The sequence below is a fragment of the Synechococcus sp. LA31 genome (genome assembly GCF_018502385.1).
Classification (GTDB): Bacteria; Cyanobacteriota; Cyanobacteriia; order PCC-6307; family Cyanobiaceae; genus Vulcanococcus.
Map to the genome: position 1 here is coordinate 1,749,195 of NZ_CP075523.1, position 107,661 is coordinate 1,856,855.

Here is a 107,661-nt window from a genome sequence, read left to right on the forward strand (position 1 = left end):
CGAGGGCCCGCAACCGCGTGAACAACTCGCGGAATGTGGCCGGCTCGGTCTGGCTGGCCAGCGGCGGCACGAAGGGATCGTTGAGATCATCCGCGTGGTGGGCCCGGAGGCTGGCGAGATAGCTGTCTTCCTCAATGTGCTGCTCGAGGATGTTGACCAGCTGGAAATACAGGGAGAAGGCTCGAGCCGCGGCGATCGCCTCGGCCAGATCCATGCCGCGGATCAGTTGCACGATCTCGGCGGTGGCTTGCTCTGCAGCACCGGCCTCCACAGCTGCGCTGAGCTCCTTCATCCGCAGCAACCGCTCCGCTTGCTGGGGCGGGCATTCACTACGCAGCACCGTCTGCCAGAGGTCTTCCACCAGCTCGAGGCGCTCATCCAGCAAACGGGTGACTCGGGGCTCAACCGCGACAGCAGAGGCTTCGTTGGCGGCGAGGGTGAGCCCCATGGAGCTGAACGAGGCAGAAGTGCGAGCCATGATCATCCCAAAGCGGGCGCCCCGTCTGTTGCAAGCAAGGCCATGAGCTCGGTTTCGCTCTGCTGCATCGCGCTGGCCCCAGCCGCGATCAGAGGCGCCACAGCCGTGCCAGCGGCATGGGCGATCAACCACTGCTGCGCCTGATTGCCATTGGCTAGCACTGCCTGCAACGGCGCAAGCCAATCAGCGAGTTGCAGCTCTTGAGCCAGGGGCGCGAGGGTCTCCAGCTCTGCCTCCAGCCAATCGCGAGCCAACACCGGTTGACCGCTGCGCCAGTGCCGCAGTTCCGCATCGAGGCTGCTGCGGGCCGCGGCGCGGTCGTTGGCGTCAGCCAGCTCAGCCAGCTGCACCAGGCTGAGGGCACTGGCCCGCAGAGGGTCATGCGCATCTGGATCACGCAGCAATTGCTGAAGACGCAACTCGGCGAAAGCCGTCACCGCGAGCAGAAGCAACGGATCGGTGATCAGATCACAGATGCGGATCTCGAGGCGGTTGAGATCGTGAGGGCGATGGTCGCCATTGGGCCGCACGGAAGTCCACAGGTGGCGCACGTTTTGCATCGTGCCCAACTGGAGCTGCTCTTCGACCCAGCTGATGTAGTGGCCGTGGCTCTCAAACAGGGGCACGGCAGCCGGCGTGAGCGGGAACTGCAGCCAGCGCTGGGAATGGGCCCCGGTGGCCTCGCCATCGAGGAACGGCGAGCTGGCGCTGAGGGCCAGCAGCAAAGCCGCTTCACAACGCACCAGCCTGCAGGCCGCGAACAGGGCATCCATATCGGTGATGCCCAGGTTGATGTGCACGCTGGCGGTTACCACCTGGGTGCCGTAGGTGGCTTCGATGTAGCCGTGATACGGGTTGTCGGGGTTGGAACGCTCAAAGCGATGGCTGTCACCCGTGCTGAGGGTGCTGCCGGGCAACAGGGTGAGACCGCGACCCGCCAACCAGGCGCGCAGCCGGCGGCGGGGCTCCAGCAGCAGCTCAAGCTGTTCGCGGTACGAAGCGGCCGGTGCAGTGATGTATTCGAGATTGCGGCAGTCAGGCTCGGTGACAAAGCCCCGCAACGCCGCAGCGGCTTCGGCGGAGCATCCCACCACCGTGCCATCGGGGCGGCCCGTGTAGAGCTCCACCTCGAATCCCTTGAGCATCAGGGGGTGCCTCATGCCAGGCAGGCCAGGGCCTTCAGCATGCCGCGAGCCTTGTTGAGGGTTTCTTGGAATTCCGAAGCAGGCACCGAATCGGCGACCAAACCAGCTCCAGCCTGCACCTGCACCCGCCAGCCCCCCTCGGCGGCCGGCAGCACCACCATCGTGCGGATCGTGATGGCGGTATTCAAGGCGCCGCTGAGATCCATCGCGCCATAGACACCTGAATAGGGCCCGCGAGCACCGGGCTCCAGGGCATGAATCAGCTGCATGGCGCGGATCTTGGGCGCACCGCTCACCGTGCCGGCGGGGAAAGAGGCCATCAGCAGATCCCACACATCACGTGCGGGATCGAGCAGCCCTTCCACCTCGCTCACGATGTGCATCACGTGGGAGTAGCGCTCGATCACCATCAGCTCGCTCACACGCACGCTGCCGGGCAGGCACACCCGACCCAGGTCGTTGCGGCCCAGATCCACCAGCATCACGTGCTCAGCACGCTCCTTCGGATCCGCCAGCAGATCTGCCTCCAGCGCCTTGTCTTCAGCTTCATTGGCGCCGCGATGGCGGGTACCGGCAATGGGGCGCAGCGATGCCTTCACCCGGCCACTGCCATCGGCCATTGGTTCCGCCTTCACCATGACCTCCGGACTGGAGCCGATCAAGTGCCAGCCACCGAAGTTAAAGAAGGCCATGTAGGGCGATGGATTCACCATGCGCAGGCTTCGGTAGAGCTCGAAGGGCTCACGCTGCACCTTGGTTTCCAACCGCTGGCTGATCACCAGCTGGAACACATCACCCGCCGCGATGTGTTCTTTGGCCGTGAGCACAGCGGCCTCAAAGTCGTCACGACTGCGGTTGCTGGTGGTGGGGAGATCGGCCGTTGGCGATTCACACCAATCGAGCGGGGTGAGCCCCGGTGACAGAGGCGCGTGCATGCGCTGCTCCAGTCGATCGAGCCGCTGCACAGCAGCGGTGTAAGCCGCAGCCGGATCCCCACCGCTGCTGCAATCGGCGTAGGCCACCGCTGTGATCTGCCGCTTCACCTGGTCAAACACCAGCAGGCTGTCGGCCAGCATCCAGCAGCCATCCGGGGGGCCCGCTGCATCGGTGGAATGCACGGGCACGCTGGGCTCGATCCAACGGATCAGCTCGTAGCCCCAGAAACCAAACAGCTGCCCCACCGGCGGCAGGCCGGGAATCGATGAAGGGGTGTAGGGCTGGAGAGCGTCCCGCAGCAGGTCAAAAGGGTTGCCCTGAAGGCTGTGACGGCGGCCATCACGCCAGCATTGTTCCGCCTGATCGCCACGCACGGTGAGGGTCCAGAGCGGATCACTCACCACAAAGCTCCAGCGGCCAATGCGCTCGCCGCCCTCCACCGACTCCAGCAGCACCCCGTGTTCGCTGTCGGCGCCCACCTTCAGCCAGGTGGTGAGCGGCGTTTCCAGATCAGCAGGCCAGGTGCGCCAGATCGGGATGTAGCTGTTGCCCGCCTCAGCCTGGGCCAGAACAGTGGCACGGTCGGGAGATGGCATCACGAGGGGCGTGCAGGCAAAAAAAATGGGGCGCCTGGCCCCGCCTTTATAGAGGTTGGCCGCCCCGCATCAGGCTGCGGGGCAGAGCATGCAGCAATCAGGCGTCGAAGGTGTTCTTACCGGTGAACTTGATGCTGGCTGGGTTGCCGTTCTGGCCAATGCGGCGGGCGTTGTGACCCACCATCTGACGGCCCTCATTCACTTTCTCGGGGAACACACCATCTTTGGGGTGCAGGAACTCCGTATCGCCACCGGGGAAGATCCGGTAGATCTTGTAATCCTCGATGCGGGGCTTGAACTTGGTGCGCAGCTGGGTACCGAGAGCCAGGCACTGCTCCTTACGGGCGAAATACATAAGGTTCTCGCCCTCATTCATGTGGGCAGCACCACCGGTGGGCAGCTCAAACGCCTGCTCCTTGCTGCTGGTCCAGGTGATGGCGTACTTCTCTTCAGTTTCAGCGGCGTTGAGCAGACCGCCCGTGCTGCCGATGTACTTCGGGAGTTGACCACTCAATGCCATGGCTGTTCCGGAGAGGGGAGTCGGCGGACCGCAGACCGTTTCACTCGGAAGCTAGCACCGTGTTTTGGGGCTAACTGCCAGTGGCGGCAGGGTCTTCACACCCGTCAACAAACGGCCGGATTTAGTTCGGCGCCACGGGGAAAAACACTGTGAGATCGTTGCCCGCCCGCTCCGCCAAGCGCCCCCCAAGGCTGTGAAAGAGGCGCTGGGTGGCTTGACGGCTCAGCTGGAGGCTGCCTGTACCTGGATTCCAGCTGAGCACCGGACCAACCCGCTCCACACCACCCGCTGCCGCCGACTCGGCCAGCACCGTTTCAGTGGCGCTGAAGCGCAGCTTTAAGCGGGCACCGGCGGGCCTCAGGCTGAGCTGCACCGCAGCGCCGGCCGGCAGGCCACGGCTGAAGCGATCCACCAATCCCCCCAGCACCGTTTCCAGCCGAGCCGGATCACTGAGCACAAGCGGCAGATCGGGGCTGCAATTGAGCTCAAGAACCAGGCTGCGGCGCAGCAGCTGCTGCCGCCATACCGGCTCGAGCTGCTGCAGGAGCTGAGCCAGATCAGTGCGGGCCAGGGCCTGGGCATCGCTGAGGGGCTGGCGCTGCAACTCCGCCGCCAGAAAGATCAGACCGAAGCGATCGATCTGCTCGCTGCATTCACCATCGATCTGCCTCAGCCTCTGACGCACCAGCTCCGGTAAATCGCTGCGGCGAAGCAGCGATCGGATGAGCGTGCGGATCGTGGCAAGGGGTGTCCGCACCTCGTGTGTGAGGGCCTCCAGCAGGGCCAGCTCGCTGCTGGGGCTGGGGGATGGGGATGCACTGCGATGCACGAGAGGCTGCAGAGTGAGGCTGGGCGCCATCGCCGCGAGGCGCTCCGCAAGTCGCGGCCAGAAACGCTGGGCCAGCTGCTCATCGCTCTGCAAGGGACCGAGAGCCTGGATGGCCTGGCGCAAGCGCTGCCCCTGCTCATGATCACTGCGCTGGAGGCGCTCATCCAGCGAGCTCAAGGCGGCCGAGAGGGTGGGCGGATCGAAGCGCACCACGAGCCGCCGCTGGGCTGGCCCTCCCAGCAAGGCCATCGCCACCTGCAATCTCGGGGTGATCACCAGCAGCAGCGGATCAGTGCCATCACCTTCCAGCAGTGGCAGGCGCTGAAAACCACCGGTTGCCGCCGCCCCGGCAGTCACCCCCGGCGGCAGCAGCGGCGAACTCACTTGCAGCAGATCCCCCAGCTGCGCCGGTGCCCACACCCAGCCCTGGAGCTGCTGGAGCAACGGCGGCTCGTAAAGCGCCGGCAACGGGGCCGCCAGCCACACCCCCGGCTGAGCGCCGCAAGGCAGGAGGAAATCCTCCTGGAGCGTCGCCAGTGCGGCCCACCATTGACGACGCACGCTGTCGTCGTCGCTGCGGCCCGCCGGCACACCCTGCGCCAGCTGCTCCCGCAGCTGCTCGAGGCTCGCGCACGGCAGATCGCTCACCAGCGGGCCGTCCCTTGGCCACCACGGCGCGCCACCGAGGCGCAAAGGCCTAGGGCAATGAAGTTCACCAACATCGCCGAGCGGCCATAACTGAGCCAGGGCAGAGGGATGCCGGTGATCGGACCAAGGCCGATGGTCATGTTGATGTTCACCACCACCTGAAACATCACCATCGCTCCCACGCCCACCACCACCAGCGACTCCACATCACTGCGAGCCTTGCCGGCGATCTGCAGCAGGCGCCAGATCCAAAACACAAAGCCAATCACGGCTAGGGCTGAACCCAGAAAACCCATCTCCTCCCCCAGGGCACTGAAGATGAAATCGGTGTGCTGCTCGGGGATAAAGCGAAGCAGGGTGAGATGACCCTGCAGGAGCCCGGTGCCGAACCAGCCACCAGAGCCGATGCCCACCGTGCTTTGCAGCAGGTGATAGCCGCCGCCAAGGGGATCTTTGTTGGGGTCAAGAAAGAGAGTGAGACGGTCGCGCTGATGAGGCTGCAGGAAGTTGTTCCACAGCCAGGGGGTCGCCACCGCAAAAGCTCCCTGCACCATGAGCACCAGGGCCAGGCCGATGCGTTTCCAGGGCAGGCTCTTCCAAGCCAGCAGGCCCATCGCCGGGATCCAGCCCAGCAGCAACCAGGGGAACACTCCCGCCACGATCGCTGTGATCACCGGCGATAGAAACAGCACCACCCAGCTGCCGGGCATACCCGACCAAAACATCATCACCAGCAGAACCGCACCGAACACCAGGGAGGTGCCTAGATCGGGCTGCAGCAGCACCAAGAGCCAGGGAAAGCTGATGAGCGCCACCGGCCGCAGCAGATCCACCGGCCGCTCCACCGGATGGCGCGCCAGCATTCGCGCCAACAGCAGGATCGCGCCCACCTTGGCGAATTCCGAGGGCTGCACGTTGAAGCCGGCGATGTTGATCCAGCTCTGGGCCCCAAGGGCGCTCACACCAATCACCCGCACGGCGATCAAGCTGGCCACGGTCACCCCATAAATCAGCCAAGGCCAGCGGGTAATGCTCTCCACCGGAATGCGGGCGATCACCAGGGCCACCACCAGACCCACCGCAGCGGTCACCCAGTGCTGGTACCAATCGGCGTAGTCGGCCTGGCGCTGGGTGCTGGCAATCAGGATCCCCGACACGAAGATCATTGCCAGCGGAATCCACCAGAGCAGCTTGTCGACGCGATCCACCCAGCGGCGCCGACGCGAAGCGCCAGCAGCGAAAAGGGCGCTGCGGCGCCGACCCCAGAGCCCCAGAAGGGTCATGCGGCAGCCGCCAGCGGCAGCTGGGCCGCGAGGGTGCGGAAGGCCTGGGCAGTGGCCGACTCAGGTGCACTCAACACCGCAGGGCGGCCAGCATCGCCGCCCTGCACCACTGCCAGCTCCATCGGCAGCTGGGCCAGCAGGGGCACCTCACTTTCTTGTGCCAATTGGGCTCCACCGCCTGAGCCGAACAGCTCGTAGCGCTTGTCGGGCGCATCGGGTGGGATAAAGGCCGTCATGTTCTCGACCACGCCCAGCACCGGCACCCCCAGCTGCTGGAACATCGCCAAACCGCGTCGCGCATCCTGCAACGACACCATCTGAGGGGTGGTAACGATGATCACGCCCGCCATCGGCACCGCTTGGGCCAGGCTGAGCTGGGCATCGCCGGTGCCGGGGGGCAGATCCACCACGAGCACGTCGCGCTCACCCCACGCCACCTGATAGAGGAACTGGCGAATGATGCCGTTGAGCATCGGCCCACGCCAGATCACGGGCTGATCGGCATCGATCAGCAGCCCCATCGACACCATGGCGATGCCGCAGCTCTCCAGGGGTGTGAGCACCTGGGTGTTGCCGCTGCCCTGCACCTTGGGCGTTTGATCCGCCACACCGAGCATGGTGGGGGCATTGGGGCCGTAGATATCGGCATCCAGCAATCCCACCTTCAAACCAGAGGCCGCCAAAGCGCAGGCCAGGTTCACGGCCACGGTGCTCTTGCCCACACCACCCTTGCCGCTGCTCACGGCAATCACATGCTTCACCCCCGGGATTGGCTGACGCTCAGGGCCGCCGCCGCCATGGCCCGCGGCGCCAATCGGGGCCTGCTGGTGGCCAGCCGCTGGAGCAGGGGGCGGGGCCAGCTCGATCTGCACATCTTCAATGCCGCCAAGCTGCAGCAGGGCACCGCGAGCATCGGCCGCAATGCGTTCGCGCTGGGCATTGGCATAGCCCGGCAAAGCCAGACGGAAGACCACTCGATTGCTCTGCACCCGCACCTGCTGAATCCACTCCAGCTCCAGCAAGCTGCGGCCGCTGCCGGCATCGGTGAGGGGCTCGAGGGCGGCGAGGGCCTGCGTAAGGGCCTGATCTGCGCTGGCCATCGGGCTGCTGGAAGGGAACTGGATCCTAGAAGCGGTGGCCGTGCAGCTTTCCAGCCCGGCACCGTTATGGCGCCATCGTGATCACGAAGGCTCTCGAAAGCTTGTGCGGCGGTGGGTTGAGCTGAAAAGGTGATGCGGTTTGCCAAAGCCCCACCGGGCGGTTGCACTGATGCTGAAGGGCCTGCTGTCGCGAGCCAAGACCAAGCTGGGCAGCGCCCCCGCAGCCGTGCCCGCCTTGGAGACACCGCCGAGCGACTCTCGGCAGCGGGCCAAAGCCCTGCTGATGGGCCTTCAGGATTCAATCTGTGCCGGCCTCGAGCAGCTGGATGGCACCGGCCGCTTCGCGGAAGAGAGCTGGGTGCGGCCAGAGGGCGGCGGTGGCCGCTCACGTGTGATGAAAGGCGGCCGCGTGTTCGAGCAGGGCGGTGTGAATTTCTCGGAGGTGGAAGGTCATGAGCTGCCTCCCTCGATCCTCAGCCAGCGCCCGGAAGCCAAGGGCCACCGCTGGTTCGCCACCGGCACCTCAATGGTGTTGCACCCCCGCAACCCTTATATCCCCACCGTTCACCTCAACTACCGCTACTTCGAGGCAGGCCCGGTGTGGTGGTTCGGCGGCGGCGCCGACCTCACGCCCTACTACCCGTTCTTAGACGACGCCAAGCACTTCCACAGCACCCTCAAGGGCGCTTGCGACAGTGTGAACCCCGCCTTCTATGAGGTGTTCAAGCCCTGGTGTGACGAATACTTTTATTTGAAGCACCGCGATGAAACCCGCGGCGTTGGTGGCATCTTTTACGACTACCAAGACCCACGCGGCGTGCTTTACAAAGGCCAGACCCCCACGGGCCCTGCTGCTGCGGCCGGCCAGCGGGTGGGCGCGCAGCCCCAGAGCTGGGAGCAGCTGTTTGCTCTGGCCAGCGCCTGCGGCAACGCCTTCCTGCCGAGCTATGTGCCGATCGCCGAGAAACGCCAGCACACTCCCTACGGCGAACGGGAGCGCCAGTTCCAGCTGTATCGCCGCGGCCGCTACGTGGAGTTCAACCTGGTGTTCGACAGGGGCACGATCTTCGGCCTGCAGACCAACGGCCGCACCGAATCGATTTTGATGTCGCTACCGCCGTTGGTGCGCTGGGAATATGGCTACCAGCCCGAGGCCGGCAGCCGTGAAGCGCTGCTCACCGAGCTGTTCACCAGGCCGCAGGACTGGCTGGGCGACGACTCACTGATCCCCCGCTGCCAGCCCCACGGGGCTGTGAACTGAGGCGGGCTGCTCGCCAACCCCCAGCTCCAAGGCATTCACTACGCGCTGGGTGATCGCCGCCAGAGCCTGCTCACGGCTGGCTGGATTGCGCAGGGCCCGCTCCAGTGGGTCCTCCAGCTTGCCGATCTCCAGCAGGGTGATGCCACGGCGAGGTCCACCGAGGCCACCGCGGAAGTGCCTCGGGAAGCCGCCAAAGGCCTGCGCCAGGCTTTCATCGATCCGGCTGAGCGGTCGGTGCAGAGCCGGGATGACCCCAGAGCCCACCCCATCGGGCCCATAGGCATCGAAGTGAATCTCCACGGCGTAGCCCCCAGCTGCCGCGTGTTGTTTGCCCACACTCCAGTTGGTGCGGGGATCGTCGCCGTTGCGAATGGTGCGCTGGAGCGGGTCGTAGAAGCGGATGTTGAGGCCGCGCTGCTGGCCCAGGGCCACCACCCGGCGCGCCACCTCCAGGTTCCAGTAGAGCTCGTCGCGGATGCCGCGCTGCATCGGCGCCGCCCCTTGCAGATCCACCGCCGCACCCGAGGTGCCGGCACCAGCAATGCCCTGCGAATCGGCATGGCCAGCCAGCACCAGAATCGCCACATCGCGCGGCACGGACCGCAGACCTACCCAATCGCGCTGCAGGCCGCTGCGCACCCCTGTGAGCGGATCAGTGCTGCCGCTGCGCAGCGCCGGCGCCTGGGCTGCAGCGGCCATGCCCACCGTGGCCAGCAGGAGTGCGACCAGCAACACACTGCGACGAACGCCAGGCACAGAGGCCATGGTTGAAAGCGGAGCCTTAAGCAACCACTTTGGCTCAGATCGGAGACTTAAGTAGATCACCATCGCTGAACAACCCCAGCCGCGGCCCCAGTTCTTGCTCCAGCGCAATCAGCTCATCGCGATGGGCCCGCAGCCGCAGGGCACTGCCGGTGGCCTGATCGTGGCTGATCAGGCGCAGCTCCACGGCTTCAGCACGGGCGGCCCGGCGGCGGTAGATCACGCCGGCCAGCGGGCCCAGGCCGATCAACAACAACGGCCACCAGTGCAGCTGCGGCAACAGCTGGCGCAGCACCAGGCCCAAACAGCCAGAACCCACAGCCCCCAGCAGCGACAGCAGCACCGCCAGCCCTCGACTGGCCTGCACCTGCCCGCGGAAACGGAGCAGGCGGCGCTCGGGGTTGCTCTCCTCCGCCAACCAACCTCGTTGCTGCAGCCAGTCAGCCATCACGGGCAGCACCTCAAGGGGTGGCCGGGAGGAGCGCACCTCCACCACAGTGGTGCGGTCTTTACTGGCAGCCCGCAGGAAGAACACCAGGCCGACAGCCAGGAGCAGGGTGAGCAGCAGGGTTGAACCCAGGGCCGGAGGCATGAGCGCTGCTGTGCGATGGCCCTTCATTCTCCTCGAGCCAGTGCTGCCACGGCGGCATCAGGGCCTGAGCGTCTCCGCGGTGGTCGTCCAGCAGATGAAGCATGCGCCGTGGTCGCCCGCGACTAGGGCACCTCTGGGAGTAGCTACTGATGGCTCCCTCGTGGTCGAGGAAATGGATGGCCTGCTGCAGCACCGTTTCGGAGAGCCGCAGCTTGGGATGGGCATCGCTGAGGTCATGCATCAGCGCCGTGGGGTAGCTGTCATGCACGAGTAGGCGCTCGAGAATCCAGCAGACGGCCAGCTCTAGCCCCAGATGCTGAATTGGGGGCTGCTCAAAGAACGCGCAGATAGCCGCCAATCCAGACGGGCCCGAGGGGCGAGGGGATCGCATCACGGAAAACACCAGGCGCTACCCACCTGCTAGCGCAGTCTCATTTCGATTTTCAAGAGCGAAAGATGATCTTGGGTTTTGGGGTTCTCCGGCAGCCGGTCCGCGACGATGGCGCCAGCTCCGCCCTTCCCCTTGACCACCACCCCCTCCAACACCCCCCAGGTGCCTGCAGCCGGCTCCAGCCCGGCTCGCTTTGCCGTGCTCGACGGCGATCTCTCCGCGGAGTGGCACGAGCTACTAGGCCGCTCCAGCGCCCTGGCGGTGGACACCGAGGCCATGGGGCTGGTGCACGGCCGCGACCGCCTCTGCCTGGTTCAGATCAGCGATGACCACGACAACGTGTGCTGCATCCGGATCCAGCGCGGCCAGAGCGAGGCCCCACTGCTCAAGCAGCTGATGGAGCACCGCGAGATCGTGAAGGTGTTCCACTTCGCTCGTTTTGATGTAGCCGCTCTGGGGGAGGGCCTCGGCATCGCGGTGAACCCGCTGTTCTGCACCAAGGTGGCCAGCCGCCTAGCCCGCACCTACACCAACCGCCACGGCCTCAAAGATCTGGTCACCGAACTCTGCGGCGTTGAGCTCGACAAAGGAGCCCAGAGCAGCGATTGGGGCCGCGTGGAGGAACTCAGCGAGGTCCAGCTGGCGTATGCAGCCAACGATGTGCGTTATCTCCTGCCAGCCCGCGAGCGACTGATTCAGATGCTGGTGCGCGAGGAGAGGCTGGAGCTAGCCGAGCGCAGCTTCGCCTGCATTCCGGTGATTTCGGAGCTCGATCGCGGTCGTTTCGGATCCATCTTCGAGCACCGCAGCTGACGCAGCTGAAGATCAGTCAGTCGTCGCCGAGGTAGTTGGCTTCTTCAGCAACCGCTTCCAAGAGCACATCCAGCAGCTGGCGCGATTCCTCACCCACGCCCTGGCTCTCCAGCAGCAGCCGCTGGGCAATCAACAAACGGCCGGCGCTATCGCGCACACCCTCGCGGGAGGCCACCAGGTCCACCTTGCGCCGCGCTGCCGCGATGCTGATGCTCAAGGCCGTTGCAAGGCGGCCACACGCAGTCACGTAGTCCTTGTCCTGGGGAGCTGCCATGCGGGCTGCAGAAGGCGTTAAGCCATCATCCCGCCTGGCCCGCGGCCGTCAGCAGCAGCCGCTGTTCAATCAAGCGCGCCAAAGCTTCGCCGCCTCCCGGTGGCCCCATGCGCCGCCGGCCGATGTGCCCCAGCGCGGAGCGCAAGACCGGCTCCTGCAGCAGCGCGGCCAAGCGGTGCGCCAGCTGGTCCGGCGTGCGGCACACCGCCACCGATCCCCCCAGCAAGCGGCTCTGACGTTCGGCAAAGCCGAGCTTGAACTGCGGACCAGGCCCGGGCAACGAGAGGGCCGGCACCCCCAGCCCAACCAGCTGCTCAGTAGCCGTGCCAGCGGCCGCCAGCCCTACTTCGGCGAGACCGGCCCAGGCCGCAAAGCGCCCCGGGCCCACCACCAACAACACCGCCCCACGCTGCCAGGCCGCCGCTGCCTCCAGCGATGCGGGCACCTGAACCAAGCTGTAGCCAAGGCCTACAAGCAGGGGCTCCCACTCGAGCGGAGCAGGCCTGGACCCGCAGGGGGCCAGCACCAGCAGGGGCTCAGTCTCCGACAGCCGCTCCAACGCCTCCAGAAGCCTGCGCAAGTTACCCAGTGCTTCCGGCATGCGGCTTCCTCCCAGCAGAAGCAAGCGCCGGCGTTTCAGAAGCTCACGCGGCAGCGCCTGGGCCACCATCCCATCCATCATCGGGTTGCCTGGGGCCAGGGCGGCCACCCCATGGCGGCGCAGGCCACGGGCGGTGAGTGCATCGCGCATCGCCACCAACCGGCAGCGGCGTCGGGCCATCAGAGTCCACTCCCACGGATCCCACTCACTGCCCTTACAGCGGTGATACAGGCCGGCGAACCCGGCATCACCTGGGCCGCTGGCCCAGGTGTAGTCACTTTTCGGGGTGCCGATGAAGCCATAGGAGGAACCACTGGACCAGGCCAGCAGCAGCGGCAACAGATCCCCCACCGCCAGCACGGGATCACCGCTGCGCCCCCAGCGGCGCACCAGACGCCACTGCCGCCAGCTCAAGACCAGCACCCCGGCCCAGAGATCGGCCAGCAGCCCGCGCAAACTCTGATTGCTAAATCCACCGCTGGGCAAGGGCCGACGCGGCCCGATACGCCGCAACATCCCTGCCGCCTCGGCCGCCGCGTACGCCGTGCCCTCCCCCACAAGAGGCAGCACAGCGATCTGCAACTCCGGCCGGCGGCGATGCAGTGCCTGCAACACCCGCAGGGCAATCAGGTCCTCCCCATGGCCATTGCTCAGCACCAGCAAACGGCCAGGCATCCCGTGACTGATACGATCCGCACTGGGAGTTTGCTCCCACACGGCGGCATGGCCAAGTGGTAAGGCAGAGGATTGCAAATCCTTTACCCCCAGTTCGAATCTGGGTGCCGCCTCTCGCTTCATCAACCAACTCACAAGAGCTGCGTTTCAGCGCAGCTCAGCTTCGATCGTCCAGCCGGGAGCACCGGCTTCGGCGAGCTCAGCGTTCTGAGCCTCACAGCGGAGCTCTGAGCGATCGATGCGGCAGCCGCCGCGCACCGTCCAGGTGCTGGGGAGGCTCTGAGCAAGGCCGCGCCCGTCAAAACGCACCAGGCTGAGGCTGATCAGACTCAGCGCGAGCGGTTGCTTGAGGGTGCAGGCGCCATCACGGCAACCCATGGGTGCGCTGCCTTCAGCCAAGGAGCCGACCAGCGTGAGCTGAATCACCTCACCGCGCTCAGGGCCATCCGCCTGCACGCTGAGGCGCAACACCTGCGGGCTGCGCTGATCGAGCTGCAGCTCGTAGCAGCGCAGCCGTGGGGCCACACCCTGCTCCACCACACAGCGGCGCGGGCGCTGCTGCCAGCGGCCGAAGGCTTCTGCGGCACCCAGCGGTGAAGCCGCCATCGCCAGCACCGCAAAAGCCGCCTGAAACCTGGCGCTGCACAGGAACTGAGGCATCACTAATAGCCGGAGTCGGCCACACACATACCGATACACACCAACCCATTGCTGGCGGTGCGACCGCAATGGCCGCAAAGCACTGGATCAGGCGCCGGCGGCGGGGTGAGGGCAGGCTGATCCGGCGCATCCGCGCCGGCCGCGTCTTGGCTGGGCAGAGAATTCACCGATGTGATGGCCTTATCGGGCTCGATCATGGCAAGCGGCGGCGAACAACCCAGGATCGGAGTGGGCACCTGGGCCTGGGGCAACCAGTTTCTCTGGGGCTACAACCCTGACCGCGACGACGACACCCTGGCGGCCACATTCCGGCACTGCCTGGATCAAGGGCTGCGCTTCTTCGATACCGCCGATTCCTATGGCACTGGCCGACTCAATGGCCGCAGCGAGACCCTGCTGGGCCGCTTCGCCATGGCCGCCAGCGCCGAGGAGCGCGATCAGCTCTGCATCGCCACCAAGCTGGCCCCCTTCCCCTGGCGGCTTGGCCGCCAGGGCTACGCCCATGCCTTCGCAGCCTCCCAGGAGCGCCTGCAGGGCCAAATGAAACGGGTGCAGCTGCACTGGAGCACCGCCCGCTATGCGCCCTGGCAAGAAGGACCGTTGCTGGATGGACTGGCGGATCTTGTCCGCAGTGGCGCCACCGAGAGCATTGGGGTCTCGAATGTGGGGCCCAAGCGCCTGCGAGAGCTGCACCGCCGCTTGAGCGATCAGGGGGTGTCTCTCAGCAGCCTGCAGGTGCAGCTGTCGCTGCTAGCCCCACAGCCGCTGCAACCGGGCGGCGTGGCAGACGTGTGCCGTGAGCTCAAGATCGACCTGATCGCCTACAGCCCCCTGGCCCTGGGCCTGCTCAGCCGCAGCGGCAACGCAAACGCAGCACACACTCGGCCGCTCACCGGAGCACGCCGCAGTTTGTTCCGGCGCCTGGAGCCGCAGATCCTGGCGCTGCGCAACCGCATGCAAGAGATCGGCGGCAACCGCCCGGGCGGGCATGCGGCGGTGGCGCTCAATTGGTGCCGAGCCCATGGCGCCATGCCAATCCCGGGGCTGCGCAGCTGCGCTCAGGTTGATGCCGCGGCGGAAGCCCTTAGCTGGCAATTGAGCCCGCATGAACGCGCCGCACTCGATCAACTGGCATGGACGAGCGAAGCGGCCCGGATGCCCGCCAATCCCTTTCAGAGCAACTGATCAAGCCTGGCCCATCTGGGGCGAGGGATCCGGAGTGAGCACCACAGGCAGACGCTCTCGCTCAGCTGCCACAGGGGCATCTACAGGACGACTCAACGACACCAACCGAGGACGGGGCGCCTCAATCGGCACTGGAGGCTGCGGCTCAGCCGTCGCCTCAGGGCGTTCATCGCAGGCTGCAAGAGCTTCCTGGAGGAGGGAATCAAAGGTGGCGCCAGGCAGACGATGGCGGGCAATTTCCAGAAAGGCACGAGCCAGCGACTCTCCAGCCGCAGCCTTGAGAGCCGGGTTGGAGCGGCGCTGCTCCTGCTCATCTTCCACAGAGCGGATGAAGCGCTCGGTGACATCGCGCTTGGTCGCAGCACGAATGCGGGTTTCCTGTTCCTGAGGAGAAAGCTGAAGCTGCTGCTCAAGCTCCTCTAAGCGGCGAGTGATGCTCTCAAGCACCTCGCGGGCTTCTTTACCCACATGGGCCAACTGACCATCGGAGAGGCGGGGCAGGTCAGCCACAAACACCTTGCCGTGGTCGCGCAGGGTGAGGAACGTGGGCCGAACGCTGCTGCGGCTGGGATAGCTGTCGCGGGGACGCAGCGGGCGATTAGGGGGGATCGGACCAGCAGAACTACGGCGACGAGTCACACGCGTAGCAGTGTTTAAAAGCGAGCCGTTTAACGACATCTCAAACCTATAAAGAACGGAACCTATGCGCTGTGTTCTGCAGCCCAGGCACATCGTGCAAGCGCCCGGGCGAGCCGGTGCACTGCGTGAGCCAGACCCTAACGGCCTGAAGCGGTTTCGCCGAGCTCAACGCCCGGCCTGATGCAATTTGGCAGCAAGCCAGGGACGATCAGTACGGCAATCCCGCCAGGGTGCCCGCCGCAGCCGCCGCGGGTTCCACACCGCCGAGCAACCAGGCTTGGTGGCCCTGCTCCCGGCACACCTGCAGCGCCGACGCAACTGCCACCTCCGGCAGCACAAGACAAAACCCCACCCCAAGGTTGAACGTGTTCCAGAGATCGGCCTCGGGCACCTCGCCGTTCTCCTGGAGCCAGCGAAACAGCACCGGTCGCTCCCAACTGCCTGGATCGATGCGGGCCTGCAACCCAGCCGGCAAAGCCCGAGGCAGGTTTTCGGGCAGCCCACCGCCGGTGATGTGGGCCATACCGTGCAGTTCCACACCAGCCAGAAGCAAGGCCTGCACCAGCGAGGCGTAGAGAACAGTGGGCTCCAGCAAGGCATCCAGTACCGCCGGAGCACCGGAGGCGATGGTGGTACTCGGGGTGACGCCACGCATCTCCAGGATGCGGCGCACCAGGCTGAAGCCGTTGCTGTGAACTCCACTACTGGCAACGGCCACAATCCGATCCCCTGGCTGCACCCGAGCCGGATCGATCAACGCGTCTTCCTCCACCACCGCCACGCAAAAACCCGCCAGGTCGTAGCGGCCGGCGCCGTAAAAACCGGGCATCTCTGCGGTTTCACCACCAAGCAGGGCGCAGCCGCTGCGACGACAGCCATCGGCGATGCCCTCCACCACCTCAGCCATGGCTTCGGGGCTGAGCTTGCCAGTGGCGATGTAATCAAGGAAAAACAGCGGCTGCGCGCCGCTCGTGATCACATCGTTGACGCACATCGCAACAAGATCAATGCCCACGCTGTGGTGGCGGTGATGGGCTTGGGCTAATTCCAGCTTGGTGCCTACCCCATCGGTGCCCGACACCAGCAGAGGCTTACGCATGCCCTGGGGAAGGCGACACAGCCCGCCAAAGCCTCCGAGCCCCCCGAGCACTTCTGGACGGCGAGTGGATTCCACACTCGAGCGAATGCGCTCAACGAAGGCGCGACCAGCCTCCACATCAACGCCTGCTGTGCGGTAGTCCATACCAGCAACACTCTCGGACCCCTTGATCCTGCCCCGGCATGGACCCAAGACCAGGCAGTCCGACATGGACGCCCGCAGGGTTGGCACAAAGCGCGATCAGCCCCGCTTATCAAGGCGATCAGTCCATGTGATTGGACGACCCTCTTGCGCCCCTCCAGATCCCTGCGATAGCGCTTGATCCGGGATTTGATCGCAAATCCTGATCAATCAACGGCCTGCAGTTCCTAACCGAATGCCTGTTGCACTGCCGGTAACTTTGCAGCGTCGTTAATTCCCGATAGGAACTCCGCCAGTACTTCGTTTCAGTAACTGCCTGCGCTTGTTTGCTTGCAGTCCCCCTGAAACGCTCTTGATGCTGACGGGCCACATCTTCCGTGGCTGCTGTGTTGATCACGGCGGGTTTCGTTTGTTATGCGTCGCCTCTGTCTCCTTGGTGGTTCGGCTCTGTTGCTCTCCGGCAGCACTGGTCTGCCTCCGGCCCTAGCCACCACTGGCCGTGACGCCGCTGCAGCCAGCAGCAGCATTGTTGAAGTCGCTGTTCGTAGCGCGGAGCCCCTCAGCGATACGGCCGAGAGCTCTGACGAGCCTCAGATCAAGCCGATTGCTCCAACCCTGCCCATCGCAACGCCACCTCAGGCTCCGAGGGTGCGCTCGGTGAGCCAAGGCCAGGCCAGCTGGTATGGGCCTGGCTTCTTTGGCAACCGCACCGCGAACGGCGAAGTCTTTCGTCCTGGCACCCTCACAGCAGCCCACCGCACGCTGCCATTCGGTACCAAGGTGCGCGTGACCAACCTGCGCAACGGCCTCAGCACTGTCGTGCGCATCAACGACCGCGGCCCCTTCCACGGCAATCGCGTGATCGACCTGGCCCATGGGGCTGCTCATCACCTCGGACTCGTCTCCAGTGGCGTGGCCAACGTGAAGCTGGAAGTGCTCCAGTAAGTCGAGGGCCTGCTGACCCTGCAAGCCCACCGCCCTTGTGACGGTGGGCTTTTTGATGAGAGAACATTGGGGTCCAGTAGGGTCCAAATCGATCCTGGAGCGCCCTTGCGCCTGCTGCGCCACTGCACCGAACTGGAGGCTTGGCGCCGCGAAACCAGGCAGGCGCCTCTGCATTTCGTGCCCACGATGGGCGCCTTGCATCCGGGGCACCAGAGCCTGATCAGCCGGGCGGCGCGTCCCTGCGCTGGTGGACAACCGCGCGTGCTGGTGAGCGTGTTCGTGAACCCTCTGCAATTCGGCCCGAAGGAGGATTTCGCCCGCTACCCACGCCAGCTTGAGGAGGATGCAGCCCTGGCAGAGGCAGCCGGGGCTGATGCCTTGTTTGCCCCCAGCCTGGAGGAGCTCTACCCAGCTGGAGAGCAAGAGCTCACCCGCATTCAGCCGCCCCTATCGCTGCAGCAAGGGCTGTGCGGCCGGCACCGGAGCGGCCATTTCAATGGTGTAGCCACCGTGGTGGCACGGCTGCTAGGCCTGATCCGCCCCGATCAACTGCTGCTCGGCGAGAAGGATTGGCAGCAGCTGGTCATCCTGCGGCGCGTGGTGGCCGATCTCGGACTGCCTGTTGAGGTGGTCGGGGTTGCCACGCTGCGGGAGGGCGATGGTCTTGCCCTCAGTTCGCGCAACAGCTATCTCAACGCAGATCAGCGCTTGCAGGCCACTGCGCTACCCCAGGCGCTGGAGAAAGCCAACGCCGCAGCGCAGCAGCCTGGCACCGCCTTGGCGCCCTTGCTGGCGACAGTGCACGAGAAGCTGGAGCAGGGCGGCCTGGTGGTCGACTATGTAGAAGCGGTGTGCCCCATCAGCCTGCAACCGCGCAGCGCGCTGAAGGGGCTCACCCTGCTGGCCGCCGCTGTCCACTGCGGCCCTAGCCGCCTGATCGATCACGTATTCCTGATGAGCCGAGCCCCGATCGTTGCCATCGATGGCCCTGCCGGTGCCGGCAAGAGCACCGTGACCCGTGCCTTTGCCGAGCAGCTCGGACTGATCTACCTCGATACGGGCGCGATGTATCGCGCTGTGACCTGGTTGGTGCAGCAGAGCGGCGTGGATGCAAGCGAAGCAGCTGCCGTGGCGCCGCTGCTGGAGGGCCTCGATCTGCAGCTGAGCACCGCAGCGGCCGGAAAGCAGCGGGCGAGCGTCAACGGCCACGATGTGACCGAGGCGATCCGCTCGCCGGAGGTGACCGCCCAGGTCTCACAAGTTGCAGCCCACGGCTGCGTGCGCGAAGCCCTCACCCGCCAGCAGCAGGCGATGGGCGAGCGCGGTGGCCTGGTGGCCGAAGGGCGCGACATCGGCACCGCCGTGTTCCCGGATGCCGAACTGAAAGTGTTCCTCACCGCCACCGTTGCCGAACGGGCCCGCCGCCGCGCCCTTGATCTCGAGCAACGCGGCTTTGCCGTGCCGGCTCTAGCGGAGCTCGAAGCCCAGATCGCTGAACGCGACCACCTCGATTCCACGCGGGAGGTATCCCCGCTCACCCAGGCCGCCGATGCAGTGGAGCTGATCACCGATGGCCTGAGCATCGACGCGGTGATCGAGCAGCTGGTACAGCTGTTCCGCCAGCGCGTGCCCCACGACGCCTGGCCGGAGCCGGCGGCCTAGCGCACCTCGCGCAGCAGGCTCTCGAGCAGCCCGCCGCAGGCGTCTTCCAGCAGATCGAGCACATGCTCGAAGCCCTGCTCGCCGCCGTAATAGGGGTCGGGCACCTCACTGGCCTGATGCTGACGGCAGTGGCTGGTCATCGACTCAATCCGAGCTAACCCCGGCCGATTGCCCAGTTCGCGGGCTAGGGAGCGCACGTTGCGCAGGTTGTCGTCATCCATGGTGAGGATGCGATCAAAGGCGCTGAAATCCGCCAATTCGATCTGGCGAGCGCGGCTGGGCAGGTGAATGCCGCGGCGCTCAGCGGCGGCGCGCATGCGCCGATCAGCCGGATTGCCCACGTGCCAGCCGCCGGTACCGGCGCTATCCACCACGAAGCGATCCTCCAGGCCCTCACGAGCGATCAGATGCAGAAACACCCCCTCGGCGGCCGGTGAGCGGCAGATGTTGCCGAGGCAAACAAACAACAGGCGCCGCTCAGCCATGAGGCACCCCCAGGCGCTGCAAGGCCAGGGCGGCCCGGAGCTGCACCACCGGGGCCTCCTCCGCTGGATGACGGCACAAACCGATCAGAGCTTCGTGCAGGCGCTGCTGCGCAGAAGGCCCCTCGGCCAGCTCAGGATGCACGGCAGGCGCGAGCGATTCAAGCCCCACCACCACGGCGTAGCGCACCACCCACTCGCCATCACGGCAGCCCTCCACCAGAGCCTGCAGGCAGCGCTCCGCCGTGGCACGGCGCTGCGGCGGCGGCAGCTGATCGAGCCGCAATTGCCCAAGACCCCGAGCTGCCGCGCGGCGCACACTGGGGCCGATGTCTTTGCCGAGGGCATCCTCGAGCACCTCAAGGCCGCGCACATCACCAATGCCGGCCAAGGCGCGCACGGCCCAGGCACGGGCGCCGTAGTTGTAGCCGTCGATGTTGGTGAGGATCGTGTCGACGGCAGGCACGCCGATGGCGATCAGGCCGTCAACGGCGGCTACGGCGGCGCCTGGGTTGTTGAAGCCCAGCACCTCCACTAGGCAGGTCGCACCAGAAGGATGGGCTGAGGCGGCCAGGGCTTGGGTGGCCTGCAGTAGGCCTAGAGCGCTGTCGGCGCGCTGTACGGCCTCCACCAGGGCGGCTACATCCGATGGGGTCACAACAGAAGTGCTCACAGCAGGGCATCCATGGCATCGAGCACCGCCACGGTGGCGGCATCAGGTGCCTCGCCAAACGAAGCGGCATGGCCGCCCGCTGAACCAGCGCCCTGCTCCACCAGGCCGCGCAGGGCAATCAGCTTGAGGCTGTTCTCCGCCAAGGTGGCTGCGATGGGTTCCAAGGCCTCGCGCCAACCGGCGGCCCCCAGATCCATCAGGGCTGCGCGGCGCACCTGCAACTGCTGGTGTTGCAGCAACTGCACCAGCTGATCACCCCAGCGGCGCTCTTGGGTGAGCTGCAGCAGTGCCCGAGAGGCGGCACTGCGGATCAAGGGCCGCTCATGGGCCACAAACGGCTCAATCACCGCCAACACCGGCGGCTCGGCCACACCGATCTCACCGAGGGCTTCGAGCAGGGCTTCGCAGGGTTCCTGCAGCCTCGGGGTGCCAGGTTGCTGGGCTCCGGCCACCGCCGGGCCACTGGCTAAACGGCGTCGCAGGGGCTCGACCGCCGCTTGGGCGCGCAGATCACCGAGGGCACGGGCCGCTGCTTCGCGCAGGCCATGGTCGTCATCCTCGAGCGTGGCGAGCAGATCGGGAATAGCGGCCTGGGCAGGCGCGCCGAGCTTGCCCAGGGCACGGGCGGCGTTGCGCGCCACGGCGTTTTCTTCCACGCCAGCACCGGGGTCGCGGGGGCGGCGCTGGCGCAGAGCCTCCTGCAGCAAGGGAACCGCATCGGGATGGCGGCTGCGGTTGCGGCCCAGCCACCAGGCCGCGTAGTACTGCGCGGAGGGGTCGTCGGTGAGGCGCAGGCGCCGCAGCGCCTCCTCTTCACTGATCGGATCTCCGTTGCCCGGGATTGATCGGTCGGCGTCGCCGGCGGCCATAGCCCAAAACGATGGCGCTGTTGATGCTGCCATCGCCGCAGGCCCCAGCGCAGGCGGATGCAACAAAAAAAGCCCCCCTTGCGGGGGGCTCGTGGCAACTCGCAGTTGCGCTGTGAATCTGAAAATCAGACCAGAGCGGCGATCGCGTAGTCGATGTAGTTGTTGGCGATCACGCCGGCGTCGCCGCTGATGCCGTGGTTGGCCTTGATGTAGTTCAGAGCTTCCACATACCAGGAGGGGGAGAGCTCGAATGCACGGTTGATCTCGTCGAGACCAGCAATCAGGTACTCGTCGATGGGGCCGGTGCCACCAGCAACCAGGCAGTAGGTCACCTGACGCAGGTAGTAGCCGATGTCACGGGCGCACTTGGCCTTACCGCGAGCATCAGAGGCGTAGTTAGCGCCCTGCATCTGGGTGGTGTAGGGGAACTTGTTGTAAACGGCCTGGGCAGCGCCGTTCACCAGTTCGTCAGCCTTGGCGGTCAGAGCCTTGGCAGCAGCCAGAGCATTGGCAGCGCGCTCGAAACGGCCGAAAGCGGCGTTCAGCTCGGTGTTGCTCAGAAAGCGGCCCTGGGAATCAGCGGCGGCTACGGCTTCGGTGAGAGGGGTCTTCATTGTTCGAAGTGAAGAAGAAGGGTGGACCTAGAAATGACGCGGAGCAGCGTTGCCTCAGGCAACAGCAGCAGCAGCGCGATCGAAGTAGGTGCCGATCTCGCTCATCAGAGCGGAGCAGTCGCCGGGGGTGATGCCGTTGCGATCGTTGGCGATCGCGATGGCGGCGTCCTTCATCTTGCGCACGCCTTCTGCCACGGAAGCGCCAGGAACGCCCAGGGCTAGGTAGGTCTCACGCAGGCCGTTCAGGCAGCGATCTTCCAGCACAGACGCATCGCCGGTGAACACGGCGTAGGTCACGTAGCGCAGGATGATCTCCATGTCGCGCAGGCATGCAGCCATGCGACGGTGGGTGTAAGCGTTACCGCCGGGGGCGATCAGCGCAGGCTGCTGGTCGAACAGCTCGCGGGCAGCGTTGGTGACAATCTTGGAGGCGTTGGAGGTGATGCGGTTCACCGAATCCATACGCTTGTTGCTCTCGGCCACCATGGCGGAGAGAGCATCGATTTGACCAGCGTTCAGGAATTCGCCGCGGGCATCAGCCTGAGCAACAACCTTGGTGAAGGCGTCGAACATTGATTAGCTCCTGTTCTCGACGTGAGTCGGGGAGAGGGGGATGAGGGGGAGAGCGATCAACTCCACCAGGCCGAAAGTTCGTCCTGATTGCAGGCAGATCGCCAGAGTCGGAACCACAGTGTGATGCAGGCTCGAAATAACTTCGGCCGCAACAACTGATCGCTGACCCAAGCATTGTGGCCACAGCCGCCAGAAGCAGCATCAAGAGACCGAGCGAAGTTCACAAAGGGTCACCGTCAAGACGGAAGTGGCACCGGAACAGGCAGATCGCGCCCCAATCCTGAAGCAAAGCTGAAGTCATTAGGACGCGATTGTTGCTTGCACAAAAAGCCCCGCCACCGGGGCAACACCTCAATTCACGGGTGTCACGCTGGCCACCCGGCCGCCCTGGCGGTGAATCTGCTGCTGCGCTTCCAGCATCTTGTCGAAGGGGATAAAGCGCACCATGTTGCTGCGCTTGTGCAGACGGTAGTTGTTGAGGCCGGTGACCTCAACGCGATACACGCGTGCCTTCTGGCCGATTCCCTGGGCCATTGAGGTAATGGCGGTGCTCGCCACGCCCGCCGGCTGCACCGCGGAGCCACCGGCATTAGGGCTCACCACGGGCACAGCACGGTTCTGGTGCAGGGCGGGGCCCAGGCGGGAAGCGATGCCGGTGATCTCGCCTTTCACCGAGGCAGCCGCACCACGGGTGAGCTGCATCAGCCAGGAAAACTGACGGCCCGCATGCCCCTTGGAGTAATCCCAACCATGCAGGAAGGGCACCTGCTCCTCACCGAAGCGATCCTGATACTCGGTGCTATCGAGATACGCATCAATCTCGGCGTCGTAGCCCTGCTCCTGCAGGATCGTGAAGTGATGGAGCATCTCCTCACGGCCCTGGGGCGCGCGGCCGAGTAGATGCTTGAAATTCAGCTCAATGAAGTGATACGGATTGGTGTTGTCGAAGAATTTCGAGCGATACAAACCGCTCTTCGCCACCGAACGCACGAATTCACGCACACTCAGATAGCCATTCCGAAACAATGATTCAGCCCCAGTGAGACGCTCGCTCTCCATGACGTACTGATAGCCGAGCACCTGGCGATACACAGCACGGATCAGAATGGCCTTGTCTGCCTGGCTGGAGCCAGCCGACCAGTTCTCGTTGTTGCGGTCGTTCTCGAAACGTTCGATGCCCAGATAGGCGGCATTAACCAGGGTCATGGCAGGCGGATCAAAGGGAAAAGAGGGGGTGGAGCGACGGCCTAAAGCGGCAACAAACGCAGCTGATGCCGACAGAAACTCCGCCTCAAAAATCCTATGGGCAATCAAGAATCGCCCCTGAGAGCCGCGCATGATTTCGTTACAGCTTCAGCAGATCTACTGAGCCCGATAAGCGTGGCCAACAAAAAAAGCCCCCCTTGCGGGGGGCTCGTGGCAACTCGCAGTTGCGCTGTGAATCTGAAGATCAGACCAGAGCGGCGATCGCGTAGTCGATGTAGTTGTTAGCGATCACGCCGGCGTCGCCGCTGATGCCGTGGTTGGCCTTGATGTAGTTCAGAGCTTCCACATACCAGGAGGGGGAGAGCTCGAATGCACGGTTGATCTCGTCGAGACCAGCAATCAGGTACTCGTCGATGGGGCCGGTGCCACCAGCAACCAGGCAGTAGGTCACCTGACGCAGGTAGTAGCCGATGTCACGGGCGCACTTGGCCTTACCGCGAGCATCAGAGGCGTAGTTAGCGCCCTGCATCTGGGTGGTGTAGGGGAACTTGTTGTAAACGGCCTGGGCAGCGCCGTTCACCAGTTCGTCAGCCTTGGCGGTCAGAGCCTTGGCAGCAGCCAGAGCATTGGCAGCGCGCTCGAAACGGCCGAAAGCGGCGTTCAGCTCGGTGTTGCTCAGAAAGCGGCCCTGGGAATCAGCGGCGGCTACGGCTTCGGTGAGAGGGGTCTTCATTGTTCGAAGTGAAGAAGAAGGGTGGACCTAGAAATGACGCGGAGCAGCGTTGCCTCAGGCAACAGCAGCAGCAGCGCGATCGAAGTAGGTGCCGATCTCGCTCATCAGAGCGGAGCAGTCGCCGGGGGTGATGCCGTTGCGATCGTTGGCGATCGCGATGGCGGCGTCCTTCATCTTGCGCACGCCTTCTGCCACGGAAGCGCCAGGAACGCCCAGGGCCAGGTAGGTCTCACGCAGGCCGTTCAGGCAGCGATCTTCCAGCACAGACGCATCGCCGGTGAACACGGCGTAGGTCACGTAGCGCAGGATGATCTCCATGTCGCGCAGGCAGGCAGCCATGCGACGGTGGGTGTAAGCGTTACCGCCGGGGGCGATCAGCGCAGGCTGCTGGTCGAACAGCTCGCGGGCAGCGTTGGTGACAATCTTGGAGGCGTTGGAGGTGATGCGGTTCACCGAATCCATACGCTTGTTGCTCTCGGCCACCATGGCGGAGAGAGCGTCGATTTGACCAGCGTTCAGGAATTCGCCGCGGGCATCAGCCTGAGCAACAACCTTGGTGAAGGCGTCGAACATTGATTAGCTCCTGTTCTCGACGTGAGTCGGGGAGAGGGGGATGAGGGGGGCCAAACCGAGGAGCTGGCCGAAACCGCCTCATCGCTTGGCCTGGCCATTGTTGGACAAGCTGATCGTCCCCATCAGCAGCACTTAACAAACGGTCATCTGCAGGGGTAAACCGGCTGCGCTGCAACGCTTCTCGAAGATGAGAAAGGCAACAACAGGTCGGTGCAGCCCGCTTGTGGGTAGCCGCCAGCACAGCGCTGGCATGAAAAAGCCCCCTCAAGGAGGGGGCGGCCGATCGAAGCCCGCTGAAGCGGGCTGTCCATCAGGTCATTCGGCGTCAATGCCGCCGCTCACGCTCACAGCAGTGATTTTGCCGCCCATGCGCTGCACCAGACGCATGGTCTCATTCATGCGGGTGTAGGGCACGTTCATCACCACATCTGCGGTGCGGGAGTAGTCGTTGTTGGCCAAACCGGTAACGGTGAACGACACCTGGCGGTCATTGCTGAAGCTGGTGCCGCGGTTGCCTGCAGAAACCTTCATCGGAGCAACGGGGATAACAGAAAGCGAAGGAATGGTCAGTTGACCGGTGTGATGCTGGCGATCCGGCCGCCTTCGCGCTGGATCTGCTGTTGATACTCGAGCAGCTTGTTGAAAGGGATGAAGCGCACGCGATTGCTGCGCTTGTGCAGGCGGTAGTTGTTGAAGCCGGTGATCTCAACCCGGAAGGTGCGGCCCTCTTCGCCAGCGCCCACACCCTGACGGGTGACACCATCGGTGCCCACCTTGCGGAACACATTGCCTTTGGCATTGGGGCTCACCACCGGCAACGGCATCTCAGCGTGCACGGAGGGATTGAGACGCGACTGGTTCTTGGTGATGTCGCCCTTCACCGAAGCGGCGGCACCGCGTGCCAGTTGCAGCATGTAGGAGAACTGCAGCCCCTGCTGACCGGCGGAGTAGTTCCAGCCGTGCAGATAGGGCACACCCTCCTCACCGAAGCGCTCCTGATACTCGGCGCTATCGAGATAGGAATCGATCTCGGCGTCGAAGCCTTTCTCCTGCAGGATCGTGAAGTGGTGCAGCATCTCCGCCTTGTTCTGGGGAGCTCGGCCGAGCAGGTGCTTGAAGTTGAGCTCGATAAAGCGGTAGGGGTTGGTGCTCTCGAAGAACTTCTTGCGATACAGGCCACTCTTGGCGACCTGACGCACGAACTCACGCACGCTCAGATAACCACGCTTAAACAGCGACTCAGGGCCTTCAAGACGCTCGCTGGCCATCACGTACTGATTGCCGAGCACCTGCTGATACACAGCACGGATGAGCGCCACTTTGTCGTCAGAAGAACCGGTCATCCAGTTCTCATTGACGCGGTTGTTGGCGTAACGCTCGATGCCCAGATAGGCAGCGTTGGCGAGGGTCATGGGGCTACGGGAAGCGGGCTTGGACGGCTTGCTTGGGAGGGCGTGCCTGAAGAAAAGACGCACCGAACGGCTACCAGCGCAGTTGGTGCCAGAGCCGGATCCTATGGGGCCTGATTGGCATCCTCCAGCCCCTTTCAGAAACGTTACAAAAATAGGCCCTGGCGATCGCCCTCAGGGCCGATACCATCCGGCCAAACCCATCTCGGCCACAGGCATGTCTGCCAGAGAAACCGCCCCCGCGGCAGCATTACAGCTTCGGCTCAGCGAGCAACTGCAGTCACTCAGCCTGGTGAGCGAAACCCTCACACTGCGCCTGCTGGAGCTGGAGGAGCGGCTCACGGGGTTGGAGAACCAATTGCAGACCCTGTCGCATAGTCAGAGCGAGAGCAACAGCATCGAATCGACCGAGATTCTGGCTGCCACGGAAGAGCGCATCGCCAGGCTGGAAGAACTGCTCGACGAGCAGATCCCTGTCTCCCATTCCGCCACTGTGCATCCGCTACGCCCGGGTATGGCTGAAGCCAGCGTTGAAACAAACCAGTTCATCGACAGCGAGCCTGAGCTGAACCCCTTCCCGGAGGACGAGGAACAGCCCTTCATGGATGAACTGAGCGCCTGAGGCTCAACCGGCGGAACCGGTACCGAGCATGGCGCCGGCGGACGTGAGCAGCACCCGCAGCACCTCCAGGCTTCCGATCGCCGCCAAGGCCAGCCAGATGGTCTGCGCCAGCTTGGGAGGCTGCCCGCCCACCCAGGCGGGCGACATCTGAGCGCCGCTGAACTGGGCGCCACCGCCGGCGAAGGGATTGGCCGGAGCGCGGTGAGCGCTGACATCGCGCCAGTAGGCGCTGTAGCGCGGTGCCTTCTGATTGAAGGGGAGCTGGGGCTTCGCATGGCCGGCCAGCACGCGGGATCGCTGGTAAGGCACGGTTTCCAAACCGAAGGCCTCCATGTATTCCTGGGAGCTGAGCAGGGCATCAACGAACCCCTCCAATCCCTCGTTGGCGATCACGATCGACCAAGCGATGCGCTCCTGGTCGCCATTCACATCGCGACCCAACACCCGGCCCACGATCTGCTCCACCACTCGGTAGTTGCTATTGCAGCGATAAAAGCCCTCGCGGAACTTGCGCGAGAGCAACAGGCCGCGCACAAAATCACGGGTGGTGAGATCGCCGTTGCGGAATTGCATCTCCAGCATCGGTTCGCGATCCACCTTGAAGGCGTGGAAGAAGATCTGGCGATAAGCACGCTCAATCTGCTCATCCACATCCACCTGGATGCGGGGCGCTTCATCGGTGCCGATGGAGAAGTTATTCACCCGGGCGTTCTGGGTGATCGGCTTGGTGGCCAACAAGGGCAGGGCCATGGCAATGGGAAAAACCGGGGGTGAAGCTATCGATGGCGCACCGCCAAACCCTCACACCCCCCGAAGCCTCAACACAGCTTTACCTCGCAGAACGAGTCACAGAGCCAACCATTGCTCCGGCAACTCGTGGCTGTAATCGTCGGTGCGCTCGAATTCAAACGGACCCGCCAGCGATCCCCAGAGCTGCTCGTGGGTGGCCGGATCGTGGCCGCGGTCGATGGTGCGCATGCCGCGGCCGCTGAGCTCAAAGCTGCTCACCAGATAGGAGAGCGCGCCCTTGCGCTCCACCATGCAGCGGCAGCCAGGCTCCACCTCACCGATGAAGCCATCGGCCGTTTCCCGCACCACATAGGCGCAACCCTCCAGTGGTTTGAGGTCGGCAGCGGTGATCAAGGCTCGTTTGGTGGCATCATCCACCGCGCCCCAGAAGCGCTGCTCATCGGCGATGACCTGATTGGTGATCCGCAGCTCAGACCCTTGCTGCTCAGCCCGAAGCACCCGCAGCCGGTAAGGCGCTGCGGGGTTGATCGCATATGACTGATCCAGCAACAGAGATCCCGGCGCCAGCTGAGGCAGCGGCCTCACTTTCACCAGGATGTGGGCGTAAAGGGGCGGATTCTCGAAAGCCTGCTGCTGATTGCTGAACCCAGCGCTGAGCTGGCGCAGCAGACGAGCGAGGGAGCTGGACATCGCTGAATGCAGGGAGTGGGCCGGATCCTATGGGGAAGTGCTCAGAGGTTCAGCAAGCGAATCCGAAAGTCAGCCACCTGGTCAGCCATCGCGGGATCGCTGAGCATGAACGGATGATCGGCGCAGGCGGCCATGGCCTGCTGCTTCTTCTCGGCGATGCTGAGGGATTCGGCGCTTGGCCGGCGAATCAACTGCTTCCAGGCAGCGTCAAACACCATGGCGAAACTGTCGGGATTATTGAACAGTTGGCCCGGTTTATCCGGAATCGGAATGGGCATGAAAACAAGCGCGAACAAGCGCTCTTGAAATGCCAGGACCCAGATTTGAACTGGGGACACGGCGATTTTCAATCGCCTGCTCTACCAACTGAGCTATCCCGGCCCGTCGCCTCAGCGACTTGCGGATCTTAGATCACAGCGGGGAGGCAGCCGGGGTGCGGGCCAGGGCCAGCATCCCCTGCACCGCGTGGCCGGCCCTCTGCAGCGCCTCTGCAGCAGCGCAGGCTGTTGAGCCAGTGGTGAGGGTGTCATGATTCTGCCAGCAGGATCCACACAGGCAACCCTTGGCCCCCATTTCTGGCTCAGTGATCGGCTACGCCCGGCTCTCCACGGCCGATCAGGCCAAAGGGTTGACCCTTGAGCAGCAAGTGTCCCGACTGCGGGACGCCGGCGCCACCGAGGTGCTGATTGATCTGCTCTCCGGCACCACCACGGCCAGGCCCAAATACAGAGAGCTGCTGCGCCGCATCGGCGAGGGCACCGTCTCCAAACTGATCGCCACCCGCTGGGATCGGATCTGCCGCTCCGCCAGCGAAACCTGCCGCATGGTGGATCTGCTCTGCGCTGATGGTGCGCCGGAGCTCCTGCTGCTGGATGACCCACAGGATCTCTCGAGCATCGGCGGCCGGGCCCAGCTGCGCATGCTCGGCGTGTTCGCCCAAATGGAAGCCGAGCGGATCCGTGAACGCAGCGCTGCCGGCAAGGCTCACCGCAAAGCAAAAGGCCTGAGCGATGTGGCGCCCTTTGGCATGGAGATCTGCGGCGGCATGCTCCGGCCCGATCGGCGGCCCTTCCTCTCTCTATTAACTACGAGGCAGGAGCTCACCCGGGCAGAGCTGTTGCTCGAGGCCTTCACCGTCTCCAGCCGTGAGGGCAGCATGCACGCCCCATGGCGCCACCTCGGCGATACCTATGGGCTCTGGCTGGATAGAACCGGCATGCGCCGCCTGTTGCTCAACCCGGCCCTGCGCGGAGCCAAGGTGAGCAAGCGCGATAGAGCCAAAGCCACCTGGGCCGATGTAGTGGAGGGCGCCGGCGGTGATCCACTGATTGATCCAGAGGAACACCAGCGCTACGAGGCCTTTATCCGTGGGCAGATGGCCCGGCGCACAGCCCCAGATAAACGCCAGCGGCATGTGCTGGCAGGAAAGGCTCTCTGTGCCCACTGCGGCACCCTGATGACGCGCGGCAGCGTTACGCGCAGCAAGTACAGCAGATGGTTTTGCCGCAAACCGGAGTGCGACTGGGCCATCCCTAAACAGCGGCGCAATGCCGTGATGGAGCCGGATCTACTAGCGGCGGTGCTGCTGGCAATGGCGGAGCAGGCGCCGGCCGTGGCGGCCGCCATGGAACGGCAGGCCATGCGGGCCGATCAAACCAGCGCCACCGCGCCGGAGGTGTTGAAGCTGCAGGCCAAACGGCAGCGGTATCTGGCCCTGCTCGCTGATGGTGATCCGGTGCAATCAGTGATCGAGACGCTGGATCAGCAGATTGCAGCGCTGCTGGCCGCGGGCCCGGCTGATGGCGGCGGCCACCTGTTGCAACTGCGGGAGAGCATGCTGCGGCGGGAGCGGATCACGCAGGCCCTGGCCGGCGGCCTTGTCCACTATCCAGACCCACCACGGGAGGTGGTGCTCCACCAGAGCTCAGAGGAGGAAGCGGTGGCGGCGGCGCTGGAGCAGAGCTGGCGGCAGCAGGCCAGCTGGGCCGCGGGCCAGGGCGAGAACGGCATCGGCCCGGGGATCTGGGATGAGATCCGCGAGCTGGTGCGTGTGGCCGTGGTGCGTGAGCGGCGGCTGGAGCGGCTCGAGCTCAATCTCTGATCAGTTCCAGGAGCAGTCGATCTCCCTGCCGCGGCGCCAGCGGCAGAAATAGCCCTCGCCATACACATCCACCTCGGAAGTGCCGCCGAGATTTCCGCTGCACCGTGCGCCGGTGGCTTGCTGGCAACGGGCCAACATCTCCGTGTAGGCGGCTTCCTGCTCGGGGGTGCCAGCAAAGCCGCCGCTGGTGGAGCCGCAGCTGACCAGAAGGGGCAGAAGAGCCACAGCGGCGATGCCGCGCCACAGATCAGTGGACATAGTGCAAGTCGTCTCGTTCGGGCTCACCAGAAGGCTCCGGCCCTTTGGGCAGCAACATCAACAACGCTGTAAGCACCAAGAGAAGAAAGGAAGAGCGCAAGAGCTCTCGGAGCAGGATCTTGCCGATGTCCGGCGGCACAAAAGGGTGTTTTTTGCGGCGTGCCATCAGCGCCACCTCGGGACAAAGGCGAACAGGGCCAGGACCGGCAGCGCCACCAGCGTCCATGGGGCCGCGTGCGACAGCAGATGCAGCCCGTAGAGCGACCACCAACTAACAGCGCAGGCCAGCACCACCTGGCTTGCCTTTCGCAGGATCGGAAACGCCCAATCCATAAACCGATCGAACCGCTCCATCAGCCCCTCCCCTGGCGCAGCTTGTGCCAGCCCCACATGCCGCCGTAGCCCAACGTTGTCACGCCCAAAGCGATCAGTGCAATGGCGAACCCGATAAAAGCTGGCAGGCCCAGGATTCCAAACAGGAGGCTCACCAGGAAGTTGCTGTCCGATGGCATGAGCACGCCCTCTGCAACCAAGACCAGGCCAAACACTCCAGTGGCAATCGCTGAGACCTGAACGAATGTGCGGGCATCGGCCAGGTTGAAGGGCTCGGGTTGCGCCGGCAGTTCCACGGGCCCATCAGGCTCCCAGCCCAGGGCAATCCGCACCTGATTCACCTCGGCCTCATCGAGGCGGAAATACTCGGTTTGAGGCAGGCGCTTCACCTTGAACTGCTCGTGCAGCTCATGCTCGAGATCGCGGCTGCGATCGGTCTCCAGCACCTGCACGATCTCATCGGGCTGCAGCTGTTTGAACCGGCGCTGGAGGTTGTCGGTGCGGCCGATCTTGTGCAGATCGCCGTTGCGGATCAGATAAACGAAGCCCGCCATCAGCCCAGCCCCTGCGCTGATGCCTGAGCAGCCAGGGCCTGCTGCTTGCGCTGTGAGATCGACTGCTTGGAGATGCTGGCGCGGCGGGCCAGCTCAGATGCCATCCCACGCGGCCAATCAGCACCGTGCTGAGCGCAGAGGCGACCGATCACCACAGCCAGCTCGGCGCCGGTGATGTCTGCGGCCGGAGCGGCCGGCGGTTCCGGTTCCGGTGCGGGGGTGGCAGCCCCCAGGATCAGGGCCTCCACGATCTCGTTGCGGTGTTGGCCGGTCTCGGCGCTGATGCGATCGAGCTCAGCCAAGGCATCCACCGCCAGGGTGGTGGTCCAGCGGCGGCGCACCACCTCGCTCTCGCGCACCAAGCGGCCCTTGGCATCGCGGGCCTCGCCGCGGTGGCCCTTGGCCTGCTGATCACCTTTAAAGCTGGTTTGGCGGGCGCTCTCTAAGGCCCAGCCCAGCACCGGCTGCGTCTTGGTGCGCACGCTGCCGCGCACCACCGGGATCCACTCACCGCCGATCAGCGCGGAGTGGAATTGGCCCTCGCCGATCTGGAAATACTTGCGGCCGGTCCACTCATTGCTGGGGCGCATGAAGCGGAGGTGATTGGCACGCAGGTAGGCCTCCGGATCCGTGATCTCATCGCGCTCGCAGATGCCCTTGAAATAGTCCGCCTGCAGCACTTCCTGCAGGTGGGCCTCAAAGTCGTAGGGGCGCTCTTCACCGGTCACGGCATAGGGGCAGCGCATGGTGCCGCCGAGCTCAAACTCCTGCGTCTCGCGGTTGAAGGTCCAGTGATCAACGTCTTGGAAACCGGCGATCTCATAGGCCTCGGCCTGATCAGAGACCAGCTCCATCGGCTCACCGGTCTTGGCGTGCTCGTAGCGGAAGGTGCGCTCCTCGAGGGAACGGAACGGGCCCATGCGCACTTGCGTGCCTATGGCGAGCGGGGGCTCATAAACCACCTCGGGCTGTGGCGTATCGGCCAGCTCGGGCTTGAGGTAGGCCGGAATCGGCTTGGTTGCTGTCTTGCTCACCTTATGCGTATGTGGCTGATCACTCCGGTCTACGCCTTCCCGTGGGAAAAGGCAACCCCATGCGTATGGCGGTAGATCACCAGTGGATTGCTCCCCAGCCGCCCTCCACCAGTTGCGTGCTGCCCTTCGTAGCCGCGACCCTGCGACCGCCGCCAGGGGAACACTCAGGGCATCAACGCATGGAGACCCCATGAACACCACGTTCACCCCCGACTACCTGGCCCGCGCCGCTGAGCAGCTCGGCTGGGATGAAAGCCCTGCAGGTCAAGCCAAGCGCCAGGAGGATCTAGCCCTGCTGCAGGAGCTGATGGCTGTCAGCAAGCGCGCGGGCGATCACGCTGCCGAGTGATTTTTGACTTGCGGGTAGAAGTCAATTCGGGCGAGGATTGAGGAATGGATGCGGCACTGTGATGCACGCCTACTACCCGCTTCTCTGGCTCTTGCAGGCATTTGGCCTGTTCATTGCCTTCACGGTGCAGGGCGCTATGTGGAAAGGCGCGCAGGATCACGGGGGTCGCGGCTGGGCTGTGGCGCTGACCTGGGCTGTTGGGAGCACGGTGCTGTTAAACGCCATGCATCATCTGCATGACGGCTTGCTCCCGCACCCGTAGGTAGGCGCAACCGCAGCGAATCGCGGCGCTACCGACGACTTTTGCAAGCGTGCTTACCAAAACGTGCGGCAGATCTACCGAAGAGTGGAAATGTGCAAAATCCGCATAGACCAAGCAGGAGTCATGTACTGGCCTGGGCTATACGCAAACTGCATAGAGCATTTTTTGTTAGCTGGGATACAGACCCGCCTCTATAGCGCTTAGCCCTACCCCCATTTGGGGACAAAGCGTAGCTAGGGAATGCTTAATGATTGCTTCGTAGTTCATCTAACTGAGATGTCCAAGGCACGTCTCCGCTTACTTCGCAACCAGGCTCCTGAGTCGCTGACCATCGCCAGCCGCAAGCCCCAACGGCTCACGATCACCATTCCCTGGTCGACCTATCAGGCAATTGCCGAGACCAGTTCCGAGCAAGGGCGCTCCCTCTCCAACACCGCGGCTTATTGGCTGGAACGCCAGGCGGATGCCATGAGGCAGCAGAGCGCCTAATCGGATAGTCCCCACTGCACGCCGCCCCAGCCGTGCTCACGGAGTTGCTTGGCACGGTGGTGGCGGCGCTTGATTTCCTCATCGCTGAGCCCCGCCCAGGTGGCCGCCAACGTGGGCCAGCAGAGCCCATCCTGTTGATCGCTCTCCACCAGATTCAGCTCCACCGGGGGCCGTGGCTGCCGCCGCCGGCGGGGCTTGCGCTCAGTAGACGGCAAACCCTGTTGGCCCCACCCGCCAGGGCGTGAGGCCCTTGCTGATCGCGATGCAGGCATAGCCCACCGCATCGGCCATGTGGCCGTGCTCACTGGCCGGATCCGGCACGCTCAGCCCTGGCTTGAACTCCAGGTTCCGGAAGCTCCTGATCACCCGCTTGCAGCTGGGGTCCACCAGCAGCCGGCGCTGGCCCGCAGCATCCAGGATCATCAACCTGCAGGCGTTCACTTTGTCGATCACGGCCCAGGGGGCCCGGGGGCTGCGGATGCTGAACCCGCCCACGTCTTTCAAGATCGCGTGATCGCTCAGGCCCAGGCTGCTGGTCTGCTTCCTCGAGCCGGTTGGATCAGGGCAGCAGAGGATCTCGCGGTTGGGATACCGGGCCCGCACCTCGAGCGCCATTTCCCTGGTATCGGCCTCCATCAGCACGATCTCCTCGAGCACGCACAACCTGTTGCCCTGCACCTGCATCAGCGCGGCGCAATAGGGGCTGCGGTTGAAGTCGACCCCCATGATCAGCGCGCTGCCGTCATCAGCGCAGGTGCCGACGTTGGCGTTGTTGAAGGCCGGGTAGACGGCCCCCAGCAGGCTCTCGATTGAGCCGTAGAACTCCTGGCGCCAGAGGCTCGGGTCCATCTCGGTGCGGCGCTCCATCACCCACTCCGGATCCACCCAGCCGCCGGCCACGGTGGGGTAATTCCACCGCTCCCACCCGGGTGTTTCCGCTGCCTTTTCCCAGAGCTCGGCGCTGAAGTTGCCGCCGCCGGCCGGGGTGCTCGCAAAGATCGCATCACCCTTGCTGGTGGCCAACATCGGCAAAAGGGCCGCCTGCCACATCTCCTGCAGATCCCTGGCGTAGGCGAACTCATCCAGCAGCAACAGATCTGCCGATTGGCCCCGCAGCGAATCGGCGTAATCCAGGCCGCCCAGCGTTACCCGGCTGCCATTGCGGAACTCAATCGTGAGGGTTGACTCCAACACCCTCTCGATCCAGCTCTGCGGCACTGAATCTTTCAGCGGCCGCCAGCTGATGTCCTTGGCCATCTTCCGGCTCGGCGCCAGATAGAAGGTCACGCTGCCCGGGCAGGTAAGTGCCTTCTCCACCCCGGCCGCCAACATCATTCTCGTTTTTCCGAAGCGACGGCCGCTGAACATGACCTTCACCTTGGCCGTGCTGCGCAGAATCTCGGCCGCGGCGGGTTTGAGCTCGAGGCGGGCTACAGCCATCAGCGCAACCGCTCCATCGCCAGCTGCACCACCAGCACCAGATCACCCACAGGAACCGTGATCGGTGCATCCCACGCCACACCATTGCTCTGGCTGCGCAGCACCGCCTGCAGCTCAGCCAAGGCCTTCAACCGTGCTGATGCAAGCCGGCCAGGTTGCTCCTGCAGCTGCTCCAGCCCCTCAGCCACACCGCTCGCGATGCAGCCCTCATCGCCCACAACCAGGGCCCAAAGATCCGTGCCCTCGGGGAGGGAGTTGGCGGCCACGCCCCCGTGGACCGCCGCATCCCCGTTTGCGCCGGGCCCGACTGCTGCTGCAGCAACGGCTGGGGGATCCCCCGAGCGCGGAAAGGTGATCGCTTCGCCAAACGGTTCGCCGTGGCTGCGGTAGCCCTGCAGTTCCATCAGCTCAACCCCCGGCAGGGCCTAAGCAGCACCCGCTGCGCTTCCTCGATCAGCGCCAGCTCAGCCAGCAGCAGTTCCTGATCCTCTGGGGTGACGCGGCCTGCGGGTTGCAAGGCCACAGCACCATTGCGCAGCGATGCAGCCACTCGGCCACGCAGCGCCCGCGATTCCTGGAGCGATCTGGCTACTTCCTCCCTCATTGCCCCATCTGCTCCGTTTGCTGGATCAGCGCCCGCATGAAGCACTGCAGGGCGTGAGCCCGCTCCTGTTCATTCCATCCGCGCTCGCGCAATTCCTGAATCAACTTGTGGATCGCCACCTGAGCACTTCCCCACCGCAGCGCAAAGGTGGGATCTTCCCTGAAGCAAGCCTCAAGGCGGCAGTGCAATAGCTCCGCGTATTGCATATTCAACCTGGACCCACGATCGGAACACCGCTCACCGGATCCATCGGGGCGTTGATTCCCTTGCCAACGGCGTAACTGCCGCCGCTCATCCGCATCGGGGTTTTCAGGCTGTGGCGCATCGGCGCTTTTGATCTGGACAGCTCGCGCTGGTTCTCCAGCTCCCAGCCTTCAACGATCGCGCTCCAAGTCCCAGCCGACAACAACGTGGGATCCACTTCCTTCTGTTTACGTGCCATCAGACCCAATTCCAAGCGGGTTGTTCTGTAGCGGTGGCGGGATCCTGAGCCCGTCCCTTCGATCGGAACGTCCACAACACAACACCGCTCAGCAGGAATTGACCTACCCCGCCAGTGCCGCCGCCGCCATCAGGGAGGATCTGCAGCGTCAATGTTGTGCGACTTGCACCTGGCGGCAGCGTGGCGGTGATGCCACTTGGCACAGAAGCAGGGCTACGTCCAACCGTCAAATCAAACTTGAACACATTGGCTAGATCGCCCAGCAATGCGTATTCAACAGATTCGCTAACGCCTGCGCTGTAATTGAACGCAATCGAGGCAAATCCCCTTTTCCCCGCAAATGCGCCATCCACAGCGACAACTTCCAGCAGCAGGTTGCCTGATGTTGGATCTTGCGTAGTGGTTGTCCAATTTGAGCTGTCGGCGATTGTGACGGGCAAGTTGTAGTTAGCCGCGCGGGTGAGCAAATGCTCGCCAGATCCTGCCCCTCCGCCAGATCCGGGACGGATGATCGTCTGGGGGGAATTTATGCGCGGTGCCATATCGACCACGTTGGCTGTGGCTTGAATAAGCCTGGGAGCGGGCACCAATCGGGCGGGTTTGCTCCATTTCCCCGCAGCGTCCAGATACTCCAACTGGAAGCCCTCGGCTCTGGTATCCAGCCAGCTATCCCCTGGAGCCCAATCCGATCCATCGGGTCGCTTCTCAGGGCGCTTGCCAGCACCAGCGATCAGACCCTGGCCCACACGCCCGCGATCGCCCTTGGGACCACGCAGCTGGGACGCGGCAACCTCCAAACCAGCGATGCGCTTGCTGATGGCCTTCGTGGTCTTGGCCAGCATCTCGGCGCTCACCTGATCCAGCCGCTCACGCCCATCCACCAACAGCTGCCCGACGGCTCCAGCGGTCTCAGCAACCTGGCCTTCCACCATCTCCAGGCGGGCATCCGCAGCCGCAGCCACACCATCCACCTGGGCGATCACCGTCTGGCCAGCCGCCTCCACCAGAGCAGCCGCTCCGGCAGCTCGGGCGATCTGCATCGTGCCCTCCAGCACCGCTTCAGGTGTTGCGGTGGCGATGCCCTGCAGTTGGCTCAGCTCACCTTCCAGTGCTGCCACCCGCTGCTCCAACGGAGCGATCAGTTCGGCAGGTTCAGGCATCGGTGGGGCCGTGGCCTCAGCCGCAGCGGCAGCCGCGGCAGCAGCCTCCTCATCGGCGATCCGCTGATCTTCTTTGGCCCACCAGGCCATCAGATCTTTACGGGTGTTGGGGATCGAGACCGGGACCAACCCTTCGCGCAGCAAATCACCGCCATCGGTGAAAACCCTGCGCTTGATCAGCTGAGCGTCATCGCGTGCCATTGATCAAGCCCCCCAGCGGCCGTAGGTGGCCACCATCGAGTTGCGGCGCATCACGTCCTGCTCAGCCAACCGCTCACGCAGCTGCCGCTCCTGCTCCTCAGGGCTGGCAATCGGGTGAGCGTCAAACCACGCGGCAATCGCTGCCTCTTTCTCTGCAGCCAGATCACGCGGGGCAGGGGCCTCAGCACCCCACTTGCCGGCGAGCACCGTGGCCTCGAGCTCAGCGCTCATCACCCCCTGGAATACCTGCGCCGCCTCCGCATCGCCCTGCTCGATCAGCAGCCGTGTCGTGAGCGGCAGCTCATCCCATGACTGCGGCACCGGGGCGCCGGCCGGCAGATACGGGGCAACACGGGCCACAAGGCTTGCTCGAGTGGAAACGTCCACGGGCGATGTATGCGGTTTGATGCCCCAACTTTATCGAGATTGATTCTCAACAGCAATAAAGATCTGCGATGCTGCTTGCGTCCCCGGGCGGCGTTGAGTCACCGCTGCACTGGGTTCAGCCGCGTGCCTTGAGGCCTGCATCCGCGGGCCCCGGGGCCGTGCGCTCCAGCTCCAACAGCTCCAGCACCATCTGCCGCTGCAGATGGAACAGGCTCCGCCCCAGTCCGATCACGGCCAGCGGCAAACACTCCACCGCGATCTCCTGCAACAGCTCAGCGTCGTGCTGCTGAGCAGCCCAGGGGATAGCCATGCAGCGCTGTGGTGACCCTTCAGGGTATGGAGGCCTCAGGCGATCAGCAGGTGGCCCAGCGGCGGGCGGTGCTCTGGCTGCAGTGGTGGTGCTCGGCGATCCATGCCCAGGTGCGGCCCTGCCGGCGCTGCCGGCGAATCCGCTGCCCACGGCTCTCGCTGGCCCAGATCAGGATCAGCGCTGGCAGCAGCAGCAACGCAATCGCCCACGCGGCGATGCAGGTGAATGTGGCCATGGTTGTGACTCGTGAGGCCCGCCGGCGCACTCGGCCTGGCGGGCGTGAATGGGGTGCCGGGCCAACCGGCGGTGCAGCCTTATCCAGGGCCTGTTGAGCTCGGGTTCTACGGGTCGTGTGCTCTGTTCCCCGGGCCGCTCCTCGTGCCGGTCGTGCCGGCGGGGTGCGTGCCGTCCGCCCCATTGCTGGTGATCAGGCGGCGCCCGCGGCGGCCATCTCCTGTTCACTCATCCATCTTACCCCATACGCATAAGGATGCAACAGGGTGATCGGCCCTCACCACCGGTCCCCCCAGCTGCACTCACGCGCCCGCTCCGGGTCCACCTGCGCCATCGCGCTATCTCGGCCACGGCCGGCAGCCGGCCCCCACAACCAACCGCCCATCACCAGGCTCGCCTCGGTCTCAGGCTCCAGCAGGTGGCGGTGGGCCTCCAGCACCATCAGCAGCCGTGACCCCCAGATCACGCTATCGACCGTGAATGAGCCGGCTCTAGCGGCCTGGGCCTAGGCGGTGGCCCAGCGGGGCACAGTGCTGCGGCTGCAGCGCAGGTGATCAGCAATCCGCTGCTGGTCGTCCACCACCCAGGAGGGACTACTGCTGCAGTTGCTGACAGTAATTAAAAAGCTGGAAAGAAGTCCGCGTCGGCACCCCCAAGCGCCGTCTCGCCTCCTTGTAATCAATCAGTCCACTGCCGTATTTGGCGCACGTCTCTTTCTTGCTCTCACAGCCAGCCAGCAATAGCGACGCCAGCACCACCACGCCGAGGACTCTCCTCACGATCGAATAGCTCACTGCTCAGATCAGTCCTATCCGCAAACGGCCGACTTTGCAGCTCCTCTTTGCGAAACGCAGCCTCATACGCATAGGGAGTGCAATGGGGTGATCGGCCCCTGCAGCCCCATACGCACAAGGGTGGTAGAGGGCCGGCCCCCGCCTCACACCAACAACCGGAACCCGCCGCGCTCTCCCCTCTCAATCCCCTTCATCCGCGCTTGCTCCTCCAACCAACGATCCATCGCTCCGCACATCTCCTCCAAATCTCTCCCACCTCCCCACACCTCACTCCCGTCCTCAGCGCGACCACCCACATCCCTCAAATATCCGCCCCACTTCGCCTCCTCACCCTTCCGCAAACCCTTAAACAGCACATTCGGTTGCCGACGACGCTCTGCCCTGATCTGCATCTCACGCTCCGCTACGCCCGGTGCCATCCCGCTTCGCCGCGCCCTCGTAAACAACGCCGCCAACCGCTCATTCAATTCCTTCCATCCGCCCCGATAAACGCTCGGCTCATTCCGCTCGATCCACTTCTTGCACTCACGCAACAACGCAATATCCCCCGCACTAAACCCACCAAACACAATCGCCCCAGGCTCATTCCCCAGCTCCCGCGCATAAGCCGCCAGCAGCTCCTGATACACCCCGCTCACCGCCTCATCCAACGCTGCCTCGTCGAGCTCCAGGCCCTTCTCCATCGCAGCCTCCAACGCCTGTCCCCGCGCTAGCTCCATCAAGCTGCTCAGCTGTGCAATCTCAGCAGCACCCCGGCCCCTCCTCGCTCGCCGCACCCGTTGCTCCACCTTCCGCAGCACTGATTCACCAAACCGCCCACACAACAAACACAACCGCCCCAGCTCGCCCTCCAAGGCCTCCCAATGGGCATCCATCCATGGCTCCAGTAACCCCAGCAACTCCCCCTCGCTCGTGGCCCACACGCTGAAAGAGCTATCCGCCAGCAATGCCACCGCTTGCTCCTCGCTCAACACCTCAAAGCCGGCCCTGAGGCTCTCCACATTCGCCGCCACCGTCGCCGCCGTATGAGCTCGGCTGCCAGTGCCCTGCCCCAGCGCCTCCAGGATCTGCTGCTTCTCTGATGCGGTGGCCTGCCTCAAGGCCTTGATCACTGCGGTCGCGTCGCTCATTGGTTCAGTAACTGCAAACGGGAAATCAGCCGGATCGTTGAGCTCAATCGCTCTGGCCCCAGCCCGCGGCCAACACCGTGATCCAACCCACGCTCCACACGGCTGCGATAGCCCCCTTCCTGCCCCTCAGGCGGCTCAATGCTGGGGATCTGGTACTTGCACCCCAGCTCAATCACCAACGCGTCTGAGGGCATCTCAGGGGGCAGCTGGCAACCGCACTCCAGATGGCCGCATCGCGCCACCCTGAACACCGCGATCGGGCTGCTCGCATGCACCCGGGCCTCGAGCCTGTTCACCTCCTCCACCAAGGCCTGGAGCCTGGCCTTAGGGGGCATCAGCAATCGGGTGGCGGCGCCCATCAGAAGGCCTCCAGATCGGGGTGATCCTGTCCAACAGGGCCGGATCTCTGTCCAATCCGGTCCATTTGGCCACAATCTGCGGCCGCGGCAATCTGGACATCCTGATCAGCACTGGCTTGTTCAGCTCCTTGCGTACCTGTTGGTATTGCCGGTACGCAGGAATCTGGACCCTCCTCGAGCTCCAGATCCAGCACCTCAGCCTCTTGCCCATGAGGGAGCAGGCCTTGGTTGCGCGCCGCATCCTGCAGCTCCTCCAGCCGGGTCTCCAGATCAGCCAGCACCTGCTGCTGCTCCTCCCGGGCCACAAGGTTGGCGTGGGCCTCGAGCACCGTCCGGCAGGCCCCCAGGGCCACGGTCTCGGTCGGGCTGTGGATCAGCTGCTTGAGCCGGCGCGTGGCCAGCGGCAGCATCGACTTGATCTGGCCCTGGCCATCGCCTGAGGAATCCCTCAGCACGATGCTCACCTGCTCATCCCAGGCCGGCAGCTTTCGCCACCGCCAGAGCGTGGCCTGGTTAATGCCGAGGCGTTCCTGGATCTCGGTCTTGGTGAAGCCGTCCAGCGTCATCTGCAGCGCGTTGGCTTGGCGCGGCGTGAGCGGCTTGATCGACATGGCCGGCTGCGGAGCCCTCATGCAACCTTTTGCAAGCGATTCTCATTTGCAGTAAGGCTATCTGTGTTTGCGGCGGGCGTGCCACCGGATGTGTTGGGAACGGTTGCGAGGGGCGGGGTTTTGCCCCATCACAGGGAAGGTTCACGCGGATACACGTTGTCCCATTTCCCATTAAGAGAGAGAGATGGGTTTTGGGACAAGATCGGGCCCGTTTCCAGAGGGGCCGCATTGCGCGCAACTGTTGTCCCATTTCCCATAGCGAGCTTGAGTTTTTTTCCATAGCCGAGCTGGGGACTTTTCCATAGCGGCGTTCAGAAGGGGCAGAGCACGGACTCGAGGAAGGCGGCCCAGGAGAGATCGCCGGCCTGGCGATGAGCGGTGTTGCGCCCTACGCCAGCGAGCTCAGCGACGCGGCGGGTGGTGATGGCATCGGGATCGAAACCTTGGGCGTGGAGTTGCTGAATGGCGGAGATGACGCGTTCGCGTGTGCGGTCTTTCTTGGGTGCTGCGGCCTTGGTGAAGTGAGAGGAGGGGAGTTGGCGGAATGAGGAACCGCCGCCTTTGAGACGCAGGCCGGAGAGATCAACGGAAGTAATCAGGAACAGGAGGAGCATTTCGCCATGGCGGCGAATGGGGCGAAGGCGATGGAGGCCTTGGATGATTTGCTCCCCCATGCGCCCTGCGTACCAATCGCGGAAGGCGGTGGAGTTGAGAGTGGCGTGCGGGTTGCGATGTGAAACCTGAAATTGCGCGAGTGAGGCGGTGAGGTTGGGGGATGGGGCGCCAACCATGGCGAGGGCCTGATCACGCTCATAGGCATTGCTGCCTTGGTTATCGACAAACCAGACACCATGGCCAGCTTCACGGGAGCGGAAGTGCGATTTCTCGAGCACGCCCATGTGGGCATCGGGGTTATCGAGGGTGGTGGCGGTGAACTGTTGAAGGGCGGGGAGGAGCGCTTCAAGGCGGCGCTGTTTATCGGCACCGCGATTGCGACCCATGGGGCCAAGGTCTGGGATCTGGATGATTTGGAGGGTGGCGAGCCCCAGAGATGAGGGTGTGTTGATGGCGAGGGGATTGTGGTGTTCAGCGCCGGGGGCGTCGGATTTGAAGCGGCGGCCGAGATGGAGCGCGCGATTGATGTCTGAGGTAGCGGCCGTGCCATCCAGCACAAGGGAACCAGCAGCGCAGAGGGCAGCTTTGGCGAGGCCGAGGGAAGTGGAGAGGATGGTGATGTTGCCGTTGTCTTGCGCGCTGTAGAAGGCGCGGCTGTGCAGCACGGCTTCAAGGTTTTGCGGTTGCAGCGCAGCGATCAGATCAGGAAGGAGCAGAGGTGAATCGGTCTGGTGCTGCTGCTCGGCATCAGGGGTGATGCCATAAATGCCGGCATCCATGGGGGCGGCCATACCGATCTGCTCGAGGGATGGAGCAGGCGGGAGTGCAGCGAGCAACTGCTGTGGCGTGAGGCCAAATTGCGCCTCAATGGGGTTGAGGGTGGTGGGGAGAGTGGCGAGGGAATCAAAGAGAGCAGTGAGCTGCTGGCCGGCGGGTGTGGCCATGAGCTCGGGGGCGGTGGTGCGGAGGTAGGTGCCCCAAGCCGGGAAGCGATCTAAAGGGATCTGCCTCATGCGTATGGCGGCACTCTCGAGTTGAGGGGCCTCATCAAAGATCAGGTAAGTGCCGGGCCAATCGCGTTTGCCGAGCCACTCCTGCAGGGCCGGGAGGGATTCAACCGAGCAACGGATCAGGCGGTGCTCACCAGATTTGAGCCCGAGGATGAACTCGTGCAGATCTTGGCGATACCTACACCCCATGCGTATTGGGCAGCTCTTGCTGCAGAAGTGCGCGATGGCCTCATTGCTGCCGCCCTGATCACGCAGGCGTTGCAAGTTGCCGCTGTATTGGCAGCTGGGCGGTTCCACCACGGCCTTGTCCGGATCGGAGCGCTTGCGCCGGCGGAGCCGCTGATGACCGTCGATGTTTTCCACCACGAGGCCGTTGTGCCTGGAGGGTGGTGCAGCCCAGCGATGCAGCGCCGGGATGGATGGTGAGCGATAGGTGCTGCTCACATAGATCACGCGATCAATGCCTTGGATCTCGAGCAGGCGCGGGCCGATCTGCGGCACTAGATGCGATTTACCGGTGCCGGGGGTGTTGGTGAGGTGATCCAGGGCCGCCGGGCTGGCGATGCCGCGCTCCTGAGCCCATTGGCGCGCGCTGTAGATCCGGCCGGCCAGGTGATCAGCCAGCAGATCAGCAGCATCACGATCGCCGGTGAGCGCTTGTGAAGAGGCCAGCTGATAGCTGGGGTTGATGGGCCCGCGTTCAATGTCTTCCGCCCCGGCCAGGAGGGCATGGAGCTCCGTTGGGCCATGGGCCACCAACAGATCATCAGAGCCCTTTTCCGGGCCCTGGCGATGAGCGATCGCGACGTTGGAGGCCCCAGCCGCAAACAGATGCTCCACCAGCAAACGGGTAGCGCCATCACGGCGTTGGCGGCCGGCGGTGGTGCTCTCGTAATCAAGGCTGATCACAAACCTGCGGCCCGGGGCAAAAGCCTGTAGATCGGGATGGAGGTGGCGCTGCTTGGGGGGTGGCGGGGTTCCGCCGGCCTGGCGGTGGAAGCCGTAGCCATTGCCAACGCGTGGCTCTGGATCGGCCGGATCAATCGGCGGGGTGCCAGCAAACAGGCCCGGGAGGGCTAGGGCAGGGATTCCTGCAGTGAGCCAGGCGCCGGCCTTCTTGGCGCCCTCATCCAGCACGATCGTGATGCTGGGGTCGGCCTTGATCCGGGCCCAGAACTCTGGATCCGGCATCTGCAGCACCACGATGCGCTCGGGCACACCAAGGGGGTGCTCGTATTTGCGGATGCGGCCGCGTTCACCATCACGCGGGTGATCGGGTTTGAAATGGCCCCAGCCGGCAGCCGTATGGCAGCCATTGAGTGGATCAATGCCCTCGCACCACCAGCCACCGAGCATCAGCTGCTCACGGCTGTGGATCAGCTTGCGGATTTCACCGGTGACGTATTGCTGAGCGTGGCCACCGGCGCGCTCGAGGCGATCACCAAGCAGCTGCTCCAGGACGGAATCACCGGAGAGGCTGGCGACGTTGAGCTGAACGATGGCCGGATCAACGCCGGAATCCTGCTCCCATTCATGGCGATGGGCCGGCAGCAGATCTTCCTGATCAAACCCGATCGGCAGGTGCGGAGAGCGGTGCACAGATCACCCTCCATCGCAGTGGAGGGCAGGGGCCTCCTCGGCCATCAGCGGCGGCCCCCTTTGCGTGCAGGCCGGCGGCGCGGTTCACCAGGGCGGATCGGCAGCGGCCGGATCACGTCATCAGGGCCGCAGTTGCCGGGTTTGTGATGGCAGAGCGCAGCAATGGCACGCGCAGAGCTCAGGGCTTCACGGCTGGCGGTGAGCGCCGCATCGGCATGGCCGTTGCAACAGGTGCCCCAGAGCAGCTGGCGCACTTCCTCGAGGTTGCGGCGGATCTGTTCGCGGTAGGCGATGCCATCCATCAGAACCACCACCCTGCGCTGCTGGATGCGGTGTCATCTGCCAGCACAAGCAGCTGATCCACGCGGGTGCTGATCTTGCGGGTGAAGGTTGGCCAGTGTTCATCCACCAGGGCGCCGGCATTGGCGAGGTGAGTCGCGGGTGATGGTCTGGAGCTGGGGTTGCCGCTGGACTGGCGGCCTCGGGTAGGGTTCACAGTGTCAAAGCGAATTAGCCATGAGGGCTGTGGAGGTGGTGCTCCGCAGCTCTTTTTTGTATTCAGCCGAAGTTGATCACATCCATCGGCGGATCCATCTCCGGCGCACCGGCGCGAATCAGATCACGCACGACGCGACTGGTATCCATCCCTGTAGACATCGACCGGGCCTGAATTGCCGCATACATCGGCTTAGGCAGACGGAAGGTGAAGGTCTGAGATAGGGGCTGGAGAAAGTCGGGATGAACATCGCCGATGGCACCCTGTTGATTGATTGGGCCCGGCATTGAAGTGCATGTGTAGGGCGAACGCTTACAGGCTAGCGATAGTGCTCAGATCCCTTGCAAATACTGGAAAGGGGCCGTGTGGCCCCTTGCAGTGACTCCCTCAAATCACACCCGTTTGAGCTCTGGGTATCCATTCAGTTGATCGAAGAACAGGCGGCCCAGATCAACGGAATCATCCAGCCCGGGCCAATAGAGCACCTCAGCGATCAGGTAGCTGGTGGATGGATCAAACCATTGCACCTTGGCGATTGCTTCACAGCATTCACAGCTGCAAACGGCCATGGCCAGATCGTGATCTTGATCGCCTCCAGGTATCCAGAGACTGATCACAGCTTGCGGGCCGGGGCTGTTGTGCGGATAGGAGCGGAAGGCCCAGCTGGGGCCATCAGGGAGCTCACCTTGCGGTGGATCCACCTTTGGCCAGCCGCGCTGCACCAGCTGCACGGCCAGATCGCTCACGGTGGGGGCATTAGCCATGGCGCATGCCCTCCAGCGCTGCCACCAGCTGATGCCGGTGGGCGTATTTGAGGGCGCGCCCGTTAATGCTGCGCAGGCCTTTTGCTGTTGCTTGGCGCCGCAGTTGCTCCACCGTGAGTGGCCGGGGTGGATGCACGAACAGCAGCAGGGCCAGCAGCAGGCCTGGGGAGAGATCAGCCATGGGCTTCCTCCCGCAGCTGCTGCACCTCCCACTGGATGTAGATCAGGCGGGCCTGATCCAGGGCGGCCTCCAGCCCGGGCCACACCGGAATCTCACCGGCGGTGCCATCACCCATATGCACCTGGCCGTCGTGCACCTCGATGTTGGTGGAACCGAGCTCACCGCTCGGGCCCACCTCCACAAACAGGAAGTAAGCCGTTGGTGGTGCGATCACCAGGATGCTCTCGCGCCCCTCGAGATCGGGTGCGTAGTCGGGATCTTCCAGCGGCTCTGCCGCTGGGCTGCTCTTGGCGAAGGTGAACCAGCAGGGCGGTTCCACCTGGGCGTAATCGCGTGGCCAGCCTTTGGCCACCAGCTCGCTGATCACGTTGGAGAGTTCACTCATGGCGGCCTCCAGCGATTGGCTCGAGATCGGCCCAGGTGTTCAACCCGCCGGTCTCCATCTCAAGCACCATCCGCCGCATGAGGGCCATGTAGCGGCACACGGCGCGATCAAATACCGGCAGCGCCTGATCCAGTGATTCCACGAGATGGAATCGCTGCAGCTCCTGCTCCAGGGGGATCTCCTGGAACATGGGGCCGCCGGCCGGGCCGGATTGCTGCCAGGGGTCGATCAGGCTGCCGCTCCAGGCCTCCCACACCCAGCAGGCAACAGCGCTGCCGCCGAGGGTGACGCCGAAGCCCAAGCCGATAAAGCCCTGGTGCTCGGGGTTGCTCAGGGTCGGGCAAACCTCGAGCTCAACCCTTGCTGTGGTGTCGTGCCATTCCACGGCCCAGCCACATTGGCGAGCATCGGCCGCAATGGCCTCAAGACGTGGATCAGCCATCTGCCAGGCCTCCAGCGAGCACCATGCGTTGCGATGCCGTGAGCTCTTTGGTGAGCGTGTAGGCCCACCCGGCGCGGCCGCAGAAGGCGATGGCGGCAGCGATGGTGTGGCAGGTGCCCACATACAGATCACCAGTGCCGAAGAGGTGCCCCTCCGGCGTGATCACCAGCGGGTGATCCTCATCAACCTGCTGATGCTTCCGTGCCGTGGCCGGGGTGGCCTGCTGCTGGGCCAGGGGCTGCAGGAGATCCCTTGCGGCATTGATCTGGGCCATGGCGGCATCACTGCCACCGGCATCAGGGTGAGCGGCTTTAGCGGCGGCGCGCCAGGCCTGTTGCAGATCCTCCTCAGTGAAGGCTTTGCGGGCCGGCAGGCCGAGCAGCTTGCGTGCTGCGGCGGTGGTGAGCTCAGCCATCACAGCCCTCTTCCTCGAGCACCTGATCCACAGCGGTGTGGATGTCGGCGCAGGTGATGGCGGTGGGGGCCAGCACGGCCATGGCCCCGATCACGCGATCACGCAGGAAGATGTCGGAATCGGCGGTTTCAAACCGGCCGGCCACATGCACGAGATCGCGGGCCGCCTCTTTGAGGCTGGCCATGGCGGTGGTGATTTCGGTGGGGCCCATCAGCCGGCCTCCTGCTGGAGCTGCTGGTGGGCCTGCTCAATCAGCCAGCACACCTGGCCGGAGAGATTGCGGCGGTTGCGGGAGGCGAGCGCCTCGAGCTGAACACCCACCTCGGGCGGGATCTTGATGTTGAGCCGACGGTCCACGTCGGAAGGGGTTTGCGCCATTTGGCTGCTGGTAGGGATCTGCCCTCGTGGTGAGAATGTCGTCCACCAACCAAAGGGGCCGAGCCTGGCTCTCTCTACAGGCCTGAGCCAGGAAGGCGTTGTGGAGGTTGCTGACCCGCAACTGGCGGCCCAGATGGTGCTGGCCAAGGGTGGGGCGGCTGCGCCGCAGCAGCTGGCAGCCCAGGCGGGCTTGCCCAGAGGAGGCCGCCACCAGAGCCTGGGCCAGCAGCAGGGGCAATGGGTTCCCTGCGCGCTTCCAGCTGGGCACCGGCACCAGCAGAGCCCCCTGCACCGCCGAGGCACAGCAGCTGTGCAGGCGAGCGGCCAGGGCCCCGATCAAAGCAGGATCCGGCTTAGGCCGCTGACGTAGCAGCAGGGCCCGCAGCACGCCGCCATAGGGCGCCAAGGCACACCAGAGCAGCGGCTGATCGCCCTGCAAACCACCCTCGGGCAACGCCAGCTGTTTGAGGCATTGGACGCAGAGGGGGGCGGAGCTACTGATCTCACAGGCGTCGCCGCAGGCGCGGCAGCGGGCTGCACTGATCAGATCAAGGCTCTGGCGCCAGAGGGTGGACCACATGGGCCGCAATACCGCTGCTGAGCAGAGCATTCCCCACAGCAGCACGATGGGTCCAAACCGCCTCAGGCTTTGGGCATGGCCCGCAACATCGCCACCAGGGTGCGATGGGCATCGTCGCTGTCGCTGAGGGTGTGATCAAAGGCCACATCAAGCCGCTGGCCATCCACATCGAGCTGCATCGCTTCAGGCCGCACGGCCACCATGCGTGCCTGCTGGGGAGCCTCCACACCGCCGTAATGGCGGGCATACGCCAACACCGCCTCGGCGTGATCGTCGTTCATGTGCTTGCAAATGCGATCGCTAACTGCAGCGGTGAGGGGATCGGCGGCCATGGGCGGCGTCATAAGAAGCTCGAGCGATTCTGGGGGCTCAGGCCACACCGAAGCGCTGCCAAAGCAGCAGGGCCAGTCGAATGCCGGAAAAGCTCACGTAGCCGGCCAGCACCACAAACAGGGCCATGGCCAACCATTCGCGCAGGCGGGAGTTCATCGTGCAGCCACAGCGGAGAGAGCCAGTTTGGCCATGCCTAGGGCTGCGCTGCACTGGGGCCGGTTGTGCACGGGCCGCTGCAGCAGGCGCTGGCGGATCGCCCGCCACTGGGGATTGCGGGCTCCGCCCCCCAGGCTGATCACCCGCTGCACCGGCGGCGCCCCCAACTGCTCCAGCCGCTGCCAGCCTTCGCGCTCGATCGCGGCCAGCCCCTCAAGCAACCCCTGCAGATAGCGGGCATCGCTCACCGGCCGGGGCTCGAGCACCGGCTCAAGCATTGGATCGTCGATCGGGAAGCGTTCCCCACGCCGAGGCAGGGGCCGCAGCTGCAGGCCACTGCTGCGGCGGGGATCGATCTGGCGACTGAGCTCCGCCAGCTGCCCATCACTGAAGAAGCGGCGCAACACCCCAGCGCCCGCATTAGAGGCTCCGCCCACCAGCCAGCGGCCCGCCACCCGCTGGCAGCTCAAGCCAGGCCCCTGCAAGGGCTGATCGCTGAACTGCTTCAGCACCAGGGTGGTGCCGAGCACAGTGGCCCCATCTCCCGGCTGCAAATCGGCGGCCAGGGCAGCAGCGCTGGCGTCGGTACTGCCAGCCACCACCTGGCTCTCCGCGGGTAGGCCCAGAGCCTCAGCAGCGATCGGCCCCAGCGGGCCCATGGGCTGGCCGGAGCGACAAATCCGCGGCAACGCCCCGCTCCAAGGCTGCTGTGTCAGATCGCCCAGCCACACGCTCGTCACTTGATCCCAGCCGAGGCGGAGGTTGTTGCCTTCCTCCCCCCAGCTCCAATCCCCCAACAGACATCCCATCAGCCAATCGGCCTGATGGCGCAGCCACCAGGGGCCAGGCTCTCCGCCGGAGCGGGCCAGCTCCAACAGGTGCAAGGCGCGGGCCAAGCTGCCACTGGCACTGGCAGCGGGAGTTTGAGCGGCCTCTACACCCACGAGAGCCGCAGCGGTTGCGGCCTGCTCCGGGCAGGCCAGGTGATACGGCAGAGCCCGCGCCAAGGGCGCCGGCCCAAGGGCGCCATCGGGCCGGCAGAGCAGCACAGTGCCGGAGGTGCCGTCGATGGCGATAGCCGCTACAGCGGCCCTAACCTCCTCAGGCAGCTGGGCGCAAAGGGCAATCAGGCCTTCACGCCAGCCGAGCGGATCTTCAAACCTGGTTGGGTAGTCAGCACTGCATTCGGCCTGCAACTGACCGTTGGCATCCACCACGGCCAGCCGCAGGCCACTGGTGCCCAGGTCGATGCCCAGGCCCAGCGGATCAGACAGCAACGCGGCTGGCGGTGGCCTGCTTCAGAGTGGCGGCGATCGCGTCCACGTTCTCCCAGGGGAGATTGAGATCGCTACGGCCGAAGTGGCCGTAGGCCGCCACGTCTTGATAGAAGCGCCCACCGCGCTGCTGAGGCAGCTGACGCAAACCAAAGGTTTCGATGATCGCGCCCGGGCGCAGGTCGAAGTGCTCTTGCACCAACGCAGTGAGATCGGCGTTGCTGATAGCACCGGTACCGAAGCTCTCCACCAGGATGCTCACCGGCTTGGCCACACCGATGGCATAGCTGAGCTGAACTTCAGCCTTGCGGGCCAGGCCAGCGGCCACCAGGGCCTTGGCTACATAGCGGGCGGCATAGGCGGCGGAACGATCCACCTTGGTGGGGTCTTTCCCGGAGAAGGCGCCGCCGCCATGGCGGGCATAGCCACCGTAGGTATCCACGATGATCTTGCGGCCGGTGAGGCCGGCATCGCCCTGGGGGCCGCCCACCACGAATTTGCCGGTGGGGTTCACCAGGAAGCGGGTGATCTCTTTGGAGGGCTTGAGACTCAGATCCGAGGTGGCGGGCTCCACCACATGGATCCACAGGTCGGCGGCGATGCGCTCACGCATGGCCTTGTCCTCTGAGATGCCATCGATCTCTGCGGTGTGCTGGGTAGAGATCAGGATGGTGTCGATCGCCACGGGCTGATCGTTCTCGTACACCACGCTCACCTGGGTTTTGCCGTCAGGCAGCAGGTAGCCCAAGGTGCCGTTGTGGCGAACCTCTGCCAGACGCCGAGCCAGCCGGTGGGCCAGGCTGATCGGCAGTGGCATCAGCTCCGGCGTTTCATCGCAGGCGTAGCCAAACATGATGCCCTGGTCGCCCGCACCCACCAGATCGAGGGGATCACCGGCGTGGTCATCGGCCTCATTGACCCCCTGGGCGATATCGGGAGACTGCTGATCGAGCGCCACCAGCACGGCGCAGCTGTGGGCATCGAAACCACCGGCGCGGGCACCGCTGTAGCCGATCTGCTCGATCACATTGCGTACCAGGGTATTGAAATCAACCCGGGCGGTGGTGGTCACTTCGCCAGTGATCAGGCAGAGGCCCGTGTTCACAACGGTTTCGCAAGCCACCCGCGAGGCCGGATCTTGAGCCAGCAGCGCATCGAGCACTGCATCGCTCACCTGATCACAGATCTTGTCGGGATGGCCCTCGGTCACCGATTCAGAGGTGAACACGTAGCGCGATGGCGCCCCGGCGGTGCTGCTCATTCGCTCAGGTCGGTAGCAAATAGCTTTCCACCCTAGGGGCCAACCAAGCTGAGCTCCTGCCAGTGATGGATCAACGGATGGGGCTCAGCCAGCGGGGGCGGGGTGCTCCAGGCCGCGGTGTAGCCGAGGGCAAGCTGATGGGGAATACCCGCCGCAACAGCCATCTGCAGATCACTGTTGGCATCGCCAATCAGGGCGCAGCGGGCGGCCGCCACTCCCAACTGTTCGCAGAGACCATGCACAGCCGCGGGATCCGGCTTGCGCGGGCGGTGTTCGGCGCTCCAAAGACCCGCGAAAAAGCCACCCAAATGGTGGCTAGCCAGGAAATGCTCGATGCCAGCCATGTCGTCGTTGCTGATCACGGCGCACACCACACCGGCAGCCTGCAGCTGCTCGAGCATCGGCCGCAGCCCATGGGTGGTGGTGCTGGTGGTGCCAGGGTTGTCGCTCTGATCCACGCGGCGACGCGCATCCAGCTGATCGGCCTGGGCAAACACCTGCTCGCTCAGGGCCAGGGCCTCAGGCCATCCCATCCCCACCTGCACCAAGGCGGTGGCCGTGGCGATCAAGTTGTGGTCACGGCTGGCGACGGCCGTAATCCCTGCTGGGCAGATCGCATCGGCGCCCAGGCCATAAGCACGCTCGAGCAGCTGTTGAAGCTCCTGTTGGGCGAGCGGAGCGAGGCAGAGCGCAGCCTGTTCCAGGCATAGAAAAACCCTGGCCTTAGCCAGGGTGAGGAGCTGGGGTTCGCTGATGCTGAGGGTGCCGTCTTTGTCGAACAGCACCGCATCCACATCGCCGAGGCCCGTGCCGCGTAGTTGCAGGCACACCATGAGGAATCAGTCGAGAGTGACACCCATGGGCTCATTATCTTCGGCCTGCTCGAGCAGCATCTGCTTGTAGCGAGCAGCCATCTCCTCGGCTTTTTCGAACACCTTCTGGGGATCGGTGAGCATGTCGCCGGGCTCGGGCTCGAGCGCCTTGGTGGACAGGGAGATACGACCGCGCTCGGCGTCGAGGTCGATGATCATCACCTTCATTTGATCGTTCACATTGAGCACCGTGTGGGGTGTCTCGATGTGCTCATGGCTGATCTCGGAGATGTGCAGCAGGCCGCTCACACCACCGATATCGATGAAGGCGCCGTAGGGCTTGATGCCGCGAACGGTACCGAGCACCACCTCGCCCACTTCCAGGCGATTCATCTTGCGCTCCACCAGGGCGCGGCGATGGCTGAGCACCAGGCGATTGCGCTCTTCGTCCACCTCCAGGAATTTGAGGGGAAGGAAATCAGCAACGAGCTCTTCCTTGGGCTTGCGGGTACTGATGTGGCTGCCGGGGATAAAGCCGCGCAGACCTTCCACCCGCACCAAGGCACCACCACGGTTGGTGGCAAACACTTCGCTGTAGATGGTGGCGTCTTCCTTCTGCAGCTGACGAACCCGCTCCCAGGCACGCTGGTACTCGATGCGACGGATCGAAAGGGTGAGCTGACCGTCTTCGTTTTCTTCGCTGAGGATGAAGAATTCGCGCTCTTCACCGGGCTCGAGCACATCGGCGATGCCCTCCACCCGGTTGATCGACACCTCCTGCATCGGCATGAAGGCGGCGGTCTTGGCGCCGATGTCGATCATCGCGCCTTTCGACTCGATGGCGAACACGGTGCCCTTCACCACGTCGCCAGGCTTGAAGTTGTAGTCGTACTTGCTCAGCAGCGACGCGAACTCATCCAGCGTGAAACCCACACCATCGAGATCCCGAGCCACAGCACGGCTGGAGGGGTCATCGGCACTGGGCACCTCTTCCGGAATGCCGAGGTCGAGCTCGGCGGCTGCATCAGCAGCAAAGTCCTGGTCCACGGCGAGCTCCTGCTCGCTTGTGGTGAGATCGGAAGGGGTCACGGTCATGGAGAGTCGGCGGCCTGCCGGTGGCAGTACGAGAGGACCTCTGTCGCCGCCCGCCAGCGGACGAAGAGGAATCTCACACTATACAAAGCGCTAAGACAGGCCCTAGGGATCCCGCCCTTCAGCCCACCACAGCGAGGTGTTTCCCAGAGCCACGGCGTTCGCCACCTGTTTTCAAGCCTTCCAGGGTGGCCACAAAATCACTCACGCTCTGGAATTGGCGATACACCGACGCGAAGCGCACATACGCCACATCACTCATGCCGGCCAACTGCTGCAGCACCAGCTCACCGATCTCACCGCTGCCAACCTCTCGACCACTACGACCCTGAAGCTGCAGCTCGAGCTCATCAACAACGGCTTCGAGGCGACTGGGCTCGAGGCCTGTTTTTTCGCAGGCGCGAATCAAACCGTGCAGCAATTTGCTGCGATTAAAAGCTTCGCGCGTGCCATTTCGCTTCACCACCGTGATGGGAACGGTTTCCACCCGCTCATAGGTGGTGAAGCGAAATTCACAGTGCAGGCATTCGCGGCGGCGGCGCACACTACGGCCTGAATCAGCCGAACGCGATTCCAGAACGCGGCTGTCGGTGTGCTGGCACGAGGGGCACTGCATGGCCCGAAAATCCGCCGGAAGTATGAAACAAGTGTAGACAACCTTCGGCCACTTGAGAAGGGAGTCGGAGCCATGGGTTTTGCTGTGCGATCGCGCCAAACCGTGGCGAACACGTGAGACTGACCTCCTCCAACAGCCCGAAATCAACAAAAAACCCCCGCCAAGGCGGGGGTTGGTCGTCTCTCGAAGGAGAGCCATCACTTTCCGATCTTCGGGGGATCGCGGAAGGCAATCGCGAAGAACAGGGTGGAAATGGCCAACGCCAGGATGAGGATGTAAGCGAAGCTTTCCATGGATGAACCTCCTGGCGATCAGCTGAGAGTAGAACCAGCGGGGGGCACGTAGCCCTCCGGCAGACGGCGTGTGGAGCGGTCGCCAAGCTTTTGGAACAGACCAAACTCCACCTGCTCTCCGAGATCGGGATCGATACCGGCGAACACATCGCGGTAGAGGGTGCGAGCACCGTGCCAGATGTGCCCGAAGAAGAAGAGCAACGCGAAGCAAGCATGACCGAAGGTGAACCAGCCGCGGGGTGAGCTACGGAAGGTGCCGTCGGAGTGGTAGGTCTCGCGATCGAATTCGAACGCTTCACCCAGCTGCGCCTTACGGGCCAGGCGCTTCACATCCGCGGGGTCAGTGAAGGTTTGGCCGCTGAGAGCACCGCCATAGACCGTTGCCGTCACACCAGTCTGTTCGAAGGAGTACTTCGCTTCAGCGCGGCGGAAGGGAATGTCAGCGCGGACGATGCCCTGGTTGTCTTCAAGAACAACGGGGAAGTTCTCGAAGAAGTTGGGCAGACGACGCACCTCGAGGTTGCGACCGTCTTGATCGGTGAACGCAATGTGACCCAGCCAACCGGTGGGCAGGCCATCACCGTTCACCATCGGACCCACACGGAACAAACCACCCTTGGCAGGGCTGTTGCCCACGTAGTCATAGAAGGCGAGCTTCTCAGGAATCGAGGCGTAGGCCTGTTCCACTGTGGAGCCGTTGTCGAGGGCGGTCTGCACACGACGGTTGATCTCAGTTTTGAAGTAGCCCTGATCCCACTGGTAGCGGGTGGGGCCAAACAGCTCAACCGGAGTGGCAGCAGCGCCATACCACATGGTGCCTGCTACCACGAAGGCAGCAAAGAACACGGCAGCGATGGCGCTGGCGAGCACCGTTTCGATGTTGCCCATGCGCAGAGCCTTGTAGAGGCGCTCCGGCGGGCGGGTGGTGATGTGGAAGATCCCGGCAATGATGCCGACGATGCCTGCAGCGATGTGGTGGGCCACGATGCCGCCGGGGTTGAAGGGGTTGAAACCTTCAGGCCCCCAGGAGGGCTGTACCGGCTCAAGGTGCCCTGTGATCCCGTAAGGGTCGGAGACCCACATGCCGGGGCCAAAAACGCCGGTGAGGTGGAAAGCACCAAAGCCGAAACAGGCCAGACCAGCCAGCAGCAGGTGGATACCGAAGATCTTGGGCAGATCGAGGGCAGGCTCGCCGGTGCGAGGGTCCTGCCAGATCTCTAGATCCCAGTAAGTCCAGTGCCAGATGGCGGCCAAGAAAAGTAAGCCGCTGAAAATGATGTGGGCAGCTGCCACACCTTCGAAGCTCCAGAAGCCAGGGTCCACACCGGTTTCACCGGTGATGCTCCAACCACCCCAGCTGCCAGTCACACCCAAGCGGGCCATGAACGGCATCACAAACATGCCCTGGCGCCACATCGGGTTGAGCACCGGGTCGGAGGGATCGAAGATGGCGAGCTCGTAAAGCGCCATGGAGCCGGCCCAGCCGGCGACCAAAGCGGTGTGCATGAGGTGCACGGCCAACAGACGGCCCGGGTCGTTGATCACGACCGTGTGCACCCGATACCAGGGCAATCCCATGGGGGTTAGGTCCGGGGAACAATCAGCCGCCCGCGCCGGAAACCGGCTTGCGGTTGGCAACACGATCAGGCTCGGCCAGTCGAAACCAGCAGACACTTGATCCGTGCTGGCGATGGTAAGGGGTTCGGGCAGCTCACCGATTCGATCGGAGCAGAGCTGAAACGTGCCGTGATGGCGCCAGCCCCGCCGCTAGGCGCCCCAGGCCTGAACAGCGGTTACAAAACGCAACCCTCGGCCTCACAATGGAGCGGTTGCCGCTGGTTCCCATGCCCGTGATTCGGTTTGTACGCGAAGGACGCGACGTGGAGTGCTTCCCAGGTGAAAACCTGCGGGAGGTTGCCCTACGCGAGGGCATCGAGCTGTACGGACTCAAGGGCCGCCTGGGCAATTGCGGTGGCTGCGGACAATGCATCACCTGCTTTGTGGATGTGGTGGGCGAAAGCAGCCCTGACAGCCTCAGCAGCCGCACCGGCGTGGAAGACCAGAAGCTGCGCCGCCGCCCCCAGAGCTGGCGCCTGGCCTGCCAGGCGCTTGTGCAGCACTCGCTCTTGGTGCTCACCAAACCCCAGACAGGCCTGGCGGATGGAGATCAAAAGATCGCGCAGGCCAAGGCCCAGGTTCTGCCCGCTGGACCCACCGCCTGGCCCGTGGTTGAAAGCCCAGAGGAGGTGGACGATGACAACGAATCCACTACGAGCGGTGAAGAGCCCTGATCCGCGCCTTGCGGCGGTGATACCGTCATCGCGCTGAAGGCTCTTGCAATGGAAACCAACGATCTCGGCTTTGTCGCCAGTCTGATGTTCGTGCTGGTTCCAACCGTGTTCCTGTTGGTGCTGTACATCCAGACCAGCAGCCGCCAGGGTTGAGCCACGGACGTTCGTCCCTAGCCGGTTTTAACGCTGAAATCCCCGGAGCTCCCATTGAGGGCTCCGGGGATTTTTGCTGATCAATCACGCTCCAGTTTGGGTCGCCTCAGCGGCGGCCTTCTGGCTCGCGCACCAGCAGCACTGGCGCCGGGGCATGCACGCGGATGTAATCGCTGACCGAGGAGCCCAGCAGGCGATCGATATCAACAAGCCCGCGCGCCACAAGGGGGCGGCGGTCCTGGGAGGCAATCACCAGCAAATCGGCTTTCTCTTCCTCTGCCACTTGGCACACGCCACGGCCGATATCACCGGTGCGGTGAATTCCTTTCATCTCCACCCCAAAGGCGCGGGCCCGCTGCACAGCTTTCTCAAGCAACTCATCAGCTGGGGATTTGCCACCGCGGGAGGGTGTGATGTCTTGGCGGCTGATGTGAATGCCGGTGAGGCTGGCACCAGGTGTGTCACGCACCAGCTCACAGGCAAGGCGGAGAGCATCATCGCCCACACCTGTGCCATCGACAGCCACCATCACGCGGTTGATGTGGCGCACATAGAGGTCGTCGCGCACCAGCAGCATCGGCCGCGTGGAGAGCTGAAACACGTACTGACTGGCACTGTTGCTGAGGATCGACTGCAGCCGCCCCAGCCCCCTGGAGCCCATCACGATCAGATCGGCATCCAGCTCATCAGCCACCTTCAGCACCGTTTGCTTGGTGTCGCCCTGGCGAATGATCGTGTTCACATCGGTGGGATTGAGCCCGAGGCGCTGCACGGCCTCGGCCACGATCCCGGCAGCCTTCTGGGAATGCTCCGCGTAGTTTTCGCCAGCCTGCTCAGACACCACATGTAAGAGGTTGAGGCGGGCATCACGCACGGCCGGGATGTCGCGCAGCATGCGCACCATCTCTTCAACATGGCCCTTGCCGGAATCGGCGATCAAAAGGTTGCGGAACACAGCCGTTGCAACGCGCTCGGGCAGCCTATGGCTGATCTGCCATGGCGGACCAACCGCAACCGACACCGTGACGGACCAACAAGAACAGCGTCCATGGCGCCTGCTGCGGCGGGTGCTTCCCCAGCACACAGATCACGCTGGCGTGATGTGGCACGGGGCTTATCTGAGCTGGATGGAGGAGGCCCGGGTGGAGGCCCTGAGCGCCGCCGGACTCGCCTACGCCGATCTCTCCGCCTCTGGCCTGGAGCTACCGGTGGTGAACCTCTCCATCCAATACCGCCAAGCACTCCTGCATGGAGAAACCGTGGCTCTATACAGCTGGGTGCTCAGTCGGCGCGGCGTGAAACTGCCCTGGCGCACGGCCTTTGTGAAAGCCGATGGCAGCGTGGCCGCCGAAGCGAACGTGGAGCTGGTGCTGGTGGAGCTCAGCAGCAGCCCCGAACGGCGCAAAGTGCTGCGTCAACTACCGCAGACCCTCAGCGCCGCCATCAAACGCCTGGAGCGCGGCCCAGAGCAAGAATCAGCCATCTCGCTATAGTACAAACGAACTAGCGGAGGGGTTGTGGGGGAGTTGTTGCAGGTGCCCTTCGCGGCGCCAGCCGGGCCGCGGAGTCAGAGGAGCGGTGGTCGCACCCGCCGCAGACGCCAGCGCCGCGACCAACAGCCACGGGGGCACAACCCAGCCGTGGAGTATGCGCGGCTTTGGCGGCTGGTGTGGTCGCGCTGCCCAGGCATCGGCTGGCAGCGATTGGAGCGGATCGAAGGGATGTTTGGCAGCCTGGAGCTCGCCTGGCAGGCCAAGGAGTCGGATTTGCTGCACGCCCTCAGCGGCCGCACCCGGCTGAAGCCGCAGGAGGCGGAAGCCATCGGCCGCTACCGCGAGAAGCTCGGGCCCACGCCCTTCAAACAACCGCTGTGCAGGGATCAACGGCGGCGGTGGACGACGCCGCTCTGCCTCCTCCCCGACGACCCTGCCTACCCTTCAGCCCTGCTGGATCTGGATCGACCGCCGACCCAGCTGTTCTGGCACGGGCGCGGGTCGCTTTGGGCTCCGCTCTGCCGCGGTCAGGCCGTGGCGGTGGTCGGAACTCGCCGACCATCGCGTCACGGAGGCGGCATGGCCCGAGCGATCGGGCGTGCCCTGGCCGAGGCCGGTTGGCCGGTGGTGAGTGGACTAGCCGAGGGGATTGACGCTGAAGCCCATCAGGGATGCCTGGAGGCTGGTGGCCGGCCGGTTGGCGTGCTCGGCACTCCACTGAGCCGCGTGTATCCACGCCATCACCATCAGCTGCAGGCGGCCGTAGGCGAGCAGGGGCTGCTGGTGAGCGAGCTGGCTCACGGCACCCCAGGGCGCCCGGGCCATTTCGCCCTGCGCAATCGTCTACAGGTGGGCCTTGCCCAGGCGCTAGTGCTGGTGGAATGCCCTGAGAGCAGCGGCGCCCTGCATTCAGCCACCATTGCCTGGGAACTGGGGATGCCGATCTGGGTGGTGCCGGCTGACGCTTCCAAATTCAGCGCCGCAGGCAGCAACCGCTGGCTGGGACAGGGCGCAACACCCTTGCTTAGCCCGGCCGATCTGCTCAGCAGCCTCGGCGCCGGGCCACTGATGGCGCGTGCAGCAGCGGAGCCCACAGCGGAGCACGGCGCTCTGCAATTGCGTGAAGCCGCTCTGCTTGGGGCGATGGGGGCTGGCGCATCGCTGGATCAACTCTGTGATCGGTTGCGCCTGAGCCCTGCGGTGTTGAGCGAGCGACTGCTGCGGCTGGAGCTAGCGGGGTTACTGCGCAGTGAGCCCGGCCTCTGGTGGAGGCCCTGCTGAGCCAGCCTCTGCTTAGGGTTTAGAGATGCACTACCCGGTGGTCGCAACCGATCTTCTGCAGTGGCGGCGGCAACAGCTTGAGCGGGGCGGCCAACCCAGTGAGCTGGACTGGTTGCTTGATCTGGAGGGCGGGCTGCCATGGCAAAAGCAGCAACAACTGCGGCTCTATCCCGAGGAACCCGTAGCCCTGGCAGTGCCGCTGAGCCGGCTGGCGGAGCTGTGGCAGCAATACCTCCAACAGCACACGCCATTGCAATACCTCGTGGGCCGTTGCCCATGGCGGGATCTCGACATCAAGGTGGAACCTGGAGCCTTGATTCCCAGGCAGGAAACAGAGCTGCTCGTGGATCTGGCTCAGGGCCTGATTGGCCCCCAATGGGCGAACCCTCCGATGCGCTGGGCGGACCTGGGCACAGGATCGGGCTGCTTAGCTCTAGCCCTGGCGCGCAGCTGGCCCAACAGCCTGGGCTGGGCCGTAGACCAATCGCCCCAAGCCCTCGCCCTGGCCAAGCGCAACCTTTCAACCGAGACCGGTGTGCAACTGCGCCAGGGCAGCTGGTGGGCTCCCCTCCACGATTGCCTGGGACAGCTGGATCTGGTGGTATCCAATCCCCCGTACATCCCCACAGAGATATGGCGTGACCTAGAGCCACAGGTGCGCGATCACGAACCTGAACTGGCCCTCCATGGCGGCAGCGACGGCCTCGATGCCATCCGCGCCATCACTGCCGGTGCAGCGATGGCGCTTGCCCCAGGCGGTTGGCTGTTGATCGAGCACCACCACGACCAAAGCGCCGCGGTACTTGAACTGCTCGCCGCCGGCGGGTTAGAGCAACGGGAAGCCCACCAAGATCTCGAGGGCGTGAAGCGCTTCGCCAGTGGTCGGCGCCAGGCGGCGCCGACCTGATCCGCAACGCAACGCCAGCAGCAGCCTGCGATGACCAGCCAAGCCGTTCCAGCGATCGAGCTCGCCGCACGCCTCCAGGCCGGCGAAGCAGCGCTCTTTCCAACCGACACACTGCCAGCCCTAGCAGCGCGGCCCGAATCCGCAGCGCTGTTGTGGGAGCTGAAACAGCGCCCTCAGCACAAGCCTGTGATTCTGATGGCAGCAACAAGCGCGGAGCTGCTGAGCTGCCTGGGAGTGCCGATCGATCCGGCCTGGCAAGCCATGGCTGATCGCTACTGGCCCGGAGCGCTCACCCTGGTGTTACCAGCCCGGGGCCCTCTGCTAGCGCAACTCAACCCAGGCGGCACCAGCCTCGGGGTGCGGCTACCGGCCTGCCCAGCGGCCCAGGCACTGCTGGCTAAGACTGGACCCCTTGCTACCACCAGCGCCAACCGCTCAGGGGAGCCTGCCTGCCTGGATCACCAACAAGCAGGCGATCGTTTTCCAGCTGTGGCACAACTAGCTCCCGTGCCCTGGCCAGCCCTCTCGGGCCAAGGCAGCACGGTGATGGAGTGGTGTCCAGCAGGGGGCTGGAATCTGCTCCGCGCTGGTGCTGTACTGCCGCCTGAACTTGAGAGTATTGGCCACTCAATCTGATGGCGCTGATCCTTCTGGTGGCCTTACTCCTCGGCTTCAACCACTGGCTGCTGGAACCGGTGCTCATCGCCTCCAGTGAGCTGTTGGAGCTCAAGCTGCTGCCCTGGCTTCTGCTGGCGATCGTGGTCTGGCTGCTGGCGGGTCGCCCCGGAAACCGCTGAGCGCCGCAACGCGAGAGCAAAGTCAAGCCATCACGCCAACGAAAAAGCCCCCGGCGGAAGCCGGAGGCTGAAGTCGTCCCTCGAAGGGGGCAAGGGCAGGAAAGAGAGCGGCTGAAAGCAGCCGCTCAAAGACATCAGCCGAACTTGCCAGAAGTTGAGGCGATCAGGAAGGCGGCGTAGGTCACGAAGTAGCCCACGGTGAAGTGAGCCAGACCAACCACACGAGCCTGAACGATCGAGAGAGCCACGGGCTTGTCGCGCCAGCCCACCAGGTTGGCGAGCGGAGTGCGTTGGTGAGCCCAGACGATGGTCTCGATCAGTTCCTGCCAATAACCGCGCCAGGAGATCAGGAACATGAAGCCGGTGGCCCAGATCAGGTGACCGAACAGGAACATCCAGGCCCAGACGGCGAGGTTGTTGCTGCCATACGGGTTGTAACCGTTGATCAGCTGAGAGGAGTTGAGCCACAGGTAGTCGCGGAACCAGCCCATCAGATAGGTGCTGGATTCGTTGAACTGAGCCACGTTGCCCTGCCAGATGGCGAGGTGCTTCCAGTGCCAATAGAAGGTGAGCCAGCCCACGGTATTCAGGGCCCAGAAGACAGCCAGATAGAAGGCGTCCCAGGCACTGATGTCGCAGGTGCCGCCACGGCCGGGGCCGTCGCAGGGGAAGGAGTAGCCGAAGTCCTTTTTGTCGGGCATCAGCTTGGAACCCCGGGCATCCAGGGCACCCTTCACCAGGATCAAGGTGGTGGTGTGCAGACCCAGGGCGATGGCGTGGTGCACCAGGAAGTCGCCAGGGCCGATCTGCAGGAACAGATCGTTGCCACCGTCGTTGATGGCATCCATCCAACCGCCCATGTAGGCGGCGCTGGCATTGCTAGCAGCGCTAGCGCCATTGGAGAGGAGCACATCGAAGCCGTACATAGCCTTACCAGAGGCGGCCTGCACGAACTGTGCGAACACGGGCTCCACCAGGATCTGCTTCTCGGGGGTACCGAAGGCCACCACCACGTCGTTATGGACGTAGAGGCCCAGGGTGTGGAAACCGAGGAACAGAGATACCCAGCTCAGGTGGCTGATGATCGCTTCTTTGTGTTCGAGCATCCGAGCCAGGACATTGTCCTTATTGGCTTCGGGGTCGTAATCACGGATGAAGAAGATCGCACCGTGAGCGAAGGCACCGCACATCAGGAAGATGGCGATGTACTGGTGGTGGGTGTAAAGCGCAGCCTGTGTGGTGTAGTCCTTCGCGATGAACGCGTAGGACGGCATCGAATACATGTGCTGCGCCACCAGGCTGGTCACAACGCCCAGGGAAGCCAGGGCCAGACCGAGCTGGAAGTGGAGCGAGTTGTTGATGGTGTCGTAGAGACCCTTGTGGCCAGCGCCGAGGTCACCAGGGGTGCCCTTGGGCGGGTTGTGGGCTTCGAGGATCTCGCGGATCGAGTGGCCGATACCGAAGTTGGTCCGGTACATGTGGCCGGCAATCACAAACAGACAGCCAATCGCCAGGTGGTGATGGGCAATGTCGGTGAGCCAGAGGGCCTCACTCTGAGGATGGAAACCACCCAGGAAGGTGAGGATGGCGGTGCCTGCGCCTTCTGAGGTACCGAACACCTGATAGGCGGTGTCGGGGTTCTGGGCGTAAACGCCCCAATTGCCGGTGAAGAACGGAGCCAGACCCGCGGGGTGAGGCAGCACATTCAGGAAGTTGTCCCAACCGACGTGCTGACCGCGGGATTCAGGAATCGCCACGTGAACCAGGTGACCGGCCCAGGCGATGGAGCTGAAGCCGAACAGCACCGCAAGGTGGTGGTTCAGGCGGGATTCAGCGTTCTTGAACCAAGCCAGGGAAGGCCGGAACTTGGGCTGCAGGTGCAGCCAGCCAGCGAACAGAGCCCAGGCCGACAGGATCATCATGAAGATGGAACCCTGATACAGCTCGGCATTGGTGCGCATGCCAATCGTGTACCACCAGTGGTACACGCCGGAGTACGCAATGTTCACCGGGGAGGAGGCGCCGGCCTGGGTGAAGGCCGTGATGGCGCCTTGGCCGAAGTGGGGATCCCAGATCGCGTGAGCGATGGGACGAACATGCAGAGGATCGGCGACCCACTGCTCGAAGTTGCCCTGCCAGGCGACATGGAACAGGTTGCCCGAAACCCAGAGGCCGATGATCGCGAGGTGACCGAAGTGGGTGGAGAAGAGCTTTTGGTAAAGCTTCTCCTCCGTCATTCCGTCATGGCTCTCGAAGTCGTGAGCCGTGGCGATCCCGTACCAAATACGACGGGTTGTCGGGTCCTGTGCCAGGCCCTGGCTGAACGAAGGAAATTTCGTTGCCATTGGGAAAGGTCAGGAGAGGTCAGCCGACCGCAATGATGCGGGCCAGGAAGAACGACCAGGTGGTCGCGATGCCGCCCAGCAGATAGTGGGCAACACCAACGGCACGGCCCTGGGTGATGGAGAGCGCCCGCGGCTGAATGGCGGGAGCAACCTTCAGCTTGTTGTGGGCCCAAACAATGGACTCAATCAGCTCTTGCCAGTAGCCGCGGCCACTGAACAGGAACATCAAGCTGAACGCCCAGACGAAGTGGGCACCCAGGAACATCAGACCGTAGGCACTTGAGGCAGAGCCATAGCTGTTGATCACCTGTGCAGCCTGAGCCCACAGGAAGTCACGCAGCCAGCCATTGATCGTGATGGCGCTTTGGGCAAAGTTGCCGTTGGTGATGTGAGACACGGTTCCGTCAGCGTTGACGGTGCCCCACACGTCGCTCTGCATCTTCCAAGAGAAGTGGAAGATGACGATCGACAGGGAGTTGTACATCCAGAACAGGCCCAGGAACACGTGGTCCCAAGCCGACACCTGGCAGGTACCGCCACGGCCGGGGCCGTCGCAGGGGAAACGGAAGCCGAGGTTCGCCTTGTCGGGAACCAGGCGGCTGCTGCGGGCATAAAGAACACCCTTCAACAGGATCAGCACCGTCACGTGAATCGTGAAGGCGTGAATGTGGTGGACCATGAAGTCGGCCGTTCCCAGGGGGATCGGACCGGCTGCCACCTTGCCGCCCACGGCCACCACGGTGCCGTTGAACACTTCGCTCACGCCGGCGAGGGCATTGGGAGCGGTGCTACCGGCAGCAGCAGCGTGCAGACCCTGAATCCACTGCGCGAAGACGGGCTTCAGGGCAATGGCGGAGTCGCTGAACATGTCCTGGGGACGACCCAGGGCACGCATGGTGTCGTTGTGGATGTAGAGGCCGAAGCTGTGGAAGCCCAGCCAGATACACACCCAATTGAGGTGTGAGATCAGGGCATCACGCGCCTTGAGCACCCGGTCGAGCACGTTGTCGACGTGCTTGGCGGGGTCGTAGTCGCGGATCATGGCGATGGCAGCGTGAGCGCCGGCGCCAACGATCAGGAAGCCACCAATCCAGGTGTGGTGGGTGAAAATCGACAGCTGGGTCGGGTAGTCGATGCCGATGTAGGGATACGGAGGCATCGCATACATGTGCTGAGCCACGATGATGCTCAGCGAACCCATCAGAGCCAGATTCACAGCCAGCTGGGCGTGCCAGCTGGTGGTCATGAACTCGTAGAGACCGTCATGACCATTGGAGGCGGGGAACAGCAGGGGGTCGCCCTTCTGGCCCTCGAGGATCTCCTTGATGCTGTGACCGATACCCCAGTTGGTCCGGTACATGTGACCGGCCACGATGAACAGCACCGCAATCGCCAGGTGGTGATGAGCGATATCGCTCATCCACAGGCTGCCAGTCACAGGATTCAGACCACCTTTAAAGGTGAGGAAATCGCTGTAAGCAGCCCAGTTGCCGGTGAAGAAGGCATTGATGCCAGCACCGAAACCGGGGAACAGCTGGGCGATGAGGTCCTGATTCAGGAACTCGTGGGGGAGGGGAATGTCGGCGTAGGTGGCGATGGTCTTGCCGTTGAGCGCCAGCGGCTTGCCGGCGTCGATGGCATCCATGAGCGCTGTCGTGGGCAGAGACACATGGATCAGGTGTCCTGTCCAGGACAGGGAGCCCAGACCAAGCAGACCGGCCAGATGGTGGTTGAGCATCGACTCAACGTTCTGGAACCACTCGAGCTTGGGAGCCGCCTTGTGGTAGTGGAACACGCCGGCATTGAGCATCAAGCCGGCCATCACCAGAGCACCGATGGCCAGAGCCATCAGCTGCGTTTCGTTGGTGATGCCCCAGGCCCGCCACACATGGAAGAGGCCGGAGGTGATCTGAATGCCGTGGAAGCCGGCACCCACATCGCCATTGAGGATTTCTTGGCCGAACACAGGCCAAACCACCTGCGCACTGGGTTTCACGTGCGTGGGGTCGGCCAGCCAGCCGGAGTAATTGGAGAAGCGGGCGCCGTGGAAGAAGGCACCGCTCAGCCAAATGAAGATGACAGCCAGATGACCGAAGTGGGCCGAAAAGATCTTCCGGCTGACCTCTTCGAGATCGCTGGTGTGGCTGTCGAAGTCGTGAGCGTTGGCGTGGAGGTTCCAAACCCACGTGGTGGTTTTGGGACCTTTGGCAAGGCTGCGATCGAAATGGCCGGGCTTGCCGAACAGTTCGAAGGTGGCCGGGTTGTTCACCCGGTCGACCTGGGCCTTCGCCGTTTTCCCACGCTCTGGTGGGCTGATGGTCATCGAGACGTTCCTCGAGGGACGGGGTCGAGGTGGAGGTCCACCCTTCCGGCCTGACGCACCGGACGAACCGGCAACGCGAGACCAGTGGAGCCACGGACGGAGGCAACAAGGCTGCGCTCGCCCATGGGCACCAGCCACAAGAGGGAGCACAGACGAAGCTGAAACCCCTTTTCATGACTGGAGCTTGGGCCCCAAAAAGGGGACCGCTGGCGGAAGTATAAAAGTGAATTCCAAGCTCTTTGGCCAGGCAGTTACAAAGGTTCAATCCGGAGCCGCCCCAGTCAGAGACTGAGCTCTCGCGGAAGCAAACCATCAGCGAAAAAACCGGAGTTTCAGCGGTTGAGCTAGTCAATCAAGGGCAATTAGCGCCGGTTTCTTGTTAGCGATTCACACTTGCGCCGCTTGTTGATGTCCGCAACGCTGCAGAATGAACGCATCACGCTCAGCGCGAGCATCGGGAGGTTTCAACATGCTGGCGGCACCGCGGCGGGCGCTTTTGGCCCTGGTGCTGGTTGTGCTCACTCTCGTGAGTGGGGGCTGCAGCAAAACAGCATCTCCAGAGCGGGGCTCAGGCTTGGAGCCCAACCTGAGCGCCACTGCGCCCAGCGGCGCCCTGCAGGAAGTCGCTCCACCGGGCGCCGTACAACAACTGAACGAACGTCTTAATGAGCGGTCGCCACAGGTGCAGGTCATCGCCCCAGCAGATCAGGCGCTGTTACCAGAGGGCCCCTGGAGCCTGAAGCTTCAGGTAAACGATTGGCCCCTGATGGATGCCGGCAGCCTGGGGCTGGGGCCGCACCTGGTGGTGCAGCTCGACGATCAGGAGCCCCTGCGCATCAGCAGCGCTGAAGCCGCAGCCAACGTGGCGATGCCGGCTCTGCGGCCTGGCAGCCACCGCGTCACGGTGTATGCCGCCCGGCCCTGGGGCGAGGCGGTGAAGGCCCCTGGAGCCAGTGCCCAGATCCGCCTGAACCGGGTGGCCCGTAACGCCGCCGAACTACCCGCCAGCGGCAGCGCCCAACTGATTGCCGCCAGCCCCGATGCACTGCAACAGATCGAGCCGGTGCTGATCGACTGGCTGCTGCTGGATGCGCCCCTGCAGAACCTGCGTGGCGACGATGCCCGCTGGCGCCTGCGCATCAGCGTGAACGGCGACAGCTTCCTGGTGGACCGGCAGACCCCCCTATGGCTCAAGGGCTTTAAACGGGGCAGCAACGCGGTGCAGCTGGAGCTGCTCGATGGCCGAGGCGATCCGCTCAACCCTCCGTTCAACAGCGTGGTGCGCGAGGTGGTGGTTGGCACAGGCAACCGGCCAGCCTGGCTGCGCCCCAACCTCACGCCAGCAGAACTCGCGCTGCTGGCAGGAGAACAACCCGCACCAGCGCCGGAAACGCCACTCCCCCCCGTTAACACTGAACCTCAAGCCCTTGCGCCCTCTGCTGAAGCTGCGCCAGCGGAGGAACCAGCCCTTGAACCCATCGCTGCTGCAGAGCCTCCGGCGGATCAGCCTGCGCCGCAGGAGCCGGATGCCCAGCAGCCTGCCGACAAGGACGAGACGGATACCCAGGCCGTGGAAGACGGCGAAGAAGCTCCGTTAACCGAAGGTGCGGCCAACGAGCCACCCCAGCCAGAAGAGCCTGCTCTAGCCAGCGCTCCCCCTGAGCGTGTGGCTCCCCAGAGCAGCCTGAGCGGCTCGGCCCGTGATCAGGTGAACGCTGATGGAACTCTTCAACAGCCCCCCGCCCGCAGCCCCCTAGCCGGGCTGCGAGAGAAGCTGGGTGGATGAGTGAACGCCTGAACTGGGGTTTTTCCCTCAGCAACCAAGCCCTGCCCCTGTTGCGTCAGCTGCTGGAGCGGGGGCTGATCGATCGGATCGCCAGCCCCGCTGATGGTGTGGCCTGGCAAACCGGGGATCTGCAACGGTTGCTCACCAGCGAGTGGTCTCGCAGCCGTGCCTTTGTGGCGGTGGGGTCGTGCGGTGCCATCACGCGCTTGATTGCACCACGACTGAGTGGGAAAGACACCGATCCAGCCGTGGTGGTCGTCGACGGCCAGGGCCGTTTTGCCATCCCCCTACTGGGGGGCCATGGCGCCGGAGCTGAAGCTTTGGCCATCGCGGTGGCAGCCCTGCTGGGCGGGGAAGCGGTGATCACCGGTGCAGGTGCCAGCCAAGGCCGCCTGGCGCTCGACAGCTTTGGCACCGGCTGGGGGTGGCGCCGCGGCCCGGGCCCCTGGGATGCGCTGATGAAAAGCAGCGCCCGCGGGGCGCCGCTGCAGCTGGAGCACCACAGCGGCAACGATCGCTGGCTACAGCTCGATGGTCTGCCATGCACAGGGACCAGCAGCGAGCGGCTGAGCGTGGGTGTGAAGCGAAGCGACCACTGCCGCTGGCACCCGCCGGCCCTGTGGGTGGGAATGGGCTGTGAGCGCAACACCAGCCTGGAGCTGCTGGAACGCGGCCTCAGTGAGGCCCTCGCCGCTCAGGGGCTCGCCCTCGAGGCTGTGGCAGGGCTGGCCAGCGCTGATCGCAAAGCCGATGAGCCAGCCCTGCTGGAGCTGGCGGAGCGGCATGGCTGGCCGCTCCGCTGCTTCAGCAGCAGCGCACTGCATGCGGTGGAGGTGCCCAACCCCTCGCCCGTGGTGGAGGCCGAACTCGGCACGGCCAGCGTGGCGGAGGCCGCTGCGCTGTTGGCCTGCGGACCCAACGCCAGCTTGCGGGTTCAAAAGCACATCGAGCGGGCTGCCCCTGGTGAGCAAGGCGCTGCCACGGTGGCCATTGCCCAGGCCGCTAAGCAGTGGGCGCCCCAGCGCGGCACCCTGCACCTAATCGGCAGCGGTCCTGGCAGTCTTGCGCTGCTCACCCCCGATGCCCGGGCCGCCCTGGCCGAGAGCAGCGTGTGGGTGGGCTACGGCCTGTATCTGGATCTGCTGGAGCCGCTGCGCCGGCCCGATCAACTACGCAGCGACGGCCAGCTCACCCAGGAGCGCGAGCGTTGCCGCGAAGCCTTGGAGCTGGCCTGCCAGGGCCTCAGCGTGGCGCTGGTGTCGTCGGGTGACAGCGGCATCTACGGCATGGCTGGCCTGGCCCTGGAGCAATGGATGGCCCTGGCCAAGCACGATCGACCGGCATTCCAAGTGCATCCGGGCCTCTCGGCACTGCAACTAGCGGCAGCCCGGGCCGGGGCACCACTGATGCACGATTTCTGCACTGTGAGCCTCAGCGACCGGCTCACCCCCTGGGCGGTGATCGAGCAGCGCCTGCAGGCCGCCGCCGACGGTGATTTCGTGGTGGCGCTTTACAACCCACGCTCCAAGGGGCGCGACTGGCAACTGGGCCGGGCCCAGGAGCTGCTCCTGGCTCAACGACCAGGGACAACGCCGGTGGTGCTGGCGCGCCAACTGGGCCGCCCCGAAGAAGCCGTGAGCCTGCACACCCTGGGGGAGCTGCCGATCGAGCAGGTCGACATGCTCACGCTGGTGCTGATCGGCAACAGCAGCAGTCGCGTTGAGGGCGGACGCATGGTCACACCCAGGGGCTATCCAGGCGCGGAACTCAGCTGAAAGTCGGGATGACAGGATTCGAACCTGCGGCCCCTTCGTCCCGAACGAAGTGCGCTACCAAGCTGCGCTACATCCCGATGCCGGGAGTGTAGGAGATGGCCCTCCGGCAAGGGTTCTGGGCTACCGCAAGCCGAGAACAGAGAGATGGAGGCCGGTTTCTAAAGTTGATTGCTGATCTGCGCCTGCGGGCGGAACTGGCGCTGTGCTCAAACCCGACTGGCTGCGTGTCAAGGCTCCCCAGCGCGAGCGGATTGGCGAAGTGGCTGATCTGCTGCTGGATCTCAAGCTCAACACGGTCTGTCAGGAAGCCAGCTGCCCCAACATCGGCGAGTGCTTCGCCGGTGGCACCGCCACTTTTTTGATCATGGGGCCGGGCTGCACCCGCGCCTGCCCCTACTGCGACATCGACTTCGACAAGAGCGTTCGCGAGCTCGACCCCAGCGAACCCTTGCGGCTGGGTGAAGCCGTGGCGCGGCTGGGCCTGAAGCACGTGGTGATCACCTCGGTAAACCGCGACGACCTCACCGATGGAGGCGCCAGCCAATTTGTGGCCTGCATCGAGCAGGTGCGTCAGCGCTCACCCCTCACCACAATCGAGCTGCTCATCCCGGACTTCTGCGGCAACTGGCAGGCCCTGGCCACCGTGATGGAGGCCGGGCCCGATGTGCTGAACCACAACATCGAAACGGTGCCGCGGCTGTACAAGAAAGCCCGCCCCCAGGGCATCTACGAGCGTTCCTTGGAGCTGCTCCAGCGGGTGAGAAAGCAGTGGCCCCGTAGCTACTCCAAATCCGGGCTGATGGTGGGCTTGGGAGAGAGCGACTCCGAGGTGATCGAGGTTCTGGCGGATCTACGCCGCCATCAGGTCGACATCGTGACCATCGGCCAATACCTCTCCCCTGGACCCAAACACCTGCCGGTCGACCGCTTCGTGACCCCGGACCAATTCGAGGCCTTCCGCCAGCACGGGGAAGCAGAGCTGGGCTTTCTGCAAGTGGTGAGCACACCACTCACCCGCAGCAGTTACCACGCCGGCGAAGTGCAGCGGCTGATGGCACAGCATCCGCGCTGAAGCGCGCCACGCCTCAGTTCTCCGGGCCCAGGGCTTCAGGGTCGATCGGATCGAGCAAAAACTCCGCTTCCAAAGCACATGCTTCCTGCGCCATGGGGCCGGTAGCGAGTGCGTCGATTCGGCTATTCACCAGACTCACCGGAGCCTGGAGTTGGGCGCAGTGCTCAAGAAACGCCACCGCCAACTGGCGAGCGAAGAGCTGCTGCATGTGCTGGGCAAATTCTGGAGGCATGGCTGCCTGTGCAAGTGCAGGAAAGCTATGCAGGGCAGCTGAATCTGAAGGCCGGGCCAACCGAACCCGCCGGTGGTGCGAACCGACCAGCGGGTGCGACAGCCGAACAGGGCAGCCGGCTAACCGATCAGGCCGTCACGGCCTCACGCTCTTCGAGGCCCACATTGGCCTTCTCGCTTGGGGGCACCAGCAACTTGAAGCGCGTCTTCCAGCTGCTCCAATCGGCCAGGATCGCTGCGGCCTTGCTGCTGCCGGTGGCCTCGAGGTGGGCCTCCAGCAAAGGCTTGAGCAGTGCTTCCTGCTCGGGGGTGGTGAGCTCGCAGATGGCCACGATCTCAGGGTTCACGCGCTCGGCCAGACCGCCGGTTTCATCCAGCAGGAAGGCCACGCCACCGGTCATGCCGGCGGCCACATTGCGGCCGGTGCTGCCAAGCACCACCACTACACCACCGGTCATGTATTCACAGCAATGGTCCCCGGCGCCTTCCACCACGGTGCGGGCACCGCTGTTGCGCACGGCGAAGCGCTCACCGGCGCGGCCCAGGGCGAATAGCTCGCCGCCGGTGGCGCCGTAAAGGCAGGTGTTGCCCAGGATCACCTGGCTGCCGGGATCACGACCGCCGGCCGGAGGCACCACCGTGATGCGGCCGCCATTGATGCCCTTGCCCACGTAGTCGTTGGCTTCACCCACCAGGCGCACGTTCATGCCCTGCACGTTGAAGGCACCGAAGCTCTGGCCAGCAGCACCCTCGTAAGTGAGATCAAGCTGGCCCTGGAAGCCGGTGTTGCCATGGCGGGCAGCGATCTCGCCGCCCAGGCGCGCGCACACGCTGCGATCGGTGTTGATGATCGGCAGGGTGCGGGCCAAGCGGCCATGCCCCTCAATCGCGGCCATTAGCTCGGCGTCAGCTAGCAGCTGGTCTTCAAGGATCGGGCCATTGCCATGGGCTTCGGCGTCGTGTTGCAGCCAGGAGCGATCGGCGGCCTGGGGAATGGGATCGATCAGGCAGGAGAGGTCGATCGCCTTGGTTTTGGCCAACTGCACAGCGCGGGGCTGCAGCAGCTCGGTGCGGCCGATCAGATCCTCGAGGCGAGCCACGCCGAGCACGCTCAGCAGCTGCCGCACCTCTTCTGCCACGAACAGGAAGAAGTTCACCACGTGCTCGGGGATGCCGGTGAAGCGCTTACGCAGCGCTTCCTTCTGAGTAGCCACCCCCACCGGGCAGTTATTGGTGTGGCAAACGCGGGCCATGATGCAGCCCTCGGCGATCATCGCGATCGAGCCGAAGCCGTATTCCTCAGCACCGAGCAGGGCGGCGATGATCACATCCCAGCCGGTCTTGAGGCCGCCATCGGCGCGCAGCAGCACCCGGTCGCGCAACCCGTTCTCGAGCAGGGCGCGGTGCACCTCGGTGAGGCCAAGCTCCCAGGGGCCGCCAGCGTGCTTGATCGAGCTCAGCGGCGAGGCGCCAGTGCCGCCGTCATGGCCGGAGATCTGGATCACATCGGCATTGGCCTTGGCCACACCGGCGGCGATGGTGCCGATGCCGATCTCGGCCACCAGCTTCACGCTCACCTTGGCGGCAGGATGCACCTGGTGCAGGTCGTGAATCAGCTGGGCCAGATCCTCGATGGAATAGATGTCGTGGTGGGGCGGTGGCGAGATCAGTGCGACGCCGGGCTTGCTGTTGCGCAGCCAGGCGATGTAGGGGTCCACCTTCGGGCCAGGCAGCTGGCCGCCTTCGCCGGGCTTGGCACCCTGGGCCACCTTGATCTCCAGCTGCCGGCCGCTGCGCAGATATTCAGGGGTGACGCCGAACCGGCCTGAGGCGATCTGCTTAATGGCGGAGCAGGCAGTGTCGCCGTTGCGCAGGCCTTTGATCGTGGGCAGGGTGGCAGAGCGGCCCACGCCGTCCACATCCTTCAGCGCATGGAAGCGGGCCGGGTCTTCACCACCCTCGCCGCTGTTGCTCTTGCCGCCAATGCGGTTCATGGCGATGGCCAGCACCTCATGGGCCTCCCGCGAAAGGGCGCCCAGGCTCATGCCGCCGGTGCAGAAGCGCTCGCAGATGCTCTCCACGCTCTCCACCTGATCCAGGGGCAGGGCCGCCGGTGCCGGCTTGAGCTCCAGCAGATCGCGCAGCGCCGTAACCGGGCGGTTCTCCAGCAGGGTTTTGTAGGTGGAGAAGTGGTCGTAGCCGGGGCCGGCTTCCACAGCAGAGTGGAGCGCCTTGGCCATCTCCGGGCTGTTGAGGTGGTATTCGCCACCGGTGCGGTACTGCACAAAGCCCATGAACTCAAGCTTGGTGCGGTTGAGCTCGGGGAAGGCCTTGGCGTGGAAGCTGAGGGTTTCGCTGGCCAGTTCGCTCAGGCTCAGGCCAGCCACACGGCTCGTGGTGCCCTTGAACGCCAGTTCGATCAGGTCGGCACCGATGCCGATCGCCTCGAAGATCTGCGCGCCGTGGTAACTGGCGAGCAGCGAAATACCGATCTTGGAGAGGATCTTGCGCAGGCCATCCTCGAGGGCCTTGCGCACATTGGCCTGCACCAGATCGGGCGTGAGGGCAGGCAACTTGCCGCGCTCGATGTTGGTCTGCACCTTGGGCTGAGCCAGCCAGTGGCGGGCTGTTTCCCAGGTGAGCCAGGGGCACACGGCGCTGGCGCCGAAGCCGATCAGGCAGGCCACGTGGTGGGTGCTCCAGCACTGGGCCGTATCGGCCACCAGTGAGGTCTGCAGGCGCAGGCCGAGATTGAGCAGGTGGTGGTGCACCGCACCCACCGCCAGCAGGGGCGGCATGTAGGTGGTGGTGGCGTTGATGCCGCGATCGCTGAGCACCAGGATCTGGCTACCGCTGCGCACGGCAGCTTCGGCGTCGGCCTTGAGCCGCTCCACAGCCGCCGCCAGCCCGGCGGGGCCATCGGTGATCGGCATCAAGGTGGAAAGGGTGCTGCAGGGGATGCCCTGCTGCGCCACAGCCGCCAGCTCGGCTTCGTTGAGGATCGGGCTGCTCAGGTGCAGCGCGGCTGCAGCAGAAGCCTGAGGCTGCAGCGGTGAACCGCGCTTGCCCAGGTGCATCTCCAGGCTCATCACCAGCTTTTCGCGCAGCGGATCGATCGGCGGGTTGGTGACCTGCGCGAAGCGCTGCTTGAAGTAGTCGTAGAGCAGATGCGGCTTGTTGGAGAGCACCGCCAAGGGAATGTCGTCGCCCATGCAGTAGGTGGGCTCTTTTCCGGCACCGGCCATGTCTTCGATCACCAGATCGAAGTCTTCGGCAGTGAAGCCAAAGGCGGTCTGCTGCTGCAACAGATCCAGATCGCCAAGCTGGCGCTCCTGGGCCCAGGGCTGAACCCCCAGGTTGCGGCGGTGCTCGGCCAGCCACTGGCCGTAGGGATGGCGCGTGGCGATCTCCTGCTTCACCTCCCAGTTGTGCAGCAGGCGACCGTTCTCCAGGTCGACCGCCAGCATCTGGCCGGGGCCGAGGCGGCCCTTCTCGATGATGCGGCTCTCCTCAAGCTCCACCACACCGGTTTCTGAGCCCATCACCACGAAGCCGTCGTTGGTGATGCAGTAGCGAGCCGGGCGCAGGCCGTTGCGATCGAGGGTGGCGCCGACGCTGCGCCCATCGGCGAACACCAGCAGGGCGGGGCCATCCCAGGGCTCCTGAGTGCAGGCGGAATACTCGTAGAAGGCCTGAATCTCAGGCTTATCGGCCAGCTCGGGCTGGTCGCGGAAGGCTTCGGGCACCAGGGTGAGCAGGCTCTCGGTGATCGGCCGGCCGCTGCGCACCAGCAGCTCCAGAGTGGCGTCGAGGTTGGCGGAATCACTGAAGGCCGGGTTCACCACCGGCTTGAGGTCTGCAGCAGCCTCACCCCACACCGCATCGAGATCGGCCTCGGAGGCGCGGGCCCAGTTGAGGTTGCCCAGCAGGGTGTTGATCTCACCGTTGTGGCCGAGCAGCCGCATCGGCTGGGCCAGGGGCCAGCGGGGCAGGGTGTTGGTGCTGAAGCGGCGGTGATACACCGCAAAACTCACGGCGAAGCGCTCATCGCGCAGGTCGCCGTAGAAAGCCGAGAGCACTTCCGAGCGCACCATGCCCTTGTAAACAACAGTGCGGCTGCTCAACGACGCGAAATACAGATCACTCGGGCCAGGGCCCCAGGCCGCCCTGGCCCGATCACCGCAGCGGCGGCGCAAACGGAAGAGCAGGGCCTCGAGCGCATCACCCCCTTCCTTTGCTGCGAGCAACCACTGCTCGATCGCCGGAGCCGTGCCGCGGGCCAGAGGGCCGAGCACTCCTGGGTCAACGGGCACCTCTCGCCAGCCCAGGCTGGTGAGACCGAGCTTGCTCGCTTCCTCGGCGCAGAAAGCCTTGACCTGCTCACGGCGGGAAGCATCAGCCGGGAGAAACACCATGCCCAGGCCCCGGGCGGGGGAGCTCGAGGCGGCCGCCTCGGGCCACACCGCGTCGAGATAACTCCACGGGATGCCGCAGAGCACGCCCGCACCATCACCGGAATCGCCATCGCCCCCGCAGCCACCGCGGTGCTCCATGCAATCGAGGCCGCGCAAGGCCTGACGCAGCACCCAATGGCTGGACTCACCTTTCAAGCTGGCCAGAAAACCCACGCCGCAGGCGTCTTTCTCGCCGGCCACCGCCGCTGGAGCGGGGCTGTCGCGATGGGGCCATTCGGGGCGAGAAGACAGCGGCATAACCCGGCGACAACCTTTTGCTAGTTGATCCAGCGCTAGAGCGAACCAGCCACCGTCTGGATGGGGGCACCAGTTGATCGGGTGCGGGCTCTGCCGGGACAATTAACGGTTGTGCACATGGGGTGCACCGCAACTGCCGCCGAAGCCTTGGCTCGCCCGGCCCGAGGCCGCGCTGCGAACTGCTGATCCTAGGAGTTGGTATTCCCTGGGCGCCGTTAAATGACCTCGCTAGCGTGTCCAAGCTCGCTAGCGCTGATGGATGGCACCCCTTTCGGCGCTGGCGGCTCTACTGCCTGGCATTCCACTCACTCCCCCTCCGCCGCTACCGCCAACAGCGCCAGCCCCATCGCTACAGCGCCGGGTCGCACCCACCCCAAGCGGCCAGCTGCGAGGCAGCTCGATCAGCATCAATGGGATCCGCCAGCAGGCGCTCTGGCTGGAAGAAGGGGGTGAGCTCTGGCTGCCGCTGGAGGTGCTCGAAGACCAATTGGGGGTGAGCCGCAGCAGCCGCGCCAACGGCAGCATCGAGCTGGCGTGGTTCGGCCAGACCGTGGTGCTGCCCGCTGATCGCCAGCGCAGCCTCGAAGACGAGGTGGCCGTGCCAGTGAGCGGCTTGATCGAGGCAGTGGGAGTGAACGTGCGCCGCGCGGGCGGGGAGCTGAAGCTTGAACTCCCCTCCCGCCCGCTGCAGGCGATCCGTTCGCGGGATCAGGGCATCAGCGGCCGACGCGTGGTGTTCGATCTGAGCGCCCCGGCCCTGGTGCGCCAAAGCGATCGCGGGCTGCTGATCAGTGCTGAAGCCACAAGGCCGCAGCTTGAGCAGCTCAAGCGGCTTGGGCTGAGCCCCACCCAGAGCAAGGGCTGGCTGGGGCTCCAGATCCCTCAGGAGGGTGAACGGCTCAGCCTGGGGGGGCCATGGCGGCTAGTGCTGGATTTACCGGCTGCGGAAGGAAGCTCGGTCGCTGCAGCTCCAGCCGCGCCCGAGCGTGATCCCCGCTTGATAGCCCTGAAGAAGCAGGGCCTGCAATTAGAGCGCCGTATCGGCCGTATCGGCTCGCGCCAAGTGCTGATCAACAGCGTGCGGCTCGATCCTCGGCAGGTCCCCCTTGACCTTCGCCCCCTGAACCGCCGCGATGGCATGCAGGGGCTGAGCAGCCTCAGCCAGTTGGCACGCCAGGAGGAAGCCTTGATTGCGATCAACGGGGGCTACTTCAACCGGGTGAACCGCCTGCCTTTAGGAGCAATGCGCGAACAGGGGCGCTGGCTCTCCGGACCGATCCTCAACCGCGGTGCAGCCGGATGGAGCAGCGGCGAACTACCGAGCTTCGATCGACTCATGCTGGTGGAAAGCATCGAAGACAGCCGCCGACGGCGCTGGCCGATAGCGAGTGTGAACAGCGGCTATGTGCAGAAGGGGCTGGCTCGCTACACCGCCGATTGGGGCAGCCGCTACCAGCCGATCACCGGCAGCGAGATGGGCGTTCTGGTGCGCAACGGGACCGTTAACGAACGCTATGAACTGGGGCAGCTTCGAGCCGGTGTGCCCCTGAAAGATGGGGACTTGTTGCTTGTGGCGCGTGGCGGCATGAGCGTTCCCTGGCAGACCGGCGAACAGCTCACCCTGCAGAGCCGAGCCAGCAGCTCCGTGGGCGAGAAACCCAACGTGCTTGGCGGCGGGCCCCTGCTGCTGAAAGACGGACGTGTGGTGCTCAACGGCACCGCCGAAGGCTTCAGCTCCGGCTTCATTGGCCAGGGGGCGCCGCGCACGGTGATCGGCAGCGATGGTCGCCAGCTCTGGCTGATCACCCTGCAAGGGGTGAACAACCCCGGACCCACACTGATGGAAGCGGCTCTGCTGATGCGCCAGGAGGGCCTGCGCGATGCCCTCAACCTCGATGGCGGCAGCTCAACTGGCCTAGTGGTGGCGAATGTGCACACGGTGAAAGGCCGTGGCGTTGCTGCATCGGTGCACAACGGCCTCGGTCTGGTGCCACGGGACGCCACACCAACCCAACGGGCAATGGTCACCGGCAGCCCCTGACACACTGGCTCGATTGCCCATCCCCGTTCGTCATGCCCAAGGGCCAGAGCCTGCGCCTCTCAGCAGCAGCAGCAGCCGAGCTCGGCAGACAGGCCGCCGTGGCTGGTACGCCCGGGATGATGCATCTGGATCTGGTGGATGGCAGCTGTGAACGCTGGGTGATCCGAATCAGGCCTGGTCATCTCTCGGGTGTGCCCGTGGCCCGTGCCGACGGCATCACCCTGTTCGCCCCACGCGATCAGATCGAGCGCCTGGGAGCCCTAAAGCTCGATTACCAGGGCGATCTCAGCGGTGGCGGCTTTCTGGTGCGCGCCGGCCGCGAGCTGCGGATGTGCGCTTGTGGCGCCGCCTTCAGCCCCGCTGACGAGGCAGCCGGAGCTGGGGTGCAGGCGACAAAGTAATGTGGCGGATTGTCGCAATGGTCGGGCTTCCGACCTCCCTGTAACCGGCCCTCGATGCCCACGATTCAGCAGCTGATCCGCAGCGAGCGGCAGCGCCTTACCCGCAAGACCAAGTCGCCTGCCCTGCGCGCCTGCCCAGAGCGCCGTGGCGTGTGCACCCGCGTGTACACCTCCACCCCGAAGAAGCCGAATTCGGCTCTGCGGAAAGTTGCCCGTGTGCGTCTCACATCCGGCTTTGAGGTCACGGCCTACATCCCGGGCATAGGCCACAACCTCCAGGAGCACTCCGTGGTGATGATCCGCGGCGGTCGTGTGAAAGACCTGCCTGGTGTTCGTTATCACATCATTCGCGGAACTCTCGACACCGCCGGTGTGAAGGATCGCCGCCAGTCACGCTCCAAGTACGGCGCCAAGACGCCCAAGGACTGATCTCCTCTTCAGCTGTAGCCGTTTCCTGATTTCCTCCCTCCAGGTTTATGTCCCGCCGCAACGCCGCCGAGAAGCGCCCAATCCTGCCGGATCCCCAGTTCAATAGCCGTTTGGCCACGATGATCGTGGCGCGGTTGATGAAGCATGGCAAGAAGTCAACCGCTCAGCGGATTCTTTCCGATGCCTTCAGCCTGATCGGCGAGCGCACCGGTTCTGACCCCCTGGAGGTCTTTGAAACCGCTGTAAAGAACGCCACCCCCCTAGTGGAAGTGCGTGCACGGCGTGTGGGCGGCGCCACCTACCAGGTGCCGATGGAAGTGCGCCAGGAACGTGGCACCGCCATGGCCCTGCGCTGGCTCGTGAACTTCTCACGCGCTCGCAATGGCCGCAGCATGGCCCAAAAGCTCGCTGGCGAGTTGATGGATGCCGCCAACGAAGCTGGCAGTGCTGTTCGCAAGCGCGAAGAAACCCACAAGATGGCCGAAGCCAACAAGGCCTTCGCCCACTACCGCTACTGAGTGCCGGCTGTGCAGGTCGGCGGAGTCCGACTTGTAGAGTGACGCCCACTTTTTTGTCGATCCCCCCCTCCGGAGACCTGCCCCGTGGCTCGCGCCTATCCCCTAGAACGCGTACGAAATATTGGTATCGCGGCACACATCGATGCCGGTAAGACCACAACAACCGAACGGATCTTGTTCTATTCGGGTGTTGTGCACAAGATCGGCGAGGTGCATGACGGCGCCGCCGTGACCGACTGGATGGCACAGGAGCGCGAGCGCGGCATCACCATTACCGCTGCGGCGATTTCCACCAGCTGGAAAGACCACCGTATCAACATCATTGATACTCCAGGCCACGTGGACTTCACCATTGAGGTGGAGCGTTCCATGCGGGTGCTCGATGGTGTGATCGCCGTGTTCTGCGCGGTGGGTGGTGTGCAGCCTCAGTCGGAGACGGTGTGGCGCCAAGCGGATCGCTACAGCGTTCCCCGCATGGTGTTCGTCAACAAGATGGACCGCACCGGCGCTGACTTCCTCAAGGTGCATGGGCAGATTAAAGATCGCCTCAAGGCCAAGGCCGCTCCCATCCAGCTGCCGATCGGTGCGGAAGGCGAACTCAGCGGCATCGTCGATCTGGTGAAGAACCGCGCCTTCATCTACAAAGATGAGCTCGGCAAAGACATCGAGGAGACCGAAATCCCGGCCTCCATGGCCGATGAGGCTGCCGAATGGCGCGCCTATCTAATGGAGGCTGTCGCCGAAACTGATGAAGCCCTCATCGAAAAGTTCCTGGAAGAAGGTGAACTCAGCGAAGAGGAACTGCGTAAAGGCATCCGCGAAGGCGTGCTGAAGCATGGCCTGGTTCCCATGCTCTGTGGTTCCGCCTTCAAAAACAAAGGTGTTCAGCTGCTGCTGGATGCCGTGGTCGATTACCTTCCCGCTCCCGTGGATGTGCCCCCGATCCAGGGCCTACTACCCAATGGCGAGGAAGCTGTGCGTCCCGCCGACGACAGCGCACCCTTCAGCGCCCTGGCGTTCAAGGTGATGGCCGATCCCTTCGGCAAGCTCACCTTTGTTCGCATCTACTCCGGTGTCCTGCAGAAGGGCAGCTATGTCCTCAACTCCACCAAGGACAAGAAGGAGCGCATCTCTCGGCTGATCGTGCTTAAGGCTGACGACCGTGAGGAAGTTGACGCACTGCGCGCCGGCGACCTCGGCGCCGTGCTTGGCCTGAAGGACACCACCACAGGCGACACCCTGTGCGTGGATACCGACCCGATCGTCCTGGAGTCGCTCTACATCCCCGAACCTGTGATCTCGGTGGCTGTTGAGCCCAAGACCAAAGGCGACATGGAGAAGCTGTCCAAGGCCCTTCAGTCACTGTCAGAGGAAGATCCCACCTTCCGGGTTCGCACGGATCCTGAAACCAGCCAAACCGTGATCGCCGGCATGGGCGAACTCCACCTGGAAATCCTGGTGGACCGGATGCTGCGCGAATTCAAGGTGGAGGCCAACATTGGTGCTCCTCAGGTGTCGTATCGCGAAACCATCCGCGGCAGCGCCAAAGGTGAAGGCAAGTTTGCACGCCAAACCGGCGGCAAGGGCCAGTACGGCCACGTGGTGATCGAAATGGAGCCCGGCGAACCTGGCTCCGGGTTCGAGTTCGTCAACAAAATTGTTGGCGGTATTGTGCCCAAGGAGTACATCGGTCCGGCCGAAGCCGGCATGAAGGAAACCTGCCAGTCCGGCGTGATTGCAGGGTTCCCGATGATCGATGTGAAAGTCACCATGGTCGACGGGTCTTACCATGATGTGGACTCGTCGGAGATGGCGTTCAAGATCGCTGGCTCCATGGCCTTCAAGGACGGCGTCAAGAAGTGCAATCCTGTACTCCTTGAGCCGATGATGAAGGTTGAGGTGGAGGTGCCCGAGGACTACCTCGGTTCCGTCATCGGCGACCTCTCCTCCCGTCGCGGCCAGGTTGAAGGGCAGTCCATCGACGATGGTCAGTCCAAGGTCCAGGCCAAGGTGCCTCTGGCCGAGATGTTCGGCTACGCCACCCAGCTCCGATCCATGACCCAGGGTCGGGGTATTTTCTCGATGGAATTCAGCCATTACGAGGAAATTCCTCGCAATGTGGCAGAAGCCATCATCTCCAAGAATCAGGGCAATTCCTGATCTTCCCCATACCCATTCACCCCCCGATTCTTTACCACCATGGCTCGCGAGAAGTTCGAAAGGAATAAGCCCCACGTCAACATCGGCACAATCGGCCACGTTGACCACGGCAAAACCACCCTCACTGCCGCCATCACCAACGTGCTGGCCAAGAAGGGTCAGGCAAAAGCCCAGGCTTACGACCAGATCGACGGTGCTCCCGAAGAGCGTGAGCGCGGTATCACCATCAACACCGCCCACGTTGAATACGAGACCGACGGTCGTCACTACGCCCACGTGGACTGCCCCGGCCACGCGGACTATGTGAAGAACATGATCACCGGTGCGGCCCAGATGGATGGCGCCATCCTGGTGTGCGCAGCCACTGACGGCCCGATGGCTCAAACCAAGGAGCACATCCTGCTGGCCAAGCAGGTGGGCGTGCCGGCTCTGGTGGTTGCACTGAACAAGTGCGACATGGTGGACGACGAGGAAATCCTCGAGCTGGTCGAACTGGAGATTCGTGAGCTGCTGAGCAGCTACGACTTCCCCGGTGACGACATCCCCGTGATCAAGGTGTCCGGCCTGAAGGCCCTTGAGGGTGATGCCGAATGGGAAGCCAAGATCACCGAACTGATGGAAGCCGTTGACAGCGGCATCCCCGAGCCCGAGCGCGAAATCGACAAGCCCTTCCTGATGGCTGTTGAAGACGTGTTCTCGATCACCGGTCGTGGCACCGTGGCCACCGGCCGTATCGAGCGCGGAAAGGTGAAGGTGGGCGAGACCGTGCAGATCGTGGGCATCAAAGACACCCGCGAAACCACCGTCACCGGCGTGGAGATGTTCCGCAAGCTGCTCGACGAGGGCATGGCTGGCGACAACGTGGGTCTTCTCCTGCGTGGCGTTCAGAAGGAAGACATCGAGCGCGGCATGGTGCTCGTGAAGCCCAACTCCATCAAGCCCCACACCAAGTTTGAGGGTGAGGTGTACGTGTTGAAGAAGGAAGAAGGCGGCCGCCACACCCCCTTCTTTGCCGGCTACCGCCCGCAGTTCTACATCCGTACCACCGATGTGACTGGCCAGATCACTGCCTTCACCGCGGACGACGGTTCCAACGTGGAAATGGTGATGCCCGGTGACCGCATCAAGATGACCGGTGAGCTGATCTGCCCCGTGGCCATCGAGCAGGGCATGCGCTTCGCTATCCGCGAAGGCGGCCGCACCATCGGTGCCGGCGTGGTGTCCAAGATCATCGAATGATCCTGATCTGGCTCCGGCCATGATCTAGGTTTCGGGAAGGAGAGCTACCTTCGGGATCTTCTCTCCTTCCTTTCCGCACCTCGACAATCGAGCTCTAATTCCCTGGCAGTCTCGAGCCCATCGAGTGCTTTGCCTCGCTGACCTCTCCCGTCTCATCCATGTCCACCGCTATCGCACAGCAGAAGATCCGCATCCGCCTGAAGGCGTTTGATCGCCGCATGCTGGATCTGTCCTGCGAAAAAATCATCGAAACGGCCGATCACACCGCTGCAACCGCGATCGGTCCGATTCCCCTGCCCACCAAGCGCAAGATCTATTGCGTACTGCGCTCGCCCCACGTGGACAAGGACTCCCGTGAACACTTCGAGACCCGCACCCACCGCCGCATCATTGATATCTACAGCCCTTCGGCTAAAACCATCGATGCGCTGATGAAGCTGGATCTCCCCAGCGGCGTCGACATCGAGGTGAAGCTCTGATCCGCTGACTCACCGAGAGATCAGCACCTGGCCCGCCCGTTGGCGGGCTTTTTCATGGCCGGCTCACCCAGCCCCGCCGTCCGGCACCTCTGCCTAGGATTCACTCCACCACGACGTTCTGCCACGTGACGCAACTGGCTGTGCGCGAGCTGCCACTGTTCCCGTTGCCGGATGTGGTGCTGTTTCCGCAGGAAGTGCTGCCTCTGCACATCTTCGAGCCGCGCTATCGGATGATGCTGCGCACCGTGCTCGACACCGATCGGCGATTTGGGGTGGTGCGCTGGGACCCTCAGGAAGGCCGGATGGCCGATGTGGGTTGCTGCGCGGAGATCCTCCAGTGCCAGACCCAGTCGGACGACCGCAGCAACATCGTGACCCTGGGCCAGCAACGCTTTCGCGTGCTCGAGGTGGTGCGGGAGGCACCATTCAAGGTGGGCCTCGTGAGCTGGATTGAAGACGACGACCCCCAGAGCCAGGATGAGCTCAGCACCCTCTCCACAGAGGTGGAAAAGGCCCTGCGTGATGTGGTGGAACTCACCGGCAAACTGATGGGTAAGCCCACCAGCCTCCCTACCGACCTGCCCGATCTGCCGCGAGAGCTGTCCTTTTGGATCGGATCCCACCTGGGCGGTCCGGTGGCCGATCAACAACAAACTTTGCTGGAAATCACCGACACCCACGAGCGTCTGCGCCAGGAATTCGACCTACTCGATGAAACCCGGCGTCAGCTTGCGGCGCGCACCGTGCTGCAAGACACCTTTCGCGATCTGAACGATTCCAGCGCCGGCGAGGAGCGCTGATTCCTCCATGCACTTCATTGCTGTGCTCTCGCCGCTGGCGGGAGGTTTGATGCTCGCTGCTGCCGTGCTGGCGGGAGCTCTGTTGGTCGGATTACTGGTGTGGTCGTGGCGTGATCGCGCCTTTGAGAGCACGGCCAGCGTGGCTGATGCCTACGACCGCTGGACCGACGACCGGTTGTTGGAGCGCCTCTGGGGCGAGCACGTGCACCTGGGCCACTACGGCACCCCGCCGCGGCGCCGGGATTTCCGCCGCGCCAAGGAAGATTTCGTGCACGAACTGGTGCGCTGGAGTGGGCTCGATCAATTACCCCCTGGCAGCCGCGTGCTCGATGTGGGCTGCGGCATCGGCGGCAGCGCACGCATCCTCGCCCGTGACTACGGCCTCGATGTGCTCGGCATCAGCATCAGCCCAGGCCAGATCCGCCGTGCCCAAGAGCTCACGCCCGCAGGCTTGAGCTGCCGCTTCGCCGTGATGGATGCTCTCGATCTTGATCTGCCGGACGCCGGCTTCGATGCCGTGTGGAGTGTGGAAGCCGGTCCCCACATGCCGGATAAACAGCGCTACGCGGATGAATTACTGCGGGTGCTCAAGCCAGGCGGCCGATTAGCCGTAGCCGACTGGAATCGCCGTGATCCGGGTGTTCGCCCACTCAATGGCCTGGAGCGCTGGGTGATGCACCAATTACTGGTGCAGTGGGCACACCCGGAATTCGCCAGCATTCCCGGTTTTCAACGCAACCTCGAACAAAGCCGCTGGGGTGCTCAGGGCCCATCTCCCCTGCGCGTGGAGGTCGACGACTGGAGCCGCGAAACGCTGCCCTCATGGATCGATTCAGTTCTGGAGGGGATCCGACGCCCCGCAACTGTGTTGGGCCTGGGCCCCAAGGCGGTACTGATGGGCTTACGCGAAACTCCCACCCTGCTGCTGATGCACTGGGGTTTCGCCACCGGAATGATGCAGTTCGGTGTGTTCAGAGCCAAGAAGCCTGCCTAAGCCTGATCGAGTTGGGTGATCGGGTATGCCCCAAACACCGCCAGGTGCTCGCATAGCGGCCTGAGCTGATCGAGAGCCTGGAGCAACGGCTCTTGCCCACTGGGCAGCTCCAGGTCCACAAAGAAAATGTATTCGCCCATCTCCCGCTTGGAGGGCCGCGATTCGATGCGCGTCATGTTGAGCTGGCGGTGGGCAAAGCAGGTGAGGGCCTCCAAAAGGGCACCGGGCTGGTTCGCATGCAGCGAAAAGGCCAAGCTGGCCATGGGCCCATTGAGGCTGCGCTCCCCCTGGCGCAGCAGCAGAAAGCGGGTGCTGTTACCCACCACATCGTTGATCGGGTAGGCCAGCACCTCAAGGCCGTGCTCCTCGGCAGCCTGCAACGACGCCACGGCGGCACGGAAGCGGCTACCCGCCACCATCCGCGCCGCATCCGCGGTGGAACTCGTGGGAAGTTGCAGCGCGCTGGGCAAGTTGTCGCCCAGCCATTGGCTGCACTGGGCCAGCGCCTGGGGATGGGAGAGAACCTCGCTCACCCCTTCCAGCGGGCCACTACCCAGCAGGGCATGGCGGATCGGCAAAACCAAAGCCCGTCCCACCCGCAGCTCAGGGTGCGCCCAAAGGGCATCCATACACGCGGTCACCCCGCCTTCCACAGAGTTCTCCACCGGAACCACCGCGGCGTCGCAGCGTCCTTCCGCCAGGGCCTTCACCACAGCGCGGATGCCCACCTGAGGCAGCAATTGTGGTGCTGCGATGGCCTCGAGCTCACACAGCCGCAGCGCCGCTTGCTCGCCATAGGTACCGACTGGACCAAGAAATGCGATGCGCATACAGGCGGAGCAGGCTGTGCTGGATAGGATCATGGCGCCCCGGCCGTTGAGCAATGCCCCTGGCCTTCAGCGCCAGCCAAGCCTTGCAGCTGTCGGTGAAGCAGCATGCGGATCAACTGCCGGCCTACCTCGACGACGAGGAGCGATTGATCGGAGCCCTGCTTGATCCCAGCCAGCTCGAGAAGCTGGGAGAAGGTCGCTATCGCTATACCGTGACCCGGCTGCAGGTGTTTCAGCTCCAGATCCAACCGGTGGTGGAACTGGTGGCACGCCGCCATGCCAACCGCATCGAGCTTGAAGCGGTGGATTGTGAGCTCGAAGGGCTCGGCATCGTGGATGATTTCCAGCTCAGCCTTGAATCCTGGCTGGAAGCCAGCGACCAGGGGGTCCATGGCGAGGCTGCCCTGGCGGTGAGCGTGAGCCAGCCAAGCCTGCTGAAGCTGATCCCGGTCAAGATGCTCGAGGCCACCGGCCGCTCACTGCTCGCGGGCATCCTGCTGGGCATCAAAACCAGGGTGCAGCAGCAGCTACTCGACGATTTCGAGGCCTGGTGCCTGGCGCCAGTCGGCCGCTAAGCGGGCAACACCTTCCGTAGAAACGAGCGCCTGTGCAGAGGTGTTGGGCCGTGGTCCAGCAGCGCCTGGCGGTGCACGGCTGTGCCATAGCCAGCGTGACGCTCGAGGCCATAGGCGGGGTAGCTCACCGCCAGGCGGGTGATCAGGGCATCACGAGCTTGTTTGGCGAGCACGCTGGCCGCAGCAATCTCTAGGTGTTCACAATCGCCGCGCACCACGGTCTGTTGCGGGCCGCTCCAAAGGCGCAGCGCTAACACCCCGTCTACCAGCACCAGCTCAGGCAGCGGAGCTGCCAACTTCTGCAACGCCCGCAGCATGGCCCGTTCGGTGGCTGCGCGGATGCCGAAGCGATCGATCTCACGCGCTGAGGCCTGGCCCAATGCCCAGGCGCGGGCCTGCTGCTGGATCAGGGGCACCAACTGGGCTCGGCGGCGGGCCGTGAGCTTCTTGCTGTCGGTAAGACCAGCTGCAGCAAGGCTGGGGTGGGCGTCAGGTGGAAGGATCACTGCACCGGCAAACACCGGTCCAAACCAGCAGCCACGGCCCACTTCATCCACACCGGCGATGCAGCGCCGGCCCTGATCGCTCACTCGGTCGCTGAGGAGCGGCGGCGGCGGCGGCGGGGCTCGCCGGTGTCGTCTTCGGCGGCTTCGGCGTTAGCCGCAGGCTCCTCAACGGCAGGCATTACAGCCACAGCGGCAGCGCCCACAGCGGGAGCATCGTTACGCCGGCGGCTGCGCACACGGCGGCCATTGGAGGCTTCAGCGGCAGGTTCTGCAGAGGCAACACCGAGCTCTAGGCCGCTATCGGGCAGCACCGGCACAGTGGGGAAGGTTTCCACCGGCAGCGGCGTGATCTCCACCGTGACCGGCAGGGTCGCCGTGTCCCGTTCAGCCGAAGCACCGTGGCCATTTGCAGGAGCTGGGCTGGAGGCACCATTGGCGCCGCGTCCCCTGCGCCGGCGGCGAGGGCCGGAGGCTGCCAGCTGCTGACGGGCCTCCTCCAGCACCGCTTCAGCGTCTTCCCCAGGACGAACCACGCGCACCACCAGATTGTCGGCCGCCGGCACAGGATCCAACAGCAACGTGGGATTCAGGCCAAGCCAGCCGTAGACCAATTCCTGCTCGGCATCCATCGGCACAGCCACAAGCTGCGGCTCTGGGCGGCGTGAGCTGGGTTCTGCCGGCGTGGTGGCCGCCTCATGGGATAGGCCAGCGGTAGTGGTGTCATCGAGGCTGATCAACTCTGGAGCGTCAGCCGCGCCGCGCGCACCGCGGCCACCACGGCGGCGGCGACCACCACTGGATTCAGCCGCTGCAGGGCTCAGCACCTCAGCGCGAGCCGAAGCAGCCGAGCGCACCAGGCCAGGAGCTGCTGCCAGGGGCTGCAGGCTGTCCTTGCCAGGCAGCACAGCCACGTGGCCAAGCCCACCGCAGCTGGGACAAGCCCGTCCAAACAGTTCGTAGATGTTCTGGCCTTGGCGCTTACGGGTGAGCTCCACCAGACCCAATTCGCTGATCTGGGCGATCTGGGGGCGTGCGGAATCCGGGCGAATCGCTGCGGTGAAGTGCTCCAGCAGTTGCAGTTGATCGCGACGCGACTCCATATCAATGAAGTCGATGATCACCACGCCGCCGATGTTGCGCAGCTTCAGCTGACGGGCAATTTCAGTGGCGGCCTCATAGTTGGTCCACAGCACGGTTTCCCGTGCGTTAGCGGAGCGGGTGAAGGAACCCGAGTTCACGTCGATCACCGTGAGCGCCTCAGTGGGCTCGATGATCACGTAGCCGCCGGAGGGCAGATCCACGCGCGGCTTGAGGGCGTCGTGGATCGCGGCATTCACCTTGAAGGCTTCCAGGATCTCCGTGGAATCCAGGTGCTGCTCCACCACCACCTGGCTTTGATCAGCCCCAAGGAAGGCATTGACCCTGCCAACACCATCAGGGCTGTCGAGCACGATGCGTGCCACATCCAAGGTGGAGTGGTCGCGCAGGATGCGATGAATAAAGTCTTCATCGCGATTGAGCAGAACCGGCGGCGTGGCGGTTTCCGCTGCGGTCTGAATCGCTTCCCACTGGCGCAGCAGCGCTTCGAGGTCGTCGATGAGCAAGTCTTCGCTGACCCCTTCCGCTTCGGTGCGAATCAACAGCCCCGCACCAGGGGGCTTGATCAGCACACCGAGGGCACGCAGACGATTCCGTTCGCTTTCGGCATTGATCCGGCGGGAGATATTCACCCCCTGCCCGTGGGGCTGCAGGATCAGAAAACGCCCGGGCAGGGCGAGATTGCCAGTAAGGCGCGGTCCCTTGGTGCCGGTGGGCTCCTTCATCACCTGCACCAGCACCTTCTGGCGGGGCTCGAGCAGCTCAGTGATGCCGAGGGTGCCTTTCTTGAGGCGCAGCGGGCCGAGATCGGTGACGTGAATGAAGCCGTTTTTCTCGCCTTCGCCGATATTCACGAAAGCGGCATCGATGCCCGGCAACACGTTTTCAACGGTACCGAGATACACATCGCCGATCTGATAGCGGCCCTGGGCCACCACCAGTTCATCAACACGATCATCGGTGAGCACCGCGGCGATGCGCAGCTGCTCGGCGATGACGATCTGCTGAGGCATGGAAGGTCAGGAGAGGGCCAGCGGGAAGCAGGCCAGGAACAGAGACATGAAGAGGCGCTCAGCGCCGCACGCCTGATCCAGTCGGGCTAACCCACATCGCCGATGCGGGAACCGGAAGGGAGCAGCAGTGCTGGAAAAACTCAGTTGAAACGCCGGGTATGACAACGGCGGCAGGCCAATGGCCTCGATCGTGATTGGGCCTAGGGCCCGGTGCTTGCGGAGTCCTGATCTGATCGGAACCCGTCTGAACGGTGCCGCTAGGGCAGGTTTCAGGAAGAGAGGTTCGAGAAAACTGCTGCGGGACCAAGCGATGATGCCGGGCTAGTTAGCCGAGCTTGCGCCTGGTTCTACCGATGAACTGAAGTTAGCACGGGCGTTTTCAAGCGTTAGCGCCCTGCCGCAGCTGCAGTGATTCGCGCCGAAGGCTCACCATCTCCAACTGCAGATCCAAAGCCTGGCTGAACCAGTGCTGCAGCTGCTCCGGCCTCAGGCTGCGGCCGGCCGGATCAACAACAGCGCTGTAGCGAACCATCACGACGTCTGCCGCCACCGAGCTCACCGCCAGACTCTCCAGAAAGGGCCTGCAGTCACGCTGCCGCGGCCGCCCCTTCTTATCGGTGTCGTGCCAAGTCCATGTATCACTGGCCAACAGATCCGTGGTCGCCGCCTGCCAGGCCGCTAGCGGAGGCGCCACCGTCTCGGGAGCGCCAGCAATCGGCCGCAAGTGCAGCTGCCAACGGGCACCCACCAGCTCCTGCGACAGGCTCGCGCCAAACACCTCCACCGGCTCGACCTGCAACAAGGCAAACCCCTCGGGCAGCTGAGGCTGGAGCTGCTGCAAAACCTCAACCGCATCAAGTTCACGGGTGAATTCGATATCCATCCATTCGCCATCGGCCTCGGCCCCAAGCGGCAGGGCAAGGGCGAACTGCACCCGCGGCAGCGGATGGAAACCGCCGGTGAAACTCACCGGCAGTGCGCTGCGGCGCAGGGCCCGCTCCATCAGCCGCACCAGATCGAGATGGCTGAGCAGGGCCATGGAGCCTGTTTTGCTGAAGCGGAAGCGCAGCCTCGCAACCCGTTCACTGGCCGGCGCCCGCTGGGGCCGCTGCTCCGGAATCGGCGGCGGCGGCACCACCACGTTGTGGCCCAACTCGGGGCCACACACCCCGCAGCTGCTGCAGCCCTCAAACGAGCAATCCGGCACCACGGCCGCGGCCAGGGCCTGACGCAGATCCTCTGCCAACCAGGTTTTCTCCACACCGGAATCGATGTGATCCCAGGGCAGCGGTTGGCTGCAGAAGGCAGCCAGATCGTCGGGGTCCATCCCTTCTGCTGCACTCCACTCCCCCATTTCCAGGTCGCGGTAGCGCCCCCCGAGGCCAGCGGCCTCAATGGCGGAGGTCCAGGCTTCATAGGTGCGATCCGCCGCCTCAAACCAGGCATCAAGGCCGGCACCGGCGCGCCAAGCGGCTTCGATCACCGGCGCCAAGCGGCGATCGCCGCGGCCCACAAAGTCCTCCATCGCCGAGAGACGGATGTCGGTGTAGTTGGTTTTGATGCCACGCATCCGCCGCAGCTCATCGCGCAGCAACTGCTGGCGGCGCTGGAATTCCGCCGTGCTCACGCTGTGCCACTGAAAAGGCGTATGCGGCTTGGGGGTGAAATTGCTGATCGTGAGGTTGAGCTCGAGCCGCCCCAGATCGCGGCATTGCTGCTGCAACGAGCGGCAGGTGTCGGCGATGCCGATCACATCCGCATCGGTTTCCCCCGGCAGGCCGATCATGAAATAGAGCTTCACCTTGCGGTAGCCGCTCTCCATGGCGGTGCGGATGCCGCGCAACAGCTCCGCGTCGGTGAGCCCCTTGTTCACGATGTCGCGCAGGCGCTGGGTACCGGCCTCGGGCGCGAAGGTGAGGCCCGCCTTACGGGTGCCCCCCAGGATGTGGGCGATGTTCTCGTCGAAGCGATCCACCCGCTGGCTTGGCAGCGTGAGGCTCACGTTCTTATCAGCGAGGCGGTTGCGCAGCTCTACCCCTACGGCCGGCAAGGCGAGGTAATCCGAGCAGCTCAGCGAGAGCAACGAGAAATCGGAGTAGCCGGTGCGCTCCATGCCGGTTTCGATCGCCTCGATCACCGCTTCGGGCTCCACATCGCGAGCGGGGCGGGTGAGCATTCCGGGCTGGCAGAAGCGACAACCGCGGGTGCAGCCGCGGCGAATCTCCACGGTGAGCCGGTCGTGCACCGTTTCGATGTGGGGCACCAGCCCCATGGCGTAGTGGGGCATGGGCGTGGCGGTACGCCGCAGCACGCGCGCCGGCACCCCAGGCAACAGCGGCACCTGAGTCACACCATCAGCGGCCGGGCCGTAAAGGGCTGGCACATACACGCCTGGCACTTGAGCCAGATCGATCAGCAGCTGCCGCCGACTTAAGCCAGCGGCCTTGGCCTCCGCCACCACCAGGCCGATCTCCGGCAGCACCTCCTCGCCATCCCCCAGCACCACGAAGTCGAAGAAGGCCGCGAAGGGCTCGGGGTTGCTGGTGGCCGTAGGACCGCCGGCAAAAATCAGCGGCGGCGCCGCCGGATCGGCCAGGGGCAGATCGCCGCGGTCGGCTGCACGGAGCGGCACCTGAGCCAGCTCCAGCATCGCGAGGATATTGGTGGCACCGAGCTCGTAGCTGAGCGAAAAACCGAGGATGTCGAAGGCGGGCAGCGGCCGGCGGCTCTCCACCGCAAACAGGGCCTCGCCGCGGGAGCGCAGCCGCTCCGCCAGATCCGGGCCGGGCAGATAGCTGCGATCACACAGCTGACCTGGAACGCTGTTGAGAATTGAATAGAGAATGACGTGGCCGGTGTTGCTGGAGCCGACCTCGTAAACCTCGGGGTAAGTGAGCGCCCAGCGCACGCCTGCGGCCGCCCAGGCCTGATCCCAGTCGCGGGGCTGCACGCCGAGCTCATTGCCGAGATAGCGGCCCGGCTTGGCGATGGTGCGATCGACCAGGGACTCGAAATCCACCGGCTGAGCTGGAGCAACAGTCACGGTGGTGGCGGCAGCGCTACTTCGATCGTATGCACGACCAGGCAGCCACCACCGCATAGGACAATCGCGCCCAGTACCCCGGGGCCCGCGCGGCCCGCATGCGACATGGCCCAGGTCAACGGCAATTACCTCAAGCTCAAGGCGGGCTATCTCTTCCCCGAGATCGCACGGCGGGTGAAGGCCTTCAGCGAAGCGAACCCCAACGCCCCGATCATTCGCCTCGGCATCGGCGATGTGACCGAGCCCCTGCCGGCAGCCTGCCGCAACGCGATGAAGGCCGCCATCGATGAAATGGGCACCCGCGAAGGCTTCCACGGCTATGGCCCCGAGCAGGGCTACCTCTGGCTGCGTGAGGCAATCGCCCAGCACGATTTCCAGGCCCGCGGCTGCCAGATCAGCGCCGATGAGATCTTCGTCTCCGACGGCTCTAAGTGCGACAGCGCCAACATCCTCGACATCCTGGGCGAAGGCAACCGCATCGCCGTCACCGACCCGGTGTATCCGGTGTATGTGGACAGCAACGTGATGGCCGGCCGCACGGGTGATGCCGATGACGCCGGCCAGTACGGCGGGCTCACCTATCTGCCCATCAACGCCACCAACCACTTCACCGCCCAGATCCCGAGCGAGAAGGTGGATCTGATCTACCTCTGCTTCCCCAATAACCCCACCGGTGCGGTGGCCAGCAAGGAGCAGCTCACGGCCTGGGTGGATTACGCCCGTGCCAACGGCGCCCTGATCCTGTTCGATGCCGCCTATGAGGCCTTCATTCAGGACCCCTCGCTGCCCCACTCGATCTATGAGATCGAAGGCGCCCGCGAGTGCGCCATCGAATTCCGCTCCTTCTCCAAAAACGCCGGCTTCACCGGCACCCGCTGCGCCCTCACCGTGGTGCCACGGGGCCTGATGGGCACCGCCGCCAATGGCGAACAGGTGGAGCTGTGGACCCTCTGGAACCGCCGCCAGTGCACCAAGTTCAACGGCGTGAGCTACATCGTGCAGCGCGGTGCCGAAGCGGTGTATTCACCTGAAGGCCAGGCCCAGGTGAAGGCGCTGATCGCCTTCTACATGGAGAACGCCGCGATCATCCGCCGCGAGCTCAGCGCCGCTGGGCTGCAGATCTACGGCGGTGAGCAGGCTCCCTATGTGTGGATCAAAACCCCTGAAGGGGTCGACTCCTGGGGTTTCTTCGATCTACTGCTCAGCCAGGCCAACGTGGTGGGAACCCCCGGCAGCGGCTTTGGCGCCGCCGGCGAGGGCTACTTCCGCCTCTCGGCGTTCAACAGCCGCGAGAACGTGCTCGAAGCGATGCGCCGCATCCAGGCCGCTCTCGCTCCGTCGGCCGCTGCCGCCTGAGCCTCTGCCTAAAGTCCGCACTCGTGATGCCGGAGCTGGACAGGATGAGCCGATCCACCCCCTGCGGAACCGCTTTCACCGCCACTCAGTCGCCCGGCCGTGAAAGCGGTGGGGCCGCCGTGATGGAAAAGGCCCCGGAGCGGGTGCGCAAGCCCTCCCCCCGCTACAAGGTGCTGCTGCACAACGACCCGGTAAACACCATGGAATACGTGGTGAGCACCCTGCGACAGGTGGTGCCCTCGCTCAGCGAGCAGGACGCCATCGCCGTGATGCTCGAGACCCACAACACCGGGGTTGGATTGGTGATCGTGTGCGATATCGAGCCGGCTGAGTTTTACAGCGAAACGCTGAAAGCCAAGGGGCTCAGCAGCACGATCGAACCGGAAACCTGATGCCTCGCCTGCACTGGTGGGGCACGCTGCTCTACCCGGCGGCACTGGTGGCCGTGTTTCTGGGCTGTCAACTGCTGCTGCGGTGGTTGGGTGCCCCAGCTGGCCTTGAGGCCAGCCTGGCGGCCGTGCCAGCGGTGGCCGCACTCCTATTCAGCCTGCCGCCGCGGCTGCAACGCTGCTGGGGCGAACCAAACCCTTGGCGAGCCCTTGGTGTTGCCGCGCCCGCCGCGCAGCTCCTCAAAGCGTTGGTGCGCGGTGCACTCAAGGCTGTTGTGCTACTGGCACTGGTGATCGTGGCCCTAACCATGGCCAGACAGCTGAGCTGGATGCCCCGGATTAGCCCAGGCCTATTGCTCAATGCTTTAGCCCTAGGGCTGGGAGTGGGCTTTGCCGAAGAACTCCTGTTCCGCGGCTGGCTGATGGGTGAGCTCACGCTGCTGATCGGCCAGCAACGGGCGCTGTGGCTGCAGGCGGCGTTGTTCAGCCTGGTGCACACCCGCTTCAACCTTCCCCCTCTGGAGCTCTTGGGGTTGCTGATCGGTCTGTTGCTGTTGGGGCTGGCCCTAGGCCTACAGCGCCGCGCTGATGGTGGCGTGCTCTGGGGGGCCATCGGCCTGCATGGTGGCCTGGTGGCCGGTTGGTTTGTGCTCCATCAAGGCTTGGTGGCGATCCAACCTGAGGCGCCGACCTGGCTGATGGGCCCCGACAATCCCATCGGCGGGCTTGTTGGCTGGTTGGGGCTGGTGCTGTTGCTCTTGATCCGTCAGCCTTGGTGGAATGTGTCCAGCAGCGCCTCCACACCATGACGGGAGCAGTCACGACGCCAACGCCAGGCTCAAGCCATCCCGATGCCCGCGTCTGGGTGGTTGACGATGACCGTGATTTGCTGGCCCTGCTGCAGGAGCGCTTCAACGATTGCGGTTGGCAGCCCCGCGGCTTTGAAAACGGCGCGTCTCTTGATGAGGCGCTGCGCGAAGAGATGCCCCATGTGCTGGTGCTCGATCGCCTGCTGCCTGGCCAGAACGGCACCCACCTGCTCGAACGCCTGCGGGGCCAGGGACACCGCTTTCCTGTGCTGATGCTCTCAGCCCTTGGCACCGCTGATGAACGCATCGAGGGGCTGGAAACCGGAGCCGACGACTACATGGCCAAACCCTTCCTCTGGCGCGAATTGCAGCTGCGGCTGGAGCGCTTGCTCGACTACCGCCGCGAACTCACACCGCAACGGCCTCCCGAGCAGATCTTCCGCATCAACACCTTGCTGTTTGATCCAGGCCGGCTGGAGCTGCAAGGCCCCACCGGCGTGGTGAACACCCTCAGCCGCGGCGATGCCTCGCTGCTCAGTTTCTTCTGCCTCTCGCCTGGGATCGCCTTTGAGCGAGAACAGCTTTGCCAGGCGACCGGCAGCCTGGTGGATGCCACCAACAGCCGCAGCATCGACGTGCGCATCTCCAAGCTGCGCAAACTGCTCAACAGCTGCAAACGCGGCAGTGGCCGCATGATCGAGGCGGTTCGTGGCCGCGGCTACCGCCTCAATGCCGAGGTGCAGTCAGACCCCCACACCTGAGCTGATGGGCGTTGGGAGCGATCGATTCCGAGGTTTTTCTGGTCGCGATGGGTTGCGGCTCTTGCTGTGTGTGGGCGGTGCCTGGGGCGCCTGCTTCGCCTTGCTCAGCCTGGTTGTGCCCTCCCTGCTCCAACCCACCACCACCCAAGCGATCAGCCTCAGCCTCATCCGCCAGGCGCTCCAACTGGAGGGGAAGCCCGCCAGCCGATCCCACAACCGAGCGCTACGGATCTGGGCGGCCGCCGCCCCGCCACCGCTGAGCCAACCGGCCAACAACCAACAGGCTGCGGCACTGCAACGCAGCCTGCGCGATGAAGGCCTCACCGGTGAGCTGCGTCGCGAGCCCCCAAACCAACGCAACTGGCTGGGGGGCTACTGGCTCTCGGTGAACGATCGGTTTTGGGTGTATGCCAATCCGGGCACAGCCCTGCCGTGGTTCTGGCCGGCGATCCGGATCGGGAGCCTGTTGCTTGGCGGCAGCAGCGGTGTGGCGCTCTTCCTGCAGTGGCAACTGCAGCGGCCGATTCAGCGGTTGCTCAAGCAGCTCCCTGCGATCCCTTCGGGTGAGCTGGAGCTGGTGCCTGAGGGGGGCATGGCTGCCATGCGGGAGCTAAGCGTCCGCATCAACCGCGTGCTGGAGCAGCTCAACCAACAGCACGAGTCGAGGCGACGTTTTTTTGCAGGGTCTGGCCCATGATCTGGGTAGCCCGCTGACGCGGCTCTCGATGCGGGTGGAGCGGCTCGAAGATCAACCCAACCGCCCCGCGGTGATGAGCGAAGCGCTACCGCACCTGCGGGTCGAGATCGACCGGCTGATGAGCCTCACCCATCTATTGCAGGAAGCAGCCGGAGAGCAGATCGAGCCGTTCCAACCTCGGCTGAGCGCGCTTGATGAACTGTGTGAACGGGTGGCTGCCAGCTACCCGCAGCAACCGATCGAGCTGGCCGTGCCGCGTCTGCTGGTGCGGCTCGACCAGAGCCTGATTGAGCGGGCCCTGCAGAACCTGATCGATAACGCCATCCGCTACGGCCGCGCACCAATCCGTCTGGCCGCCCACCAACAGAAATCAACCGTGATTTTGCAGGTGGAAGACAGTGGCTCCGGTCTGAGCAGCGCCAATCTGCTGGGCATGCCGCGCATTGCCCCCGCCGACGACCGTCAGCAGCGCAAGCGGTCCGGGGTGGGACTCACGATCGTGGAGCGCTGCTGCCAACTCCATGGCGGCCGGTTGGCTTTGCAACGCTCAGCCCTCGGCGGCCTACAGGCAGAACTGCACCTGCCTATGAGCTAGTTCAACGGCTGGCGGTGGCCAGGGCGCGGCGCCCCTCCACCGGTGCATGCAACGCCTCCTCCAAGGGAGCCAAGCCGTAATCGCGCTCGAGCAGGTCCATCACCGTGCGGCCAAAATCAGCTGGGTTGCGCTCGAACGCCTCCAGGCAGATACGACCAAAAGTGCTGCCCATCGGCTCGGGATTCCACAGCAGCTGGCGGGCTGTCCACGGGAGCATGCTCATCGGGTTGTAGCCCGGCTTGATCAGGCCTTGATCGAAGCCGTACTGCTCAAGGTGGGTGTGGGGCTGCAGGCCGATGAAGAAGATCGCCGGCTCCACCTTGTCCGCCCCAAAGATCCGCTCGAGCTCACGGTGATAAGCCACGGTCTGGCGGATCGTCTCCGGTCGTTCGTCGATCACGTTGAACGAGTAGTTCACCGACACGTGTTCGCGGAAGCCCGCCCGAGCTAGCAAACGGCAGTTGTCGAGCACGGTGCGCAGGTTGTAGCCCATACGCATCTTGCGCACGAGCTCCTGGGAGCCGGAGGTGATGCCGATCTCGAAGTAGTCCATCCCGGTGGCCACCATTAACTCCGCCAACTCGGCGTCGAGGTTGTCGGCGCGGATGTAGGCAGCCCAGCGAATATCGCTCCATCCCTGAGCCTGAATGGCTCGCAACAGCTGCTTGGCATCGTCGATGTAACGGCGTGCGGGGATGAACTGGGCATCGGTGAACCAGAAGCCGCGCACGCCCTTGGCATAGAGCTGACGCATCTCGGCGATCACCTCCTCCACGGGGTTCACGCGCACCGCTTTGCCTTCCACCACGGTGTAAACGCAGTAGCAGCAGTTATGGGGGCAACCGCGTTTGGTTTGCACGCCCACGTAAAAGTCGCCGCCATCGAGATACCAATCCAGCTGCGGCCAAATCGAGGCGATGTAGCCGTAATCGCAGGCAGTTTTCTCCATACCCGCCGGCTGCTCGTGGATCAGCCCAGGCCTGGGCTCTGCACCAGCGAGGAAGCAGCGCTCAGCCGCCAGCGATTCACCGCGGATCATCTTCTCGAGCAGCGGCTCGCCTTCCCCCACCGAGACCACCGTTCCGCGGGGGAGCTTGCGGCCCAACTGCTCGTAGAACACACTCACGGCGCCACCTCCAAGCACGGCCGTGGCGCGGGGCTGGAAGCGACGGGCCGTCCGCAGCCCGCGGCGCACCAGCCGCAAATTGCGCCAGAGCTCGCCGTAAAACGAGGCCATCAGCCGCAGACCGCCGAAAGCGCCACGTAGGCGCTTGATGGGGTTACGGGCATAGAACACCTCAAAGGAGTTCTGCAGTGGATTGCCACCGCGCCCGTCCACGGGCGCATAGATCTGGATATCGCGCCAGGAGAACACCAACAACGTGGGCTGAAAGCGTTCGATCTGCTGTTTGAGCACCGCCTCCACGTCCAACAACGGCACCGCAGCTAGATCGAGGATCTGCTGCTCGATCTGCGGAAACAGTTTGTGGATGTGATCGGCCAGGTAAACCGGACCGATCGGAAAGATGGGATTACAGGGCAGGCGCACCAGCAGCACCCGCTGATCCTCCTGGGAGGCGTGTCGCACAGTGAGTCAGAGGTGGGTCGCGTTGGCCTGAGCCGATGCGGACGCTAACAAGCGCGCACCCCGCTCCACGCGGCGCCGCAAGGCTCCAGGCAGCCAGGACCACCAGGCACGGTGCACGCAGGTGCGGGCCTCAAGCTCCCAGCCTCGATGCTGCAACCGCTGCCGAAGCTCAGCGACAGGGGGTTGGGGATAAGCCGGGTTGATCACATCGTGAACATCAATCCCGCCCAGATCACTGATCCCGGCCTCCAGCGCTTGGGGCAACCGCTCGATCGGCCAGAGGTTGGGTGGCGTCTGCAGATGCACCTCTGCGGGCAACAGCTGCCGCGCCATGGCGATGGTGGCCAAAAGCTCCTGCTGCTCGGAGGGTTTCAAATGCTGAGCGGTGTCACCATCGGGGCGCCAGGGCTGGAGGATCACCTCCTGGAGATGGCCCCAGCGCCGCTGTAGAGCGGCGAGCACATGCAGAGCTCGTTCGCGCTCAGCCATGGTTTCACCCACCCCCAGCAACAAACCTGTGGTGAAGGGAACACCCAAACGCCCGGCCTGCTCCAGCTGAGCTAGCCGCACCTCAGGGCTCTTGCTCGGGGCCCGGCCATGAAGCGCCTCGTAGGCCGGCCCCAATCCCTCGAGCATCAGCCCCATGGAGGGATTGAGCCTGGCCAGGGCAACCATCTCTCGCGCAGAGAGAGGGCCAGCATTGGTGTGCGGCAAGCGGCCGTGGCGCAGGGCCAAAGCGCTGAGAGCTCGCAGATGGCCAAACCAAGCCGCACGCTGCGGCGCACCTGGCGCCACTTCACCACTGAGGAGCAGCACCTCCGCGGCCGCAGGACGCGCCTCCAGTTGAGCGCTGGCCTCAGCCAACAAGAGCACCGGCGCGCGATCCACCGGAAGCCGGAAGCTGCAGTAGGTGCAAGCGTTAAAGCAGCCGCGGGTGGGAACCAGCGTGACGCTGGGGCTCCAGGTGATCACACCCCGCACTGCCACTGAACCCACAAGCTCCGCTAATCCCTGAGATAAGCACCGCTGGTGGAAGGCTGCACCTTAAGAGCGCGTCACACGGCGCAAACATCCGTTACATTGGAGTTTGGCAGGACGGGTTACCGCCCTGTCCTTCCTTCCCGCTCGACAGCGGGTCCGATTTCGGGCCTTGCCGCTGAGCATTACGTATCCCGTACTCATGACCACCACTCTCCAGCAGCGCCAAGGCGCTTCTGCGTGGAACCAGTTCTGCGAGTGGGTCACCAGCACCGACAACCGCCTCTATGTGGGTTGGTTCGGCGTTCTGATGATCCCCTGCCTGCTGGCAGCCACCATCTGCTTCATCGTTGCTTTCATCGCAGCTCCCCCCGTCGACATCGACGGCATCCGTGAGCCTGTGGCCGGCAGCCTGATGTATGGCAACAACATCATCTCCGGCGCTGTGATCCCCAGCAGCAACGCCATCGGCCTTCACTTCTATCCCATTTGGGAAGCCGCCAGCCTCGACGAGTGGCTGTACAACGGCGGTCCTTTCCAGCTGGTTGTTTTCCACTTCCTCATCGGCATCTACGCCTACATGGGTCGTGAGTGGGAACTCTCCTACCGCCTGGGTATGCGCCCCTGGATCTGCGTTGCTTATAGCGCACCCGTGGCTGCTGCCTCTGCTGTGTTCCTGGTGTATCCCTTCGGTCAGGGCTCCTTCTCGGACGCCATGCCCCTGGGTATCTCCGGCACCTTCAACTACATGCTGGTGTTCCAGGCTGAGCACAACATCCTGATGCACCCCTTCCACATGCTTGGTGTGGCTGGTGTGTTCGGTGGCTCCCTGTTCTCCGCCATGCACGGTTCGCTGGTGACCTCCTCCCTGGTGCGTGAAACCACCGAGAGCGAGAGCCAGAACTACGGCTACAAGTTCGGCCAAGAGGAAGAGACCTACAACATCGTGGCTGCCCACGGTTACTTCGGTCGCCTGATCTTCCAATACGCCTCCTTCAACAACAGCCGCAGCCTGCACTTCTTCCTGGCTGCCTGGCCTGTGGTCGGCATCTGGTTCACCGCCCTGGGCGTGAGCACGATGGCCTTCAACCTGAACGGTTTCAACTTCAACCAGTCCATCCTGGATTCCCAGGGCCGTGTTCTGAACACCTGGGCTGACGTGCTGAACCGTGCAGGTCTGGGTATGGAAGTGATGCACGAGCGCAACGCTCACAACTTCCCCCTCGACCTGGCTGCTGCAGAAGCCACCCCCGTGGCACTGACTGCACCTGCCATCGGCTGAGGTTGAACCTCAACGAGATTCAACCAAGGTTGAATCGAAAGGCCCCCGCGTAAGCGGGGGCTTTTTGTTGTACTAGACATCTAGCCTCACGACGAGAAACAGCAACATGGTCGAGCTAGTCCTATCCGCAGGCCTCGCATTCATAATGCTGACGCTCGGCCTGTCCCTTACGCCAGGCGACTTCACACGAGCAATTCGACGCCCCAAAGCGCTGATCGCAGGAATCGTCGCCCAGATCATATTGCTCCCGTTAATAGCTTTCGGCCTGTTGAATGTCACAGGCCTCAAGGGAGAGCTAGCCCTAGGCGTCATGATTCTCAGCTGCTGCCCGGGCGGCATCACTTCGAACGTGATGACTCGACTATCACGAGGTGATGTGGCGCTGTCCGTTTCTTACACAGCCCTGGCAAGCCTGCTGACTGCAGCAACCATGCCTGTAGTCCTCGGGATTACCGCTCCCTTACTTTTGCCAGAAAAAAGCCTAGAGCTGTCGATATTGCCTCTGAGTCTCAAGGTTTTTGCGTTGAGCACTGCACCGGTACTGGCAGGAGTATGGATTGCACGACAGGCACCTGAATTCACATGCCGCTGGGAACGGCGAGCAGGATTAACAGCCAACCTCCTGTTTGCGCTCATTGTGGCCGGCACACTAGTCAGCCAGTGGGCTGTCTTTACGGCAAATCTTTCAAACCTTGGCCCCACGCTGCTGAGCCTGAATATTCTGATGCTTAGCCTTGGCCTATCTATCGGCGCCCTACTAAGAATGCCCAGAGCACAATCAACAGCACTGGCAGTGGAAGCCGGCTTTCAGAATGGAACAATTGGCATTGTAGTGGGTTCCTTGATTGGGCCCAATTTGGCCGACTCGCAAATCAATAGCCTTAGCCTACCCTCAGCGGTATACGGGGTCTTGATGATGTGCACGATTATTCCATTCATCATCTGGAGGAGAGGTATTGAGCCCACCTGAAGCAAAAGGCCCAAAGCACCCGCGCTTCGGGGGAAGCACCACGCCGCCGCTTAATTCAGAACAAGCAAGAAATAATCTCCTATAGCAAGACCCAGGAACCGGCTAGAAAGGCTCAACCATAAACCAAGCCTCCCGCCATGACTGTGTGAATGACAGAGGCACTCGACAATCAACAGACCACGACTTCACATTACTTATACGAAATGAAGGACAGACATGATCGGCACAATCATAAGCATGCCGAATGAGGATAAAACACTTGGATATTACTCATGGCTTTTGCAAAATCACAGGGCTTCGGCGTTTTGGGAACAACTCGCGACAGAGAGGACAACACGTACCATCACAACCACGAGCTGTGCAAAACTCTCGACCATAGAAGATGATCTGAAGATGGAGCTTATTCCAGGCTGACTTCGGAAACAAACGCTTCAGATCCGTTTCTGTACGCTTGACGCTTACTCCACTGCTCAACCCCCAACGCTGAGCAAGCCGGTGGATGTGTGTATCCACGGGAAAGGCCGGCACTCCGAAGGCCTGGGCCATCACAACGGAGGCCGTTTTATGCCCCACGCCTGGCAACGCTTCCAACGCATGAAAACTGGCCGGAACCTCGCCGCCATGGCGCTCCAGTAGCAACTCAGCCAAGCGCCTCACATTGCGCGCCTTGGTTTTGGCCAAACCAAGCTGCCGGATATGGCCCAGGATCGTGGCCTCCGGCAGTGCCGCCATCGCCTGAGGCGTGGACCCTGCAGCAAACAACGCAGGCGTAACCTCATTCACCTTTTTATCGGTGCACTGAGCACTGAGCAGAACCGCAATCAGCAGCGTGAAGGGATCGCTGTGATCAAGTGGAACCGGTGTGATGGGGTACTGCTCCTCAAGCCGCTGCATGATGAGAGCGGCGCGCTCCTGCTGTCTCACCAAACATCGATAGCTGGATACGAACCTAGAGAGAACTCAGCAGCACATCCATGCTCATGCTTAAAAACGCCATCACCAGTCTCGGGCTGATCAGCCTGGGGGTGAGCATCGCTGGGCCTGTGATGCCCGCCCGGGCGGACGACGATGGGCATGGCGGTGCGGCCCGAGGGGTACAGGTGGAAACCTTGGCGCGCAGCAGCCAAGACTGGACGGGCGGACAACTGCCTCGCTATCCCAGCGGGCAGCCCGAGGTGACGGTGTTGCGGATCACGATTCCTGCCGGGGTCAGCCTGCCCAATCACCATCACCCGGTGATCAATGCCGGTGTCTTGCTGCAAGGCAGGCTTGAAGTGGTGACCGAGCGAGGTGAAACGCTCCTGCTCTCTGCGGGTGATGCGCTGATCGAACTGGTAAATCGTGTGCATCACGGCAAAAGCCTTGGCCCTCAGCCGGCCGTGATTGTGGTGGTATACGCAGGCGCCGTGGGCCTTCCCACAACAGTGCTCAACCCTGCTCCAAGCCCTGGTTTGTAGGCTCGCTCCAGCGCACTCAGCTCATGGGCAGCAGCTTCGGCGACCTCTTCCGCATCAGCACCTTCGGTGAATCACACGGCGGTGGTGTGGGCGTCATTGTGGAGGGGTGTCCGCCCCGGTTGACCCTCGATCTGAACGCGATCCAGGCAGAACTCGATCGCCGCAAACCAGGGCAGAGCAAGATCACCACTCCGCGCAAGGAAGACGACCGGGTGGAGATCCTCAGCGGCCTGCTCGATGGGGTCACCCTCGGCACCCCGATCGCGATGGTGGTGCGCAACAAAGATCAGCGTCCACAGGACTACAAGGAAATGGAGGTGGCCTTCCGTCCCTCCCACGCCGATGCCACATATCAGGCCAAATACGGGATTCAGGCCCGCAGCGGCGGCGGGCGTGCCTCCGCCCGGGAAACGATTGGCCGCGTGGCGGCCGGCGCCATCGCCAAGCAACTGCTCGCCAAGGCCCATGGCACCGAAGTGATTGCCTGGGTGAAACGCATTCACACGCTCGAAGCCTCGATCGATCCGAGCACGGTGAGCCTGAAGGCCGTGGAAAGCAACATCGTGCGCTGCCCCGACACCGCCATGGCCGAGCAGATGATCGAGCGCATTGAGGCGATTGGCCGCGAAGGCGATTCCTGCGGTGGCGTGATCGAATGTGTGGTGCGGGGCATACCGGCGGGACTGGGCATGCCGGTGTTCGACAAGCTGGAGGCCGATCTGGCCAAAGCGGTGATGTCGCTTCCCGCCACCAAAGGCTTTGAGATCGGCTCAGGCTTTGCTGGAACCCTTCAGAAAGGCAGCGAACACAACGATGCCTTTCTGCCTACAGCCGATGGCACGCTGCACACCGCCACCAACAACTCCGGCGGCATTCAGGGCGGTATCAGCAACGGCGAAGCGATCGTGATCCGAGTGGCGTTCAAGCCCACCGCCACGATCCGCAAGGCCCAGCAAACAATCAACGCCAGCGGTGCAGCCACCACCCTGGAAGCCAAAGGCCGGCACGACCCCTGCGTGCTGCCGCGGGCCGTGCCGATGGTGGAAGCCATGGTGGCTTTAGTCCTCGCCGATCACCTGCTGCGGCAACAGGGTCAATGCGGGCTCAGCTCACAGTGGTGAGCTGAGTCACCCCATTGCTACCGGGCGCCGCAGGAGCTGAAGCGCCCAGACGGCTCACGGCCTTAGCCATGCGCCGTGCCGTTGATGAGCCAGCAGCCGGCTTGGCCTTGGCAGCAGTGGCCTTCACGGCTGTTTTCTTCACGGGATTACGGGCCGGCTTAGCGGGCTTCGGCTTGGCCTTCGCCGTGGTCGCCGCCTTGCGGGCTGGGGCTTTACGGGCTGGTGCAGCCTTAACAGCTGGCTTGGCCGCGGGCTTGGAAGAGCGAGCACGGTGGCTCAGCACCATGGCCCACTCGGCATCACTGAGATTGGCCGGCTTGCTGCCATGAGCATTGGCCAACTTGGCAGCCTTCTCGATATCGGAGATCAAGTTTTTCCAAGAGGTAGCGAAGCGCTTATCCGACTGCGATTTCGCACCGCTCTCCACAAGGGTTTCCACCACCCCTGCGGCGGACACCTTCTTGCGGCGGCGATTAAAGATCTCCTTCTGAAGCTGAGCCAGCAGGGCATCCGCCTTGTCGCTGAGCTTGATCGTGAGCTGAGACATACAGACAACAACGTCTATCTCAGGGGTAGCACTTGATTCTCAGCCTGACAACACAGTGAGCAAATCCGGCAGCCCTGGCCGCAGCGCGCATGCTTCACCGGCTCCGCTGAAAAGGGTGCTGCCCAACGCAACCGCATCCACTCCGGCCTTGATCCAACCGGGCACATCAGCGATCGAGAGGCCACCGGCTGCAATGCAGAACGGCAAGGGATGCAGCGGCCCAGCCAAAGATCGCCAATAGGCAGACCCGAGGCTCGCAGCGGGATAGAGCTTCACAGCAGATGCGCCCCAACGCACAGCAGCTGCCACCTCACTGGGGCTGAACACCCCTGGCACCAGGGTGATGGAAGCATCAGCCGCCTGCTGAAGGAGCTGAGGGTCAAGAATTGGCGACACGACATAGCCGAGACCTGCAGCAATTGCCGCCTGAAGGCCGGCCGGCGTGCACACGGACGCTGCTCCAAGCCTCAGCCCCGGGAACTCGATCACCAGGCTGCGGGCCATACCGACCCAGACCTCTTCAGCCTGCACGGCGAGCTCCACATGGCGAAGGCCCGACTGCTGCAAAAGCTGCAGCTGATGGCGGGCCTCATGGATATCGCGAGGCCGGAGCACCGCCAGCACAGGCTGGCGATGCAGACCTTGGATCAGAGCAGAGGGATCAGACGTATTCCGCCACCCGTACATCGCTGCGGATCAACAGCTCCTGCAGGTCCTCAGCGTCAACCGTTTCACGCTCCACGAGCATGTCAGCCAGTTCATCGAGCACCTTGCGGTTGCCGTTGAGCACAGCTGTCGCGCGCTTGTAAGCCTCGGCCACCAATTGGCTCACCTCCTCGTCGATAGCAGCGGCCGTGTCTTCGGAGAAATCGCGCTCGGCAGCGATGTCGCGTCCAAGGAACATGCCTCCCTGGCTCCGGCCCAGAGCCACAGGCCCAAGGCGATCGCTCATCCCAAAGCGAGTGACCATCTGACGTGCCACACGGGCGACCTGCTGAAGGTCATTGGATGCACCGGTGGTGACTTCGTCTTCGCCGTAGACGATCTCTTCAGCCACACGGCCACCGAGGGCCACCGCCATCTGGTTGTGCAGATAGGCGCGGGAGTAGAGGCCCGATTCCATGCGCTCTTCACTGGGGGTGAAGAAGGTGAGGCCGCCGGCGTTGCCGCGGGGAATGATCGAGATCTTCTGAACCGGGTCGTAATCGGGCATCAGAGCGCCCACCAGGGCATGGCCCGCTTCGTGATACGCCACCAAGCGCTTGCGCTTCTCACTCATCACCCGATCCTTCTTCTCAGGGCCGGCCATCACGCGCTCAATCGCGTCGTTCACCTCATCCATGGAGACTTCGGTGAGCTCACGGCGAGCAGCCAGGATGGCGGCCTCGTTGAGCAGGTTGGCGAGATCAGCACCGGTGTAGCCGGGAGTGCGTCGGGCGATCTTGTCGAGGTCAACGTCCTTGGCCAGGGTCTTGCCGCGGGCGTGCACGCCAAGGATCTGGAGACGACCGGCATAGTCGGGGCGATCGACAACCACTTGGCGGTCAAAACGGCCTGGACGCATCAACGCCGCATCCAACACATCGGGGCGGTTGGTAGCCGCCACGATGATGATGCCGGTGTTGCCTTCAAAGCCGTCCATCTCAGTGAGCAGCTGGTTGAGGGTCTGCTCGCGCTCGTCGTTGCCGCCACCGAGACCAGCGCCACGCTGACGACCCACCGCGTCGATCTCGTCGATGAAGACGATGCAGGGTGCGCTCTTCTTGGCTTGCTCGAACAGATCGCGCACGCGGCTGGCACCCACGCCCACAAACATCTCCACAAACTCCGAACCGGAGATTGAGAAGAAAGGCACGCCAGCTTCGCCAGCCACGGCCTTGGCAAGCAGGGTTTTACCGGTGCCTGGAGGGCCCACCAGCAGCACACCCTTGGGGATCTTGGCCCCAACTGCGGTGAAGCGATCGGGGTTCTTGAGGAAATCGACGACTTCCGTGAGCTCGAGCTTGGCGCCTTCAATACCGGCTACATCGCCGAAGGTCACCTGGGTCTGCGGCTCCATCTGCAACCGGGCCTTGCTCTTGCCAAAGCTCATGGCAGGGTTACCGCCACCGCCTTGGGCGCGGCGCAGCAGGAAGAACAACCCACCCAGCAGCAGCAGGGGGAAGATCAGCGAACCGATGGCTTGCTGCCAGGGCTGGGCCTGACGCGATGGCTCAACAGCGATGTCGACCTTGTGGTCTTCCAGAAGCTTGAGGAGATCTTTGTCGGGGGCGAGGTTCACCACGGCGCGCTGGCCGTTGTTCTCCACGACCTGAGCGGTGCCTCGATCCGGGGCAATCAGCACCCGCGACACCTCGTTGCCCTCAACGGCCTCCACGAAATCGCTGTAGCGAAGCGTGCGCGGCGCGTTGGCCGGATCGGGACGGTCGAGGAAAGCCGTGCCAACGGCGATCACCACCACGGCCAGGAGGACGTAGAGGCCTGCATTGCGCCAGCGCTTCTTCACTTGGATCTCCGCTGTGATTAAGGAATGTTAACCGCTCTCAGGCTGCGGATCGCAGCACGTCGACCACGCTACGGAAAGCAAACCACTCGGGGATCTCCTCGCCGCTGCGCAGCATCTTGCGGAACTGGGTGCCGCTGAGCTTCTTGACGTGCAGGCCACGGGCCTCGGCATGCTCGGCGGTCACGTAGCCCTCCTCTTCGGTGTAGACGAGGTTGAGCGACGGCACTGTCTCCATGCCGAGCTCAGGTGCGTGATCGCGGGCAAAATCCTGTGCCTGATACGGGCCGTAGAAGTCGTCGCCGCTGATGGAGCTCTTGCAGCCCGCCATGTCGCGACCAATGATGAAGTGGGTGCAGCCGTAGTTCTTGCGGATGATCATGTGCTGCAGGGCCTCCCGGGGACCAGCCATGTGCATCGAGTAGGGCAGATACGACCAACGGATGCGGGGGTTGTTCACCTCAGCAGCCAATCGCTCGTAGGTCTGGAAGCGCACCGCACCAGGAATGTCGTCGTCCTGAGTCGGGCCGCAGGTGGGATGCACCAGCACCACGCCGTCATTGCTCACGTTGGTGGCATCAAGGGCGCGGGTGAACAGCTCGTAGTGGGCGCGGTGGATGGGATTACGGCACTGGAAGGCCACCACGTCCTGCCCCTCTGGCAGGTTGGCGCGAACCTCGGCAGGTGTTTTGCAGGGGAACACGCGCTGGGGCAACTCCAGGCCCTGAATGGCACCACCGAGGTAGTAACGACCGCGCTCGGTGGCGATCATCTTCACGGCGGGGTGTTCGATCGAGGAGGTGCCGTAGCAACCCACCGCCTCACGGGCCTTGTCTGGCTCCCACTTGCTCTCCACGGTCATCACCGCCAGCTCCTGGCCGCGGTAGGTGAGCAACAGCTTTTGGCCCACGGCGATGTCGTCGCGATGGGTGTCCATCACGATCGGCAGGCCAAACAGCAGGCCGCTGGTGGTGCGGTTGCTCTCCACCACCGACTGATAGTCGTCTTGGTGCATGAAGCCGCGCAGGGGCGAAAAGCCCCCCACCATCAGCAGCTCCACATCGCAAGCGTTGCGATCAGAGCACTCCACCACGTGATCAACACCGGCCTTCACGGCATCGCGCTGCTCCGCA

Annotated in this window: 122 protein-coding genes and 3 tRNA genes (2 of these 125 running past the window's edge); 41 read left to right on the forward strand and 84 right to left on the reverse strand. The window is 64.0% G+C overall.

What is annotated here, in order from left to right:
• The 7 genes from ppc to KJJ24_RS09525 all read right to left on the reverse strand — a co-directional run.
• Positions 1-484 carry the 5' end (the start) of a phosphoenolpyruvate carboxylase gene (gene ppc, locus KJJ24_RS09495; RefSeq protein ID WP_214338291.1) on the reverse strand. It extends 2,528 nt beyond the left edge of the window, so only the first 484 of its 3,012 coding nucleotides appear in the window; its start codon is at positions 482-484; the stop codon falls past the left edge of the window.
• The gene (gshA, locus tag KJJ24_RS09500) at positions 481-1,638 is read right to left on the reverse strand and encodes a glutamate--cysteine ligase (protein WP_214338293.1); all 1,158 of its coding nucleotides are present in this window, start codon (positions 1,636-1,638) and stop codon (positions 481-483) included. Before gshA ends, ppc begins: the two co-directional genes overlap by 4 nt.
• Complete coding sequence (locus KJJ24_RS09505; protein WP_214338295.1) at positions 1,635-3,155, reverse strand: anthranilate synthase component I family protein; 1,521 nt, start codon at positions 3,153-3,155, stop codon at positions 1,635-1,637. The genes gshA and KJJ24_RS09505 overlap by 4 nt, the downstream gene beginning before the upstream one ends.
• A 97-nt stretch (positions 3,156-3,252) precedes the next feature.
• Positions 3,253-3,675 carry a photosystem I reaction center subunit II PsaD gene (locus KJJ24_RS09510; protein WP_214338297.1) on the reverse strand — a complete coding sequence of 141 codons (423 nt, stop codon included), beginning with the start codon at positions 3,673-3,675 and terminating at the stop codon, positions 3,253-3,255.
• A 121-nt stretch (positions 3,676-3,796) separates the two neighbouring features.
• Positions 3,797-5,152 carry a sensor histidine kinase gene (locus KJJ24_RS09515; RefSeq protein ID WP_371811716.1) on the reverse strand — a complete coding sequence of 452 codons (1,356 nt, stop codon included), beginning with the start codon at positions 5,150-5,152 and terminating at the stop codon, positions 3,797-3,799.
• The gene (gene rodA, locus KJJ24_RS09520) at positions 5,149-6,435 is read right to left on the reverse strand and encodes a rod shape-determining protein RodA (protein WP_214338299.1); all 1,287 of its coding nucleotides are present in this window, start codon (positions 6,433-6,435) and stop codon (positions 5,149-5,151) included. The genes KJJ24_RS09515 and rodA overlap by 4 nt, the downstream gene beginning before the upstream one ends.
• Positions 6,432-7,535: an Mrp/NBP35 family ATP-binding protein gene (locus KJJ24_RS09525; protein WP_214338301.1), complete on the reverse strand. Its 1,104-nt coding sequence runs from the start codon at positions 7,533-7,535 to the stop codon at positions 6,432-6,434. Before KJJ24_RS09525 ends, rodA begins: the two co-directional genes overlap by 4 nt.
• A gap of 283 nt (positions 7,536-7,818) precedes the next feature.
• On the opposite strand from KJJ24_RS09525, the gene hemF reads away from it, so the two are divergent.
• The gene (hemF, locus tag KJJ24_RS09530) at positions 7,819-8,796 is read left to right on the forward strand and encodes an oxygen-dependent coproporphyrinogen oxidase (RefSeq protein WP_371811805.1); all 978 of its coding nucleotides are present in this window, start codon (positions 7,819-7,821) and stop codon (positions 8,794-8,796) included.
• Here hemF and KJJ24_RS09535 read toward each other — a convergent pair.
• Together KJJ24_RS09535 and KJJ24_RS09540 are read right to left on the reverse strand one after the other, a co-directional pair.
• Complete coding sequence (locus tag KJJ24_RS09535; protein WP_214338304.1) at positions 8,755-9,561, reverse strand: dehydrogenase; 807 nt, start codon at positions 9,559-9,561, stop codon at positions 8,755-8,757. The genes hemF and KJJ24_RS09535 overlap by 42 nt on opposite strands.
• A 34-nt stretch (positions 9,562-9,595) precedes the next feature.
• On the reverse strand, positions 9,596-10,150 hold the full coding sequence (locus KJJ24_RS09540) for a cofactor assembly of complex C subunit B (RefSeq protein ID WP_214338305.1): 555 nt from the start codon (positions 10,148-10,150) through the stop codon (positions 9,596-9,598).
• Positions 10,151-10,649: 499 nt separating this feature from the next.
• Between KJJ24_RS09540 and KJJ24_RS09545 the strand changes: the two genes are divergently transcribed.
• Positions 10,650-11,354, forward strand: a complete 705-nt coding sequence (locus KJJ24_RS09545; protein ID WP_214338307.1) for a ribonuclease D — start codon at positions 10,650-10,652, stop codon at positions 11,352-11,354.
• Between the two features lie 16 nt (positions 11,355-11,370).
• Here the strand turns inward: KJJ24_RS09545 and KJJ24_RS09550 are convergent, their stop codons facing one another.
• A complete protein-coding gene (locus tag KJJ24_RS09550) occupies positions 11,371-11,628 on the reverse strand; it encodes a hypothetical protein (protein WP_214338308.1) in 258 nt (85 codons plus the stop codon).
• A gap of 25 nt (positions 11,629-11,653) precedes the next feature.
• Positions 11,654-12,904 carry a lipid-A-disaccharide synthase-related protein gene (locus KJJ24_RS09555; RefSeq protein WP_214338309.1) on the reverse strand — a complete coding sequence of 417 codons (1,251 nt, stop codon included), beginning with the start codon at positions 12,902-12,904 and terminating at the stop codon, positions 11,654-11,656.
• Between the two features lie 42 nt (positions 12,905-12,946).
• On the opposite strand from KJJ24_RS09555, the gene KJJ24_RS09560 reads away from it, so the two are divergent.
• Positions 12,947-13,017: transfer RNA gene (locus KJJ24_RS09560), tRNA-Cys, on the forward strand.
• A gap of 34 nt (positions 13,018-13,051) precedes the next feature.
• Here KJJ24_RS09560 and KJJ24_RS09565 read toward each other — a convergent pair.
• Both KJJ24_RS09565 and KJJ24_RS09570 read right to left on the reverse strand, forming a co-directional pair.
• A complete protein-coding gene (locus tag KJJ24_RS09565; RefSeq protein ID WP_214338310.1) occupies positions 13,052-13,564 on the reverse strand; it encodes a hypothetical protein in 513 nt (170 codons plus the stop codon).
• Positions 13,565-13,566: 2 nt separating this feature from the next.
• Positions 13,567-13,731, reverse strand: a complete 165-nt coding sequence (locus tag KJJ24_RS09570) for a hypothetical protein (protein WP_371811718.1) — start codon at positions 13,729-13,731, stop codon at positions 13,567-13,569.
• Positions 13,732-13,738: 7 nt separating this feature from the next.
• Here KJJ24_RS09570 and KJJ24_RS09575 point away from each other — a divergent pair, with 7 nt between their 5' ends.
• Complete coding sequence (locus tag KJJ24_RS09575; RefSeq protein ID WP_250544603.1) at positions 13,739-14,749, forward strand: aldo/keto reductase; 1,011 nt, start codon at positions 13,739-13,741, stop codon at positions 14,747-14,749.
• Here the strand turns inward: KJJ24_RS09575 and KJJ24_RS09580 are convergent, their stop codons facing one another.
• Both KJJ24_RS09580 and purM read right to left on the reverse strand, forming a co-directional pair.
• Entirely contained in the window at positions 14,750-15,427 is a 678-nt protein-coding gene (locus KJJ24_RS09580) for a hypothetical protein (protein WP_214338313.1), read from the reverse strand. It abuts the gene before it with no gap.
• 169 nt (positions 15,428-15,596) lie between these two features.
• Positions 15,597-16,631 carry a phosphoribosylformylglycinamidine cyclo-ligase gene (purM, locus tag KJJ24_RS09585; RefSeq protein ID WP_214338315.1) on the reverse strand — a complete coding sequence of 345 codons (1,035 nt, stop codon included), beginning with the start codon at positions 16,629-16,631 and terminating at the stop codon, positions 15,597-15,599.
• 411 nt (positions 16,632-17,042) lie between these two features.
• Here purM and KJJ24_RS09590 point away from each other — a divergent pair, with 411 nt between their 5' ends.
• Positions 17,043-17,573 carry a septal ring lytic transglycosylase RlpA family protein gene (locus KJJ24_RS09590; RefSeq protein WP_214338316.1) on the forward strand — a complete coding sequence of 177 codons (531 nt, stop codon included), beginning with the start codon at positions 17,043-17,045 and terminating at the stop codon, positions 17,571-17,573.
• A gap of 132 nt (positions 17,574-17,705) precedes the next feature.
• Positions 17,706-19,235: a bifunctional pantoate--beta-alanine ligase/(d)CMP kinase gene (locus KJJ24_RS09595; RefSeq protein WP_250545017.1), complete on the forward strand. Its 1,530-nt coding sequence runs from the start codon at positions 17,706-17,708 to the stop codon at positions 19,233-19,235.
• On the opposite strand, the gene KJJ24_RS09600 is transcribed toward KJJ24_RS09595, so the two are convergent.
• The 10 genes from KJJ24_RS09600 to KJJ24_RS09645 all read right to left on the reverse strand — a co-directional run bounded on the left by KJJ24_RS09600 (position 19,232) and on the right by KJJ24_RS09645 (position 26,370).
• Complete coding sequence (locus KJJ24_RS09600; RefSeq protein ID WP_214338318.1) at positions 19,232-19,720, reverse strand: low molecular weight protein-tyrosine-phosphatase; 489 nt, start codon at positions 19,718-19,720, stop codon at positions 19,232-19,234. The two genes, KJJ24_RS09595 and KJJ24_RS09600, sit on opposite strands and share 4 nt — an antisense overlap.
• On the reverse strand, positions 19,713-20,375 hold the full coding sequence (locus KJJ24_RS09605) for a HEAT repeat domain-containing protein (RefSeq protein ID WP_214338319.1): 663 nt from the start codon (positions 20,373-20,375) through the stop codon (positions 19,713-19,715). The genes KJJ24_RS09600 and KJJ24_RS09605 overlap by 8 nt, the downstream gene beginning before the upstream one ends.
• Before the next feature lie 11 nt (positions 20,376-20,386).
• On the reverse strand, positions 20,387-21,259 hold the full coding sequence (locus KJJ24_RS09610) for a HEAT repeat domain-containing protein (protein WP_214338320.1): 873 nt from the start codon (positions 21,257-21,259) through the stop codon (positions 20,387-20,389).
• Positions 21,260-21,384: 125 nt separating this feature from the next.
• Positions 21,385-21,873 carry a phycocyanin subunit alpha gene (cpcA, locus tag KJJ24_RS09615; protein WP_214338321.1) on the reverse strand — a complete coding sequence of 163 codons (489 nt, stop codon included), beginning with the start codon at positions 21,871-21,873 and terminating at the stop codon, positions 21,385-21,387.
• 54 nt (positions 21,874-21,927) lie between these two features.
• Positions 21,928-22,446, reverse strand: a complete 519-nt coding sequence (locus KJJ24_RS09620) for a phycocyanin subunit beta (protein ID WP_214338323.1) — start codon at positions 22,444-22,446, stop codon at positions 21,928-21,930.
• A gap of 351 nt (positions 22,447-22,797) precedes the next feature.
• Positions 22,798-23,652 (reverse strand): phycobilisome linker polypeptide, encoded by an 855-nt coding sequence (locus KJJ24_RS09625; protein WP_214338325.1) that lies wholly within the window; start codon positions 23,650-23,652, stop codon positions 22,798-22,800.
• 244 nt (positions 23,653-23,896) lie between these two features.
• Positions 23,897-24,385, reverse strand: coding sequence for a phycocyanin subunit alpha (gene cpcA, locus KJJ24_RS09630; protein ID WP_214338321.1), 489 nt, complete (start codon positions 24,383-24,385; stop codon positions 23,897-23,899).
• A 54-nt stretch (positions 24,386-24,439) separates the two neighbouring features.
• Complete coding sequence (locus tag KJJ24_RS09635; protein ID WP_214338323.1) at positions 24,440-24,958, reverse strand: phycocyanin subunit beta; 519 nt, start codon at positions 24,956-24,958, stop codon at positions 24,440-24,442.
• A gap of 315 nt (positions 24,959-25,273) precedes the next feature.
• Complete coding sequence (locus KJJ24_RS09640) at positions 25,274-25,489, reverse strand: phycobilisome linker polypeptide (protein WP_214338327.1); 216 nt, start codon at positions 25,487-25,489, stop codon at positions 25,274-25,276.
• Positions 25,490-25,524: 35 nt separating this feature from the next.
• Positions 25,525-26,370, reverse strand: coding sequence for a phycobilisome linker polypeptide (locus tag KJJ24_RS09645; RefSeq protein ID WP_214338329.1), 846 nt, complete (start codon positions 26,368-26,370; stop codon positions 25,525-25,527).
• A gap of 214 nt (positions 26,371-26,584) precedes the next feature.
• Between KJJ24_RS09645 and KJJ24_RS09650 the strand changes: the two genes are divergently transcribed.
• Positions 26,585-26,989 carry a hypothetical protein gene (locus KJJ24_RS09650; protein ID WP_214338331.1) on the forward strand — a complete coding sequence of 135 codons (405 nt, stop codon included), beginning with the start codon at positions 26,585-26,587 and terminating at the stop codon, positions 26,987-26,989.
• Positions 26,990-26,992: 3 nt separating this feature from the next.
• Here the strand turns inward: KJJ24_RS09650 and KJJ24_RS09655 are convergent, their stop codons facing one another.
• From KJJ24_RS09655 to KJJ24_RS09670, 4 genes are all read right to left on the reverse strand, one after another.
• The gene (locus tag KJJ24_RS09655) at positions 26,993-27,739 is read right to left on the reverse strand and encodes a phycobilisome rod-core linker polypeptide (protein WP_214338333.1); all 747 of its coding nucleotides are present in this window, start codon (positions 27,737-27,739) and stop codon (positions 26,993-26,995) included.
• Between the two features lie 96 nt (positions 27,740-27,835).
• Positions 27,836-28,429 carry a chromophore lyase CpcT/CpeT gene (locus tag KJJ24_RS09660; RefSeq protein ID WP_214338335.1) on the reverse strand — a complete coding sequence of 198 codons (594 nt, stop codon included), beginning with the start codon at positions 28,427-28,429 and terminating at the stop codon, positions 27,836-27,838.
• 41 nt (positions 28,430-28,470) lie between these two features.
• The gene (locus KJJ24_RS09665; protein WP_214338337.1) at positions 28,471-28,707 is read right to left on the reverse strand and encodes a hypothetical protein; all 237 of its coding nucleotides are present in this window, start codon (positions 28,705-28,707) and stop codon (positions 28,471-28,473) included.
• Positions 28,708-28,737: 30 nt separating this feature from the next.
• Positions 28,738-28,810: transfer RNA gene (locus KJJ24_RS09670), tRNA-Phe, on the reverse strand.
• Positions 28,811-28,991: 181 nt separating this feature from the next.
• Here KJJ24_RS09670 and KJJ24_RS09675 point away from each other — a divergent pair.
• Positions 28,992-30,530, forward strand: a complete 1,539-nt coding sequence (locus KJJ24_RS09675; protein WP_214338339.1) for a recombinase family protein — start codon at positions 28,992-28,994, stop codon at positions 30,528-30,530.
• On the opposite strand, the gene KJJ24_RS09680 is transcribed toward KJJ24_RS09675, so the two are convergent.
• The 5 genes from KJJ24_RS09680 to KJJ24_RS09700 are packed head-to-tail and all read right to left on the reverse strand — an operon-like array spanning position 30,531 to position 32,709.
• Positions 30,531-30,788, reverse strand: coding sequence for a hypothetical protein (locus tag KJJ24_RS09680; RefSeq protein WP_214338340.1), 258 nt, complete (start codon positions 30,786-30,788; stop codon positions 30,531-30,533).
• Positions 30,778-30,954: a hypothetical protein gene (locus KJJ24_RS09685; RefSeq protein WP_214338342.1), complete on the reverse strand. Its 177-nt coding sequence runs from the start codon at positions 30,952-30,954 to the stop codon at positions 30,778-30,780. The genes KJJ24_RS09680 and KJJ24_RS09685 overlap by 11 nt, the downstream gene beginning before the upstream one ends.
• Positions 30,954-31,142: a hypothetical protein gene (locus tag KJJ24_RS09690; protein ID WP_214338344.1), complete on the reverse strand. Its 189-nt coding sequence runs from the start codon at positions 31,140-31,142 to the stop codon at positions 30,954-30,956. The genes KJJ24_RS09685 and KJJ24_RS09690 overlap by 1 nt, the downstream gene beginning before the upstream one ends.
• Positions 31,142-31,675, reverse strand: a complete 534-nt coding sequence (locus KJJ24_RS09695) for a GIY-YIG nuclease family protein (RefSeq protein ID WP_214338346.1) — start codon at positions 31,673-31,675, stop codon at positions 31,142-31,144. Before KJJ24_RS09695 ends, KJJ24_RS09690 begins: the two co-directional genes overlap by 1 nt.
• On the reverse strand, positions 31,675-32,709 hold the full coding sequence (locus KJJ24_RS09700) for a hypothetical protein (protein ID WP_214338348.1): 1,035 nt from the start codon (positions 32,707-32,709) through the stop codon (positions 31,675-31,677). The genes KJJ24_RS09695 and KJJ24_RS09700 overlap by 1 nt, the downstream gene beginning before the upstream one ends.
• A gap of 190 nt (positions 32,710-32,899) precedes the next feature.
• On the opposite strand from KJJ24_RS09700, the gene KJJ24_RS09705 reads away from it, so the two are divergent.
• The 3 genes from KJJ24_RS09705 to KJJ24_RS09715 all read left to right on the forward strand — a co-directional run bounded on the left by KJJ24_RS09705 (position 32,900) and on the right by KJJ24_RS09715 (position 33,809).
• Positions 32,900-33,058, forward strand: a complete 159-nt coding sequence (locus KJJ24_RS09705) for a hypothetical protein (RefSeq protein WP_214338350.1) — start codon at positions 32,900-32,902, stop codon at positions 33,056-33,058.
• Between the two features lie 61 nt (positions 33,059-33,119).
• Entirely contained in the window at positions 33,120-33,320 is a 201-nt protein-coding gene (locus KJJ24_RS09710; RefSeq protein ID WP_214338352.1) for a hypothetical protein, read from the forward strand.
• Positions 33,321-33,596: 276 nt separating this feature from the next.
• Positions 33,597-33,809, forward strand: coding sequence for a hypothetical protein (locus KJJ24_RS09715; protein WP_214343789.1), 213 nt, complete (start codon positions 33,597-33,599; stop codon positions 33,807-33,809).
• On the opposite strand, the gene KJJ24_RS09720 is transcribed toward KJJ24_RS09715, so the two are convergent.
• The 33 genes from KJJ24_RS09720 to psbB all read right to left on the reverse strand — a co-directional run bounded on the left by KJJ24_RS09720 (position 33,806) and on the right by psbB (position 55,761).
• Positions 33,806-34,024, reverse strand: a complete 219-nt coding sequence (locus KJJ24_RS09720) for a hypothetical protein (RefSeq protein WP_214338353.1) — start codon at positions 34,022-34,024, stop codon at positions 33,806-33,808. The two genes, KJJ24_RS09715 and KJJ24_RS09720, sit on opposite strands and share 4 nt — an antisense overlap.
• Positions 34,011-35,249 carry a terminase large subunit domain-containing protein gene (locus KJJ24_RS09725; RefSeq protein ID WP_214338354.1) on the reverse strand — a complete coding sequence of 413 codons (1,239 nt, stop codon included), beginning with the start codon at positions 35,247-35,249 and terminating at the stop codon, positions 34,011-34,013. The genes KJJ24_RS09720 and KJJ24_RS09725 overlap by 14 nt, the downstream gene beginning before the upstream one ends.
• On the reverse strand, positions 35,249-35,653 hold the full coding sequence (locus tag KJJ24_RS09730) for a hypothetical protein (RefSeq protein ID WP_214338355.1): 405 nt from the start codon (positions 35,651-35,653) through the stop codon (positions 35,249-35,251). The genes KJJ24_RS09725 and KJJ24_RS09730 overlap by 1 nt, the downstream gene beginning before the upstream one ends.
• Positions 35,653-35,799, reverse strand: a complete 147-nt coding sequence (locus KJJ24_RS09735) for a hypothetical protein (protein ID WP_214338356.1) — start codon at positions 35,797-35,799, stop codon at positions 35,653-35,655. Before KJJ24_RS09735 ends, KJJ24_RS09730 begins: the two co-directional genes overlap by 1 nt.
• Before the next feature lie 50 nt (positions 35,800-35,849).
• Positions 35,850-36,041 (reverse strand): hypothetical protein, encoded by a 192-nt coding sequence (locus KJJ24_RS09740; protein WP_214338357.1) that lies wholly within the window; start codon positions 36,039-36,041, stop codon positions 35,850-35,852.
• A 20-nt stretch (positions 36,042-36,061) separates the two neighbouring features.
• On the reverse strand, positions 36,062-36,295 hold the full coding sequence (locus KJJ24_RS09745; protein WP_214338358.1) for a hypothetical protein: 234 nt from the start codon (positions 36,293-36,295) through the stop codon (positions 36,062-36,064).
• Positions 36,295-37,656, reverse strand: a complete 1,362-nt coding sequence (locus KJJ24_RS09750; protein WP_214338359.1) for a hypothetical protein — start codon at positions 37,654-37,656, stop codon at positions 36,295-36,297. Before KJJ24_RS09750 ends, KJJ24_RS09745 begins: the two co-directional genes overlap by 1 nt.
• Positions 37,657-37,659: 3 nt before the next feature.
• Positions 37,660-38,043, reverse strand: a complete 384-nt coding sequence (locus tag KJJ24_RS09755) for a hypothetical protein (RefSeq protein ID WP_214338361.1) — start codon at positions 38,041-38,043, stop codon at positions 37,660-37,662.
• Between the two features lie 115 nt (positions 38,044-38,158).
• Positions 38,159-38,353, reverse strand: coding sequence for a hypothetical protein (locus KJJ24_RS09760; protein WP_214338363.1), 195 nt, complete (start codon positions 38,351-38,353; stop codon positions 38,159-38,161).
• Positions 38,354-38,396: 43 nt separating this feature from the next.
• Positions 38,397-38,588, reverse strand: coding sequence for a hypothetical protein (locus KJJ24_RS09765; RefSeq protein WP_214338364.1), 192 nt, complete (start codon positions 38,586-38,588; stop codon positions 38,397-38,399).
• Positions 38,589-38,864: 276 nt separating this feature from the next.
• A complete protein-coding gene (locus KJJ24_RS09770; protein WP_214338366.1) occupies positions 38,865-39,026 on the reverse strand; it encodes a hypothetical protein in 162 nt (53 codons plus the stop codon).
• A gap of 154 nt (positions 39,027-39,180) precedes the next feature.
• On the reverse strand, positions 39,181-39,381 hold the full coding sequence (locus KJJ24_RS09775) for a hypothetical protein (protein WP_214338368.1): 201 nt from the start codon (positions 39,379-39,381) through the stop codon (positions 39,181-39,183).
• Between the two features lie 143 nt (positions 39,382-39,524).
• Positions 39,525-40,511, reverse strand: coding sequence for a hypothetical protein (locus KJJ24_RS09780; protein ID WP_214338370.1), 987 nt, complete (start codon positions 40,509-40,511; stop codon positions 39,525-39,527).
• Complete coding sequence (locus KJJ24_RS09785; protein WP_214338372.1) at positions 40,508-40,870, reverse strand: hypothetical protein; 363 nt, start codon at positions 40,868-40,870, stop codon at positions 40,508-40,510. The genes KJJ24_RS09780 and KJJ24_RS09785 overlap by 4 nt, the downstream gene beginning before the upstream one ends.
• Positions 40,870-41,481, reverse strand: coding sequence for a helix-turn-helix domain-containing protein (locus tag KJJ24_RS09790; protein WP_214338374.1), 612 nt, complete (start codon positions 41,479-41,481; stop codon positions 40,870-40,872). Before KJJ24_RS09790 ends, KJJ24_RS09785 begins: the two co-directional genes overlap by 1 nt.
• A 311-nt stretch (positions 41,482-41,792) precedes the next feature.
• Positions 41,793-44,705, reverse strand: coding sequence for a DUF3854 domain-containing protein (locus KJJ24_RS09795; protein WP_214338376.1), 2,913 nt, complete (start codon positions 44,703-44,705; stop codon positions 41,793-41,795).
• A 44-nt stretch (positions 44,706-44,749) separates the two neighbouring features.
• Complete coding sequence (locus KJJ24_RS09800) at positions 44,750-45,019, reverse strand: hypothetical protein (protein WP_214338378.1); 270 nt, start codon at positions 45,017-45,019, stop codon at positions 44,750-44,752.
• A 244-nt stretch (positions 45,020-45,263) separates the two neighbouring features.
• Positions 45,264-45,488 carry a hypothetical protein gene (locus KJJ24_RS09805; protein ID WP_214338380.1) on the reverse strand — a complete coding sequence of 75 codons (225 nt, stop codon included), beginning with the start codon at positions 45,486-45,488 and terminating at the stop codon, positions 45,264-45,266.
• A gap of 105 nt (positions 45,489-45,593) precedes the next feature.
• Positions 45,594-45,965, reverse strand: coding sequence for a hypothetical protein (locus KJJ24_RS09810; RefSeq protein WP_214338381.1), 372 nt, complete (start codon positions 45,963-45,965; stop codon positions 45,594-45,596).
• Positions 45,958-46,146: a hypothetical protein gene (locus KJJ24_RS09815; protein WP_214338382.1), complete on the reverse strand. Its 189-nt coding sequence runs from the start codon at positions 46,144-46,146 to the stop codon at positions 45,958-45,960. The genes KJJ24_RS09810 and KJJ24_RS09815 overlap by 8 nt, the downstream gene beginning before the upstream one ends.
• On the reverse strand, positions 46,139-46,531 hold the full coding sequence (locus KJJ24_RS09820) for a hypothetical protein (RefSeq protein ID WP_214338383.1): 393 nt from the start codon (positions 46,529-46,531) through the stop codon (positions 46,139-46,141). The genes KJJ24_RS09815 and KJJ24_RS09820 overlap by 8 nt, the downstream gene beginning before the upstream one ends.
• Positions 46,524-46,973, reverse strand: a complete 450-nt coding sequence (locus tag KJJ24_RS09825; RefSeq protein WP_214338384.1) for a hypothetical protein — start codon at positions 46,971-46,973, stop codon at positions 46,524-46,526. Before KJJ24_RS09825 ends, KJJ24_RS09820 begins: the two co-directional genes overlap by 8 nt.
• A complete protein-coding gene (locus KJJ24_RS09830) occupies positions 46,966-47,388 on the reverse strand; it encodes a hypothetical protein (RefSeq protein ID WP_214338385.1) in 423 nt (140 codons plus the stop codon). The genes KJJ24_RS09825 and KJJ24_RS09830 overlap by 8 nt, the downstream gene beginning before the upstream one ends.
• Complete coding sequence (locus KJJ24_RS09835) at positions 47,381-47,599, reverse strand: hypothetical protein (protein ID WP_214338386.1); 219 nt, start codon at positions 47,597-47,599, stop codon at positions 47,381-47,383. The genes KJJ24_RS09830 and KJJ24_RS09835 overlap by 8 nt, the downstream gene beginning before the upstream one ends.
• Before the next feature lie 36 nt (positions 47,600-47,635).
• Positions 47,636-48,346 carry a ComF family protein gene (locus tag KJJ24_RS09840; RefSeq protein ID WP_214338388.1) on the reverse strand — a complete coding sequence of 237 codons (711 nt, stop codon included), beginning with the start codon at positions 48,344-48,346 and terminating at the stop codon, positions 47,636-47,638.
• A 62-nt stretch (positions 48,347-48,408) separates the two neighbouring features.
• Positions 48,409-48,678 carry a DUF2470 domain-containing protein gene (locus tag KJJ24_RS09845; RefSeq protein WP_214338389.1) on the reverse strand — a complete coding sequence of 90 codons (270 nt, stop codon included), beginning with the start codon at positions 48,676-48,678 and terminating at the stop codon, positions 48,409-48,411.
• Between the two features lie 153 nt (positions 48,679-48,831).
• Entirely contained in the window at positions 48,832-50,112 is a 1,281-nt protein-coding gene (locus KJJ24_RS09850) for an FGGY-family carbohydrate kinase (RefSeq protein ID WP_214338391.1), read from the reverse strand.
• Positions 50,102-51,370 carry a methionine adenosyltransferase gene (gene metK / locus KJJ24_RS09855; protein WP_214338393.1) on the reverse strand — a complete coding sequence of 423 codons (1,269 nt, stop codon included), beginning with the start codon at positions 51,368-51,370 and terminating at the stop codon, positions 50,102-50,104. The genes KJJ24_RS09850 and metK overlap by 11 nt, the downstream gene beginning before the upstream one ends.
• Positions 51,371-51,402: 32 nt before the next feature.
• Positions 51,403-52,203, reverse strand: coding sequence for an HAD family hydrolase (locus KJJ24_RS09860; protein WP_214338395.1), 801 nt, complete (start codon positions 52,201-52,203; stop codon positions 51,403-51,405).
• Positions 52,204-52,209: 6 nt separating this feature from the next.
• Entirely contained in the window at positions 52,210-53,277 is a 1,068-nt protein-coding gene (locus tag KJJ24_RS09865) for a 30S ribosomal protein S1 (RefSeq protein ID WP_214338397.1), read from the reverse strand.
• A 118-nt stretch (positions 53,278-53,395) separates the two neighbouring features.
• A complete protein-coding gene (nrdR, locus tag KJJ24_RS09870) occupies positions 53,396-53,890 on the reverse strand; it encodes a transcriptional regulator NrdR (RefSeq protein WP_214338399.1) in 495 nt (164 codons plus the stop codon).
• 197 nt (positions 53,891-54,087) lie between these two features.
• Complete coding sequence (locus KJJ24_RS09875; RefSeq protein WP_010314684.1) at positions 54,088-54,183, reverse strand: photosystem II reaction center protein T; 96 nt, start codon at positions 54,181-54,183, stop codon at positions 54,088-54,090.
• A gap of 18 nt (positions 54,184-54,201) precedes the next feature.
• The gene (gene psbB, locus KJJ24_RS09880) at positions 54,202-55,761 is read right to left on the reverse strand and encodes a photosystem II chlorophyll-binding protein CP47 (RefSeq protein ID WP_214338400.1); all 1,560 of its coding nucleotides are present in this window, start codon (positions 55,759-55,761) and stop codon (positions 54,202-54,204) included.
• A 266-nt stretch (positions 55,762-56,027) separates the two neighbouring features.
• Between psbB and KJJ24_RS09885 the strand changes: the two genes are divergently transcribed.
• Both KJJ24_RS09885 and psbM read left to right on the forward strand, forming a co-directional pair.
• Positions 56,028-56,474 carry a 2Fe-2S iron-sulfur cluster-binding protein gene (locus KJJ24_RS09885; RefSeq protein ID WP_214338402.1) on the forward strand — a complete coding sequence of 149 codons (447 nt, stop codon included), beginning with the start codon at positions 56,028-56,030 and terminating at the stop codon, positions 56,472-56,474.
• A gap of 48 nt (positions 56,475-56,522) precedes the next feature.
• Positions 56,523-56,627 carry a photosystem II reaction center protein PsbM gene (gene psbM, locus KJJ24_RS09890; protein WP_010311839.1) on the forward strand — a complete coding sequence of 35 codons (105 nt, stop codon included), beginning with the start codon at positions 56,523-56,525 and terminating at the stop codon, positions 56,625-56,627.
• A gap of 106 nt (positions 56,628-56,733) precedes the next feature.
• Here the strand turns inward: psbM and KJJ24_RS09895 are convergent, their stop codons facing one another.
• Complete coding sequence (locus KJJ24_RS09895) at positions 56,734-57,582, reverse strand: universal stress protein (RefSeq protein ID WP_214338404.1); 849 nt, start codon at positions 57,580-57,582, stop codon at positions 56,734-56,736.
• 67 nt (positions 57,583-57,649) lie between these two features.
• Here KJJ24_RS09895 and KJJ24_RS09900 point away from each other — a divergent pair, with 67 nt between their 5' ends.
• The 5 genes from KJJ24_RS09900 to KJJ24_RS09920 are packed head-to-tail and all read left to right on the forward strand — an operon-like array spanning position 57,650 to position 61,105.
• Positions 57,650-58,120: an acyl-CoA thioesterase gene (locus KJJ24_RS09900; RefSeq protein WP_250544606.1), complete on the forward strand. Its 471-nt coding sequence runs from the start codon at positions 57,650-57,652 to the stop codon at positions 58,118-58,120.
• Positions 58,121-58,144: 24 nt separating this feature from the next.
• Positions 58,145-59,401, forward strand: a complete 1,257-nt coding sequence (locus KJJ24_RS09905) for a DNA-processing protein DprA (RefSeq protein ID WP_214338408.1) — start codon at positions 58,145-58,147, stop codon at positions 59,399-59,401.
• 25 nt (positions 59,402-59,426) lie between these two features.
• Positions 59,427-60,308, forward strand: coding sequence for a peptide chain release factor N(5)-glutamine methyltransferase (prmC, locus tag KJJ24_RS09910; RefSeq protein WP_214338410.1), 882 nt, complete (start codon positions 59,427-59,429; stop codon positions 60,306-60,308).
• Positions 60,309-60,338: 30 nt separating this feature from the next.
• Positions 60,339-60,944, forward strand: a complete 606-nt coding sequence (locus tag KJJ24_RS09915) for an L-threonylcarbamoyladenylate synthase (protein ID WP_214338412.1) — start codon at positions 60,339-60,341, stop codon at positions 60,942-60,944.
• On the forward strand, positions 60,944-61,105 hold the full coding sequence (locus KJJ24_RS09920) for a hypothetical protein (protein WP_214338414.1): 162 nt from the start codon (positions 60,944-60,946) through the stop codon (positions 61,103-61,105). The genes KJJ24_RS09915 and KJJ24_RS09920 overlap by 1 nt, the downstream gene beginning before the upstream one ends.
• A 134-nt stretch (positions 61,106-61,239) precedes the next feature.
• On the opposite strand, the gene psaB is transcribed toward KJJ24_RS09920, so the two are convergent.
• Together psaB and psaA are read right to left on the reverse strand one after the other, a co-directional pair.
• On the reverse strand, positions 61,240-63,450 hold the full coding sequence (psaB, locus tag KJJ24_RS09925) for a photosystem I core protein PsaB (protein ID WP_010311854.1): 2,211 nt from the start codon (positions 63,448-63,450) through the stop codon (positions 61,240-61,242).
• Positions 63,451-63,469: 19 nt separating this feature from the next.
• Positions 63,470-65,773, reverse strand: coding sequence for a photosystem I core protein PsaA (gene psaA, locus KJJ24_RS09930; RefSeq protein WP_214338416.1), 2,304 nt, complete (start codon positions 65,771-65,773; stop codon positions 63,470-63,472).
• A 469-nt stretch (positions 65,774-66,242) separates the two neighbouring features.
• On the opposite strand from psaA, the gene KJJ24_RS09935 reads away from it, so the two are divergent.
• Positions 66,243-67,559 carry a hypothetical protein gene (locus KJJ24_RS09935; protein WP_214338418.1) on the forward strand — a complete coding sequence of 439 codons (1,317 nt, stop codon included), beginning with the start codon at positions 66,243-66,245 and terminating at the stop codon, positions 67,557-67,559.
• Positions 67,556-69,334 carry a precorrin-3B C(17)-methyltransferase gene (gene cobJ, locus KJJ24_RS09940; RefSeq protein WP_214338420.1) on the forward strand — a complete coding sequence of 593 codons (1,779 nt, stop codon included), beginning with the start codon at positions 67,556-67,558 and terminating at the stop codon, positions 69,332-69,334. The genes KJJ24_RS09935 and cobJ overlap by 4 nt, the downstream gene beginning before the upstream one ends.
• Positions 69,335-69,337: 3 nt before the next feature.
• On the opposite strand, the gene KJJ24_RS09945 is transcribed toward cobJ, so the two are convergent.
• Positions 69,338-69,411, reverse strand: a tRNA-Pro gene (locus KJJ24_RS09945).
• A 125-nt stretch (positions 69,412-69,536) separates the two neighbouring features.
• Here KJJ24_RS09945 and lipA point away from each other — a divergent pair.
• Positions 69,537-70,406, forward strand: coding sequence for a lipoyl synthase (lipA, locus tag KJJ24_RS09950; protein ID WP_214338422.1), 870 nt, complete (start codon positions 69,537-69,539; stop codon positions 70,404-70,406).
• Positions 70,407-70,419: 13 nt separating this feature from the next.
• On the opposite strand, the gene KJJ24_RS09955 is transcribed toward lipA, so the two are convergent.
• Together KJJ24_RS09955 and gltB are read right to left on the reverse strand one after the other, a co-directional pair.
• Complete coding sequence (locus KJJ24_RS09955; protein WP_214338424.1) at positions 70,420-70,638, reverse strand: hypothetical protein; 219 nt, start codon at positions 70,636-70,638, stop codon at positions 70,420-70,422.
• A 127-nt stretch (positions 70,639-70,765) separates the two neighbouring features.
• Positions 70,766-75,349 carry a glutamate synthase large subunit gene (gltB, locus tag KJJ24_RS09960; protein ID WP_214338425.1) on the reverse strand — a complete coding sequence of 1,528 codons (4,584 nt, stop codon included), beginning with the start codon at positions 75,347-75,349 and terminating at the stop codon, positions 70,766-70,768.
• 259 nt (positions 75,350-75,608) lie between these two features.
• Here gltB and KJJ24_RS09965 point away from each other — a divergent pair, with 259 nt between their 5' ends.
• The 9 genes from KJJ24_RS09965 (at position 75,609) to KJJ24_RS10005 (ending at position 84,410) form a co-directional block, all read left to right on the forward strand.
• Entirely contained in the window at positions 75,609-77,390 is a 1,782-nt protein-coding gene (locus KJJ24_RS09965; protein ID WP_214338426.1) for a phosphodiester glycosidase family protein, read from the forward strand.
• Positions 77,391-77,422: 32 nt separating this feature from the next.
• Complete coding sequence (locus tag KJJ24_RS09970; protein WP_214338427.1) at positions 77,423-77,791, forward strand: AIR synthase; 369 nt, start codon at positions 77,423-77,425, stop codon at positions 77,789-77,791.
• 54 nt (positions 77,792-77,845) lie between these two features.
• Positions 77,846-78,220 carry a 30S ribosomal protein S12 gene (rpsL, locus tag KJJ24_RS09975; RefSeq protein ID WP_010311874.1) on the forward strand — a complete coding sequence of 125 codons (375 nt, stop codon included), beginning with the start codon at positions 77,846-77,848 and terminating at the stop codon, positions 78,218-78,220.
• Positions 78,221-78,267: 47 nt separating this feature from the next.
• The gene (gene rpsG, locus KJJ24_RS09980; RefSeq protein ID WP_214338428.1) at positions 78,268-78,738 is read left to right on the forward strand and encodes a 30S ribosomal protein S7; all 471 of its coding nucleotides are present in this window, start codon (positions 78,268-78,270) and stop codon (positions 78,736-78,738) included.
• A gap of 84 nt (positions 78,739-78,822) precedes the next feature.
• The gene (gene fusA, locus KJJ24_RS09985; RefSeq protein ID WP_214338429.1) at positions 78,823-80,898 is read left to right on the forward strand and encodes an elongation factor G; all 2,076 of its coding nucleotides are present in this window, start codon (positions 78,823-78,825) and stop codon (positions 80,896-80,898) included.
• A 39-nt stretch (positions 80,899-80,937) separates the two neighbouring features.
• Positions 80,938-82,137 (forward strand): elongation factor Tu, encoded by a 1,200-nt coding sequence (gene tuf / locus KJJ24_RS09990; RefSeq protein ID WP_214338430.1) that lies wholly within the window; start codon positions 80,938-80,940, stop codon positions 82,135-82,137.
• A 158-nt stretch (positions 82,138-82,295) separates the two neighbouring features.
• Positions 82,296-82,616, forward strand: coding sequence for a 30S ribosomal protein S10 (rpsJ, locus tag KJJ24_RS09995; RefSeq protein ID WP_006910513.1), 321 nt, complete (start codon positions 82,296-82,298; stop codon positions 82,614-82,616).
• A gap of 125 nt (positions 82,617-82,741) precedes the next feature.
• Complete coding sequence (locus KJJ24_RS10000) at positions 82,742-83,416, forward strand: LON peptidase substrate-binding domain-containing protein (protein WP_214338432.1); 675 nt, start codon at positions 82,742-82,744, stop codon at positions 83,414-83,416.
• A gap of 7 nt (positions 83,417-83,423) precedes the next feature.
• The gene (locus KJJ24_RS10005) at positions 83,424-84,410 is read left to right on the forward strand and encodes a methyltransferase domain-containing protein (RefSeq protein ID WP_371811720.1); all 987 of its coding nucleotides are present in this window, start codon (positions 83,424-83,426) and stop codon (positions 84,408-84,410) included.
• Here KJJ24_RS10005 and pheA read toward each other — a convergent pair.
• The gene (pheA, locus tag KJJ24_RS10010; protein ID WP_214338434.1) at positions 84,407-85,240 is read right to left on the reverse strand and encodes a prephenate dehydratase; all 834 of its coding nucleotides are present in this window, start codon (positions 85,238-85,240) and stop codon (positions 84,407-84,409) included. The two genes, KJJ24_RS10005 and pheA, sit on opposite strands and share 4 nt — an antisense overlap.
• A gap of 53 nt (positions 85,241-85,293) precedes the next feature.
• Here pheA and KJJ24_RS10015 point away from each other — a divergent pair, with 53 nt between their 5' ends.
• Positions 85,294-85,815: a DUF1997 domain-containing protein gene (locus KJJ24_RS10015; protein WP_214338436.1), complete on the forward strand. Its 522-nt coding sequence runs from the start codon at positions 85,294-85,296 to the stop codon at positions 85,813-85,815.
• On the opposite strand, the gene KJJ24_RS10020 is transcribed toward KJJ24_RS10015, so the two are convergent.
• The 3 genes from KJJ24_RS10020 to KJJ24_RS10030 form a co-directional block, all read right to left on the reverse strand.
• Complete coding sequence (locus KJJ24_RS10020) at positions 85,812-86,405, reverse strand: ribonuclease HII (RefSeq protein WP_214338438.1); 594 nt, start codon at positions 86,403-86,405, stop codon at positions 85,812-85,814. The two genes, KJJ24_RS10015 and KJJ24_RS10020, sit on opposite strands and share 4 nt — an antisense overlap.
• Positions 86,402-88,432: an Rne/Rng family ribonuclease gene (locus KJJ24_RS10025; RefSeq protein ID WP_214338440.1), complete on the reverse strand. Its 2,031-nt coding sequence runs from the start codon at positions 88,430-88,432 to the stop codon at positions 86,402-86,404. Before KJJ24_RS10025 ends, KJJ24_RS10020 begins: the two co-directional genes overlap by 4 nt.
• A 379-nt stretch (positions 88,433-88,811) precedes the next feature.
• On the reverse strand, positions 88,812-91,475 hold the full coding sequence (locus KJJ24_RS10030; RefSeq protein WP_214338442.1) for a TIGR03960 family B12-binding radical SAM protein: 2,664 nt from the start codon (positions 91,473-91,475) through the stop codon (positions 88,812-88,814).
• 105 nt (positions 91,476-91,580) lie between these two features.
• Here KJJ24_RS10030 and KJJ24_RS10035 point away from each other — a divergent pair, with 105 nt between their 5' ends.
• From KJJ24_RS10035 to KJJ24_RS10060, 6 genes are read left to right on the forward strand one after another with little or no spacing between them, the layout of a single operon-like run.
• Entirely contained in the window at positions 91,581-92,831 is a 1,251-nt protein-coding gene (locus tag KJJ24_RS10035; RefSeq protein WP_214338443.1) for an LL-diaminopimelate aminotransferase, read from the forward strand.
• Between the two features lie 44 nt (positions 92,832-92,875).
• On the forward strand, positions 92,876-93,223 hold the full coding sequence (gene clpS / locus KJJ24_RS10040; RefSeq protein WP_250544609.1) for an ATP-dependent Clp protease adapter ClpS: 348 nt from the start codon (positions 92,876-92,878) through the stop codon (positions 93,221-93,223).
• On the forward strand, positions 93,223-94,029 hold the full coding sequence (locus KJJ24_RS10045; protein ID WP_214338445.1) for a CPBP family intramembrane glutamic endopeptidase: 807 nt from the start codon (positions 93,223-93,225) through the stop codon (positions 94,027-94,029). The genes clpS and KJJ24_RS10045 overlap by 1 nt, the downstream gene beginning before the upstream one ends.
• Before the next feature lie 56 nt (positions 94,030-94,085).
• Positions 94,086-94,790 carry a response regulator transcription factor gene (locus KJJ24_RS10050; RefSeq protein WP_214338446.1) on the forward strand — a complete coding sequence of 235 codons (705 nt, stop codon included), beginning with the start codon at positions 94,086-94,088 and terminating at the stop codon, positions 94,788-94,790.
• A gap of 4 nt (positions 94,791-94,794) precedes the next feature.
• On the forward strand, positions 94,795-95,487 hold the full coding sequence (locus tag KJJ24_RS10055) for a hypothetical protein (protein ID WP_214338447.1): 693 nt from the start codon (positions 94,795-94,797) through the stop codon (positions 95,485-95,487).
• A 28-nt stretch (positions 95,488-95,515) separates the two neighbouring features.
• Positions 95,516-96,082, forward strand: coding sequence for a sensor histidine kinase KdpD (locus KJJ24_RS10060; RefSeq protein ID WP_214338448.1), 567 nt, complete (start codon positions 95,516-95,518; stop codon positions 96,080-96,082).
• Between the two features lies 1 nt (position 96,083).
• On the opposite strand, the gene KJJ24_RS10065 is transcribed toward KJJ24_RS10060, so the two are convergent.
• Together KJJ24_RS10065 and cofG are read right to left on the reverse strand one after the other, a co-directional pair.
• Positions 96,084-97,670, reverse strand: a complete 1,587-nt coding sequence (locus KJJ24_RS10065; RefSeq protein ID WP_214338450.1) for a photosystem II high light acclimation radical SAM protein — start codon at positions 97,668-97,670, stop codon at positions 96,084-96,086.
• Between the two features lie 6 nt (positions 97,671-97,676).
• Positions 97,677-98,666, reverse strand: coding sequence for a 7,8-didemethyl-8-hydroxy-5-deazariboflavin synthase subunit CofG (gene cofG, locus KJJ24_RS10070; protein ID WP_250544611.1), 990 nt, complete (start codon positions 98,664-98,666; stop codon positions 97,677-97,679).
• A 184-nt stretch (positions 98,667-98,850) separates the two neighbouring features.
• Here cofG and psbA point away from each other — a divergent pair, with 184 nt between their 5' ends.
• Positions 98,851-99,930 carry a photosystem II q(b) protein gene (psbA, locus tag KJJ24_RS10075; RefSeq protein ID WP_214338452.1) on the forward strand — a complete coding sequence of 360 codons (1,080 nt, stop codon included), beginning with the start codon at positions 98,851-98,853 and terminating at the stop codon, positions 99,928-99,930.
• A 145-nt stretch (positions 99,931-100,075) separates the two neighbouring features.
• A complete protein-coding gene (locus KJJ24_RS10080) occupies positions 100,076-100,900 on the forward strand; it encodes a bile acid:sodium symporter (protein ID WP_250544613.1) in 825 nt (274 codons plus the stop codon).
• 270 nt (positions 100,901-101,170) lie between these two features.
• Here the strand turns inward: KJJ24_RS10080 and nth are convergent, their stop codons facing one another.
• Positions 101,171-101,824 carry an endonuclease III gene (gene nth, locus KJJ24_RS10085; RefSeq protein ID WP_214338456.1) on the reverse strand — a complete coding sequence of 218 codons (654 nt, stop codon included), beginning with the start codon at positions 101,822-101,824 and terminating at the stop codon, positions 101,171-101,173.
• A 50-nt stretch (positions 101,825-101,874) separates the two neighbouring features.
• Between nth and KJJ24_RS10090 the strand changes: the two genes are divergently transcribed.
• Both KJJ24_RS10090 and aroC read left to right on the forward strand, forming a co-directional pair.
• Positions 101,875-102,357 carry a cupin domain-containing protein gene (locus KJJ24_RS10090; RefSeq protein WP_250544615.1) on the forward strand — a complete coding sequence of 161 codons (483 nt, stop codon included), beginning with the start codon at positions 101,875-101,877 and terminating at the stop codon, positions 102,355-102,357.
• Positions 102,358-102,380: 23 nt separating this feature from the next.
• The gene (gene aroC, locus KJJ24_RS10095; RefSeq protein ID WP_214338458.1) at positions 102,381-103,478 is read left to right on the forward strand and encodes a chorismate synthase; all 1,098 of its coding nucleotides are present in this window, start codon (positions 102,381-102,383) and stop codon (positions 103,476-103,478) included.
• Here aroC and KJJ24_RS10100 read toward each other — a convergent pair.
• The 4 genes in view from KJJ24_RS10100 to sat are tightly spaced (at most 39 nt apart) and all read right to left on the reverse strand, a layout consistent with a single transcriptional unit that may run on beyond the window.
• The gene (locus KJJ24_RS10100; protein ID WP_214338460.1) at positions 103,462-104,025 is read right to left on the reverse strand and encodes a hypothetical protein; all 564 of its coding nucleotides are present in this window, start codon (positions 104,023-104,025) and stop codon (positions 103,462-103,464) included. The two genes, aroC and KJJ24_RS10100, sit on opposite strands and share 17 nt — an antisense overlap.
• Before the next feature lie 39 nt (positions 104,026-104,064).
• On the reverse strand, positions 104,065-104,712 hold the full coding sequence (locus KJJ24_RS10105; RefSeq protein ID WP_250544617.1) for a bifunctional 4-hydroxy-2-oxoglutarate aldolase/2-dehydro-3-deoxy-phosphogluconate aldolase: 648 nt from the start codon (positions 104,710-104,712) through the stop codon (positions 104,065-104,067).
• Entirely contained in the window at positions 104,687-106,531 is a 1,845-nt protein-coding gene (ftsH3, locus tag KJJ24_RS10110; protein ID WP_214338461.1) for an ATP-dependent zinc metalloprotease FtsH3, read from the reverse strand. Before ftsH3 ends, KJJ24_RS10105 begins: the two co-directional genes overlap by 26 nt.
• A gap of 37 nt (positions 106,532-106,568) precedes the next feature.
• On the reverse strand, positions 106,569-107,661 hold the 3' portion of the coding sequence (sat, locus tag KJJ24_RS10115; RefSeq protein ID WP_214338464.1) for a sulfate adenylyltransferase. 74 nt of this gene lie beyond the right edge of the window; only the last 1,093 of its 1,167 coding nucleotides appear in the window; its start codon lies beyond the right edge, outside the window; it ends in the stop codon at positions 106,569-106,571.

Excerpts from the sequence above, each read along its gene's own strand:
- gshA (WP_214338293.1), bottom strand. The coding sequence starts at position 1,638 with ATGAGGCACCCCCTGATGCTCAAGGGATTCGAGGTGGAGCTCTACACG.
- KJJ24_RS09505 (WP_214338295.1), bottom strand. The coding sequence starts at position 3,155 with ATGCCATCTCCCGACCGTGCCACTGTTCTGGCCCAGGCTGAGGCGGGC.
- KJJ24_RS09510 (WP_214338297.1), bottom strand. The coding sequence starts at position 3,675 with ATGGCATTGAGTGGTCAACTCCCGAAGTACATCGGCAGCACGGGCGGT.
- rodA (WP_214338299.1), bottom strand. The coding sequence starts at position 6,435 with ATGACCCTTCTGGGGCTCTGGGGTCGGCGCCGCAGCGCCCTTTTCGCT.
- KJJ24_RS09525 (WP_214338301.1), bottom strand. The coding sequence starts at position 7,535 with ATGGCCAGCGCAGATCAGGCCCTTACGCAGGCCCTCGCCGCCCTCGAG.
- hemF (WP_371811805.1), top strand. The coding sequence starts at position 7,819 with ATGGGCCTTCAGGATTCAATCTGTGCCGGCCTCGAGCAGCTGGATGGC.
- KJJ24_RS09535 (WP_214338304.1), bottom strand. The coding sequence starts at position 9,561 with ATGGCCTCTGTGCCTGGCGTTCGTCGCAGTGTGTTGCTGGTCGCACTC.
- KJJ24_RS09540 (WP_214338305.1), bottom strand. The coding sequence starts at position 10,150 with ATGCCTCCGGCCCTGGGTTCAACCCTGCTGCTCACCCTGCTCCTGGCT.
- KJJ24_RS09545 (WP_214338307.1), top strand. The coding sequence starts at position 10,650 with ATGGCGCCAGCTCCGCCCTTCCCCTTGACCACCACCCCCTCCAACACC.
- KJJ24_RS09550 (WP_214338308.1), bottom strand. The coding sequence starts at position 11,628 with ATGGCAGCTCCCCAGGACAAGGACTACGTGACTGCGTGTGGCCGCCTT.
- KJJ24_RS09555 (WP_214338309.1), bottom strand. The coding sequence starts at position 12,904 with ATGCCTGGCCGTTTGCTGGTGCTGAGCAATGGCCATGGGGAGGACCTG.
- KJJ24_RS09565 (WP_214338310.1), bottom strand. The coding sequence starts at position 13,564 with ATGCCTCAGTTCCTGTGCAGCGCCAGGTTTCAGGCGGCTTTTGCGGTG.
- KJJ24_RS09575 (WP_250544603.1), top strand. The coding sequence starts at position 13,739 with ATGGCCTTATCGGGCTCGATCATGGCAAGCGGCGGCGAACAACCCAGG.
- KJJ24_RS09580 (WP_214338313.1), bottom strand. The coding sequence starts at position 15,427 with ATGTCGTTAAACGGCTCGCTTTTAAACACTGCTACGCGTGTGACTCGT.
- purM (WP_214338315.1), bottom strand. The coding sequence starts at position 16,631 with ATGGACTACCGCACAGCAGGCGTTGATGTGGAGGCTGGTCGCGCCTTC.
- KJJ24_RS09590 (WP_214338316.1), top strand. The coding sequence starts at position 17,043 with ATGCGTCGCCTCTGTCTCCTTGGTGGTTCGGCTCTGTTGCTCTCCGGC.
- KJJ24_RS09600 (WP_214338318.1), bottom strand. The coding sequence starts at position 19,720 with ATGGCTGAGCGGCGCCTGTTGTTTGTTTGCCTCGGCAACATCTGCCGC.
- KJJ24_RS09610 (WP_214338320.1), bottom strand. The coding sequence starts at position 21,259 with ATGGCCGCCGGCGACGCCGACCGATCAATCCCGGGCAACGGAGATCCG.
- cpcA (WP_214338321.1), bottom strand. The coding sequence starts at position 21,873 with ATGAAGACCCCTCTCACCGAAGCCGTAGCCGCCGCTGATTCCCAGGGC.
- KJJ24_RS09620 (WP_214338323.1), bottom strand. The coding sequence starts at position 22,446 with ATGTTCGACGCCTTCACCAAGGTTGTTGCTCAGGCTGATGCCCGCGGC.
- KJJ24_RS09625 (WP_214338325.1), bottom strand. The coding sequence starts at position 23,652 with ATGACCCTGGTTAATGCCGCCTATCTGGGCATCGAACGTTTCGAGAAC.
- cpcA (WP_214338321.1), bottom strand. The coding sequence starts at position 24,385 with ATGAAGACCCCTCTCACCGAAGCCGTAGCCGCCGCTGATTCCCAGGGC.
- KJJ24_RS09635 (WP_214338323.1), bottom strand. The coding sequence starts at position 24,958 with ATGTTCGACGCCTTCACCAAGGTTGTTGCTCAGGCTGATGCCCGCGGC.
- KJJ24_RS09640 (WP_214338327.1), bottom strand. The coding sequence starts at position 25,489 with ATGAAGGTTTCTGCAGGCAACCGCGGCACCAGCTTCAGCAATGACCGC.
- KJJ24_RS09645 (WP_214338329.1), bottom strand. The coding sequence starts at position 26,370 with ATGACCCTCGCCAACGCTGCCTATCTGGGCATCGAGCGTTACGCCAAC.
- KJJ24_RS09650 (WP_214338331.1), top strand. The coding sequence starts at position 26,585 with ATGTCTGCCAGAGAAACCGCCCCCGCGGCAGCATTACAGCTTCGGCTC.
- KJJ24_RS09655 (WP_214338333.1), bottom strand. The coding sequence starts at position 27,739 with ATGGCCCTGCCCTTGTTGGCCACCAAGCCGATCACCCAGAACGCCCGG.
- KJJ24_RS09660 (WP_214338335.1), bottom strand. The coding sequence starts at position 28,429 with ATGTCCAGCTCCCTCGCTCGTCTGCTGCGCCAGCTCAGCGCTGGGTTC.
- KJJ24_RS09665 (WP_214338337.1), bottom strand. The coding sequence starts at position 28,707 with ATGCCCATTCCGATTCCGGATAAACCGGGCCAACTGTTCAATAATCCC.
- KJJ24_RS09680 (WP_214338340.1), bottom strand. The coding sequence starts at position 30,788 with ATGTCCACTGATCTGTGGCGCGGCATCGCCGCTGTGGCTCTTCTGCCC.
- KJJ24_RS09685 (WP_214338342.1), bottom strand. The coding sequence starts at position 30,954 with ATGGCACGCCGCAAAAAACACCCTTTTGTGCCGCCGGACATCGGCAAG.
- KJJ24_RS09690 (WP_214338344.1), bottom strand. The coding sequence starts at position 31,142 with ATGGAGCGGTTCGATCGGTTTATGGATTGGGCGTTTCCGATCCTGCGA.
- KJJ24_RS09695 (WP_214338346.1), bottom strand. The coding sequence starts at position 31,675 with ATGGCGGGCTTCGTTTATCTGATCCGCAACGGCGATCTGCACAAGATC.
- KJJ24_RS09705 (WP_214338350.1), top strand. The coding sequence starts at position 32,900 with ATGAACACCACGTTCACCCCCGACTACCTGGCCCGCGCCGCTGAGCAG.
- KJJ24_RS09710 (WP_214338352.1), top strand. The coding sequence starts at position 33,120 with ATGCACGCCTACTACCCGCTTCTCTGGCTCTTGCAGGCATTTGGCCTG.
- KJJ24_RS09715 (WP_214343789.1), top strand. The coding sequence starts at position 33,597 with ATGTCCAAGGCACGTCTCCGCTTACTTCGCAACCAGGCTCCTGAGTCG.
- KJJ24_RS09725 (WP_214338354.1), bottom strand. The coding sequence starts at position 35,249 with ATGGCTGTAGCCCGCCTCGAGCTCAAACCCGCCGCGGCCGAGATTCTG.
- KJJ24_RS09730 (WP_214338355.1), bottom strand. The coding sequence starts at position 35,653 with ATGGAACTGCAGGGCTACCGCAGCCACGGCGAACCGTTTGGCGAAGCG.
- KJJ24_RS09745 (WP_214338358.1), bottom strand. The coding sequence starts at position 36,295 with ATGGCACGTAAACAGAAGGAAGTGGATCCCACGTTGTTGTCGGCTGGG.
- KJJ24_RS09750 (WP_214338359.1), bottom strand. The coding sequence starts at position 37,656 with ATGGCACGCGATGACGCTCAGCTGATCAAGCGCAGGGTTTTCACCGAT.
- KJJ24_RS09760 (WP_214338363.1), bottom strand. The coding sequence starts at position 38,353 with ATGGCTATCCCCTGGGCTGCTCAGCAGCACGACGCTGAGCTGTTGCAG.
- KJJ24_RS09765 (WP_214338364.1), bottom strand. The coding sequence starts at position 38,588 with ATGGCCACATTCACCTGCATCGCCGCGTGGGCGATTGCGTTGCTGCTG.
- KJJ24_RS09780 (WP_214338370.1), bottom strand. The coding sequence starts at position 40,511 with ATGAGCGACGCGACCGCAGTGATCAAGGCCTTGAGGCAGGCCACCGCA.
- KJJ24_RS09785 (WP_214338372.1), bottom strand. The coding sequence starts at position 40,870 with ATGGGCGCCGCCACCCGATTGCTGATGCCCCCTAAGGCCAGGCTCCAG.
- KJJ24_RS09790 (WP_214338374.1), bottom strand. The coding sequence starts at position 41,481 with ATGTCGATCAAGCCGCTCACGCCGCGCCAAGCCAACGCGCTGCAGATG.
- KJJ24_RS09805 (WP_214338380.1), bottom strand. The coding sequence starts at position 45,488 with ATGCCGGGCCCAATCAATCAACAGGGTGCCATCGGCGATGTTCATCCC.
- KJJ24_RS09810 (WP_214338381.1), bottom strand. The coding sequence starts at position 45,965 with ATGGCTAATGCCCCCACCGTGAGCGATCTGGCCGTGCAGCTGGTGCAG.
- KJJ24_RS09815 (WP_214338382.1), bottom strand. The coding sequence starts at position 46,146 with ATGGCTGATCTCTCCCCAGGCCTGCTGCTGGCCCTGCTGCTGTTCGTG.
- KJJ24_RS09820 (WP_214338383.1), bottom strand. The coding sequence starts at position 46,531 with ATGAGTGAACTCTCCAACGTGATCAGCGAGCTGGTGGCCAAAGGCTGG.
- KJJ24_RS09825 (WP_214338384.1), bottom strand. The coding sequence starts at position 46,973 with ATGGCTGATCCACGTCTTGAGGCCATTGCGGCCGATGCTCGCCAATGT.
- KJJ24_RS09830 (WP_214338385.1), bottom strand. The coding sequence starts at position 47,388 with ATGGCTGAGCTCACCACCGCCGCAGCACGCAAGCTGCTCGGCCTGCCG.
- KJJ24_RS09835 (WP_214338386.1), bottom strand. The coding sequence starts at position 47,599 with ATGGGCCCCACCGAAATCACCACCGCCATGGCCAGCCTCAAAGAGGCG.
- KJJ24_RS09840 (WP_214338388.1), bottom strand. The coding sequence starts at position 48,346 with ATGTGGTCCACCCTCTGGCGCCAGAGCCTTGATCTGATCAGTGCAGCC.
- KJJ24_RS09845 (WP_214338389.1), bottom strand. The coding sequence starts at position 48,678 with ATGGCCGCCGATCCCCTCACCGCTGCAGTTAGCGATCGCATTTGCAAG.
- metK (WP_214338393.1), bottom strand. The coding sequence starts at position 51,370 with ATGAGCAGCACCGCCGGGGCGCCATCGCGCTACGTGTTCACCTCTGAA.
- KJJ24_RS09860 (WP_214338395.1), bottom strand. The coding sequence starts at position 52,203 with ATGGTGTGCCTGCAACTACGCGGCACGGGCCTCGGCGATGTGGATGCG.
- KJJ24_RS09865 (WP_214338397.1), bottom strand. The coding sequence starts at position 53,277 with ATGACCGTGACCCCTTCCGATCTCACCACAAGCGAGCAGGAGCTCGCC.
- nrdR (WP_214338399.1), bottom strand. The coding sequence starts at position 53,890 with ATGCAGTGCCCCTCGTGCCAGCACACCGACAGCCGCGTTCTGGAATCG.
- KJJ24_RS09875 (WP_010314684.1), bottom strand. The coding sequence starts at position 54,183 with ATGGAAAGCTTCGCTTACATCCTCATCCTGGCGTTGGCCATTTCCACC.
- psbB (WP_214338400.1), bottom strand. The coding sequence starts at position 55,761 with ATGGGATTGCCCTGGTATCGGGTGCACACGGTCGTGATCAACGACCCG.
- KJJ24_RS09885 (WP_214338402.1), top strand. The coding sequence starts at position 56,028 with ATGCCCGTGATTCGGTTTGTACGCGAAGGACGCGACGTGGAGTGCTTC.
- psbM (WP_010311839.1), top strand. The coding sequence starts at position 56,523 with ATGGAAACCAACGATCTCGGCTTTGTCGCCAGTCTGATGTTCGTGCTG.
- prmC (WP_214338410.1), top strand. The coding sequence starts at position 59,427 with ATGCACTACCCGGTGGTCGCAACCGATCTTCTGCAGTGGCGGCGGCAA.
- KJJ24_RS09915 (WP_214338412.1), top strand. The coding sequence starts at position 60,339 with ATGACCAGCCAAGCCGTTCCAGCGATCGAGCTCGCCGCACGCCTCCAG.
- KJJ24_RS09920 (WP_214338414.1), top strand. The coding sequence starts at position 60,944 with ATGGCGCTGATCCTTCTGGTGGCCTTACTCCTCGGCTTCAACCACTGG.
- psaB (WP_010311854.1), bottom strand. The coding sequence starts at position 63,450 with ATGGCAACGAAATTTCCTTCGTTCAGCCAGGGCCTGGCACAGGACCCG.
- psaA (WP_214338416.1), bottom strand. The coding sequence starts at position 65,773 with ATGACCATCAGCCCACCAGAGCGTGGGAAAACGGCGAAGGCCCAGGTC.
- KJJ24_RS09935 (WP_214338418.1), top strand. The coding sequence starts at position 66,243 with ATGCTGGCGGCACCGCGGCGGGCGCTTTTGGCCCTGGTGCTGGTTGTG.
- cobJ (WP_214338420.1), top strand. The coding sequence starts at position 67,556 with ATGAGTGAACGCCTGAACTGGGGTTTTTCCCTCAGCAACCAAGCCCTG.
- KJJ24_RS09955 (WP_214338424.1), bottom strand. The coding sequence starts at position 70,638 with ATGCCTCCAGAATTTGCCCAGCACATGCAGCAGCTCTTCGCTCGCCAG.
- gltB (WP_214338425.1), bottom strand. The coding sequence starts at position 75,349 with ATGCCGCTGTCTTCTCGCCCCGAATGGCCCCATCGCGACAGCCCCGCT.
- KJJ24_RS09965 (WP_214338426.1), top strand. The coding sequence starts at position 75,609 with ATGGCACCCCTTTCGGCGCTGGCGGCTCTACTGCCTGGCATTCCACTC.
- KJJ24_RS09970 (WP_214338427.1), top strand. The coding sequence starts at position 77,423 with ATGCCCAAGGGCCAGAGCCTGCGCCTCTCAGCAGCAGCAGCAGCCGAG.
- rpsL (WP_010311874.1), top strand. The coding sequence starts at position 77,846 with ATGCCCACGATTCAGCAGCTGATCCGCAGCGAGCGGCAGCGCCTTACC.
- rpsG (WP_214338428.1), top strand. The coding sequence starts at position 78,268 with ATGTCCCGCCGCAACGCCGCCGAGAAGCGCCCAATCCTGCCGGATCCC.
- tuf (WP_214338430.1), top strand. The coding sequence starts at position 80,938 with ATGGCTCGCGAGAAGTTCGAAAGGAATAAGCCCCACGTCAACATCGGC.
- rpsJ (WP_006910513.1), top strand. The coding sequence starts at position 82,296 with ATGTCCACCGCTATCGCACAGCAGAAGATCCGCATCCGCCTGAAGGCG.
- KJJ24_RS10005 (WP_371811720.1), top strand. The coding sequence starts at position 83,424 with ATGCACTTCATTGCTGTGCTCTCGCCGCTGGCGGGAGGTTTGATGCTC.
- pheA (WP_214338434.1), bottom strand. The coding sequence starts at position 85,240 with ATGCGCATCGCATTTCTTGGTCCAGTCGGTACCTATGGCGAGCAAGCG.
- KJJ24_RS10015 (WP_214338436.1), top strand. The coding sequence starts at position 85,294 with ATGCCCCTGGCCTTCAGCGCCAGCCAAGCCTTGCAGCTGTCGGTGAAG.
- KJJ24_RS10025 (WP_214338440.1), bottom strand. The coding sequence starts at position 88,432 with ATGCCTCAGCAGATCGTCATCGCCGAGCAGCTGCGCATCGCCGCGGTG.
- KJJ24_RS10035 (WP_214338443.1), top strand. The coding sequence starts at position 91,581 with ATGGCCCAGGTCAACGGCAATTACCTCAAGCTCAAGGCGGGCTATCTC.
- clpS (WP_250544609.1), top strand. The coding sequence starts at position 92,876 with ATGAGCCGATCCACCCCCTGCGGAACCGCTTTCACCGCCACTCAGTCG.
- KJJ24_RS10045 (WP_214338445.1), top strand. The coding sequence starts at position 93,223 with ATGCCTCGCCTGCACTGGTGGGGCACGCTGCTCTACCCGGCGGCACTG.
- KJJ24_RS10055 (WP_214338447.1), top strand. The coding sequence starts at position 94,795 with ATGGGCGTTGGGAGCGATCGATTCCGAGGTTTTTCTGGTCGCGATGGG.
- KJJ24_RS10060 (WP_214338448.1), top strand. The coding sequence starts at position 95,516 with ATGCGGGTGGAGCGGCTCGAAGATCAACCCAACCGCCCCGCGGTGATG.
- psbA (WP_214338452.1), top strand. The coding sequence starts at position 98,851 with ATGACCACCACTCTCCAGCAGCGCCAAGGCGCTTCTGCGTGGAACCAG.
- KJJ24_RS10080 (WP_250544613.1), top strand. The coding sequence starts at position 100,076 with ATGCTGACGCTCGGCCTGTCCCTTACGCCAGGCGACTTCACACGAGCA.
- KJJ24_RS10090 (WP_250544615.1), top strand. The coding sequence starts at position 101,875 with ATGCTCATGCTTAAAAACGCCATCACCAGTCTCGGGCTGATCAGCCTG.
- aroC (WP_214338458.1), top strand. The coding sequence starts at position 102,381 with ATGGGCAGCAGCTTCGGCGACCTCTTCCGCATCAGCACCTTCGGTGAA.
- KJJ24_RS10100 (WP_214338460.1), bottom strand. The coding sequence starts at position 104,025 with ATGTCTCAGCTCACGATCAAGCTCAGCGACAAGGCGGATGCCCTGCTG.
- KJJ24_RS10105 (WP_250544617.1), bottom strand. The coding sequence starts at position 104,712 with ATGTACGGGTGGCGGAATACGTCTGATCCCTCTGCTCTGATCCAAGGT.